We start from the raw sequence: 112,952 nt of genomic DNA, 5'->3' as shown, positions 1-112,952 counted from the left end.
GTCCGCCGCGGCGCCCCCAACGCCCCGAGCGACCGCGCCAGGTACGTCAACGCCCCCGCCATCGCCGTGGTCTGCGCGAACGTGACCGCACCGAGGTCACCGGTCTTGGTGAAGCTGAGCCACAGCAGCGCGTCGTAGGCCACCGAATGATCGCTCACCCAGGGTCCGACGATCGTGTGGCTGAGGTAGAGCACCGAGTCGCGGCTGAACAGCCCGGGGTAGAAGGCCGCCCACCAGCAGGCGAGCACCGCCTGAATGATCAGGAAGGTCGCGAGGGCGACCCACGGCCTCGGCCGTGCGACGGCGGTGCTGACACTCTCCATGGTTCCAGGACTTCGGAGGGAGACGTGCTCAGAAGTAGCTCACTCCGGACTCCGGCCCCTTGCCGCGCAGCAGCGTCGGGACGGTGACGAGCGTGTAGCCCTGCTTCTTGAGCTCCTTGATGATCTCAGGCATCGCCTTGACGGTCTGTGGGACCGTGTCGTGCATGAGGATGACGCCGTCGCGCTTGGCCAGCTTGAGCACGGTCGCCTTGATCTTCTTGGCGTCGCGCAGCTTCCAGTCGAGCGTGGTGCCCGTCCACAGGATCTCGGCGAGGTCCTGCTGGTCGGCCATGCGGAGCACGCGGTCGTCGGTGTGGCCGTAGGGCGGCCGGAACATCGTCGGCCGGCGACCCGTGGCCTCCTCGATCAGAGCCTGCGTGGTACGCAGCTCCTCAAGGATGGCGTTGTCGTTGAGTGTCGGCAGCGAGGGGTGCGAGTAGGTGTGGTCGCCGATCGCGTGCCCCTCCTCGGACTCCTGCCGGGCCAGCGCCGCGCGCCGCTCGACCTGCTTCGCGACGAGGAAGAAGGTGGCCTTGGCCCCCTCCTTCCTGAGCACCTTCAGCAGCGTGGGCGTGTGCTCGCTCGGACCGTCGTCGAACGTCAGCGCCAGGCACTTGAGACGGGCGCAGTCGACCTTCGGGGCGGCGGCAGCGGCAGCGGGGGCGGCAGGGACCGCGGTCAGGGCCAGAGTGGCCGCGAGCAAGGCGTGAATCACCACAGGCGACAGCCTAGGACCATCCAGGCCCGCCCGCGCGCGCGGTCATCGACTTGAGACCTGACCCGGCCCCCGACAGGTTCGCGGCCCTACCGGGCCGGCCTGGCCCGCAGGAACAGCGTCACACCCTTCAGCGACCTGACCGGGAGATGGCGTTCGGCGCGTACGACCAGCGACAGGCCGGCGTTGACCAGCGCGGGCGTCTTCTGCAGGTCGCTGCCCGTCGAGCGCCGCCGGTGCCGGGCCACCAGCGGCCGCAGCAGCACGTTCCAGCTCCACAGGCGTTCGATCGTCAGCCCGGCCTTCTCCACCACGTCGGTCAGGGTGTCGCGGTCGTAGCGGCGTACGTGGCCCACGGCGTCGTCGTGCGCCGACCACAGCGCCATGTCGCACGGGACCGCGATCAGCGTGTGCCCGCCGGGGGCCAGCACCCGGGCGATCTCCTCGGTGACCAGATGGTCCTCGTGGATGTGTTCGAGCACGTCGAAGGCGGTCACCAGGTCCATGCTCGACGACTCGAACGGCAACGCCCGCGCGTCCGCGCGTACGGATCTGAGCCCGCGCTCCCTGGCGATCTCCACCGCGCTCTCGCAGTAGTCCGTCGCGGTGGCGTCCCATCCGGCCTCGACCAGCACCCGCGTGTTCCCGCCGCCGGCCGCGCCGACGTCCAGGGCCCGCCCGGGACGGCCCAGCCCGCGCAACTCCCTGCGGAGGATCGCGCGGCGTTCCCGATACCACCAGTGGGCGTCCTCAAGCGCGACCAGCCGGCGGATTTCAGTGGTGTCCATAAGGCTTATTTCCTCGTACGGGAGAAGACCCAGCGGTCCAGTGCGGTGAAACGGATCAAGGTGAGCAGGCCATAGGTGGCGACCACCGCGCTCATCTCCATCAACCGCCCGGCCCCCGGCGACATGCCGCGCAGCCCGAGCACGGCCGAGGTGGTCAGCAGGTAGTTGACCAGGAAGAGCAGCGCCGCCCGCAGATGCATCGCGGTACGCCGCCCACCCAGCCGGTTGAACGTCCACCGCCGGTTCGCCTCGGTGTTGACGAACCCGGTGAGCACGAGCGCGCCCAGGTTGGCCGGGGCGGGCGACCAGACCCCGCGCAACGGCAGGTAGATGAGCGCGTACAGCAGGACGGAGAACACGCCGATCGCGGCGAACGAGGTGAACTTCGCCAGCGTCACCGCCCTCGGCCGGGCGACCACGGCGTCGGGATGCGTCGGCGTCAGCTCCGAACGCGCCACCTCGACCTCGGCCCGGCCCGTCGACATCGCCCAGGCGACCCTGGCCAGGCCCTTGAGGTCGTCGATCGCCGTCCTGACCACGCGGACGCGCGAGTCGGTGTCCTCGATCCAGTCGACCGGCACCTCGTGCACGCGCAGGCCGTTGTGCTCGGCCAGCAGCAGCAGCTCGGTGTCGAAGAACCAGGCGTCGTCCTCGATCTTGTCCATGAGCGGCCTGACGACGTCGGTCCTGGCCGCCTTGAAGCCGCACTGCGCGTCGCTGAACCTGACCCCGAACCCGTACCTGAGCAGCGCGTTGTAGCTGCGCGAGACCACCTCGCGGCGGATCGAGCGCAGGGTGCGGGCGCTGTGGGCCAGCCGGGTGCCGATGGCGATCTCGGAATGCCCGCTCGCCACCGCCGCGACCAGCGGGAACAGCGCGCCGAGGTCGGTGGACAGATCGACGTCCATGTACGCGACGATGTCGGCCGGGCTCTCCCGCCAGGCCGCCTTGAGCGCCGCTCCCCGGCCGCGGATGTCGAGCCTGCGAGCGTGCACGCGGTCGTGCTCGGCGGCCAGGCCGGTGGCGATGGGCCAGGTGGCGTCGGTGCTGCCGTTGTCCACGACCGTGATGCGCCACGGCAGCGGGAAGTTGTCCTCCAGGAACCCGGTCAGCGTGCGCACGCAGCCCGGCAGGGCGCGCTCCTCGTTGAGCACGGGGATGACGATGTCGACGGTCGCCAGACCGGCCGAGGTGTCGAGTACGTCGGTGCTCGGGTCCATGGCAGCACGCGTGTCCATAGAGTTCCCTGATCGCTTGTGGCGGTAGGTCCACGGAAATGGTGCTGGGGACGTCCAGAGGGGCGCGTGCCGTTTCTGTTCACCATGCCATGAACGAGGTCAATCTTTACCCGGTCGTGAGCTCGTACACGGAGGAGTCGGCGTTCTGGAAGCGGAGTCTGGCGTATCTCCCCAACGCTGGATTTATGCCGGTAAACAGCCATTTGACGCCGTATTTCTGGGCCAGTCGGTGGACGTTGCGGGCCGACGGCTCCCGGAAGGCCGCGTCGTTGTCGGCCAGCCGCGCCTGGTCGGCGAACGGCACATGGAGGTAGGGGGTCACGAACAGCTCGGCGCGCGACAGCGTGCTCTCGGCGTACCCCCAGCCCTCGACCAGCACCCGGCGCTCGGTGAACCCTGACACCCAGAAGTGCCTGCTGTCGCACGTACGGCGTGGGACCGGGTTGCGGCAGTGCAGGTCGGTGGCCACCACGTCGCCGGGCGAGGAATGGTCGCGCAGCCATCGTCCGGCCTCCAGCGCCCCGGTGGGGATCAGCCGCTCGCGCTTCCAGGACTCGGGCGCGACGTGCACGACGGTCTCCCGTAGCGAGGTCGGGCCGGTGTACCCGGCCAGCAGCGCCACCACCGCCAGGGCGAACCCCCTGCGCCGGAACGCCAGCACCCCCGCCGCCACCCCCGCGAGCACCAGGTACGGGACCATCACCCGGACCAGCACCCCACCCGGCGGCTCCAGCCGCGCGGCCACGACGGCCACCGCGACCCCCAGCCCCGCCGCCCCCGCGACCACCGCCCACGGCACCCGCCGCCGCTCCAGCGCCGCCACCACCCCGCACACCGCCGCCACCGACAGGTACGGCCGCACCCCTTCGAGGAAGTAGAGCTGCGCGTCGGACGGATGGCCGAGCACCAGGATCGCGCCGATGCCCGCCAGCCCGATCCCGACCGGCAACAACACCTCGGGATCCAGCAGCCGGCCCCCCAACGCCGCCACGCCGCCCCACACGCAGACCAGGCAGAACAGGTGAAGGCCGACGAACACCAGCACCGGCCCCCACGGCTCGGCGGCCAGCGCGGGCGGCGCGACGTCCGCGACCACCCCCCACAGCGTGCGCATCGTGGCGAACGGCGCCACCACCGTGCCCTGCGCCCCCCGCCCGAACACCACGAACTGCGCGATCAGCAGGCAGCCGAACGTGATCATCGCCGGCACGACCCACTCCAGGCGCAGCCGCCGCTCCACCGGCAACCGTACGACCAGCACGAACAGCAGCCCGGCCAGCAGCAGCGGCAGGAACGTGGCCTTCGCCCCGGTGAGCGCGAGCAGCAACACGGCCGCCGCCGTCCAGCCCCTCGGCCGCCTCGCCGTGAGCACCAGCACCACCGGCGCGAACAACAACGCGCCGAACGTCTGCGTCGGGCTGGCCCACACGGTGAACATCGACCGCGAGGTGAACACCACACCCTCCCGCAAGGCCGGGGCGAACAGGAAGTACGTGACCGCGACCGCCGCGACCCCCGCCCCCCACCGGCCGCCGAGCCGCCGCCCGAGCACCGCCACGAGCACGACCATCGCGAACATCATTGGCAACGTGGACAGCCGGTAGACCAGCGTCAGCGGCTCGATCCCGGTGACCCAGCTCGTGGCCGCCATCTCGGCGTAGACGAACCAGTGGTAGGACAGCCGCTCGCCCAGCACCGACGGCAGCGTGGGCGGCACGTGGTTCCTGACCTCGCCCAGCAGGGCCAGGTGGTAGGGCATGTCGACGTACGCGTCCGTGATCGGCACCCGGTAGAGCGAGCGGGCGCAGAAGGCCAGCAGGTAACCGGCGACCCCCGCCAGCGACCACGCGCACCACCAGGGCATCCGCTCCCGCCCGGCCCGGCCCCGCCAGTGACGCCGCAACCCGGGCACCGCGAGGAACGTCCCGGCCACCGCGACCGGCCATGCCGCCACGAGCAGCGGCAGGCCCGCCGCCCGCGCGGGGATGTAGAGCAGCACCTCGAACGCGTACCCGAGCGCCAGCCCGGCGGCCAGGTCCTCGGGCAGCGACCGGCCGCCGCCCGTACAGGCCCGCCACAACAACGTCCCCGGCAGCGCCACCCCGAGCCCGACATAGCCCCCGAACGCCACCAGATCACGGACCGGCACCCCGCACCACAGCAGCACCACCACGGCCGCGGCCAGCACCACCCCCGCCGGAACCCACCCCGACCCGGCAAGCCGCCACCGAGGCCGCCCGCCGAGCCGTACGACCTCCTCAACCGCCGCAACCGTCATCCCCCACCAAACCCCCCGACAACGACCACTCCACCCGCGCCCACCGAACTCAGCCCCCGGATCGGCGGGACGGTCGTCATCGGGACGCCGGCCCCGACCGCGGCCGGTCAGCCCGGCGCGGGCTCATCTGACCACGGTCACCAGCCGGGTGAACTCGCCCGGCAGATCGACCCCGTCCCACACCCGGTCGAAGCTCAACGCGCTCCCCACCGGGACCATTCGATCGACCCCACGCCCTCCGAGCCCCCTGGCCAGCTCCTCCAGCTCGTCCGGCGCGAACCCGAAGTGGGTCATCGTCTGGTCCTTACGCTCGACCAGCGGGATCAGCTCGGCCAGCGCCCGCACCCGCGCATGCGCGAACGTCCCGGCTCCCAGCCACCGCCGCGGCATCGCGGCCGCCGCGGCCAGCGTCACGTTGGCCAGCGCGTTGCCCCGGAACTCGATCATGTCCACCAGCCCGTCGGCGGCCAGCCCGTAGACCGACACCCGCTTCTCCACCGCCATCGCCGCGTCGACACCCCACCCGCGCCCGGCCAGCACCCGCGACACCTGCTCGGTGAAGTCCTCCCGCGCCGAATCGCAGTCGTCGTCGGCCCCCACCCAGAAGACCGTGCGGGGCGAGGAGCAGGCGGCCTGGTCGAACCAGTAGGCGTCGTTGACGAACCCCTCGGCCGCCGCCACCCTGGCCACCCGCGGCGCGCACAACCAGGCCGCCGCGTTCACCACCGCGAACGACGAACGATCGGGAAAGGTCAGCTCACGGGCGTGCGGCGCGAGCGGATGGCGGCGCACCTCGCGTACGGTGTCGTCGCCGCCCCAGACGACCCGCAGGTCGCAGGCGGCGGACAGGCCCGCGGTGACCGCCTGCGCGCGGCGGTCGTAGGACACGATCCGCTGCGTCGCCGCGACCACCGGATCGGCGTCGGCCAGCGCCTCGCGCAGCGTGTCGACGATGACCGTGGCGACCGCGCCCGCGCGCGGCGACAGCCGGACGACGTTGCGGTTGCCCATCAGGGCCGACAGGGCCCAGGAGTAGACGAAGACGGTGTCGACGTTCGCGGGCGGGAGGTGGAAGACCAGGCCGCGCGGCACGCGTACGTGATGGGTGCGCAGCCCGTCGAGGGTGCGGGCCAGCTCGCTCGGCCGCAGGAAGAACCCCAGCGAGCCCAGCTCGGGATGGCGGCGGGCCAGTGCGGGCCGCAACAACCGCCTGCCGAACGCCGTCAGGAACCCGCGCACCCGCTCGTCGCCCACCTCAAGGGGCACCCCCTGCCGCATCTCGGCGACCAGGTCCTCGACGCGGACGGGCGAGTCGCCGGCCGGAAACCGCACCACGATCTCGGCGCCGTCGCCCACCCGCGGGATCCGGGCGGTGATCGATTGATCGGTCATCGGCCGCCCTGCCCGAACGTGTCGCTGCAACCGCGCGCCTCGGCCCGCGGCAGCCTGCCCAGCACGGTGAACCGCTTGCCCGGCCAGTGGCCGTCGTCGACGCCGTGCACCATGCCCAGGTCCTCCGTCAGCAGCGCGTGGCCGGGGTAGGAGGTGGGCAGCGTGCTGACCACCTCGATCAGGCCCGGCACGCCGGGCGGGAGCTCCCGCCAGGTGTCGGGGTCGCGGATCACGACGTCGGCGAAGTCGGGGCAGTAGAGGCCGTCGCCGTCGGGGCCCTCCAGGAAGACGGTGCCGATCTGCTCGACCATGCCGTAGAAGTTGTGCACCCTGGTCAGGCCGCACTCGGCCGCCAGGCGCCGGCGGAAGCCGTCGTTGTCGACGGCCTGCTCGGCCAGTCGTTTCCAGCCGCCGGAGTGGATCAGCACCCCCTGCGACAGGTCGGCCCCGAGGCCGAGCAGGAAGAGCCAGACCATGAACGTGAACCCGAAGATCAGGAACGGCTCACCGCCGTGGCGGGCCAGGAACGCCTTGACGGCCTCCGCGTCGACCTCGCCCCGCTCGTCGAGGACGAAGGTGTGGTCTCTGCCGAAGTTCATCATCCCGAGCACGCCGGCTCCCCGGGCGCTCAGGGTCGGGTCGCGCACGACCGACCGGCCGTCGACGATCAGCATCGGCAGCCGCCGCTCGCCCAGCACCGCCCGCAACGTCGCGGCCAGCATGCGCGGCTGCGCGGCGGCGGCCTCCCGGTCGAGGTAGACCCGGCTCGGCCGCTGCCCGGTGGTGCCGCTTGAGGTCAGCACCCGGAACACCTGCTCGGACGGTACGCTGCGCAGCTCGTGGGTCTTGAACAGCCGCACCGGCAGCCACGGCAGGTCCACCACCCGCTCGTACGGCGGATGTGAGCCGATCGCGTCGAGGATCCGCCGGTAGGGCGCGCACGCCCGCCGATGCCGCTCGGTCAGCGCCGCCAGCTCCCCGGCCAGCGCCGCCTCCCGCGCGACCGAATCGAGCGTGAACACACTCATCAACCCGCCTCCGTGCGGGACTCCAGGGTGCGGTAGTCGATCTTGCCGGTGGGCAGCAGCGGCAGCCGTTCGACGGGGCGGACGTCGAAGCCGCTCCAGTGCAGCCGCAGCTCGGCGCCCAGCCGCCGGGCGAGGTTGCGGCACGCGGCGATGTCGAGCCCCTCGGCCCACACCGTCACCCGGTCGTCACCGCTGGTCGCCGCGACGGGCACGGTGTCGCGCAGCAGGAGCTCGACGTCGTCGAGGTTGATCCGTACGCCGAAGATCTTGGCGATGCGCTTGAGCCGGCCGGTGATGTACAGGAAGCCCTCGTCGTCGAGCCGGCCGAGGTCGCCGGTACGCAGCACCCCGCCCAGGTCGTCGCCCCTGGCCAGGTCGGCGGCGCTGTCGGCGTAGCCCATCATCACGCTGGGCCCGTGGAAGACGACCTCGCCCTCGTCGATCGTCAGCCGCCCACCGGGGACGGCCTGCCCGGCCGAGCCCGGTTTGTCGGCGAGCCGGTCGGGCGGCAGGACGGTGATGCGGGCCGTCGCCTCGGTCTGGCCGTACATGACGAAGAAGCGGTCGGCCTGGGCGGCGAACAGGGGCACCAGCTCGGGGTTGAGCCGGCCGCCCGCCTGGGTGAGCGTGCTGATCGTGGGATGCTCGGCGCGGTCGAAGCGGAGCCGGCGCAGCATCTCGTACTGGTAGGGGACGGCGGCGAGCGAGGTGCACTTGTGCTCGTCGAGGTGTGTCCAGAAGGACCGTTCGAGCAGCCCGGCCTCGGTCAGGACGACCGTCGCGCCGGCGGCCAGGTGGCTGTTGAGCACGGACAGGCCGTAGCTGTAGTGGAGCGGCAGGCTCGTGGGCGCGATCTCGCCGGGCATGATCGACAACGCCGAGGCGATGGCGGCGGCGTTGGCGGAGACGGCCTCGCGGGACAGGCGTACCAGCTTGGGGTTGCCCGTCGAGCCGGACGTGGCGAGGAGCACCGCCAGGTCGGGATGCGGGTCGGGGGCCGGGCCGCGGCCGGCCGGCGGGCCGTCGGCCACGTGGGTGAACCCCACCAGCGCCACGGGACGGAACCGGCTCACCAGGTCGGCCAGGGTCGCGGCCGACAGGTCGGGATCGAGCAGCGCGATCGGCCGGCCGGTCTGCCAGGCGGCGAGGTAGCGCAGCACGGAGGCCGGGTTGTTGCGCATGCCGCAGAACAGCGGCCCGGGGCGCAGCCTGGACAGCGCCTCGGCCACGCGGTTGACGCGCCGGGTCAGCTCGTCGCCGGCCAGGGCCTCCTGGTCACCGGCGGCGACGAGCCGGGCCTGCGGGGACGGGAACATCACGGCACCAGCCCGCCGTCGACCCCGAGCACCTGGCCGGTGATGAACGACGCGGCGGGCGAGAGCAGGAACGCGACCGCCCTGGCGACGTCGTCGGGCCTGCCGAGGCGCCGGAGCGGGGTCGCCGTCACCGCCGCCTCACGGGCTCCCGGCTGGAGCGTCTCCAGCATGTCGGTCTCGACGTAGCCGGGGGCGACGGCGTTGACCCTGATGCCCGCCGGGCCCAGCTCCTTGGCGGCGGCGAGGGTGAGGCCGATGACGGACGCCTTGGTCGCGGAGTAGGCCGCCTGGTAGGCGCCGCCGGCGCGGCCCATGACCGAGGAGACCAGCACGACGGCGCGGCCCTGCCCCCGCAGCAGCGGCCGGAACGCCAGTTGCAGCGTGTGGGCCGGGGCCACCGCGTTGGTGCGGTAGAGCTCGTCGATGGTCTCGGCGCGGGCCATGGCCAGCGGGCCGGAGGCGTGCACCCCGGCGTTGACCACCAGGGCGTCGAGCCGCCCGTGGCAGCGGGTGATCTCGCGCATGTGGCCGGCGACCACGCTCCGGTCGGCCACGTCGCCGTGGACGCAGCCCGTCGGGCCGCCGGTCTGCGCGGCGACCTCCGCGGCGGCCTTCTCCGCGCGCTCGGCGTCGCGGCCGTGCAGGACGACGGTGTAGCCCGCGGCGGACAGGGTGGTGGCGATGGCGCGGCCGATGCCCCTCGTCGACCCCGTGACCAGGGCGACGGGGGCCTCAGACCGCGGCTGCGCCGATTCCATGCTTCTCCAGCAGCTCGCCCGCCTTGGCGAACGAGCTCATGTCGATCATGTCGTCGGTGTCGATCATGATGGAGAACTCGTCCTCCATCGCCGCGATCAACGCCATGTGGGCCAGGGAGTCCCACTGGGGGATGCCGCGGTATTCGAGGCGGTCGACGTGGGCGTCGGCCGACAGATTGAGCGCCGTGCGGAAGACGGCCCGCAGGCGGTCGAGATGACTCATGATGTCTCACTCTCTGTCCTCAAGCCACGACGCAGTGTAGCGGGGATTGTGTTGACAGGAGAAACCAAGCCCCCGACGTGAGTAATGGAAGCGTATAACGGCGCGTGGTCGTCGTTCGGGGCTGGGAATGTCCCAAGGGGCGCGCCAACCGCTACAGGGGGAATGATGGACGAATCCAATCACTGGTACGGGCACTCGCGCATTCTGGGCAGGTACTGCGACCTGCCGGACGAGACGCCAAAACGAATCCAGGGTTTCCTCCAGCACGGATGGAACTATCTCCATGGATTTCCCCCGAACGACCATTGGTGCAGCCCGGGGTATCCCCGTTTCATCTGGTCCGACGTGCTTCGACGCCGGGGCTGGTCGATGGGACGACGCGGCCACTATCTCATCGGCGCGCCCTGGATCTACCTCCTTTACCTGGAGTCCGAGCTCGGCGTGACCTCCGAGCGGAAGGGTACGATCTGGTATCCCTTTCATGGCTGGGAAAAGTCGTCCGTGAACGGGGACCACGCCCGCCTCGCCGACGAAATCCGAAATGTCGAGACCGAACCGGTAACTGTCTGCCTTTATTGGCTGGAATATGCAAATCCGGACATCCGGCGGGCGTACGAATCGAGGGGATTCAAGGTCATCTGTCACGGCGAGCGCGGCTCCCGGTGGGAGAGCAAGGGGCGCGACTTCCTGCGCCGGCAGCTGATCCAGCTGCGGCGCCACCGCAGGGTGGCCTCCAACCGGCTCGGCAGCGCGCTGTTCTACGGCGCGTCGGTCGGCTGCGAGGTGGCCGTGTACGGAGACCCCATGCAGTACGAGGACGAGCGCCCCGAGTACGGGGGCACGGCACGCCGCATGCGGCTCTGGCCCGAGCTGCACGGCACGCACGTCGATCCCGGGCTGGCCGCCGAAGTGGCGCGGCAGGAGCTCGGATTCGAATATCAGGCGACACCGGAGGAGCTACGGCGAATGTTCGGATGGAAGCGGGTGCCCGGGGGAGCGCCGGCAGGAGGAGACGCGGCGGGGGCGAGGCGGCCCGAGCCCTCGGGCAGGGTGACCGCCTCCGGGCGGCCGGGCCCGCTCCGGGGGGCGCGGTCATGAGCGAGCGCGTGAACGAGGCGCCCGGCAACGTCCGGCTGATCGGCGGCGAGATGCTGCTGTGGTCGGACATGTCCCACATGGCCGGCGTCACCGACTGGCGCGGCGCGGCCCTGGAGCTGGTCAGGCGGGTGATCCCGGGGACCGGCCGGGTGCTGCTGGTCGGGCCGCATCCGCAGGTCCTGGTCGACGACGTGGTGAGCCGCGCGGGCGAGACGGCCGTGTTGCTGCGCTCCTACCCCGACGCCTGCGCCCTCGGCGAACGGCACCCCGAGCTCGCCGTCCACTGCGGGCGGCTCGACGTGTTCGACGCGGAGGAGCCGTACGAGCTGGTGCTGGCGCTCGACGGGCTGCTGCGCACGCATTCGGCCGAGGCGCCCGCGACTGCGTGGACCGAGTCGCTGCGCGCGCTGTCGGCGCTCGTCGCGCCCGGCGGGCGGCTGGTGCTGGGCGTGCGCAACGACCTGGGCGTCGACCGGTTCATCGAGGCCAGGACCGCCGACCGGGAGGGCGGCGACGACCAGTGGGCGCCCCACGGGTTCGACCCGAGCTACCCGAGCGGGCCGGGCGCGCTCGACGGCGCTCTGGAGGGCGCGGGGCTGAGCGTCGAGCGCTGTTACGCGGCCTATCCCGGTCGCCAGGCGCCCCGGGCGCTGCTCGCGCGCGAGGCGCTCGCCTTCGACCTGCCGGAGTCGATCACGTTCCCGCTGAGCGCCAGGGGCGGTGACCGGACGCTGGTGGCCGACCCGTTGCGGCTGACCCGGCTGGTGTTCCGCCACCGGCTGGGGGAGGAGCTGGCCCCGCTGTGGCTCGCCGTCGCCACGCGTCCCCCGGCGCCTCCCGGCCCGGCGTCCGCGCCGCCCGCCCCCGCGTCCCGGCTCTCGCCGTACGACGACGTCGCGGCCGACGAACCCTGCGGCGAGTTCGACACGGGCCCGGAGGAGTGGGAGGGGGTCGCGTTGCCGCTCGGGCTGATCGAGGAGGGCGCGGCCGTCCATGAGCTGACCAGGAGCGGCCTGCGGCGGCTGCCCGACGGCGAGGAGCACCCGGCCCCGGCGGGCCGCGTGGTCGAGGAGATCCTGGTCGAGGCGTGCGCCCGCGAGGACACCAAGGCCGTGCGCGAGCTGCTGGCGGCGCTGGCCGACTGGCTGGAGTCCGACGGCGGGCCGTGCGTGGCCGCCGACAGCCTCGTCTACGACGGCGAGCGGTTCGCGGCCATCGCGCAGACCGCCACCCCGGCCGTCCCGCCCGAGCCGCGTGTGGTGTTGTGCCGCGTCCTGTGGCGCTTCGCCGTACGCCTGCTGGCCGCCGGGCACCACCACCCCTGGCCGTGGCCGCTCGAAGCCGACCAACTCACGCTCACCCTCTGCGGCATGGCCGGCCGCCCCTGCGACCCCGGCGACCTCGACCTGGCCCGCAAGTACGACGCCGAGCTGGGCCACCCCGGCGAGCAGGCCGACACGCCCACCTACCGTGACCTGCTCGGCGCCCGCGACCGTCTGGCCGACCAGCTCACCGCGGCCCTGGCCAGGATCTCGCGCCTGGAGACCAAGCTCTCCTACCGCGAACGCGAGCTGGTCAGGGCCAAGTCCAAGGTGAGAAGGACCCAGCGCAAGTCCGCCGCCGTCCGGCGCACGCTCGGCTACCGCCTCTCCCGGCGTCTGGCCCGCCCGCGCAGGGTCGCCCGCAGGGTCATCCGAATGCTGTCCGGTTGACGAGCCGACGACAACGCTGAGGAGTGCATGTGCCGGTTATTTCGGTGATCGTCCCTTTCCACAACGTCGAGAAGTACATCGGTCCCTGTCTGGACTCCATCTCCGAGCAGACGCTGTCCGACCTGGAGGTCATCTGCGTCGACGACGGCAGCCGCGACGACGGGTACACCGAGGTCGAGGCCAGGCAGGCGGCCGATCCCCGGATCCGTCTCATCAGGCAGCCCAACCAGGGCGTCGGACGCGCCCGCAACGTCGGCCTGGTCCAGGCGACCGGCCGCTACCTGGCCTTCGTGGACGGCGACGACACCGTGCCGCGGGAGGCGTTCAAGCGGCTGGTGTCCTCGCTGGAGTCCACGGGCTCCGACCTGGCCTGCGGGAACGTCATGCGGCTCTACCGCAACCTGCTCATCCCCTCCTGGGCGCACCGGGAGGCGTTCGCGACGCCGGTCAGGCGTACCCACATCACCCGCCACCCGCTGCTGATCCGTGACCGCATGTTGTGGAACAAGGTCTACCGCCGCACCTTCTGGGACCGGCTCGGCCTGAGCTTCCCCGAGCGCATGTACGAGGACCAGCCCGTCGCCATGGCCGCTCACGTGGGGGCCCGCTCGGTCGACGTGCTGTCCAAGGTCGTCTACCACTGGCGGCAGCGCGACGAGCCCGGCTCCTCGATCACCCAGCGCCGCCTGGAGCCGGGCAACCTGCGCGACCGGTTCCTGTCGGTGCTCCAGACCGCCGACCTGCTCGCCCGCGAGGCGCCGAAGCTCAGGCACGACTTCGACTGCGACACGCTCGACATCGACCTGACCGTGGCCGTCGAGGCGGCCGCGACGAAGGGCGTCGGGCCCGAGCTGCTCGACCTGATGGTGCGCTACCTCGACGGCGTGTCCCGCGAGTCCTGGCTGAGCGCGCCGTTCGAGCACCGGCTCCAGGTCCACCTGCTGCACCGGCGGCGGCTGGCGGAGCTGGCCGAGGTGTTCGAGCAGGCCCGCGAGGGGCGGCTGCAACCGCGCATCAACCCGTCCGGCCTCCTGCGCCGACGCTGGTACGGCCGCCACCCGGCGATGCCCGGCCACCTGTCGGAGGTATCCGCCGAGCTGACGCTGACCGCCCGCCTGGTGTCGCTGGAGTGGCGTGACGACGTGCTGACCGGCGTCGGCCGGGCGGCGCTCGGCCGCTTCGACGCGGGCGCGCTGCGCCGGGTGCGCCTGTCGGCCTGGCTGGCCGAACGCGCGACCGGCGAGATCATCCGCCTGTCGGATGCGGAGAGCGTCCCCGCCTGGGAGAACGCCGAGCTGGAGGAGGGCGTCACGGCGCCCGAGCACGCCTTCCCCTTCGACTTCGCCTTCGACCCCGCCGCGTTCACGCCGGCCCAGCTCGCCCGGCGCGGCCACTGGAACCTGTACGTGCATCTCAAGGGCCACGGGCTGAAGCTCGACGCGAAGGTGGCCGGGCCGCGCTGGTTGCCGCCGCCGGTGCCCGCGCCGCGCCGCAGGTCGGGCGTGTGGCTGGTGCCGGCGCGCAGCTCCAAGGGCGCCTGGGGGCTGCGGCTGCGGCACGCCCAGGCGGTCATCGGCGAGTGCCGGGTGGACGACGGCGACCTGGTCTTCTCGGGCCGGATCAACGACCTCGGCGACGGCGAGCCGGTCGTGCGGCTGCGGCGCAAGAGCGACGGCGAGGAGATGTACTTCCCGGTCGCGCTGGCCGGCCAGGACTTCTCCGCGCGGGTGCCGCTGGCCGGGATCGACGAGTGCGTCGGCCGCGAGTCGTGGTGGGAGGTCGTCCTCGACCAGGGCCGGCTCATCCGGCCGCTCATGCGGCGGGCCGAGCGCCAGGTCGCCACCGTCGACGACCGGCGCTTCCTCATCGACCGCAGCGAGGACGGCTGCCTGCTGCTGGCCGAACGCTGACCGCCGCCGTTCAGCCGAGGATGCCGGCGAGCGTCTCGACGACGCGGTCCTGCTCGTCGTGGGTCAGGTCGGCGAACAGCGGCAGCGACAACTCCTCGGCGTAGTACGCCTCGGCCCGCGGGCACAGCCCACGCCGGTAGCCGAGGTCCTCGAACACCGGGTGCCAATACGCCGGGATGTAGTTGACCTGCACCCCGATGCCCGCGGCCCGCATACGTTCGTAGACCTCCCGCCGGCGCCCGTCGCGCACCCTGACCGGGTAGAGGTGCCAGCTCGGCGTGACGTAGGCCCGCTGCGCGGGCAGCGTGAGGCCGGGCACGTCGGCGAGCAGCGTGTTGTAGCGGGCGACCAGCGCCGCGCGGCGGGCGCGGAAGCGTTCGAGGCGGCGGAGCTGGCTGACGCCGAGCGCGCACAGCACGTCGGGCAGCCGGTAGTTGAGCCCGAACTCGTGCACCTCCTGGTGCCAGCCGCCGTGACCGGGGTCGCGCTGCTCGGCCGGGTCCCTGACCAGGCCGTGGTTGCGGAAGCGGGTGGCCCGTTCGAGGTGGGCGGGATCGGCCGCGGCCACCGCGCCGCCCTCGGCGGTCGTCACGGTCTTGGTCGGGAAGAACGAGAACGTCGTCAGGTCGGCCACCGAGCCCACCGGCCGGTCCTTGTACGACGCCCCGATCGAGTGCGCCGCGTCGGCCACCAGCACCGCGCCGGCCCGGTCGGCGAGCGTGCGCAGCTCGTCGTAGTCGGCGGGATGGCCCGCGTAGTCGACGCCCGTGATCGCCCGCGTCCGCGGTGTGACCAGGGCGGCGGCCGAGTCGGGGTCGATGTTGCCGGTGTCGGGCTGCACGTCGGCGAAGGCCACCCGCGCGCCGCCCAGCACGGCCGTGGCGGCCGTGGCGACGAACGTGAGCGGCGAGGTGATCACCTCGTCACCGTGGCCGACGCCGGCAGCCGCGTAGGCGACGTGCAACGCGGCCGTGCCCGATGTGACCGACACGCAGGGCACGCCGCCGGTCCACAGGGCCAGCTCGTCCTCGAACAGCCTGACCGCGGGCCCCGTGGTCAGCCAGTCGCCGCGCAGCACCTCAACAACCGCCTCGATGTCGGACTCGATGATGGACTGCCGTCCGTAGGGCAGCATCAGCCGGCCACCATGTCGCGCAGGTCGTGCACGGACAGCCAGCGGTCGTTGGTGTCGGAGCGGTAGGAGAAGCCCTCGGGCAGCAGCTCGCCGGTCTGCGGCGCCTCGTAGCCCCAGGTCGCGATCGTGGGCTGGACGACGTAGCGGTCGGTCAGGCGCAGGGTCCTGCGGCCGTCGTCGGGGCCGATCATCTCCTCGTGCAGCTTCTCGCCGGGCCTGATGCCGATCTCGTAGACCGGGCTGTCGGGGGCCAGCGCCTCGGCCAGGTCGGTGATGCGCATGCTGGGGATGCGCGGCACGTAGAGCTCGCCGCCCTGCATGAGGTCGAAGGAGTCGACCACGAACCGCACGGCCTGGTCGAGGGTGATCCAGAACCGGGTCATGCGCTTGTCGGTGATCGGCAGGCTGCCACCCTGCTCGGCCAGGCGCAGGAAGAACGGCACCACCGAGCCCCTGCTGCCGACGACGTTGCCGTAGCGGACGACGGCGAAGCGGGTCTTGTGGGCGGCGGCGTAGTGGTTGGCCGAGACGAACAGCTTGTCGGCGACCAGCTTGGTGGCGCCGTAGAGGTTGATCGGGCTGCTGGCCTTGTCGGTGGACAGGGCGACGACCTTGCGCACGCCGCTGTCGATGGCCGCCTCGACCACGTTCTGGGAGCCGGCGACGTTGGTGCGGACGTACTCGAACGGGTTGTACTCGGCGGTGTCGACCTGCTTGAGCGCGGCGGCGTGGACGACGTGCTCGACGCCGTGCATGGCACGGGTGAGCCGGTCGCGGTCGCGTACGTCGCCGATGAACCAGCGCAGGCGTTCGTCGTCGCCGAAGAGCTGCTTGAGCTCGTACTGCTTGAGCTCGTCGCGGGAGAAGAGCACCAGGCGGCGCACCCCGAGCGAGTCGAGCGCGTGGCGGACGAACGCCTTTCCGAAGGACCCCGTTCCCCCGGTGATCAGAATGGACGATCCACTGAGAATGCTCACGCGGCCCCCTGAAATCGCGCTGACGAACCATGGTCGTTCAAGCTGGCCGGTAGCATAGCGCGATCGGTCAACCACGTATGGTCACACAGGGGAATGTGGTTTTGATGCGTATTGTCGGAATCATCCAGGCTCGGATGGGCTCCACGCGGCTGCCCGGGAAGGTGCTGCGCGAACTCGGCGGGCGTTCGGTCCTGGGCTGGGTCGTACGCGCCGCGCGCGAGTCGCGGGCGCTCGGCGACCTCGTGGTGGCCACGACGACGCAGGCCGCCGACGACGCGGTGGCGGCCGAGTGCGACCGGCTCGGCGTGGCCTGTCACCGGGGGCCCGTCGACGACGTGCTCACCCGGTTCATACAGGCGCTGGCCGGTCGTGACGCCGACGCGGTCATGCGCTTCACGGCCGACTGCCCCCTGCTCGACCCCGTCGTGATCAGGGAGTCGGCGCTGGTCTTCCGCGCGCTCCCCGGGCTCGACTACCTCAGCACGAGCCTGGCCCGGACGTTGCCGCGCGGGCTCGACGTGGAGATCGTGGGCGCGGCGGCCCTGGCGCACGCCGACGCCGAGGCCACCGGCTACCACCGCACCCACGTGACCTCCTACGTCTACGCCCACCCGGGCGAGTCGCGGCTGCTCGGCCTCGCCCACCCGCCCGCCGCCGACGACCTGCGGGTCACGCTCGACACCGAGGACGACTGGCGGCTCATCACGCGGGTGGTCGAGCAGCTGGGCGACGGCTGCGTCCCGGTCCGTACGCTGGTGAGCTGGTTGCGGGCCCGGCCGGAGGTCTGCGAGCTCAACGCCCACGTACGCCAGAAGGAGCTGCAGGACGCATGAGCGGGCGGGTGGGCGTGCGCTGCGACGCCGCGGCAGGGAGCGGGGCCGGTCATCTGGTGCGGTGCGTGGCGCTGGCCGAGGAGCTGGGCGCGCGGGGCGTGGAGGTGGTCTTCCTCGGCACGGTCTCCGGCTCCGAATGGGCCCTGGCCCAGCTCAGCAGCCGCGGCCTGCCGCTGGTGACCGCCCCGGCGGGGCCTGACCGGCTGGCCGCGCTGGCCTGTGAGCTGCGGCTCGACGCGGTGGTGCTGGACTCGTACGAGCTGCCGGAGGGCACGGGCGCGGCGCTCAGGGCGGCGGGCTTCCCCGTGCTGGCGATCGTCGACGGCGACCCGCTCGGCCAGGAGGCCGACCTCTACCTCGACCAGAACCTCGGCGCCGAGGACCGGCCCTTCCCGTTGCCCCGCGACGCCTGGCGGCTCGCCGGCACCCGGTACGCGCTGCTGCGCGACAGCGTCCGCGGGCGGCGGCGGGTGCGGGTGCCGCGGCCGGAGCCGCGGGTGTTGTGCTTCTTCGGCGGCACCGACAGCGCCCGCGTCGGCCCCGCCTGGGCCGAGGCGCTCACGTTCACGAGGGTGCCGTTCCGGGCCACCGTGGTCAGCCCGGAGCCGTTCGAGGCGGGTGAGGACATCACGGTCATCCCGCCCACCGACCGCCTGCCCGAGCTGATGGCCGCCGCCGACCTCGTGGTCACCGCCGCGGGCTCGGCCATCTGGGAGCTGCTCCACCTCGGGGTGCCCACGGCGCTGAGCTGGGTCGCCGACAACCAGCTCATCGGCTACCGGGCGCTGGTGGGCCGGGGCGTGGCCGCCGGGCTGGGCCGGGCGGCCGACGCCGAGGCCGTCGGCGTGCTCGCCCGCCTGCTCGCCGACCCCGCGCTGCGCGAGGAGCACGGCAGGCGGGGCGGCGGGCTGGTCGACGGCAAGGGCCGGGAGCGCGTCGCCGACGCCTTCCTCGACCTGTGGATCAGATGAGGTCCCAGGTCAGCGGCGTGCCGAGCGCCGCGTCGCGGGTGAACCGGCGGCCGGCGACCTCGTCGATGGCGTCGGGGCGGCGGCCGCCGGCGGGGCGGATCGACCGTACGTTGTCCCTGGTCACCGCCTCGCCCGCCCGTACGTCGCGGACCACGTAGAGGGACCGGCGGAAACGCAGGCCCTCGCGCTCGGACTCGCGCGGCCCGAGCACCGGGCTGCCCAGCGACTGCCAGGCCCGCTCGCTCTCCTCCACCAGCGCCGCCAGCTCGGGCGGCTCCAGCGAGAAGGCGGCGTCGACGCCGCCGTCGGCCCGCGACAGGGTCACGTGCTTCTCGATCAGGCACGCGCCCAGCGCGACCGCCGCCAGCGCGGCCCCGATGCCGGGGGTGTGGTCGGAGACGCCGACCTCGGCGCCGGTGAGCGCGGCCAGCAGCGGCAGCGAGCGCAGGTTGCTCTCGGCCGGCGAGGCCGGGTACGAGGCGGTGCAGGACAGTACGGCGAGCTGCGTGCAGCCGGCCTGGCGGGCGGCCGTCACCGCGGCCTCGATCTCGCCGGCCGTGGCCATGCCGGTGGAGATGATCAGCGGCTTGCCGGTGGAGGCGGCCAGCCTGATCAGCGGCAGGTCCACGATCTCCGACGAAGCGATCTTGTACGCCGGCGCGTCGAGCTTCTCCAGCAGCTCGACGGCGGTCGGGTCGAAGGGCGCGGAGAAGGCCAGGAGCCCGTGCTCGCGGGCCCGGTCGAAGATCGGCTCGTGCCACTCCCAGGGGGTGTGGGCACGTTCGAACAGCCGGTAGAGGTTGGCCCCGCCCCACAGCTCGTGCCCGTCGCCCACGCGGAAGGCGGGGCCGTCGGCGTCGATGGTGATCGTGTCGGGCCGGTAGGTCTGCAACTTCAGCGCGTGCGCCCCGCCGGCCGCCGCCGCGTCGACGATGGCGAGGGCCCGCTCCAGGCTCCCGTTGTGGTTGCCGGACATCTCGGCGATCACGAACGGCGGCCGTTCGGCCCCGATCGTCCGCCCTCCGATGGAGATCATGCTCGTTCCTCCTTGTTCAGCTCGGTGACCACGACCGCGCGCGGCACCCCGTCGACCGGACGCCGGTAGAGGCCGATCTCGGCGAACCCGAACCGCTTGTGCAGCCGCCGTACCGGCTCGTTGTCGGCCAGCACCTCGCCGCGCAGGGTCGTCAGGCCGAGCGGGCCGAAGGCGTGGTCGATGGCGGCCCGTTCCAGGCCCACCCATGCCCGCAGCAGCGCCCCGGAGCGTTCGAGGCCGTCGAGGTCGAGGTAGAAGCCCCAGTAGCCGCTCCCGCCACCCAGCCCCGAGTACGTCACCACCCCGGCGCCCACCCCGTCATGGTCGTAGATCAGCACCCGCTTGGCCGTGTCCGCCCGGACGGTCGCCCACCAGCGGGTGTGCTCGTCCTCGGCGATCTCGTGGCCGGTGAAGCTGGCGGCACGCACCCGCGGGTGGTTGCGCCAGCGGCGCATAACGGGCAGATCATCGTCCTGGACGCCTCTCAGCACCGCTCCCCCTACTGTTCGTGCTTAGTGCATTGCACAACGTAGCGGATTCCATGCCGGGTAAAGAGCTCATCAGGGACGGGCATCGGGCGCGGAATCGGACGGGCGGTCACGGCATGCTGCCCTCGAACGCCATCCAAGAAAGCCGAGGAGCGTCATGATCCCCCTGCTCAGTGTCGTGGTACCGGTCCACAACGTGGAGCCGTACCTGTCGGAGTGCCTGGAATCGCTGGCCGCGCAGACCATGGAGGACTTCGAGGTCATCCTGGTCGACGACGGCTCGATCGACGGGAGCCGCCGGATCGCCGAGGACTTCATGGCCCGCGACTCCCGCTTCAGGCTGGTCGAACAGCAGAACATGGGACCGGGGCCGGCACGCAACGAGGGGCTCGGGCGGGCCAGGGGCACCTTTCTCGCCTTCGCCGACAGCGACGACGTCGTGCCGCCGCACGCGTACGAGGTGCTGATCGCCAAGCTGGGGGAGACCGGCTCCGACCTGGCGTGCGGCGCGGTCCTGCGCCTGGTGGACGGCGAGCTGGAGGAGTCGATCCTGCACGAGCGGGTCTTCCGGCGACCCCAGCTGTGCACCCACATCACCGACAAGAAGGTCCTGGTCAGGGACCGTACGGTGTGGAACAAGGTCTACCGCGCCGACTTCTGGCGGCGGCACGGGCTGCGGTTCCCGGCCGGCATCTACGAGGACGTGCCGGTCGCCATGCAGGCCCACGTCCTGGCCACGGGCGTGGACATGGTCGACGACGTCGTCTATCACTGGCGCAGGCGCGAGGAGGGGGAGAACTCGATCACGCAGCGCCGTTCCGAGCTGCCCAACCTGCACGAGCGCCTGGCCGCCATCCACTCGGTGCGCGCCTTCCTGGAGGACGGCGCGCCCGAGCTGCTGCCCGAGTTCGACGCGCTGGTGCTGGAGAAGGACATCGTCTTCCTGTTCCAGGCGCTGGAGGCGGCGCAGGAGGCCGGTGAGGACCTGGTGCCGCTGCTGGCGCTGTCCGACGCCTGGTTGGACGAGCTCAGCCCCCGGGCGCTGACCACCGCGCCCTCGCTGCGCCGCCTGGAGCTGCATCTGCTCAGGCGCGGCCTGATCGGGGAACTGCGCTCGGTGCGGGACTTCCGCCGCAGCCGCGCGGACGGCACGCGGGTGCGCCCGCGCGGCTTCCGCAACGTCAACTGGTACGGCGACTACCCCTACTTCCGCGACCGCCGCCGGCTCGGCATCCCCGACGAGGTCTACGACGCCCGCGAGGAGCTCAAGCTGATCGCCAAGGTGGACGACTGCGCCTGGACGGGCACCGAGTACCGCGTACGGGGCCAGGTGGCCATCCACCGGGTCGAGCGCAAGGTCGGCAAGGTGAGCGTGTGGCTGAGCGACGGCCGCCGCCGGGTGCCCCTGGAGGCGCGGCGTGTCGGCCGCCACGGCGTGGTGGCCGGCATCGATCCCCGGGTGCTCGAAGGCGGCGGCCCGAACTGGCGGCTCCAGGTCAAGGCCGAGACCCGGGGACTGGTGCTCAAGGGCTGGTTCCGGGACGGTGACGCGTACGCGCCGTGGCGGTTTTCCGTGCCGGGTTGGTCAAGAAGCGGCATGGACATCCCCCAGTAGTTCCAGACAGTAATCGCCGGACGGCCTTCCGTGGCCATCCTGGATCCATGAGGACCTATTCGCTGGATGACGTCCACGAGACACGCAAGCGGAGAGACTCCTGGTGGACCGTGTATTTCGTGGATCCGGTCGCCTGCCGGGTCGCCCTTCCCGTCGCCAACCGCACCCGTATGACCCCCAATGGGCTCACGGTGTTCTCGCTGGTCCTCGGCATGGTGTCGGCAACCTGTTTCGCGCTGAACCACCTTGTCGCAGGCGCCCTGATGTTCTATCTGAGCTTCATGGTCGACTGCGTGGACGGCAAGATCGCCAGGCTCAAGGGCACGGGGACGCCCTTCGGACTCTGGCTGGACTACGTGGGGGACCGGGTCAGGGTGGTCCTGTGCGCCGGGGGGCTGGCGTACGGGCAGTACATCCTGACGGAGGATGTCCGCTACGTGCTGCTCGGCGCGTCGGTGGCCGTGCTGGACCTGTTCAGGTACGTCAACGCGCCGCAGATGAAGCGGGTGCGCGAGGCGGTCAGGGAGGAGCGGGGCGAGCCGGAGTTGCCCGGCGAGGACACCGTCCCCCTGGACCGGGCTCCTGTGGATCTCGGGCCGCGCATCCCCGCGGACCACGGGCCGCGCACTGGCGGTCGCGGGCGGCGGCTGCCTTCCTTCTTCAGGCGGCTCAACAGGTTCCTGGCCAGGCACCGGGTGCGTTCGCACCTGATCAGCGGCATCGAGTTCCATGCGGCGGTCTTCGTGATCGCGCCGCTGGCCGGGGCATGGGCGCTGATCCCGCTCTCGGTGACGGCCGGCGTCCTGCTCCTCGCCAACGAGATCTTCCTTGTCTACCGCATGTGGCTCTTCACGCGCAGGCACAGCGTGCCCTCCCAGGAGAGCCGAGAGCACGTTCTCGTCTAGTTTTTCGGGGGTTAGTACGAAATGTCCGACCGGCCAGTCTTCGTCATTGGATGCCCGCGGTCCGGCACCACGATGCTCCAGCTCATGCTCCACTCGCACCCGCGCATGGCGGTGCCGCCGGAGACGCGCTTCCTCGTTCCCGCTTATTACCGGCGCCGCACATGGGGTGACCTGCGGGTTCCCCAGCGGCGCAAGGCACTGGCGCAGTGGATCGCGACCGACCGCAGCACGAAGTTCCGCGAGCTCAAGATCGACAAGGACGAGTTCATCCGGCAGGCCGTGGAAGGGCCGGGCTCGCTCGGCTCGGTCATCGGCACGGCCTTCCGCATGTACGCCGACCGCTTCGACAAGGCCCGCTGGGGCGACAAGAGGCCCAGCTACGTCAAGCAGACCGACCTGCTGCTGCGCCTCTTCCCCGACGCCCAGTTCATCCACCTGATCAGGGACGGCCGCGACTGCGTGGCCTCCCTGAAGGAGATGCCCTGGTACACGCTGGACTCCTTCCACGCGGTCTCCACCTGGGCCGAGGCCATCGACGCGGGCGACCGGCTGCGGCGCACGCTGCCCGACGACACCTACTACGAGCTGCGCTACGAAGACCTCACCGACGACCCGATGACCGAGATGAAGAAGCTCTGCCACTTCCTGGAGGAGGACTTCGCCCCGTCGATGATCTCCCCCCGCGAGGCGGCCAGCCAGGCCGTCCCGCAGCACAAGGTCTGGCACAGCAACACCCACCGCGAGGTCACCCGCAGCCGGGTCGGAAGCTGGGCCAACCGCCTGGACGAGTGGGAGATCGCGCTGTGCGAGCACGTGCTCGGCGAGCGCCTCCTGGCCAACGGCTACGAGCTGACCGGCGCGCCCAGGCCGGCCAAGGAGCACGTGACGGCCTGCCAGAAGACCATGCAGAAGCGCAAGGCCAGCCGTTCCCGCAAGGCCATGCGCGACCGCTTCAACCGGCTGCGCGAGCCGAGCCCGGTCGGCGCCCTGCTGACCACCACGCAGCAGTCGCTGGCCGGCATCCCGCAGCAGCGGCCCGAGGTGACCGTCTAGCGCTCGATGTGCGCGAACAGGCACTCCCAGCGGTCCAGCACGTGGTCGAGGCGGAACGCCTCGGCCCGTGCCCGCGCGGCGGCCCCCAGCCGCCGCCGTTCCCGCGCCGACCCCATCAGTACGGACAACTCGGCGGCGAACGCGTCCACGTCCCCGGGCGGCACCCGTACCGGTCCCGCCGAGCGCACGCCGCCCGACACGTCGAACGCCACCGACGGCACCCCGTGCGCGGACGCCTCCAGCAGCACGACCGGCAGGCCCTCGTGCTCGCTGGTCAGCGCCACCAGCGAGGCGTTCAGGTACTCCTCACGCATCAGATGAGCGGGCACCAGGCCGCGGAAGACCACCCGGTCCGCGACGCCCTCCCGCGCCGCGTGCGCCCGCAGCCGCTCGCGTTCGAGGCCGTCGCCGATCAGGTGCAGTTCCCAGGACGGCGGCGCGTCGGCACGGGCGAACGCGCTGATCAGCCGGTCGAACCGCTTGACGCCCTCCAGCCGGCCCACGCCCAGCACACGCGGCACGTCGAGCGCCGACGTCTCCTCCGGCCAGGCGCCCAGCGGGTTGGGCACCGTGCAGGCGTTGGGCAGCAGCGCGTGCTCGGAGAAGGACCAGGCGTCGTCCTCGCTGAGGAAGAGGGCCTGGTCGAGGTCGGGGTAGTGCTTCTTGATCGAGCCGAGGTGCCAGGAGCCGCGGGCATGGTCGTAGGAGCCGTGGTACTGCCCGATCGAGCGGAATCCGGCGGGCAGCAGCCCCGACAGCCTGATCACCACCGACGGCGAGGTCATCACCGCGTAGCCGGACCCGACCGCGCCGAGCAGGTCCTTCATCCTGCGGTCGGCCAGGCGCCTGGTCAGCGCGCCCTCCGTGCCGGCCGGGCCGCCGACCACGTGTTGCCGGTAGCGGGGACGCTCGACGTAGCGGAAGGGCGTGGCGGCGCGGTAGAGGCCGACGACGTGCACCTCGTGGCCGCGTTCGGCCAGGCCCTGGGCCAGGGTGTGGGTGACCTGCTGGATGCCGCCGAGCGTGTCGGCGTCCAGGCAGGTGAAGACGACGGTCATCGGGCACGCCCCTCGAAGAAGTCGTCCACGATCCGGGCGGAGGCGTCCCCGTGTTCGTCGGCGCACCACAGGTCGCGGAAGGCGGCGTACCTGGCGGCGAAGTCGGCGTGCGCACCGGGAAGGTCGCGCAGCACGTCCACCAGCTCCCTCGTGGTCGTCACGCAGGGGCCCGGCGCGATGGCGGGCAGGTCGTGGTACACGCCGCGCTCGGTGAGCCGGTAGTCGTCCCAGTCGTCGATGAGGAACACCATCGGCTTGCCGGTCAGCGCGTAGTCGCACATCACCGAGGAGTAGTCGGTCAGCAGCGCGTCCGAGGCGAGCATGAGGTCGTTGATCTCCGGATACGACGAGGCCGGCCTGACGAAGTGCCTCAGACGCTCGGGCGGGTCGTACTTCTCCACCGGATGCGTACGCAGGACCACCACCCAGTCGCCGGCCAGCTCCCGGGCCATGAGCTCCAGGTCGGCCCGTACCGAGCGGCCGCCCGTCCGGTCCAGGTCGCGGTAGGTGGGGGCGTAGAGCAACATCTTCCGGCCGGGCGGGATCTCCAGCCGGGCCCGTACGTCGCCCGCCGGCTCCGCCTTCACCAGCGCGTCGCAGCGCGGCGTGCCGTACCGGTAGACCTTGCCGTCGTAGCCGTTGGAGGGCAGGAACAACCGGGAGAACTCCGCGCTCGCCGAGACCAGCGCGTCCCACCTGGCGACGGCGGCCCGCCACTGCGCGCGCGGCCGGTCGAAGTCGCCGCGCAGGTCGGGGGCGTCGAAGCCGATCGACTTGATGCCCTGCCCGTGCCAGGTCTGCAGGTAGCGGGTGCCCGGCGGCTTCGGGTAGTCCAGCGGGAAGCCGTGGCTGTCCACCCAGATCCCGGCGCGGGCCATCGTCCACAGGTAGCGCCAGCTTCCCCGGCGGACCAGCCGGGCGTCCCTGGGGAAGTTCTTGCGGTCCTTGGCGACCGACCAGACCACCTCGATCGGCAGTCCGCGCCGCCGCACCTCCTCGTAGATGGCCCGCGGGCTGCCGTTGCAGCCCTTGCCGACGTCCGACTCGAACAGGGCGAGGTCGTCGCGGCGCGGCACCACCCTGATCAGCAGCTTGTACGCGCGCAGCTTGTTGCCCGGCGTGTTGAGCTTCCGCAGCAGCAGCCGCTTGACCCGCCGCAGCACCGCGCGGGCGCGCGAGTGTGTGCGCACGGACAGATAGGCGGCGTAGCCCTCGGCCTTCACCGTGCAGCCGGACAACTCGATCGGTTCGAGGTTCGGGTCGACGATCAGCCGGTCGGTGGTGACGTGCCCGTCGGAGCGGCGCCGGAAGCCGACGCGCGGGTCGCTCCGGCCGCAGGGGGCGAAGACGACGTCGCTGACGTACCCGCCGTCCCCTGCCGGGACCGGCTCGATCGGCACCCGTTCCTGGCCCGCCTGGAGGAACGCCTCCCACTCCGCCGGCAGCACGCCGAACGGGTCGTACGTGCGCACGGTCATCCGCACCCGTTCGCCGCTCGTCGCCAGGGCGGTCACCTCGTGCCGCAGCCGGGAGTCGGTGTAGGGCAGCTCGGCCAGGCGCAGTTCGGTGATGTCCAGCCCCGGCGCGACCGTCGTGCCCCAGTACGTGCGCCCGTCCGCCTGGACGGCCGCCCGCGGCGCGGCCCGCGGCCCGGTCAGCGAGCCGGCCGCCAGGCGCAGGTCCTCGATCCGGTCGTCCAGGATGAGCCGGCAGCAGACCCGGTCCATCGGCTCGATCCGCTGGAACACCCCGTCCGGGATCTCCTCCAGGTACGGCCGCACGATCGAGGCGAACTCCTTCACCCACACCAGGTCGCGGGCCGGCAGCGGATTGAGGTAGACCCGCAGGTCCTGCCGCAGGAACCGGTACTGCCGGAGGGGCACCAGGTCCTCGGCGCCGTAGCCGCGCAGGATGTCGTCGCTCAGCCGGGCCGCGATCACCCGCTGCCGTACGTTGTCCAGTTCGTCGATGCTGAGCGAGATGGACTCGTTCGAGCAGGCCCGGTGCCAGTGGTAGACCACCCACGGCACGATCGCGAACCGGCGGGTCAGCGCGTACAGCTCGGTGGCGAAGACGTGGTCCTCGTAGTGGATGTCCTCGGGGAAACGCAGCACGTTGTGGCGCAGCCAGGCGAGGTTGTAGAGCTTGTTGGTGCTGAAGGAGTCGAGGAACAGCTCGGGCTCGGCGCGGATGCCCTCGACCACCCGCCGCCGGGCGAACAACGACGGATAGTACGGGCGCAGCCGTCCGTCCCGCTCGAACAGCCGGGAGATCTGCCCGGAGACGAAGTCGGCCCCGGTGCGCTCGATCTCGGCGAGCAGGCTCTTGCACGCGTGTCTGGGCAGCTCGTCGTCGCTGTCGAGGAACATGACGTACGGCGCGGTCGCGGCGTCGATCCCGTCGTTGCGCGGCGCCCCGCAGCCGCCGCTGTTGCGTTCCCTGCGCAGGTAGCGCACCCGCGGGTCGCCGGCCATGAGCCGGGCGGCCACCTCGGGCGTGCCGTCCGTGCTGGCGTCGTCGGAGATGATCACCTCCAGGTCGCGCAGCGACTGCCGCAACACGGAACGCACGGCCCTGGGCAGGCGGGCCGCGTCGTTGTAGGAGATCACGACAACGGTGCAGTCCGGCATCCCACGTCCCCCCAGAAATGACCTGCGGGAATGGCACTTCCCCCAGCGAGCGGGAAGTGTCCGGACTTGATATGGATTTTGCTAAAAATCAGCGCATAAGGCGACGAACCACCCAGATCAACAGCGCGAGCACCACGAGACCGCCCGCGATCGGCGCCAGCCGCTTGATCAGCGGCTGCCCGGCGATCTCCAGCAGGTCGAGCGCCTCCTCGTCGGGCGTGCGGCTGGTCCGCAGCGTGCCCGCCGGGCGTACGTCCTGCTCGGGCGCGGGCACCGCGCTCAGCCGCCGCTCCTCCTGCGGCTGCTCTTGTGGCTGCTCTTGTGGTTGTTCGGCCTGCGGCGGCTCGGCCTGCGGGACGACCGGCTCCACCATGGGCTCGGACAGGAGCTGGGCGAGGTTGCCGGCGAACCGGTCGATCAGCTTGGCCCCGACCTCGGCCATGACCCCGCGCCCGAACTGCGCCGGCCGCCCGGTCACGTTGAACGTCGTCTCCACGGCCACCGACGTGCCGCCGTCGGCCGGCGTCATGCGCGCCCTGACCGTGGCCGAGGCCGTTCCGGAGCCCCTGGCCTCCTTGCCCGACGCCTGGATCGTGAGCGTGTGAGCGTCCTTGTCCATGTCCTCGAACCTGGCCGAGCCGCGGTAGGTGACCGTGATCGGGCCGACCTTGACCTTCATCCGGCCGGTGAACTCGTCGCCCTCGAAGATGTCGAGCGTCGCACCGGGCAGGCAGGGCGCGACCCGCTCGACGTCGAGCAGCACCGCCCACGCCTGCTCGACCGGAACCGGGACAGTGAACTCGTGCTCGAACCGCATCGCCATTGATCCGCTCCTTCCCAGGTTGGTTGCGACACTACGTCGGGGCGGGGGCACCCCGGAAGGGGCGCCCCCGCCGTACTCAGGGCGACCCGGCCGCCGTGCGCACCGCCCGGTGGGTCAGGACCCTGGCCAGGTGGCGGCGGTAGTCGGGCTGGGCGTGCAGGTCGGCCGGGGGCGCGGGGCCGGCAGCGGCCTCCTCGCACGCCTGCCGTACCTGGTCGCCGAGCTCGACGCCCTGCAACGCGGTCTCGGTCGCGCGGGCGCGCACCGGGGTCGGGCCCATGTTCGTCAGCGCGATCCTGGCCTCGGCGATCGCGCCGTTGGAACGCCTGACCGCGGCCGCCACGCCGACGATCGCCCACGACTGGGCGGTCCGGTGGAACTTCTCGTAGTGGAAGCCCCAGCCCTCGCCCAGCTTCGGGATCTTCACCCCGACCAGGATCTCCCCGGCGCGCAACGACGTCTCCAGGTAGTCGACGAAGAACTCGGCGGCCGGGATCTCCCGCTCGCCCTGCGCCGACGCGGCCACGATCACGCCGTCCAGCGCCAGGATCGCGGCCGGCAGGTCGCCCGCCGGGTCGGCGTGCGCCAGCGACCCGCCGAACGTGCCCCGATGCCTGATTGCCGGATCGGCCACCGTGGCCGTGGCCAGCGCCACCAGCGGGGCCCCGGAGGTCACCACCGGCGCGCGCATGACCTCGTCGTGCGTGGTCAGCGCGCCGATGAAGACGTGGTCGCCCCGGTCGTGCACGCCGGAGAGACCGGGCAGCCGGCCGAGATCCACCAGCTTGGACGGGTACGCCAGCCGCAACCGCAGCAGCGGGAGCAACGACTGCCCACCCGCAAGGGCCTTGGCGTCCTCGTCGGAGGCCAGCTCCCGGCAGGCGTCGGCCAGGGACTCGGGACGCACGTAGTCGAACTGGGCGGGGATCATCGCCGCGCTCCTTCCAGCGCTCGCCAGACACGCTCGGGCGTGCACGGCATCCGGACGTCCTGGATGCCGTACGGCCGCAGCGCGTCCACGATCGCGTTCACGACCGCCGGGGTCGAGGCGATCGTGCCGGCCTCGCCGACGCCCTTGACGCCCAGCGGGTTGCCCGTCGAGGGGGTCTCGGTCCGGTCGGTCGTGAACGTGGGCAGGTCCGCCGCCGACGGCAGCAGGTAGTCGGCCATGGTCGTGGTCAGCAGGTTGCCGTCGGGGTCGTACACGGCCTCCTCGTACAGCGCCTGCGCCACGCCCTGCGCGATGCCGCCGTGCACCTGGCCCTCGACGATCAGCGGGTTGATCACCTTGCCGACGTCGTCCACGGCCACGTACGAGCGGATCCGGGTCATGCCCGTCTCGGTGTCCACCTCCATCGCGCACAGGTGGGTGCCGTGCGGGAAGGAGTAGTTGTCCGGGTCGAACGTGGCCTCGGAGTCGAGCCGCGCCTCCACGCCGTCGGGCAGGTCGTGCGCCACGAACGCGGCGTAGGCCAGCTCCTGGATCGTCCTGCTCGACCCGGTGCCGCGTACCGTGAACGCCCCGCCGCCGAACTCCAGGTCGTCCGGCGAGCATTCCAGCATGTGGGCGGCCAGCGTACGGGCCTTCTCCCTGACCTTCTCGCACGCCCGCAACACCGCCATGCCGCCCACGACCAGCGAGCGGGAGCCGTAGGTGTCCATGCCCTTGTGCGCGATCGCCGTGTCGCCGTGCAGCACCCGTACGTCCTCGAACGGCACGCCGAGCGCGTCGGCCACGATCTGGCTCCACGCCGTCACGTGCCCCTGGCCGTGCGGGGACGTGCCGGTGATGACCTCGACCTTGCCCGTCGGCAGCATGCGCACCGAGCCGTGCTCCCAGCCGCCCGCCCCGTAGTTGGCCGCCCCGAGCAGCCGCGACGGGGCCAGCCCGCACATCTCCGTGTACGTGCTGACGCCGATCCCGAGCTGCACCGGGTCGCCCCGGTCCCGGCGGTCGGCCTGTTCGGCCCGCAGCTTGTCGTAGCCGAACAACGACAGCGCCCGGTCCGTGGCCGCCTCGTAGTTGCCCGAGTCGTAGGTGAGCCCCGAGATCGTGGTGAACGGGAACTCCTCGTGCCTGATCCAGTTGCGCCGGCGTACCTCCAGCGGGTCCAGGCCCAGCTCGGCGGCCAGTTCGTCCATCGTCCGCTCGATGCCGAACGTCGCCTCGGGCCGGCCCGCGCCCCGGTAGGCGTCCGTGGGCATCTTGGTGGTGAACACGCCCGTGCAGCCGAACTCGTACGCGTCCATCTTGTAGATCGCGTTGAACATCGACGCCCCGAGCATCGGCACCCCCGGCGTCACCAGCATCAGGTACGCGCCCATGTCGGCCAGCAGGTCCACCTGGAGCCCCCGGATCCGCCCGTCGGCGTCGGCGGCGAGCCGGATGTGCTGGATCTGGTCGCGGCCGTGGTGCACGGTCAGGTTGCCCTCGGAACGGGACTCCGTCCACTTGACCGGCTTGCCCAACTTGCGGGCCATCAGCAGGCAGAGCACCTCTTCCGCGGTGACCTGCAACTTGGAGCCGAACCCGCCGCCCACGTCGGGCGCGATCACTCGCAGGTCGTGCTCGGGGATGCCGGTCACCACCGCCAGCATGACGCGCAGGATGTGCGGGATCTGGGTGGAGGTGTAGATCGTGAACGACTCGCCGTCGGTGTCGGCCAGCACCGCCCGCGGCTCCATCGCCGTCGGGATGAGCCGCTGCTGCACGTACGTCCGGTCGATGACGACGGCGGCGCCGTCGAACGCCGCGTCGAGGTCACCGGTGGTGATCTTCACGGAGAACGCCTGGTTGCCCGCCTCGTGCACCTTCGGGCTGTCCGGCGACAGCGCCTGGTTCATGTCGAGCACCGCGGGCAGCGGCTCGTAGTCGACCTCGATCGCGTCCAGCGCGTCGGCGGCCCGGTACCGGTCGGTCGCGACCACGCAGGCCACGGCCTCGCCGACGTACCGGACCTCGGAGGTCGCCATGGGCGGGTGGTCGGGGATGACGATGTCGTCGGTCACCGGCCACGCGCACGGCAGGCTGCCCTGCTCGCCGTCGAAGTCCTGGCCGCTGAACGCCGCCACCACGCCCGGCAGGTCGCGGGCCGCCGACACGTCCACCCGGGTGATCCGGGCGTGGGCCATCGGGCTGCGCAGGAACATCACGTGCAGCGCGCCGGGCCGGGAGAGGTTGTCGGTCCACCGCGTACGCCCCGTCAGCAGCCTGGCGTCCTCCTTCCGCCGGCGCGGCCGGCCCACCTCGTGCCCGCCGGCCTGGTCGCCCGTCAGGTCGCCCGTCAGGTCGCTCCCGGTGATCGGCTCGGTGCTCGGCTCGCTCACTGCGTCCTCACCGCCTGCCCCATCTCCTGCGCGCCGCGCTTCACCGCGCGCACGATGTTGCAGTAGCCGGTGCAGCGGCACAGGTTGCCCTCCAGCCCGTGCCTGATCGACTCCTCCGACGGGTCGGGGTCGTCCCGGAGCAGGTCGATCGCCGCCATGACCATGCCGGGGGTGCAGTAGCCGCACTGCAGCGCGTGTTCTTCGTGGAAGGCCCGCTGCATCGGGTGCATCGACCCGTTCGCGCTCAGGCCCTCGATGGTGACGACGTCGCAGCCGTCGGCCTGTACGGCGAGCACGGAGCAGCTCTTCACGCTCTTGCCGTCGAGCATGACCGTGCACGCGCCGCAGTTGCTGGTGTCGCAGCCGACCGGGGTGCCGGTCCGGCCCAGCCGCTCTCGTAGTAGATGAACGAGGAGGAGCCGCGGCTCGACGTCCTCCTCGTACTTGATCCCGTCGACGGTGACGGTGACTCGGGGCATACGTCCTCCCTCAGGAGCAGGGGGAAAGGCGGACACACCCGAACCTACGCCGGGGTTTTTCCCGGTCAAGGGTTACTTGCCGCGGATCGCCCGCGCGATGATCGCCACCATCCCCGCGAAGGCCAGCCCTACCACGGTCAACCCGATCAGGACCAGCGCATCTGTGATCCCGCGTGTCACGACGAGGATGCCGAGCACCACGAACAACGTGCCGCTGAGCAGGGCCATCCAGTCAGTCCTGTGCAGGCGCCGCACGCGCTCGACGTCACGCGCCACGGCGCACCTCCATGTCGCCGAGCCCGCCGCGCAGGTTCAGCACGATCGTGGCCGCCTCGCCGTCGGGCCTGACCTCGGGCTCCAGCACCTTGTCGAACCTGATGTCCACGCCGCCCCTGGTCGACTGGTCGATCTTGATGTCGCCGATCTTGTTCACGGCGTGCACCTCGACCCTGGCCGTCGGCGGCACGATCACCGTCAGCTCGCCCACCGAGACCCTGGCGTCGAACGTCAGTCTCGTCCCCGGCTGCATCTTCAGCTCCGTCAGGTCGAGTCTCCCGTCGCCGAGGCCGACGTCGTAGACCTTGCTCGCCTCGGCGGGCGTGGTCAGGTACCAGGTGGAGTCGCCGATGTTGCGCGGCAGGCCGCCCAGCATCAGTCCCGCGCCGATCATCAGCGCGACGGTGGTGCCGAGGGCGACGAGACCGGCGCCGCGGCCCCACCAGGCGGCGATGAGCAGCCCGGCGCCGATGGTGATGAGCACGGCGCCGCCGACGATGGTCGGGCTCACTCCCGCGGCCGACCTGGCCTGGACCGCCACGACGATCCCTCCAACTATGATCGCGAGCAAGATGGTGATGGCGCCGATGAACGACTTCGGGCGTCGCTTCGGCGGTGTGTGACCGGGGACCGGGCGGCCGTACAGGGCCGGGTCGTAGGGCGAGTAGCCGCCCCGCCTGGCCGGGTCGAGCGGGCGGTAGGGGCCCTTCGGGGCGAAGGGCTCGCCGTAACCGCTGTAGTCGACCGCCGTCCTGGGCTGGGGGCGGTAGGCGGGCGGCTCCTGCCGCGACGCCGCCTGCTGAGCGGCCGCCTCCGCCCGCGAAGCCTCGGTCCGCGGGGCCTCGGCCTGCGGGGCCTGCGGGGCCTGCGCCTGCCGGGTGGCGTCCTCGGGGATCTCGTGCTGGGCCGTCACCGCGGAGGCGGCCTCCATCGCCTGCGCGGCCTCGATCCGGGTCATCTCGGGCCGGTCGGCGTCGTCCCGTGCCGGTTCGTTCTCGTCCGTACGGGCCGCGTCGGGCTGACGTGAGGCCGACATCGCCCGCAACCGCGCGGCCACGGCCTCGGCGTGGGCGGCGGCCGTCGTCCTGGGAGTCGGGGCCGGAGCCGGGGGAGCGGCAGGGGGCGCGGACTCCGGGTGGGCCGTCGCGGTGCCGCCGAGGCCCGACCAGGTGGGCTCGGCCGGACGTACCGGAGGAGCGGGCTCGGACGGCGCGTACGACGGCGCGGGCGTCTCCGCGTCGGGGGAACGCCGGCGGCTGAGCCGCTCGGGCATCGACCGGGCGAGCCCCAGCAGGTCGACGCCGCTGGCGTGGGCCGCGAGCAGCGAGACGGCCAGCAGCACGCTGGCCGGCAGCGTGCCGGTGTCGAGCCACACGGTGGCGAGGTTGAGCGCGAGGCCGAACCCGAGCACCGCCGTGAGCAGCGCCATCACCGCCTCGGCGTCGAAGTCGCGCCGGGTCCACTGTTCGATGATCCCCGGCCCGCCGTTGGGCTCCTTCATCAGCAGGAACGCCGCGATGTAGAGGAAGATCCCGATGCCGGAGCCGAGCAGGAGCACGGCGAACGCCACGCGGAACACCACGGGGTCGATGCCGGTGTGCCGCCCGAGACCGGCGCAGACGCCCATGAGGAAGCGCCCTTCGCTGCTGCGACGCAGCCCGCGGGGCGGGGCGGCGGGTTCCCGGGGCGGAGCTTCTGTCATACGACAATCGTGGACCGTCGGGCACGGTGCCCGCATCCGGGAGACCCCTGACTCGACCCTGGGGGTTGTTCCCTGATGCCCGAAGTGCCTCCGACATGTGACGATGGCGATGTTATGGCAGACCAGAAGACACTTGCCGAGCCCACCGGCGATCGACCCTATCGCCGGATGCTCCGCCCCATGGAGGGCCGCCTGCTCGGCGGCGTGGCCCAGGGGCTGGCGGCACAGCTCTCCCTCGATCCCATCGTGATCAGGCTGATGTTCGTGCTGCTCAGCGTCGTGGACGGGGTCGGCATGGTGGCGTACGCCGTGCTGTGGATGATCACTCCGCGGGAGCCGTACGAGGGGCAGCCGCCCCAGCGCGACTGGAGTCAGCTCGCCGCGTTCAGCGCGATCGGCGTGGCGCTGGCCGCGTTCGGCTGGCTGACCGGGGCCTCGAAGGGCGGGATCGGCATGTTGCCGTTCGCCGTCGGCGGGATCGGCGCGCTCATCCTGTGGCAGCAGGCCGATCCCGACCGCCGTAAGAGCTGGGTCCGCGGGGCCACCAAGAGCATCCGTACCAACCGCGTGCGCACGCTGCTCGGCGTGGCGCTGGTCGTCGTCGGCGCGGCCGGCTTCCTGTACGCCCAGGGCGAACTGGCCAGGGCCAGGCCCGGCCTGATGTTCACGGTCGTCGTGGTCGGCGGCATCGCGGTCATCGCCGCGCCCTGGCTGGCCGGCCTGTGGAAGGAGCTGCAGCTCGAACGGCGCGAGCGCATCCGGCAGGAGGAACGCGCCGAGGTGGCCGCCATGGTGCACGACTCGGTGCTGCACACGCTCACCATCATCCAGCGCGTCGCCCACGACCCCCGCGAGGTCACCAGGCTGGCCCGCGCCCAGGAACGCGAGCTGCGCAACTGGCTCTACCAGCCCGCCCAGGACGCCGACGCCACCGTGGCCGCCGCCGTACGCCGGATCGCGGCCGAGGAGGAGGACTCCCACGGCGTGCCCATCGAGGTCGTGTGCGTCGGCGACCTCGACCTCGACCCGCAGGGCAAGCTGGCCGCGATGCTCAAGGCGTCCAGGCAGGCGATGGTCAACGCGGCCAAATATTCTGAGAGCCCGGCCATCTCCGTGTACGCGGAGGTGGAGGGCTCGGAGGTGACCATCTTCGTCAAGGACCGCGGCAAGGGCTTCGACCTTGAGGCGGTGCCACTCGACAGGATGGGTATCAGGGAGTCCATCATCGGGAGAATGGAACGTCACGGCGGCACGGCCAGGGTCCGCACCGAGCCCGGCGAGGGCACGGAAGTGATGCTGACGATGAAGGTGGACAAGCAATGACACGCGTGTTGATCGTCGACGACCACCGGCTGTTCAGATCGGGCGTACGCGCGGAGCTGGGCGACTCGATCGAGGTCGTGGGCGAGGCCGAGGACGTCGAGTCGGCGGTCAAGGCCATCGCCGAGCACCAGCCCGACGTGGTCCTGCTCGACGTGCACATGCCCGGCGGCGGCGGCCAGGAGGTGCTGCGCCGCGTCCTCAGCACGGGCTCGCAGGTACGCTTCCTCGCGCTGTCGGTCTCCGACGCCGCCGAGGACGTCATCGGCGTCATCAGGGGCGGCGCCCGCGGTTACGTGACCAAGAACATCAGCGGCAAGGAGCTCACCGACGCCATCCGCCGGGTGGCCGACGGCGACGCGGTCTTCTCGCCCCGGCTGGCCGGGTTCGTCCTCGACGCGTTCGCCTCCTCCGAGGCGCCCTCGATCGATCCGGAGCTCGACTCGCTCACCCAGCGCGAGCGCGAGGTGCTGCGCCTGATCGCGCGTGGTTACGCGTACAAGGAGATCGCCAAGGAGCTGTTCATCTCGGTCAAGACCGTGGAGACCCACGTCTCGTCCGTGTTGCGCAAGCTCCAGCTCTCCAACCGGCACGAGCTGTCCCGCTGGGCCACCGCGCGCCGCCTCGTCTGACCCCCGGACGTCTACTCTCTGGACCGTTACAAGGTCGTTACGGCGATTCGTAGACGAATCGTGCGCCTCAGTAGTCACACATGGAAGGAGAAGCACATAATCCAGGAGTAATCCCCTTGAATCGCGTCCCCCGGTTGCTTGCCATGGTCGCACTGGTCTCCGCTGCGGCCTGTTCGGCAGAAGGCGTACCAGCCCCGCAGGCCTCGGCGGTCCGGACGACCGCCGCCGCGGGAGCCGCCGCGACCGCTCACATCGCCGCTCCGGCCAAGGCGGCCCCGGCCAAGAAGGTCAAGCTCGACATCGCCGACATCACGCCCTTGGCGGAGACGTCGGAGAAGGTCGGCGTAGGTTTCCCGATCATCGTCACGTTCGACCGGGACGTGAAGGACAAGGCCGCCGTCGAGGCGCTGCTGGAGGTCCAGGCCGACAGACCGGTAGAAGGCGCCTGGCGCTGGGTGTCGGCCCGTAAGGTCATCTACCGGACGAAGACGTACTGGAAGCCGCACCAGAAGGTGTTGTTCACCGCGCGTCTCAGCCAGCTCCCCGGCAACAAGGCCGAGGACGTCACCCGCCGCTTCGCCGTCGGCACCGCGAACATCTCGGTCGTCGACACCCGCAAGCACCAGATGAAGGTCTACCGGGACGGCAAGATCGCCAAGAAGATCGCGATCAGCGCCGGCCGCGGCGGCCTGCTGCGCAACGGCGTGGACGTCTACCTCACCACCAGCGGCGTGCACCTCACCATGGGCAAGAAGTCCGTCGAGACGATGACGTCGTCCTGGATGGGGGTGACCGACCCCAAGGACCCGCGCTACTACAAGGAGGAGATCCCATGGGCGGTGCGCATCTCCGACAGCGGCGAGTACGTGCACCAGAGCGCCGGCTACTACCAGTACCTCGGTCGTTCCAACCAGAGCCACGGCTGCGTGCGCGCCACCCCCGAGGGCGCCAAGTGGTTCTACGGCATCGCCCAGCGCGGTGACGTCGTCAAGATCACCGGCACCAAGCGCAAGCTCGACTGGCGCAACGGCTGGAGCTACTGGCAGCTCAACTGGACCCAGTGGAAGGCCGGCAGCGCCCTCAAGCCCTGACCCCCTGGCCTCACCTCAAGCCCATGACCCACCCGCCCGGGAGGGCTCCCACCCCGGAGCCCTGCCGACCGCCCGGGGCCCGAGCCCTCCAACGGTCGGTTCCGGGCCCCGGGCGGGCAAACGGTCGGTTCCGGGGCCCCGGGCGGGCGGTCACCCGGTCGCGCAGGTCAGAGCTTCTCTATGGGCGCGTACGTCAGCAGCAGCGTCTTCTCGCCGTCGGCGCCGAAGTCGATCTTGACCTTGGTCTTCTCCGCCACCCCGTCCACGGACACCACCGTGCCGAGCCCCCACTTGTCGTGGGTGACCCGGTCACCGGGCGCCAGCGACGGCATCTGCCGCGACCCCCCGCTCTTGGGCGCCGGCCGCGCCACGGGCTCCCGCCGCGTCGCCGCGCTCCAGGCGGACTTCTCCGGATCGGTACGCCAGTCGATGAGCTGCCCCGGCACCTCGTTCACGAACCGCGACGCCGGGTTGAACGACGGCGCACCCCACGAGCTGCGCACCGCCGCCCGCGTGAGGTAGAGCCGCTTCTGCGCCCGGGTGATGCCCACGTAGGCCAGCCGCCGCTCCTCCTCCAGCTCCTTCGGCTCGCCGAGCGACCGGATGTGGGGGAACACGCCGTCCTCCATCGCGGTCAGGAAGACGACCGGGAACTCCAGCCCCTTGGCGGTGTGCAGGGTCATCAGCGTGACGACCCCCTGCCCGCCTTCGGCGTCGGGGATCTGGTCGGCGTCGGCCACCAGCGACACCTGCTCCAGGAACTCCACCAGCGTGCCCTCGGGGTTGGCCTCCTCGAACTCCGAGGCCACCGAGACGAGCTCGTTGAGGTTTTCCAGGCGGGACTCGTCCTGAGGATCCTCCGAGGCCTCCAGCTCGGCGCGGTAGCCGGTCGCGACCAGGATCTCCTCCGCCAGCGTCGACGGCGGGACGCCCTCGGCCTTGGCGATCAGCTCCTCGATCATCGCCACGAACTCGCGCACCGCGTTGAGCGACCGCGTCGCCATGCCGTACGCCTCGTCGGCCCGGCGCAGCGCGTCCCAGAACGAGATGCGCTCGCGCGAGGACAGCGCCTCGATCATCGCCTCGGCCCGGTCGCCGATGCCGCGCTTGGGCACGTTGAGAATGCGCCGCATCGACACCACGTCGGCCGGGTTGGCCAGCACCCGCAGGTAGGCCAGCAGGTCCTTGACCTCCTTGCGCTCGTAGAAGCGCACCCCCCCGACCACCTTGTACGGCAGCCCCGTGCGGATGAAGATCTCCTCGAACACACGGGAGGCGGCGTTGGTCCGGTAGAAGACCGCGACCTCGCTCGGCTTGACGTCGTCCTCGTCGCTCAGCCGGTCGACCTCCTGGGCCACGAACATGGCCTCGTCGTGCTCGTTGTCGGCGACGTAGCCCACGATCTTGGGGCCGTCGCCCTGGTCGGACCAGAGGTTCTTCGGCTTGCGGCCCTCGTTGCGGGCGATCACGGCGTTGGCCGCGGCCAGGATGTTCTGGGTGGAGCGGTAGTTCTGCTCCAGCAGGATCGTGCGCGCGTCGGGATAGTCGCGCTCGAACTCCAGGATGTTGCGGATCGTCGCGCCGCGGAAGGCGTAGATCGACTGGTCGGCGTCGCCCACCACGCACAACTCGGACATGTCGCTGCCCGAGCGGACCACGTCGCCGTCGGCGGTGCGCAGCTCGGGGTGGCCCACCAGCTCCCGGATCAGGATGTACTGGGCGTGGTTGGTGTCCTGGTACTCGTCGACCAGCACGTGCCTGAACCGCATCCGGTAGTGCTCGGCCACATCGGGGAAGAGCTGGAACAACGTCACCGTGTTCATGATGATGTCGTCGAAGTCCATCGCCCCGGCCTCGGTCAGCTTGAGCTGATAGGCCTTGTACGCCTGGGCGAGCGTCTTCTCCAGGTGCGAGCCCGCCTTGTCCAGCGCGGTCTCGTAGTCGACCAGCTCGTTCTTGAAGTTGCTGACCTGCGCCGAGAACGAGCGCGGCGGGTAGCGCTTCGGATCGAGCTCCATCTCCCTGCAGACCATCGCCATCAGCCGCTGCGAGTCGGCCTGGTCGTAGATCGAGAAGCTCGACGGGAACCCCAGCCGCTTGGCCTCGCGCCGCAGGATGCGCATGCAGGCGCTGTGGAAGGTCATCACCCACATCGCCTTGGAACGCGGCCCGACGAGCTTGTCGATGCGCTCCTTCATCTCGCGGGCGGCCTTGTTGGTGAAGGTGATGGCCAGGATCTCGCCCGGATGCGCGTCGCGCTCGGCCAGCAGGTAGGCGATGCGGTGCGTGAGCACCCGCGTCTTCCCCGACCCCGCGCCCGCCACGATGAGCAGCGGGCTGCCATGATGGATCACGGCCTCGCGCTGCTGGGGGTTGAGGCCGTCGAGCAAGGGGTGGTCAACAGAGACTTGGGTCGGCACCCACCTAGGTTAAGACGCGCCACCGACAAACGGCGCCCGGAATGCCTTCGGCGGGGTGCCGGTTGTCCTCCGTACAGGGTCCAGGAAGGGAAGCCATGCTGCCGGAAGCCGAGATCAACCGGGTACTTGTCGTGACCGCACACCCCGACGACGTCGACTTCGCGGCGGCGGGAAGCGTGGCGCTGTTCGTCGGGCGGGGCGTGGAGGTCACGTACCTGCTGGTCACGGACGGTGACGCCGGCGGCAACGAGCGTACTCTGGACAACTCCGGCATGGCCGAGCTCCGCAGGACCGAGCAGCTCGCCGCCGCCAAGGCCGTGGGCGTGACGGACGTACGCTTCCTCGGCTACTCCGACGGCCGGGTGGTGCCCTCGCTCGACCTGCGGCGCGACATCGCCCGAGTGATCCGCCAGGTACGCCCCGACCTGGTCGTCACCCACCACCCCGACCGCAACTACCAGTTCGTCGCCCCCAGCCACCCCGACCACCGGGCCGTGGGCGGCGCCGCGCTCGACGCGGTCTACCCCGACGCCCGCAACCCCTACGCCTTCCCCGAGCTGCTGCGCGAGGAGGGCCTGGAGGCGTGGACGGTCAGGGAGGTCTGGCTGAACGGCGGCCCGACCCCCAACCACTGGGTGGACGTGACCGAGGTCATGGACCGCAAGCTCGCGGCCTTGCAGTCGCATGTCAGCCAGGTCGCCCACGTCGAAGGCTTCGTCGACTTCGTCCGGGGCCGGTTCGCCGCCTGGGCCGAGCAGGCCGGCTTCGGCGAGGGCCACTACGCGGAGGGCTTCCAGGTCGTACCCACGGCCTGACCGCCCTCCCCGCCCCGGGCCTAGACGGGCTGAGACGGGCTCAGGGAACGGAGCCCGGCGGCACCACCCAGAGCGCGGGTTGCCCGGTGACCTGGGAGATGACGTCGAAGTCCCGGTCGTAGTGCAGGATCGTCGCCTGATGCGCCTCGGCACAGGCGGCGATCAGCAGATCGCCCGGCCCGACCGCCCGGTGGTGCGGCCTTCCGGCGAGCATCGCCTGCATCTCCAGCACCCGGGGGCCGACCTCCTTGTGGGTGATGGACAGGAGCCGGAAGCTCTCCCGCAGGTAGTGGGCGTCCCTCTCGTAGCCCTGCTGGTCACGGGCGCTGTAGAGCACCTCCAGTTGCGTGACCTCGCAGACGGCCAGCGCCTTGTCGAGCATGAGCGGCTGGAGTGCCTGGTGGACCGCCGGGTGCGGCATGCGGGCCAGCGCGCTCTTGTCGACGAGGTAGACCACTCCCGTGGTCACCACGCATGGTTCGGGCGCTCCTGACCCAGGAGATCGGTATTGTCCCGGGTACGCCAGTATTCGAAGGCTTCGCGCCGTCTGGCTCTTTCGGCGATCTCCTCCAGGGCCGCGTTGACCGTGTCTTTCATGGTCGAAGTTCCCAACTCCCGCTGGGCCAGCTCCAGAAGTCGCTTGTCGATGTCGACTACCGTCCGCATACAACAACACCTCCGTACCTCCGGCGTATATCAGAATGCGTGATCTTGATATACGCGCTCCCCAGAGTGGTGCGCTTCCGGGGAGGGCGCTTGGCGCAGACGCTAGAGCATCGAGGGCGGGTCGCGTGGAGCGTTCCAAAGAGAGGTGGAGGATCCTCATCTTCCGAGGTGGAATCCTCATCCCGGCCCGGGGGAAAGTCACCACCCGACGGGGTGGGTCAGCGTTTCGGCGAGAGCCTGGCGAAGAGGTAGCCGAGCGAGTTCGTGGCCAGATGCAGCATGGACGGCGCCAGCAGCGCGGCGCGCCGCCGCAGCTCGCAGAAGAGCACTCCCGCCCCCGCCGTGGACACCACACTGCCGGCCACCACCCGCGCGACGTCGAGGTGGGCCGGCGACTCGCCCGCCGTCAGCGCCCCGAGCGCCGGGTTGGCGCGGGCCATGTCGATCGCCGGGAGGATGTGCCACAGGCCGAACAGCGCCGAGGAGACCGCCGTCGCGGCGATCGTGCCGTGGCGCTTGGCCAGCATGGCGTGCAGCGCGCCGCGGAACCCGACCTCCTCCAGCAACACCGTGCCCAGGGGGACCTGGAGCAGGGCCTCCTCCAGGGCGCGGGCGCGCGAGAGCGACAGGGCGCGCTCGTCGTGGAAGAGCGGCCTGGTGCGGGGGACGGCGATGCCCACGGTGTAGACCGCGGCGACGGCCGCCGCCAGCGCGCCGCCGACGGCCGCGCCCCGGCGCCCGTGCTCGAACCCGAGCTCCCGCCAGGACACGCCGTGCCGGCGGGCCATCGCCACGAGGGCGGCGGTGGCGGCGGCGGACGTCAGGGGCGCGAGCCTGGGGGCGATCTTGTTGTTGAGGACGTTGGCGGCGGTGAGGACGGCGATCGAGCGCAGCAGCACCCTTGCAGGCTACGTCGCCTCAGGAGGCGGCGGAGTCGCGCCAGCCGGCGGGGAAGCGGGTGCGGCGGCGTTCCTGCGGGGTGAGGCCGCCCCAGATGCCCTCCGTCTCGCCGGCGCGTAAGGCGTAGGACCGGCACTCGGCGATGACCGGGCAGAGGGCGCAGACCGCCTTCGCCCTGGCCTCCTGCAACGGCGAGGGCGCGAGGGGGAAGAAGAGGTCAGGGTCGCTGGATCTGCACGCGCCTTTGCGCAGCCAGCGGATCTCCTCCTGTGGCATGTCTCCACCGTAGAGGGAGGTCATGATCGCACACATCATCCTCTGGGTTGACCCGGGTGTACTCCCTCAGCAGGCGGGCACGCCGTCGTCGTAGCCGTCGGCGAAGGCGGACTGGCGTTGCTCGGCGGTGCCGTGGGCGGCGGGGTTCAGCCAGTCGTCCGTGGGGTCGCCGGCGGCCTCCAGGCTGAGCAGCAGCTCGTCCTCGTCACCCGGGTCGGCGCGCAGGGAACCCGAGCGGACCAGCGCCGACAGCGTGCCGCCGGCGTAGCAGTCGGCCTGGAGCTCGGCCTGGACGTTCAGCTCGAAACCGGTCCGGAGCTGGGACTGGACGGCGTGGCCGAACTCGTGCGGGATGATCACGTAGACCGCGCCGTCGCCCATGTCGTTCCACAGGGACTCCATCCACGACCGGTCGTAGGCGATGAAGTGGCCCTCGGGGCAGTAGAAGGCGTTGTTCGGTACGGAAGGCTCGCCGCCGCAGACAGGGCCGGACTTCCCGGAATAGGGGATGAAATTGGCTATCGGGCGATAAGTCATCCCCTGCTGGTCGAAGAAATCCGTCCAGAAGGACTCGGTGAGCGTGCGCGCGGTCCGCAGGTCGTCCTCGAACGTGTCGGCCCCCTGGACGTCCCTCGACGCGGGCCTGGTCAGGCCGCACGAGGCGAGCAGCAGGACGAGAGTCAGGGCGAGGACGCCGGTGCGCACGATGTTCACACGTCCCAAGTGTGCACCGGATCGTTGCCGTGCATGCGCTCTATGTAGTCCAACGTCATTCTCCGCAGCGCCTCGTGCCGGTCGCCGCCCTGCGCGCGCACCCGTTCCACCTGCCACGTCGCCCCCGTACGGCCCGTCAGGCAGCGGCCCTCGACGATGCCGAGCAGCCGGTCGGCGACCGGCGCGTTCACACCCCACTCGGCCAGGCCCTCGCGTGCCATGGGCAGCAGCCTGCGCAGGATCAGCTCGGCGGCCGGCACCTCGCCCAGGCCCGGCCAGTACAGCCGGGCGTCCAGGCCGTGGCGGGCCGCGGCGGCGAGGTTGTCCTCGGCGGTGCGGAAGGACATCTGGCTCCAGATCGGCCGCTCGGCCAGCGGGAGCACGCGCATCAGGCCGTAGTAGAAGGCGGCGTTCGCGGCGATGTCGGCCACCGTGGGCCCGGCGGGCAGCACGCGGTTCTCCACACGCAGGTGCGGTACGCCGTCCACGACCGCGTAGACGGGCCGGTTCCAGCGGTAGACGGTGCCGTTGTGCAGGGTCAGCTCGTGCAGGTGGGGGATGCGTCCTTGATCGAGTTCGGCGCGCGGGTCCTCCTCCTCGCACAGGGGCAGCAGCGCCGGGTAGTAGCTGACGTTCTCCTCGAACAGGTCGAAGACGCTGGTGATCCAGCGTTCCCCGAACCACACCCGGGGACGCACGCCCTGCGTCTTCAGCTCGGCCGGGCGGGTGTCGGTGGCCTGCTCGAACAGCGCGATCCTGGTCTCGCGGTGCAGCTCCTTGCCGAACAGGTAGGGGGAGTTGGCCGCGAGCGCGACCTGGGGGCCCGCGATGACCTGGGCGGCGTTCCAGTGCGGCGCGAACGCCTCCGGACTGACCTGGAGGTGCAGCTGGACGCTGGTGCACGCGGCCTCGGGCGCGACGCTGTCGGCGTGGGTGTCGAGGCGTTCGACGCCTTCGATGCACAGGTGCAGATCTTCGCCGCGGGCGGCGAAGATCTGCTCGTTGAGCAGGCGGTAGCGGGGGTTCGCCGACAGGGTGCCCTCGCCGATGTCCTGTTCGCGCAGTGTGGGCAGGATGCCGACCAGCATCAGGTGCCCGTCCTGGGAGCGGGCGCGCTCCTCGGCGTGGTTGAGCCGCCTTCGTACGTCCTCCTCCAGGTGGAGTGGGCCGTCGCCGCTCAGCTCGCGTGGCTCGACGTTGATCTCGATGTTGAACTGGCCCAGCTCGGTGGCCCAGTCCGGCTGTTCGATCGCGGCCAGCACCTGGGCGTTGCGCATGGCGGCCTCGCCGCGGGCGTCCACGATGTTGAGCTCGATCTCCAGGCCGGCGCGAGGGCGTTCGAACTCGAAGCGGGACTCGCGCAACATCTGGGCGAAGACGTCGAGACATCGACGCACCTTTTCCCGATATTTCCGGCGATCGTCCCGGCTGAACACGACGACTGGTACGTCCCTGCCCATAACAGGAAATGTCGCACGCCGAGGCCGACATGACCAGCAGGAGATCGGCACGGCGCTTCCGATGATCGCCATAGGGTTCGGGGATGCGCGTATTGATTACAGGTGGGGCGGGCTACATCGGCAGCACGGTCGCGTCCGCGTGCCTCGACGCCGGGATCGAGCCCGTGATCCTCGACAACCTCGTGACGGGCCGCAGGGAGTTTGCCGAGGGGCGGGTCTTCTACGAAGGGGACATCGCCGACGGCCCGCTGATCGACAAGATCTTCGCCGAGAACCCCGGCATAGAGGCCGTCGTCCACTGCGCGGCTCTGATCGTCGTACCCGACTCCGTCGCCGACCCGGTCGGCTACTACCGCGCGAACGTCACCAAGAGCCTGGAGTTCGTCGACCACCTGCTGCGCAACGGCTGCCAGCGGATGATCTTCAGCTCATCCGCGTCGATCTACCAGGCGGGCGCCGACCACACCGTGGACGAGGACTCGCCGCTCGCGCCGCAGAGCCCGTACGCGCGGACCAAGGCGGTTTGCGAGGCCATGTTCGCCGACGTCGCCGCGACCCGCCCGATCCGGATCCTGTCCCTGCGCTACTTCAACCCGATCGGCGCCGACCCCGCCATGCGTACGGGCCTGCAACTGCGCCGCCCGAGCCACGCCCTGGGCAAGATGATCGAGGCGTACGAGGAGGGTGTGCCGTTCCGGATCACCGGCACCGACTATCCGACGAGCGACGGCACCGGTATCCGCGACTACGTGCACGTCTGGGACCTGGCCGCCGCGCACGTGGCGGCGTTGTGGCGGTTCGACTCCCTGGACGCCGACGTGATCAACCTCGGCACCGGCGCGGGCACGACGGTCCGCGAACTGGCCGAGGCGTTCAACCGGGTGGCCGACCGGCCGATCGACGTGGTCGAGGCGCCCGCCCGGCCGGGCGACGTGGCCGGGGCCTACACGCGCAGCGACCGGGCGCGCAGGCTGCTGGGCTGGGAGACCCGGTACACGGTCGAGCAGGGCATCAGGCACTCGCTGGACTGGGCGGCCCTGCGCGATTCGCGCCTGACCTGACGTACGGCCCCGCGAGCGGCCCGCGTCCCTCCCGCCAAGCGGCGGCGGGGGAGACGCGGGCTCACGTCATGCGGGCTGTCCTACATGGCGACTGTTCGGCGACTACTTGGCGACGCTGACGCCGAACGGCAGGTCGAGCGAGGAGAGGTCGTCCTTGCCGTTCTCGAACTCGCTGGAGACGTCCTCAGCCGTCGGAGCCTTGATCGACACGGCATCGCCCCAACCGGTGAACCGGGTGTCGACGCGCAAACCGTCCTTCTTGGAGCCGGACCCCGTGATCGCGGTCTGCGGGAACGTCGACACCAGACGGACGGGCAGCCCGGCCGCGTTCACGGTGAGCTTCCAGGTGATGACGCTCTTCAGCGCCTTCGCCGGCAGGTCGGTGTCGATCGAGCTCGCCCGGTACCAGGGCGAGACCTTCCGCAGGGCGCCGACGGTGATCGTGCCCGCGTAGCCGCCGCTCACCGGCTTGGCCGTCTTGAGCAGCGTCTTGAGCGTGCCCTGCTCGGCGACGTTCACCGGCTGGCCGAACGTGCCGGTGAGGCCGCCGGTCGGGCCGTGCGGGGCCTTGAACCAGGTCTCGCCCTCCGGCAGCAGCGAGCTCCACAGGCCGCCGGACAGGTACGACGTGGTGCCGATCCGGATCGTGCGCTCGGGCGTGGCCAGCGCCTTGAGCTCCTCCGGCGCCTCGTCGCCGCCCAGGTCGGACAGGGTGATGGCGAACTTGCCGGTGATGTCCGAGGCGGCGATGCCGGACTTGCCGAACTGGAGGGTCCCCGTGCGCCGGACGAAGACGTCCTGGCGCCCGCCCTCGGTGAGGATGATGCGCTCGCTGAACTTCAGGCCCTTGCCGGGCACGAGCTGCTTCTTGACGGCGGTCACGGGGTTCTTGGGCGCCGCGGCCTGGGCGGGGGTCGCCAGCAGCGCGGGGGTCGCGGCCACGAGGGCGGCGGCTGTCGCCAGCGCGAGGCCGGTGAGGGTTCGCTTCATTGCGAATGTGTTCCTTGTTGTGAGGGGGAGTGACGACAGCTCGCCGGCTATCGGAACTGGCCGAGCGAGCTGGTGGAACCGTCGGGAATGTCCTTGAAGAGCTGGTCGAGCTTGGCGACTTCCTCGTCCGCCAGCTCGCTGAGGGAGATCACCTCGTCGGCCGGGGGCTCCTTGACGCTGACCTTCGCGCCCCAGCCTGAGAGCCGGGTCTCGACGACGGCCTGTATCCAGTACCTGCCGGCCGTGATCTTCTGCTCGCTGTCGACGCGGACGGGCAGTGCCGCGGAGTTCAGCCCCAGCCGGTAGCCGAACGCCCCGGTGCCGCCGATCGTCCGCGCCTGCGCCCTCGTGAGCGATCCCCGGTGGAGGCCGTTCTTGAGGGGGGCGTGCGCGAGCAGGGTCCTGATCGCCTTGGGGGCCAGGACGTCGACCGGCTGGTCCGAGACGATCGGGGCGCCCTTCAAGCTGTTCATGAGCACCCATGTCTTGCCCATGGGCAGCGTGCCGGACAGCTCGGTGGTCCGGAGGTAGTACCGGCCGCCGACGCTGAGGCAGCGGAGCCGGCTGGTCCTCGTCCCGTCGGTCATCCTGAACACGACGTCGGAGGCGACGGGCCCGGACGTGCCGAACTCCACGGAGCCGGTGATGCGGACGACCTCGGCGTCGTCGGGGCGGTTCGAGGTGATCCGCGTGGTCTCGGAGATCGTGACCCCGTGGCCCGGGACGAACTGCCGCTTCAGGGCCGTGGCCGGATCGGTGGCCGCCTGTGCGGGGGCGGCCTGTACGAGGGCCGCGGCCGTCACCGCGGCCGCGAGCAATCGCTTCATGAGTTTCCTCGGTTGAGAAGGCTGAGAATGCTGAGAAGAGGAGAAGGCGGGGCTACTTGACGCCGCCCAGGGAGTTGAGCGAGCCGTCCGGGATGTCCTGCGGGATCGCGCTGCCGTCGGTGAGGTCGGCGACGTCGATCACGTCGTCGGCCGGCGGGGCCTTGACCTTGACCTTCGCGCCCCAGCCGGTGAAGCGGGTCTCGGTGGTGCTGCGGCTCTCGCCGAGGACGCCGAAGTCGAGCGTCCAGTCGCTGACGACCCTGGTGACCAGGCCCGCGGAGTTCAGCGCGAGCAGGTACGACACCTTGATCTTGGCGACCTTCTTGTCGACCGGCTGGTCGTAGATCTTGCCGAGCTCCTTGACCGTGACCGAGCCGCGGTAGACGCCGCCCTTGGTGCTCTTGGCGTGGGAGACGAGGATCTTCAGCACCTTGGGTTCGAAGACGTCGAGCAACTGGCTGGAGTTGCTCATCCGCACGCCGGTGTCGGGGTAGCGGACCCACTTCTTGCCCTCGGGCAGGCCGTCGCTGTAAATACCGCCCTGCGCGTAGACGTGCTTGCCCACGGTGATCATCCGGGTCGGCATCAGTGACGCGAACATGTCGGCGTTCTTGCCCGCGGTGCGATTTCTCACGTCCGAGGCGACGATTCCGGACTTGCCGAACTCAAGAACGCCGGACGACTTCGCGGTGCCGGTGCTCTTGCCGTCCACCGAGGTACGGGACGTCTCGGCGAACCGCACGCCGTGCCCGGCGACGTACTGCTTCTTCAGCGCCTTCGCCGGGTCCACGGGCGCGGCCTGGGCGGGAGCGGCGGTCACGAGCGCCGCCGCGGAGGCCAGGGCCAGGCCCGCGATAATTCGCTTCATGTGTTTCCTTCAGATCAAATCGAGGGGAGCAGGAATCCTGCCAATTGAAGATCACGACCATATATCGACCGACACCGCTTAAGGCTGCGAATCAGTGCAATTTCGGTGCAGAACGGGACATGGCGAAGTGAGATCACCGTCACATAGCGGAAGAACCATGCCCCGATGACCTGGGCAGGTCAAGCTTGGGGCTAGGCTTCACTGGCGGAAACGCCCGGCACGCACGGGGTTGCCCGGGCCGTCGAACATCAGTCGGATAAGCAAGGACGGACCCTCGTGGACCTGTTCGAACATCAGGCGAAGGAGCTCTTCGCTGACTACGGCATCCCGGTGCCACGCGGCATCGTCGCCAACACCGTGGAGGAGGTGCGGGCGGCGGCTGAGGAGCTGACCGGCCGCGTTGTCGTCAAGGCCCAGGTCAAGACCGGCGGCCGCGGCAAGGCCGGCGGCGTGAAGGTGGCAGACGACGCCGCCGACGCCGTCGAGAAGGCCACCGCCATCCTCGGCATGGACATCAAGGGCCACACGGTCCACAAGGTGCTCGTGGAGGAGGCCAGCGCGATCGCGGAGGAGTACTACTTCTCCTTCCTGCTCGACCGCGCCAACCGCACCTTCCTCGCGATCTGCTCCGCCGCCGGCGGCATGGACATCGAAGAGGTCGCCCACAGCACGCCCGAAAAGGTCGCCAAGGTGCCGGTCTCGGCGCTCGACGGCATCGACCGCGCCACGGCCCGCGAGATCGCGGTCGCCGGCGGCCTGCCCGAGAAGGCCCTCGACGGCGCCGCCGAGCTCATCGAGAAGCTCTGGTGCTGCTTCGTCGACGAGGACGCCACGCTGGTCGAGGTCAACCCGATGATCCTGTCGGCCGACGGCCAGGTGAAGGCGCTCGACGGCAAGGTCACCCTCGACGAGAACGCCGGCTTCCGCCAGGCCGACCACGAGGCGCTGGCCGACAAGGCCGCCGAGGACCCGCTCGAGGCCAAGGCCAAGGAGAAGGACCTCAACTACGTCAAGCTCGACGGCAACGTCGGAATCATCGGCAACGGCGCCGGCCTGGTCATGTCCACCCTCGACGTGGTGGCCTACGCAGGCGAGGCGTTCCCCGGCAAGCCGTCCCCCGCGAACTTCCTCGACATCGGCGGCGGCGCCTCGGCCGAGGTCATGGCCGCGGGCCTGGAGATCATCCTCTCCGACCCCAGCGTGAAGTCGATCTTCGTGAACGTCTTCGGCGGCATCACCGCCTGCGACGCCGTCGCCAACGGCATCGTCTCGGCGTTCAAGCTGCTGGAGAGCCGCGGCGAGGCCGTGACCCACCCGCTGGTGGTCCGCCTCGACGGAAACAACGCCCTGCTCGGGCGGCAGATCCTGGCCGACGCCGCGCTCCCGCGGGTCGAGCTGGTTGACACGATGGACGACGCGGCCAAGCGGGCCGCCGAGCTCGCTGCGGTAGGTGCGTGAGTCATGGCTATCTGGCTGACCGAGAACAGCAAGATCATCGTTCAGGGCATGACCGGCGGTGAGGGCACCAAGCACACCCGCCGCATGCTCGCCTCCGGCGCGAAGGTCGTCGGCGGCGTCAACGCCCGCAAGGCGGGCATCACGCACGAGGGCCTGCCCGTGTTCGGCACGGTCAAGGAGGCCATGGAGCAGACGGGCGCCGACGTGTCGGTCGTCTTCGTGCCGCCGGCCCACACCAAGGCCGCCGTCAAGGAGGCCGTCGACGCCGAGATCCCGCTCTGCGTCGTGATCACCGAGGGCATCCCGGTCCACGACTCGACCGAGTTCTGGGCGTACGCGGTGGCCAAGGGCAACAAGACCCGCATCATCGGCCCCAACTGCCCCGGCATCGCCTCGCCCGGCGCCTCCAACGCCGGCATCATCCCCGCCGACATCACCACCGCCGGTCGCATCGGCCTGGTCTCGAAGTCCGGCACGCTGACCTACCAGCTCATGTACGAGCTGCGCGACTTCGGTTTCTCCACCGCGGTCGGCATCGGCGGCGACCCGGTCATCGGCACCACGCACATCGACGCGCTCCAGGCGTTCCAGGACGACCCCGACACCGACGCCATCGTGATGATCGGTGAGATCGGCGGCGACGCCGAGGAGCGGGCCGCGGCCTACATCGAGCAGCACGTCACCAAGCCGGTCGTGGCCTACGTCGCAGGCTTCACCGCCCCCGAGGGCAAGACGATGGGCCACGCCGGCGCCATCGTCTCCGGCTCGGCCGGCACCGCCCAGGCCAAGAAGGAGGCCCTGGAGAAGGTCGGCGTCCGCGTCGGCAAGACCCCCTCCGAGACGGCCCGCCTGATGCGCGAGATCATGCAGTCCCGCTAGTCATGCCGGAAAAGCCCCGCCTGGCCGCCGCCATGCGGGGCTTTTCCATGTCCCAGACCCCGCCGGGCGGCGCGTAAAGGGCGGGAAAAGCGGCCGAGGCACGTTCGCGAGGGTCATCACGGCGACAAAGTGGACCCACTGCGGCGCGTCAACCAAGCGATGGTTGGGAAAGATTGAGAAAATCGCATCTGTGACGGCCATTCTCGACCAGTTGCGCACCGCCCCCAAGTCGGTGCTCGGCAAGCTCCCCGGCGTCTCGACCGACGACGACGAGACGAGGCGGCCGCTACCCGTGTCGGGCATGCTGGCCGCCGCCTGCACGCTCGGCGTCGGTCTGGCCGTGCTCACCACCCTCACCCTCGTGGGCTGGATCGCCGCGCCGCGCGGCACGCTCGGTGCGGGCCTGCCGGGGGTGTTCCGCGCGGCGGCGCAGCTCTGGCTGGCCGCGCACCACGCGGGGTTCGCCATGCCCGGCGGCCGGGTCGGGCTGCTGCCGCTCGGGCTGATGATCCTGCCCGCGTTCCTGCTCTACCGCGCCGGCCGGTGGATGGCCCGCGACGCCGACCTGCGGCTGCGGCTGCCCGCCCGGCTGGCCAAGAACAGCCCGCGCGAGCAGGCCAACGCCCGCCGCCGCGCGCAGCTCGTCCTGGTCGGCCAGGCCGGCGTGTCGCTGGCGGCCCCCTACGCGCTGCTGGCCGGGCTGATCGCGCTGGTGGCCGGCAACGACCTCACCCAGCCGTTCATCGGCGAGGCGCTGCTCAGCCACTTCACGCTGGCCTTCCTGGCCGGCTCGCTGGCCACCGCGCGCATGATCGGCCCGTGGCGGATCATGCTCAAGCTGCTGCCCGAACGCCTGCGGGCCGTCACGGTCGGCACGGCCGTCGCCACGACGGGGCTGCTGGCGGCCGGGCTGGTGCTGGTGCTGGTCGCGGTCGTGCTGAACTTCGGGGAGGTCAAGGAGCTGTCGAACGTGCTCGCGCCGGGGTTCGTCGGCGGCGTGCTGCTGTTGCTGCTCCAGCTCCTCTACCTGCTCAACGCCGTGATCTGGGCCTCCTCCTACATCGCCGGTCCCGGCTTCGCCATCGGCACGGACACGCTGGTCGCCCCGACCGGCGTCGAGCTCGGCACGGTGCCGAGCCTGCCGATGCTGGGCGCGCTGCCCGACAGCGGTCCCGTGCCCGCGTGGATGATGGCCGTGATCGCGTTGCCGTTCGCGGCGGGCGCGGTGGCGGGCGTCTTCGTGGCCCGGATCTCACCCTCTCCGTCGTACGAGGCGGCGCCCCTGTGGGGTTTCCTGACCGGCGTCTCCACCGGCCTGGTCGCCGCCGCGCTGGCCGCGCTGTCCGGCGGCCCGATCGGCGGCGGCCGGCTGTCGGCGATCGGCCCGTCCCCGTGGGAGGTGGCCCTGTCGGTGGCCCTGGAGGTGGGCGTGGCCGCCGGCATCTCGGCGGGCGTGGCCAACCTGCTGCTGCTCAACAAGAAGGCCCGCGCGCCGCTCGACAAGGCTGCCGTACCGGTGCGCAAGGCGGGTGCGGCCATCGCCAAGGCGGCCAGCAAGGTGGGCCTGGCGGAGTCGGACCCGCGTCCGCTGCCCGGCCACTGGATGGACGCCACCGAGGCCGACACCCAGGAGATCCCGGTCATCAGGGACGACTGGCAGGACGAGCACGCGTCGGCCGAGGCCGAGACGCTGGCCCAGGGCCGCCACCGCCGCGCCGAACCCCCCGCCCCGGTACGTCCGCCGCGCAAGGACATCGTGGACGAGTCCGACGACCGCGGCGGTCACGTCATCTACGTCGACCCGTACGCGTGGGATCGTGACTAGGGCTGCATCGTCCCGAGCAGCCGGAGCACGTCGGGCGGCAGCTTGCGCTGGGCGGAGTCCCTGAACTGGGTGAAGCACTCGCCCTGGGCCGAGACCGTGCCGGCGCCCTTCATGCACTCCTGGTAGGCGGAGTACTCGTCCATGAGGTAGAGCTGCATCCCCGTGGCCATCGCCGACAGGGCGAGCGCGATCGAGGAGATGGTGATGCCGCCGATCGCAGTGCCTGTGGGCCGGTGGGCGCTCTTGAGCCGCGGCAGCGCGCGGATGCCCGCCATGAGCGCGAACAGGGCCATGACCAGGCCGGCGAGCGGCAACATGAACGTCATGGCCAGCGCGGCGATGGACAACCAGATCGCACGGCGACCCGCTGAATCGGCGGGCTGCTGGCCCGCCGGTGCCTGCACCGGTGTCGACACCTGACCTCCTCTGCGTCGCCGGGCGAGGAACAGATACCCTGTCAGCCCCACCCTGTTTCCATTCTTTGGAGTGTGCGTGTCAAAGGCTGGGCGGCTCGTCGTCCTCGTCTCCGGCTCTGGGACCAACCTACAGGCCCTTCTGGACGCTTCCGCCGACCCGTCGTACGGTGCGCGCGTGGTGGCGGTGGGCGCGGACCGGGACGGCATAGAAGGTCTGGCCAGGGCCGCCAAGGTAGATGTCCCGACATTTGTCGAAAAAGTGGGCGATCACGCGACTCGGGCGGACTGGGATGCCGCCCTCGCCGCCAAGATCGCATCGTACGAGCCCGACCTGGTCGTGTCGGCGGGCTTCATGAAAATTTTGGGTGCGCCCACGCTCGACGCGTTCCCCGTGCTCAACACCCATCCGGCGCTGCTGCCGTCCTTCCCCGGCGCCCACGGCGTGCGCGACGCGCTGGCGCACGGGGTGAAGGTGACCGGCTGCACGGTGATGCTGGCCGACGCGGGGATCGACACGGGGCCGATCGTCGCCCAGGAGGCGGTGCCCGTGCTGCCCGAGGACGACGAGGCGGTCCTGCACGAGCGCATCAAGACCGTCGAGCGCCGCCTGCTCGTCGACATCGTCGGCCGGATGGCCCGCGAGGGCTGGACGGTCAGCGGACGTACCGTCCGCATCGGCAACCAATCAGGAGGGGAAAGCACGTGACTCGCATCGCCATCCGGCGCGCGCTGATCGCTGTCTACGACAAGTCCGGGCTCGAAGAGCTGGCGAGGGCTCTCGACGGCGCCGGCGTGGAGATCGTGTCGACAGGCGGCACGGCCGCCGCGATCGCGTCCCACGGGATCCCGGTGACCAAGGTGGAGCAGCTCACCGGGTTCCCCGAGTGCCTCGACGGCCGGGTCAAGACGCTGCACCCGCGCGTGCACGCCGGGCTGCTGGCCGACCTCACCAAGCCCCACCACGTGGCGCAGCTCGACGAGCTGGAGATCGACCCGTTCCAGCTCGTGGTGGTCAACCTCTACCCGTTCCAGCAGACGGTGGCCTCCGGGGCCTCCGACGAGGAGTGCGTCGAGCAGATCGACATCGGCGGGCCCGCGATGATCAGGGGCGCGGCCAAGAACCACGCCACCTGCGCGGTCGTGGTCGATCCCGCCGCCTACGGCGACGTGCTCACCGCGCTGGACGAGGGCGGTTTCACGCTGCACGAGCGCCGCCGCCTGGCCGGCACCGCGTACGCGCACACCGCCGCGTACGACGTGGCCGTGGCGAGCTGGTTCGCCGGCCCGTACGCGGGCGGGGAGGAGTTCCCCGAGTTCACCGGCGCCACGTACGAGCGCAAGGCGACCCTGCGCTACGGCGAGAACCCGCACCAGCGCGCCGCCCTCTACACCGGTGGCTCGGGCGGCCTGGCCAACGCCGAGCAGCTCCACGGCAAGGAGATGTCCTACAACAACTACCTCGACTCCGACGCCGCCTGGCGGGCGGCCTGGGACTTCGCCGAGCCCTGCGTGGCCGTCATCAAGCACCAGAACCCGTGCGGCATCGCCGTCGGCGCCGACGTGGCCGAGGCCCACCGCAAGGCGCACGCCTGCGACCCCGTCTCGGCGTACGGCGGCGTGATCGCGGTCAACGGCGAGGTCACGGTGGAGCTGGCCCGGCAGATCGCCGAGGTGTTCACCGAGGTCGTCGTCGCCCCCGACTTCAGCGCCGAGGCGCTTGAGGTGCTGCGGGCCAAGAAGAGCCTGCGCCTGCTGCGCTGCCCGGAGCGGCCGTCCCAGCCGCTGGAGTTCCGCAGGATCGACGGCGGCCTGCTGCTGCAGTCGGTCGACAGGATCGACGCCGCCGGGGACGACCCGGCGACGTGGGAGCTCAAGACCGGCCCGGCCGCCTCGCCCGAGCTGCTGGCCGACCTGGCCTTCGCCTGGCGCGCCTCCCGTTCGGTGAAGTCGAACGCCATCCTGCTGGCCGCCGACGGCGCCACGGTGGGCGTGGGCATGGGCCAGGTCAACCGGGTCGACTCCTGCCGTCTCGCGGTCAGCAGGGCGGGGGAGCGGGCCGCCGGCTCGGTCGCCGCCTCCGACGCGTTCTTCCCGTTCCCCGACGGGCCGCAGGTGCTGATCGAGGCCGGGGTCAGGGCGATCGTCGAGCCGGGCGGCTCGATCAGGGACCAGGAAGTGATCGACGCCTGCGAGAAGGCCGGTGTCACCCTCTACTTCACCGGCACCCGTCACTTCTTCCACTGATCAACGGTTGATCACCATAAAGGGCGACAAGAGATCACTTGTCGCCCTTTATCCGTTTTGGCGGCGAGCAGTGGCCGGGTCCGGTTACCCTGATTGCCGCCCTGCTGTGCTCATACCCCCGGAGTCCCCATGCTCGACACGACCCTGCACGCCTTCGTGACCATGAACGGCCTCGCGACCAGCCCCTTCGTCCTCCTGGTCCTCGCCTTCATCGGTGCGTACCTGGGCGGCCGCGTCGTGGAGGTCATCCCGTTCACGCGCAGGATCATCGAGCGCCGCGAGGCCCGCTTCGCCGAGCGCGACTAGCCGATCGGGCCCGCCCCCACGACGGGAGGCGGGCCTTCGCCCGCCATGGCCGGATCGGGCGGCGGCGGCGCTCCCGGACCGGACAGGCGCCAGGCGAGCCGGGCGGCCCCGGCCAGCCCGGCGCGTACGCCCAGCGTGGTCGGCCGCACCCGGACCGCCCTGACGAACGCCAGCCCCGCCACGTCGTCGAGCGCGCGCTCCAGAGGGCCGAACAGCACCTCGCCGGCCGCCGACACACCGCCGCCGATGACCACGGTGTCGAGCTCGACCGCGGCCGCCGTGGAGGCGATCATGCCGGCCAGCGCCCGCGCGCCCCGCTCGAAGGCCGCCACCGCCACCGGATGCCCGATCGCCGCGTCGGCCGCCAGCGCCCTGGCGTCGCGCTCGCCGTCGGGGGCCCAGCCGTTCTCCAGCGCCCAGCGGGCCAGGTTGGGGCCGCTGGAGTAGCGCTCGACGCAGCCCCGGCCGCCGCACTCGCAGCGCTCGCCATCGGGATCGACGCTCATGTGGCCGACGTGCCCGGCGTTGCCCGCCGGGCCCAGGAGCGGCGCGCCGCCGATCACCAGGCCGCCGCCGATGCCCGTGGACACGACGACGCCGAGCAGCGAGGTGCTGCCCTGGCCGGCGCCCAGCCAGTGTTCGCCGAGTGCCATGCACTGGGCGTCGCCGGCCAGCACCACGGGCAGGCCGGTCAGCCGCCGCAGCTCCTCGCGCAGGGGGAAACCGCGCCAGCTCGGCATGTTGACCGGGCTCACGGCGCCGGTGGTGAGGTCGAGGGGGCCCGCGCAGCCCACGCCGACGGCGTGCGGAGGCGGGCCGTCGGCGATCACCTCGGCGACGAGGGCCGCCAGGGCGGACATCACGTCGGCGCGCGGCGTGGGCCGGGTGGCGGAACGCAGGAGGGCGCCGCCCTCGTCGACCAGGGCGGCGGCGACCTTGGTGCCCCCGATGTCGACGGCGAGTACGCAGGTCATCCGAGTGCGGGCCGGCAGGACGTGACGCGGGACGGGGACGTCGCGGGGGAACGGGCGGGCAAGGGGAACCTCCGTCGGCATGGTGTCGGCGACGGTCACGATATGCCTTTCCGGGATCGATGACAACGATGTCATCGATCTCCTGTGGACAACCGGAGCCGCCTGCCTCCCATCTGTGGAAAAACTGTGGACGACTTCGCACCCGAGACCGCGGTCGACGGGTGGCCGGTGACCGGGAGCGGGGGAGTCGTGGAAGGATTGGCGGCATGAGCGCAGTGAAACTCGACGGCAAGGCGACCGCCGCCAGGATCAAGGCAGACCTCGCGACCCGGGTGGCCGCGCTCAAGGACCGCGGCATCACGCCCGGCCTGGGCACCGTCCTGGTCGGCGACGACCCCGGCAGCCAGATCTACGTCGCGGGCAAACACCGCGACTGCGCCGAGGTCGGCATCGCCTCCATCCGCGTCGACCTCCCGGCCACCGCCACCCAGAAGGACGTCGAGGCGGCCATCGACGAGCTCAACTCCTCCCCGGCCTGCACCGGCTACATCGTCCAGCTCCCGCTGCCCAAGCACCTCGACACGATGGCGCTGCTGGAGCGGATGGACCCGGCCAAGGACGCCGACGGCCTCCACCCGGTCAACCTCGGCCGCCTCGTCCACATGGTCGACGCCCCCCTCCCGTGCACGCCCCACGGCATCGTGCTGCTGCTCCAGGAGTACGACGTGCCGATCAAGGGCGCCGACGTGGTCGTGGTCGGCCGCGGCATCACCGTCGGCCGCTCGCTCGGCCTCCTGCTGACCCGCCGCAGCGAGAACGCCACGGTGACCCTCTGCCACACCGGCACCCAAGACCTGGCCGCCCACGTACGCCGTGCCGACATCGTCGTGGCCGCGGCGGGCGTGCCCGAGCTGATCACGCGCGACATGGTCAAGCCTGGCGCGGCCGTCCTCGACGTGGGCGTCTCCAGGATCAACGGCAAGATCGCCGGTGACGTGGCGCCCGACGTGGAGGAGGTCGCCGGCTTCCTCACCCCCAACCCGGGCGGGGTGGGCCCGATGACCCGCGCGCTGCTGCTGTCCAACGTGGTGGAGGCCGCCGAGCGTGCCTGAGGGGTGGGGATGAACCCCTGATGGGGGGAATGGGAAGAAGACCGAGCCCAACCCCCCTCACGGAAGGCCGATTCATGGACACCCCGCTCATCGCTGTCGAGGGCACCTACGAGGAGATGGGGGCCGAGGTCGGCCACCGTACCGCCGACCTGGTCGCGCGCAGCGTCGAGACCTACCTGCGGCGCTTCCGCGACAAGTCCGGCCTCTCCCCTGCGGACGTGCGGCGCTGGGGCCTGACCTTCCTCGACGTGGCCAGGTCCTACGACTCCGGCATCGCCGCCATGCTGGAGGGGCTCGCGGCGGGCGCGGGCCAGCCGGTCGAGCACATCGCCGCGCTCAACGCCCGTACCGCGCTGCTCGACGGCACCGGCTACGACGAGGGCTGCACCTCGGTCGCCGTGCTGCCGAAGTACACCCGTGACGGCCACACCCTGCTCGCCCAGAACTGGGACTGGCATCCCGAGCAGGGCGCGGTCACGTTCCTGCTGGCCACCCGCGACACCGAGGGGTTCGCGGTGCTCACGCTGGCCGAGGCGGGCATGCTGGCGAAGTCGGGGCTCAACTCGGCGGGGCTCGGCGTGTGCGCCAACCGCCTCCAGTCCGACCGCGACCGGGCCGGGGCGGGGGTGCCGTACCACTTCCTGCTGCGCGGGGTGCTTCAGTCCGAACGGATGAGCCGCGCCCACCGCAAGGTGCTCGACGTGCCGCGCGTCTCCTCGGGCAACCTGCTCATCGCCGACGCCGGAGGCGAGGCGATCGACCTGGAGGTGGCTCCCGACGTGTTCGGCGCGCTGCTGCCGCGCGACGGCCTGCTCACCCACTCCAACCACTTCCAGGCCGAGCTGCCGCTGGAGGACCGGAAGGCGGCCAGTTCCGGCCTGACCCTGCTGCGCCATGAACGGGTGCGCCACCTGCTGGAGGACACCGCCGCCGACCGTGCCATCGGGCTGGAACACGTCGTCGCCGCCCTGCGCGACCACTACTCCTTCCCCGACGGCGTCTGCCGCCACCTCGACCCCGACGCCACGCCGGCCGAGGAGTGCCACACGGTCTACTCCGTGGTGATGGACCTCGACGCCCGCGAGCTGGCCATCGCCGGGGCGCCGCCGTGCGCCCGCCCGTTCGAGCGGTGGGCCCTGGACGAGGTGTTCAAGCCGGACGCCGCCCCCGAGTTGTGCTTCGACCCCGACACCGACGGGGGGCGCCGCAGCCCGGCCTGGTGAGCCGGGTCCCCGGTCTCAGGGCTGGAAGTCGGGGTCCACGGTCACGGCGACGTCGAGCAGCAGGGGCTCCTCCCGGGCGGCCAGCGACGGGATCACCTCGTCGAACGCGGCGGCCAGCTCGGCGGGGCCGTCCACCCGCCGGGCGGGGCAGCCGAGCGACCTGGCCAGCGCGGTCATGTCCACCTCGGTGAACGGCGGCCACGGCGCCTTGCCGCCCTGCCGGTCGGCGAGCCGGTCCATGACCGCGTACCGGCCGTTGGCGAGCACGACGAACAGCGCGCCCACCCGGTAGTGGGCGGCGCTCCACAGGGCGTGCAAGCCGTAGAGCGCCGAGCCGTCGCCCACGACCGCGACCACCGGACGGGTGGGCAGCGCCATGCGTACGCCGACGGCGGCGGGCACGGCGAACCCGAGCCCGCCCATGGCCGCCGAGACGAAGCCCAGCGGGTTCCTGGCCGGGACGAGCCGGTGCAGATCGGGACGGGACGACGGCGTCTCCTCCAGCAGCACGACGTCGCGGGGAAGCCGCCGGGCCAGCTCGCCCAGCGCGTACGCGGCCCGCAACGGCCCACCCGCGGACACGTCGGCGTCCAGGAGCCCCGGCGGCCCCGGGACGGGACCCGGGGGACGGGCGGGCACCAGGGCGGCCAGGCGCTCGCAGACGGCCCCGGGCGGCGCCAGGACGGCCAGGGCCGCCGGGCTCCGGTGTGCCTCGGCCGGGTCGTCGGTGACCACGGCGACCGTCGTCCCCGGCTCGACGAGCGGCCCCGGCGCGTACGGGGACTGCCGGAACACCGGCGCCCCCACGGTCAGCACGACGTCGTAGGGCGCCAGCGTCGCCCGCAACCGCCCGCGATCGGCCGGCAACACCCCCGCGTACTGCGGATGGTCCTGCGGGAACCCCGCCAGAGCCCCGAACGACTCCTGGAACACCGGGCACGCCAGCCGTTCGGCCAGCGCGGTCAGCGGCCCCCACGACGCACCGGCCCCCGCCACGATCGCCGGCGAGCGCGCCCCGGCCAGCAGTTCGACCAGCGGCGCGAGGCTGTCGTCGGGCACGGCGGCGGGCCGCAGCACCCGCGCGGGCGCGGCCGGGGTCTCGTCCTCGTAGGGCGCGGCCCAGTCGTCCATCGGCACCACGACCAGCGCCGGGCCGCGGCGCGTGACGGCTTCGTGGCAGGCGCGGGCCAGCGCGCCCGGCACGTCCTGCGCCCGCACCGGCTGGTGCGTCCACACCGGGTATTCGCCGGCCAGCCCGTCCAGCCGCCGGGCGAGGAACGGCTCCAGAGCCAGGTGCCGCCGGTCCTGCTGCCCCACCAGGACGACCAGGGGCACCCGGTTCACCCGGGCCGTGGCGATCGCGCCCACCGCGTTGCCCAGCCCGGCCGTGGTGTGCAGCACGGCCAGCGCGGGCGCCGCGTGCCCGATCGCCCAGCCGGTGGCCATGCCGACGACCGACCCCTCGTGCAGCGCGAGCACGAACCGCAGGTCGTCCGGCAGGTCGGTGAGCAGCGACACCTCGGTCGAGCCGGGATTGCAGAAGATCGTCGTCAGCCCGTGCCGCCGCAGCACCGCGAACGCCGCGTCCCTGACCGTGCTCATCGCGCCCCTCTCGCCTGCTGGATCCACCGGTAGACCTGCCCGCGCAGCTCGCCGAAGAGCGGCAGCGACCGGGTGGCGAGCTGGTCGCGGTCGCGCGGCAGGTCGATCTTGATGTCCGCCATCACGCCGGTCGGCGACGACGACAGGACGATCACCCGTTGTCCGAGGTAGACGGCCTCGTCGATGTCGTGGGTGACGAACAGCGCGGTCACCTCCAGGTCCCGCCAGAGCCGCAGGATCAGGTCTTCGAGGTCGGCCCTGGTCTGCGCGTCCACGGCGGCGAACGGCTCGTCCATGAGCAGGACCTCCGGTTCGTACGCCACGGCCCGCGCGATGGCGACGCGCTGCTGCATGCCGCCGGAGAGCTGCCAGGGATGGGCGTCGGCCGTGTCGGACAGCCCGACCGCGGCCAGCGACCCGGCCACCAGCTCCGCCCGCCGCGCCCGTGGCAGCCGTTTCTCCTTCAGCGGCAGCTCGACGTTCTGCCGCACGGTCATCCACGGGAACAGGCTGCGGCCGTACTCCTGGAAGACCACGGCCATGCGCGGCGGCGGCCCGGTCACCGGCTCGCCGGCCACCCGCACCTCGCCCCCGCCGGCCGGCAGCAGCCCGGCCACGCAGCGCAGCAGCGTGGTCTTGCCGCAGCCGGACGGCCCCACGACGCACACCAGCTCGCCGGCCGCGACGTCGAACGTGACCGAGCCGATGGCCTCGACCCGGCGGCCGGAGCCCCGGTAGACCTTGTTCAGCTCGCGGATCTCAAGCACGGGCGGCTCCGCTGCCGTGGTACCAGGCCAGGACCCACCGCTCAAGGCGGCGGAAGAGCAGCGACAACCCGAGGCCGAGCAGCCCGAGCAGCAGGATCCCGCTCCACATCTCGGCGATCTGGAACTGCCGCTGGAACAGCAGGATCGTGAACCCGAGCCCGCTGGAACTGGCGAACATCTCGCTGATGACCATGAGGATGATCCCGATGGACAACGCCTGCCGCAGGCCGGTCATGATCTGCGGGCTGGCGCCGCGCAGGACGAACCGGCGCAACCTGGAGACGCCGCGCACGCCGTACATGCGGCAGGTGTCGGACAGCACCTCGTCCAGCGCCCGTACGCCCTCCACGGTGTTCAGCAGGACGGGCCACACGCAGCCCGACACGATGACCAGCACCTTCATGAGTGTGTCGATCCCGGCCAGCAACATGATCAGCGGCACCAGCACCGGCGGCGGGACGGCCCTGAAGAACTCCAGCACCGGTTCGAGTGTGGCCCGCAGCCGCCGCGACAGGCCGATCGGCACGCCGAGCCCGACCCCGAGCAGCCCGGCCACCGCGTAGCCCGCGAGCAGCCGCGCAAGGCTCGGCAGCACGTCGTCGAGCAGCCGTTCGGAGAACCACGTCGCGGCGAAGGCCCGGCCCACCTCGACCGGGCCCGGCAGGTAGAACGTGCTCCCGCCGACCGCCCACCACACCAGTACGAGCGCCGCGGGCAGCGCGACCAGCCGGAGCGCCCTCACGCCCCGACCTCCGAGCGCACGGCCGGATGCCAGGCCAGCACCCGGCGTTCGAGCAGCCGTACGGCCGCGTTGACCGCGATGCCGACGGCCCCGGCGACCACGATCAGCGCGTACACGGTGGGTACGGCCCCGCTGCTCTGCGCCACCTGGATCTCCGCGCCGAGCCCCGGGCTGCCGATCACCAGCTCGGCCGTCACCGCCAGGATGAACGCCACCGCCGCCGCCAGCCTGAGCCCGGTCATCACGTACGGCAACGCCGTCGGCCACACCAGGTGCCTGATCCGCGACCAGGCCGACAACCCGTACGCGCGGGCGGTGTCGTGGGCGACGGGATCGACGGCGGCGACGCCGTACAGGACCTGGATGAGCACCTGCCAGAAGGAGGCGTACACCACGAGCAGCAGCGTCGAGCCCAGCGAGGCGCCGAACAGCAGCGTGGCCAGCGGCACCAGCGCGACCGACGGGATCGGCCGCAGGAACTCGACCGTCGAACCGGTCAGCGCCCGCAGCCCCGGCACGGTCCCGATCACCACGCCCGCCACGACCGCCGCGCAGAACGCCAGCGCCAGCCCCAGCGCCCAGCCGCGCAGGGTCTCGGCGAGCGCGATCCACAACCGGGCGGTGCCGAGCTCGGCGGCGAGCGTGCCGACTATGCGCGTGGCGGGCGGCAGGAAACGTTCGTCCACCAGGCCGAGCCGGGGCACGGCCTCGACCAGCGCGAGCAGGCCGGCCAGCCCGGCGAGCCCGTAGAGCGGGTCGCGCCTCACGGGACCAGCGTGGAGACGTCGATCCTGTCCTTTAGCACGCCGTCGGCCCGCGCCAGGTCGGCGATGGTCTGCACCGACGCCTTGTTGACCTCGACCGGCCACTTCGGCAGGTAGATCTTCGCGATCACCTCGGGCGAGATCTTCGTGTACGTCTTGAGGATCTCCCGCACTTCGTCGGGATGGCTGTCGGCGTACTCCAGCGACCTGCGCATCGCCGCGGTGAACCGCCTGGTCAGGTCGGGGTCCGTCCGGCTGGTGGTGAAGTACATGGCGACGGTGAGGTCGGGGGCGGCGTCGGCGAAGTTCCAGGCCACCGGCCGCGCCCCCTGGCTGATCGCCTGGCTGACGAACGGCTCGACCACCCAGATGGCATCCACCTGGCCGCTCTTCAGGGCCGCGGGCGCGTCGGGGAAGGGCAGCTCGACGAACTCGATGCCGCCGGGATCGCCGCCCGCCTTGCGCACCGAGGCCCGTACGGTCGTGTCGCCGATGTTCTTGAGCTGGTTCACCGAGATCTTCCGGCCGGCCAGGTCCTTGGGCGACCTGATCGGGCTGTCCGGTTCGACCAGCACCGCGCTGAAGTCCTTGCCCTGCTGCCCGGTCGAGGAGACGCCGTTGGCGACCACCTTCACGTCCAGGCCCTGTTGTCTGGCAGTCAGCAGCGAGGTGGTGTTGGCGAAGGCGAACTGGAACTGCCCGCCGACCGCCCCGGAGATGCTGGCCGCGCCGCCCTGCACCGGCGTGATCGTGAGGTCGATGCCCTGCTCGGCGAAGAAGCCCTTGGCCTTGCCGAGGTGGATGGGCGCGGTGTCGACGATCGCGATCACCCCGGCGTTGACCTTGTCCTTGTCCTTGCCCGCCGCCCGCGTACCGGGTTCCGTGCCGCCGCAGGCGGTCACGAGCAGGGCGGCGAGGATGATGAGAGCGCGACGCACGTCTGCTCCTAGGTGTTCGCTATGCGCACAGGTATTCTCTGTCCGAACAGCCCCGTATGGCGGAAACTACGCCCTTGTCGGCTCTTGTCAAGGGATCACCATGGTCGATCATGTGCAGTCGCTGGCCAGAGGGCTCGCGGTGATCCGCGCGTTCAGCGCCGCGGCGCCCGAGTTGACACTCAGTCAGGTCGCGCGGGCGACCGGCCTCAGCCGCGCCGCGGCCAGGCGGTTCCTGATCACGCTCGCCGACCTCGGCTACGTGCGCAGCGACGGCCGGCTGTTCGCGCTGACCCCGCGTGTCCTGGAGCTGGGGTATGCCTATCTGTCCGGCCTCTCGCTGCCCGAGGTGGCCGGCCCCCACCTGGAACGCCTGGCCGCCGAGGTACGCGAGTCCGCCTCGGTCGCGGTCCTCGACGGCGAGGACGTCGTCTACGTCGCCCGCGTCGCCACCGCCCGGATCATGAGTGTGTCGATCAGCATCGGCACCCGCTTCCCGGCCTACTGCACGTCGATGGGCCGGGTGCTGCTGTCCGCGCTGCCGCCCGGCCGGCTGGAGGACTACCTGGGACGGGCCGCGTTACGCAGGCTGACCTCCAGGACCGTCGTGCTGCCCGCCGCGCTGCTGGCCGAGCTGGAGCAGGTGCGCCTGCGCGGCTGGGCGATGGTGGACCAGGAGCTGGAGGAGGGCCTGCGGTCCGTCGCCGTGCCCGTACGCGACCACGCCGGCCGTACGGTCGCCGCCGTGAACGTCTCCACGCACGCCAGCCGTACCAGCCTCCACCAGGTCAGGCGGGAGCTGCTGCCGCAGCTCCTGGCCACGGCGGCGCGCATCGAGGCCGACCTGGCGAAGGTGACCCGCGCCTGACGCCGTCACCGGTTGCGGTAGCGGTCGGTCGCGTCGCGGGTGGCGCGGATCGCCGCGTCGGCCCGGTCGTAGGTGCGCTGGGCCAGGCCGACGAAGATGCAGTCCACGATGAGGAGCTGGCTGATCCGGCTGGCCAGCGCCCCGGGCCGGAAGGCCGTCTCCCGGCCGGCCGACACCAGCGTGTGCCGGGCCAGGTCGGCCAGCGACGAGCGCGGGTTGTTGGTGATCGCCACGATCAGCGCCCCCGCCTCGGCCGCCGTACGGGCCGGGACCAGCACGTCCGGTGTCTCGCCGCTGCAGCTGATCGCCACCGCGACGTCGCCCTCTCGCAGCAGCGCGGCGCTGGTCAGGGCCAGGTGCGCGTCGCTGAAGGGATGGCTGGACAGGCCGATGCGCAACAACTTCTGCGACATGTCGGCGGCCACCAGGCCGGAGGCCGCGACGCCGTAGACGTCCACCCGCCGCGCCACCGCGATGGCCTGGACGACCTCGCCGAGCTGGTCGGGGTCGAGCTGCGCGGCCGTGTCCGCCAGCGCGTCCGACTCCGCCCGCGCCACCTTGGCGATCACGTCCGTCAGCGGGTCGTCGGGGGCCAGGTCGCCGGGCACCAGGCGTTCCGGCTCCTTGGCCACGGCGGCGGCCAGCGCGAAGCGCATCTGCGAGTACCCGGCGAAGCCGAGTGCCCGCGCGGTCCGTACGATCGTGGCCTCGCTCGTGCCCGACACCACGCTGAACTCGGTGATCGTGCTCCGTACGACCAGGCCGGGGTCGTCCAGGATGATGCGGCCGATGGCCTGCGCCGCCGGGGTCAGCGACGGCAACACCGCGCGTACGGTGGCGACCGGGTTCGCGGGTTCGGTGCTCAACGTGTCAGCCATTCGGCCGCCGCCTGCGCGGAGACGCGGGAGATGCCGTGCGTGGCGAGGTGCGCGGCGCCGACGGGGGCGTCGCTGATGCCGGTGTCCACCACGATCGCGTCCGGCCGGGTGGCGAGCACCCGGGCCACCGCCTCGCGCACCCACGGGTGCCGCGCCGCGTCGTGCACGACGAGCACCACGGGCCGGTCGTCGAAGGCGGGCCGCTCGCCGTCGCGGTCCAGGCGCACCCTGGCCGTGGTCGGCAGCCGCGCGGTGAGGGCCGCCGCGATGCCGGTCGGCGTGGCGGGATCGACGGCCTGGTTGAGCCGGGTGTTGACCTCCACGACCAGCGGGCCGCGGTCGAGCACGGCGGCGCCGGTCGTGGTCAGCGCGGCCCTGGCGACCTCCAGGCCGACGCTCTCGTCCACGTCGGCGACGGCCTTCTCGCGCAGCGCGGACCGGTCGGCGTACCAGGCGGACAGCGCCAGCACCCGTTCGGCCGCCTCGGCCAGCCGTTCCTCCTTCAGCGTGCCCGAGCGTACGGCGGCGACGATCGCGTCGCGCATCTCGCGCAGGCTGTGCTCGTCGGCCCGGCCCGCGCAGATCGTGTCGGCGCCGGCGGCCAGCGCGCGCACCGCGATCTCCCCGGGGCCGAACATGTCGGCCACCGCCTGCATCTCGATCGCGTCGGTGACGACCACGCCGTCGAAGCCGAGCTCGCCCCTGAGCAGGTCGGTCAGGGCACTGTGGCTGAGCGTCGCCGGCATCGACGGGTCCAGCGCGGGCACCAGCAGGTGACCGGACATGATCGAACGCACCCCGTACGCGATCGCGGCCCGGAACGGCGGCAGGTCGCGCTCGTCGAGCACCGCCCGCGAGGCGTGCACGGTGGGCAGCGCCAGGTGGGAGTCGGTGATCGTGTCGCCGTGCCCGGGGAAATGCTTGGCGCAGGCGGCCACGCCCGCTCCCTGCACCCCGGCCACGTACGCGACGGTGTGGCGGGCGACGAGATCCGGATCGGGCCCGAACGAACGTACGCCGATCACCGGGTTCTCCGGGTTGGCGTTCACGTCGGCGGAGGGGGCGTAGTTGAGTGAGATGTCCAGCTCGGCGAGCATCCTGCCGATCTGACGACCCACCCGCTCGGTGAGATCGACGTCGTCGGCCACGCCCAGTGCCCGGTTGCCGGGGAAGGAGCTGCCGGCGAGCACTTCGAGCCGGGTGACCGCGCCGCCCTCCTCGACGATCGCGAGGATCGCGCCGGGATTCTCGGCGCGCACCGAACGGACGACCTGCTCGTCGATGGAGTTGCGGGCGAACAGGATGACCCCGCCGAGGCCCTCACCCAGCGCGCGGCGCAGCCAGTCGGGGGGCGACGTCCCCTCGAACCCCGGCTGGAGCACCGTCATCGCAAGTCGGACCAGCTCTGCGCTCATGCGGCATTTTCCTTCACGGTTGTTGATCTGAAGGTAATTTTCTGTCATCGTCGCCCTCGACACAACCATTGTCGAGAGGCCACCCCCCATGCCCAGCAGAAGGACTCTCCTGAAGGGTCTCGCTCTCGCCGCCGCCGCGTCCGCCGTGCCGCTGCCGGCCTTCGCCCAGGCCGACTATGTCCCCCCGCTGCGTCAGATGCGCGGCATGTGGATCGCTTCCGTGGTCAACATCAACTGGCCCTCGAAGCCGGGGCTGAGCGCCGACGAGCAGAAGGCCGAATACCTCGCCTGGCTCGACGTGGCCGTTCAGCGCAAGCTCAACTCGGTGTTCGTGCAGATCAGGCCCACCGCCGACGCGTTCTGGCCGTCGTCGTACGAGCCGTGGTCGCAGTACCTGACCGGCACCCAGGGGCAGGACCCCGGCTACGACCCGCTCGGGTTCGCCGTGGAGGAGACCCACAAGCGCGGCCTGGCCTTCCACGCCTGGTTCAACCCCTACCGCGTGTCCATGCAGCCCGACCCGAGCAAGCTGCACCCCGAACACCCCGGTCGCAAGAACCCCGACTGGATCCTGCCGTTCGGCGGCAAGCTCTACTACAACCCGGGCATGCCCGAGGTCCGCAAGTTCTGCCAGGACGCGATGATGGACGCGATCACCCGCTACGACATCGACGGCCTGCACTTCGACGACTATTTCTACCCGACCAACACCACAGCTTTCGACGACAGCGCGACGTTCGCCAAGTACGGCGCCGGCTTCCCCGACCTGGCCGCCTGGCGGCGCAACAACGTCGACCTCATGGTCAGCGAGATGCAGCAGCGCGTCCTCCAGGCCAAGCCGGAGATCGCCTGGGGCATCAGCCCGTCGGGCATCTGGCGCAACAAGGGCACCGACCCGCTCGGCTCCGAGACCAACGGCGGCCAGTCCTACGACAACCTGCACGCCGACACCCGGGGCTGGGTCAAGAAGGGCTGGCTGGACTACATCGCGCCGCAGCTCTACTGGTACATCGGCCAGCCGCCGGCCGACTACTCCAAGCTCGTCCCGTGGTGGTCGGACGTGGCCTCGGGCACGAACACGCTGCTGTGGATCGGGCAGGCCGCGTACAAGGCGGGCGACCCGGCCCAGGCCGCCGAGTGGCAGAACCCGGCCGAGCTGTCCAGGCACCTGACGCTCAACCGCGCCCACCCCGAGGTCGGCGGCGACATCTGGTACAACGCCAACGACGTCAAGGTGGACCGGCTCGCCTCCATCACGACCACCGTTAACGACCACTACCAGCGGCCCGCCCTGGCGCCCGTACTGCCCCGCCTGGCGAACGGCGAACCGCCGCGCCGCCCGGTCGTGGCCTACGCGCTGCGCCGCAACGGCGGCGTCGAGGTACGCCTGGTCGCCACCGGCCGGAACGAGCCGTTCCAGTTCGCGATCTTCCGCTTCCCGGGCGAGGCCGGCCAGAACGCCTTCGCCGACGCGCGCAACCTCGTCGCGGTCGTGCCCGGTGACCGGCAGATCCGCTGGACGGACCCCGACGGCAAGCGCGGCGACCACTACTACGCGGTCGCCGTGGACCGGGCCAACAGGACCAGCAAGCCCAGCAACGGTTTTCGGGTGATCTGAAATACGCCGGTAAGGAAACGTTCATCTCCGGCGCCGCGCGCATGGCTGACCAGCGCGCGTCGCCGGGACGTTTCCCGACCGGCGACAAGCCCGGCACGCGCGCCGCGGGCCTTTCGGTCCGCGGTCACCCGCCCTCGCCTGTTCCGCGCCCAGCAGGGATGGGCACGGTGATCTGTCGATGGTTCCGACGCTGCCGGAACCCCTCGCCGAAGCCCCGGTCGCGATCCGGCTTCCTCTAGGAAGCCCTCCTACCGGCCGCCGACGGCTGTTCAGCCGCGGCGCCCGCCGACCGCTGCGGTGGCACCACAGGGGTCGGGCGCACCAGCCCGAGCGCGACGACCTCGTTGGCGAGGCGCGTGCGGCGGTTGGTGCCCTCAGGAATCCTGAACTTCTGGTAGAGCCGCAGCAGATGCTGCTTGACCGCGGCTTCGGTCACGACCAGGTCGTCGGCGATCTCGCGTGCCGTCGCCGGAGCGACGAACGCCTCGTCGGACAGCGCCGGCCTGCAGAGCGAGGTCAGTACGTCGACCTCGCGCCTGGTCAGCTCGGGCGCCGCCGCCCTGCGCAGCTCGACCTCGGGGGTGAAGTCCTCACGGGGGACTCCACCGATGCGACCCCGCGCCGCGCCGAACGAGACGACGTCGCCGTCGTCGAGCACCCTCCGGGCGATCGGCCTGCCGTTCACCCGTGTGCCGTTGCGGGACAGGCCCAGGTCAACGACGTACAGGTAGGGTCCTCGTCTGACGAACTCGGCATGGAGTCGAGACACACTGGGGTCGGTGAGCCGGATGTCTACACCCCGGCCCCTCCCGACCGTCGTGATCTCGGGGCGCAACGGGACCACGTCGCCGGTGTCCTCGATGCGTATGAACGGCCCCTCCACGGCAGTTCCTCCCCAGGTAGCCCGCCGTAACTATTACTACAGCTCCGGCTTACCCAACCGAGGGGATGCGGAATCTCCTTTGCCGAAAGGAGAATCCGGCGTGAAATTGGTCTGGACCTCTGCGGACGGTTTTACCTGCTCACGGGTAGACTTCGGAGGAAGATAAGCGGAGGAATCACTCATGGCGGACAAGCCCACGAAAGGCCTGGCCGATGTCGTAGCGGCGTCCACAGCGCTGAGCGACATCGACGGAAAGGCCGGTCGCCTCTTCTACCGTGGATACGACATCCACGATCTGGCCGGCCGAGCGACGTTCGAGGAGACCGCGCACCTGCTGCAGCACGGCAAGCTGCCCACCCGCGCCGAGCTGGAGGCGTACGGCGCCGAGCTGGCGCAGGGCAGGGAACTCGGCGGGCTGGTCGCGGCGAACGTCGCGGAGATCGCCGAGAAGCAGAAGCCCATGGAGGCGCTCCGCTCGCTCGTCTCCCTCGCCGGCGCCGACGACCCCGACAAGGACTCCAGCGCACCCGAGGCCAACCTGCGCAAGGCGGCGCGCCTGACCGCGCAGCAACCCGTGCTGGTCGCCCGCTACCACGCCGAGCGCACCGGCGGCACGGTCCCCGAGGCCGACCCCGCGCTCAGCATCGCCGGCAACTTCCTGCTCCAGGTCACCGGCCGCGCCCCCGAGGCGCGCGAGGTCGAGATCTTCGACGAGTGCCTGGTCCTGCACGCCGACCACACCATGAACGCCTCCACCTTCGCCGCCCGCGTCTGCGCCGCGACCCTGTCGGACATGCACTCGGCGATCGTCGCGGCCATCGGCACGCTCAAGGGCCCGCTGCACGGCGGCGCGAACGAGCAGGTCATGAAGACGCTGGAGTCGATCCCGCCGGGCGGGGTGGCCCAGGCCGTACGCGACAAGCTGGCCGCGGGCGAGAAGATCATGGGCTTCGGGCACCGCGTCTACAAGACCGAGGACCCGCGCGCCACCCACCTGCGCCGGATGTCGGCCGAGCTGGCCGAGTCCACCGGCGACGACACCTATTACCGGATGTCGAAGGAGATGGAGGAGGTCGTCTTCGAGACGAAGGGCCTCTATCCGAACGTCGATTTCTATGCGGCGTCGGTCTACCACTACCTTGGCATCCCGACGGACCTGTTCACCCCCGTCTTCTCGATCAGCCGCATGTCCGGCTGGACCGCGCACGTGATCGAGCAGCACGCCGACAACAGGCTGATCCGGCCCGACAGTGAATACATTGGCGAGCGCGATCAGAAGTGGAAGCCAATAGAAGAGCGTTGAGCCGAGAGAACGAACGCGAACGCTGGGGACCGTTCCCGCTGGTTGTGGCGGGAGCGGTAGCCACCGTGCTCGTGATCCTGTTGGTGGACCCGCGCTGGGGCGGGTTCGCGCTGGGCGGCGTGCTGATGATCGCCGCCGCGCTCCGGTTCGCCGGGTACGACGGGCAACTGGCCGTCCGCAGCAAGAAGATGGACGTCATCACGCTGACCGCGTTCGGATTCCTGCTGGCCCTGACCTCGCTCGCGCTGTACAACAACGCGTTCAAGGCTTGGCTTCTGTCCCTTTTGGCCGGTTGACGGGACGGTCCGATAGCCTCAACGCATCCATTCATTGAAGGGGAACCATTCGCATGCCCAAGATCAAGGTGGAGGGTCCCGTCGTCGAGCTCGACGGCGACGAGATGACCCGGATCATCTGGCAGTTCATCAAGGACCAGCTGATCCTTCCCTACCTCGACGTCGACCTGAAGTACTACGACCTGGGGATCGAGTACCGTGACTCGACGGACGACCAGGTCACCATCGACGCCGCCAACGCCATCAAGAAGTACGGCGTCGGTGTGAAGTGCGCCACCATCACCCCGGACGAGGCGCGGGTCGAGGAGTTCGGGCTCAAGAAGATGTGGAAGTCCCCCAACGGGACCATCCGCAACATCCTCGGCGGCGTGATCTTCCGTGAGCCGATCATCATGTCGAACGTGCCGCGGCTCGTACCCGGCTGGACCAAGCCGATCGTCGTCGGCCGTCACGCCTTCGGCGACCAGTACCGCGCCACCGACCTGGTCATCCCCGGCGAGGGCACCCTGACCCTCACGTACACGCCGAAGGACGGCTCCGAGCCGATCGAGCTCGACGTGTACGACTTCCCGGGCGCCGGCGTCGCCATGGCGATGTACAACCTCGACGAGTCGATCCGCGACTTCGCCCGCGCCTCCATGCGCTACGGCCTGGCCCGCAACTACCCGGTCTACCTCTCGACGAAGAACACCATCCTCAAGGCGTACGACGGCCGCTTCAAGGACATCTTCGCCGAGATCTTCGAGACCGAGTTCAAGGCCGACTTCGAGAAGGCCGGGCTCACCTACGAGCACCGCCTGATCGACGACATGGTCGCCGCGGCCCTCAAGTGGGAGGGCGGCTACGTCTGGGCCGCCAAGAACTACGACGGCGACGTGCAGTCCGACACCGTCGCGCAGGGCTTCGGCTCGCTCGGCCTGATGACCTCCGTCCTCATGACCCCCGACGGCCAGACCGTCGAGGCCGAAGCCGCCCACGGCACCGTGACGCGCCACTACCGTGAGCACCAGAAGGGCAACCCCACCTCCACGAACCCGATCGCCTCGATCTTCGCGTGGACCCGTGGCCTGGCCCACCGCGGCAAGCTCGACAACACCCCCGCCGTGACGGAGTTCGCCGCCAAGCTGGAGCAGGTCTGCATCGAGACGGTCGAGAGCGGCCAGATGACCAAGGACCTCGCGCTGCTGGTCGGCGGCGACGCCAAGTGGCTCACCACCCAGGACTTCCTGGCCGCCCTGGACGAGAACCTCAAGAAGAAGATGTCTGCTTGAGAAAAAGCGGCCTCTACCTGCGGCGATGCTGCGAGGTAGAGGCCGTTTCGCATGTCCGGGCCGTCGTTGTCGTGTCCGGTTCCGGCTGATCGGTACGCCCGGTGGCGGGAGGGGTTGACGGAGTGCTTCTTTTAGGAAAGTTTCCTAAGAGAACCCCCTCAGTCTCAGGAGGCGTACCCGTGCGAACCAGAAAGTGGGCCCTGCCCGCCGCGACCATGCTCACCACCGCGCTGCTCGCGGGCTTCGCCCCGGCCGCGTACGCCGTCCCCGACGGCTGCACCACCAGTGTGAACGGCTCGACGGCCGAGAGCCGCTGCACCGGTGGTACGGGCCAGCACCAGGTCGCGATCACCGTCCTGCACGTCAACCCCAGCGTCGGGTACGTCTACAACATCGGCCCATGGGTCTCTCCCGGGCAGGTCTCCTCCGCCTCCATCCCGCCCGGCACGATCATCTCCATCCGCGTCAACAAGCGCTGAGCCTCGGGGAGGCGCACCCGGGCGGTCAGGCGACCAGCCTGAGCCAGGCGGTGGCCAGGGCGGCGTGGCCGGCGAGGGTCGGGTGCACGCCGTCCTCGGCCCAGTACTCCGGCCCGGTCGTCGCGGCGAGCCCGGCGAACAGGCCGTCGGCGGCGAGCAGGTGGGCGCCGTACTTGTGGGCGAGTTCGCGTACGGCCTGGATCTTCGGGTCCAGGTCGGCACGCCACTTCCGGCGTTCCTCCACACCGAGGCGGCTGTGGACGACCTGGACGAGGCCGCTGACCGGCAGCAGGAACGGTTCGACGAGGATCAGGTCGGCGCCGGCGTCGTCGATGGGCGCGAGCAGGCGGTCGTAGCCCGCCGCGTAGTCCTCGGCGGGGATCACATGGCCGTCGGGGTCGTAGGAGTGCCAGCCGACGTCGTTGATGCCGACGAGGATCGACACCACATCCGGGCGCGCGTCGAGGACGTCCGTCTGCCAGCGGGGTTCGAGGTCCATCACCTTGTGGCCGGCGATCGCGGAGTTCAGCCAGGTCACGGGCCGGTCCGGGTGCCGCAGTCCCCACTCGCCCGCCACGAGCAGCGGGTAGCCGAACCCGAGGCCGTGCTCGCTGTCCAGCCGCCCGCTGTCGGTGATCGAGTCGCCGGTGAACATCACGGTGCCGCCCGGCCGGAGGTTGATCGTCATACGAGCTCCTGTGGCTTGGAGGATGAGGGGAGGCCGAACCAGCGGCCGGCGGCACGTTCGAACGCCTTGCGATCAGGGACGCCATCGGCCGCCCAGGCGACGACGCCGTCGGGCCGGACGAGCACGGCGCCCAGCCCGAGGTCGTCGCGGGCCGGGCCGGAGGCGTACCGGATCCGGCTCGCCCAGCCCGTCGCCGAGCGGCGCAGAGGCTGGTCGGCGGTCAGGTCCAGGGCGACGCCCCGTCCGTCCCGCAGCAGGTCGCCGAGGCGGGTGCCGTCCTCAAGGCGGAGGTCGGGGGCGTTGCGGCCGATCAGCGGGTGCTCGCCGCCGAGGTCGTGGCGGGCCGAGGCTCCTGAGAGCCTGCCGAAGACGTACGTCGTCCCGTCGCGGGTCGCGAGCAGGTCGCGGACCACCGCCTGGATCGCCTGGGCGTGCGGGTCGGGTTTCATGACGGCCGTCTGGGCGCGCGTCCAGTCGAGCACGGACGCGCCGATCGGACGGCGTTCGCGGCTGTAGGTGTCGAGCAGGCCGTCCGGCGCGTGCCCGTGGACGGTCGCCGCGAGTTTCCAGCCCAGGTTCAGCGCGTCGCCGAGGCCGAGGTTGAGCCCCTGAGCGCCGAGGGGGGAGTGGACGTGGGCGGCGTCCCCCGCGAGCAGGACGCGCCCCCGCCGGTACGTCGTCGCCTGCCTCGCCCGGTCGGTGAAGCTGGCGGCGAAACGTACCTCGTCCAAGGTCACGTCGGTGCCGGACACCCGGCGCAGAACCGCCTGGAGATGTTCGCGGTCCGGCCGCCGCGAGCGGTCGAACGCACCCCCGTCGAACTCCATCACGCCGAGGTGCCCTTCCGCGGGCATCCGGAGGTACATGCCGTTCGGCGTCAGGTTGAACCCGGGACGCAGCTTCCCGGGATCGGCGACGTCGGCGAGCATGACGTACCCGGTGAACTGCGGCTCGGTGCCGGCGAACTCGAAGCCCGCCAGGCCGCGTACCGTGCTGCGGCCGCCGTCGCAGCCGACGACCCAGCGTGCCGCGTACTCGTGCTCGCCGGCGCCCAGGAGGGCGCGGTCGTCGTCCTGGGTGAGGGTGGTGACCGCGACGCCGCGCCTGATCTCCACGCCCAGCTCGTACGCGCGCTGCGACAACACCGTCCCGACCGCTTCGAGGGTCGTCAGCATGCCCTCCGCCGCCGGGCCGGGCAGCCGGAAGGGCAGGGCGGTGACGTCGACCATGGCCGGATCGAGCGTCATACCGGCGAAGTGGCCCGCGCTGCGAGGACGCGACGGCTTGTCGCCGCCTGGAGGGGGCGAGGTGGCGTCGTCGTCGCTGGGGCGGGCGGGCAGGCCGGATGCCGTCAGCAGCGGCGGCAACATCCCGCGGCGGTCGAACGCCTCGACGGACGCGGCGGACAGGCCGCGCATCCCGAGCGGGTCCGCCTTCCAGGGGGAGCGGGACTCCGGCTCGCGTTCGAGCACCAGGACGGAGCAGCCCGCGAGGGCGAGCTCGCAGGCGAGGAAGAGACCGACCGGGCCGGCGCCCACGATCACCACGTCATGCATGAGCTTCTCTCCTTCCGCCATTCGCCGGGACGCCGCCTGCCGGGGTGCCGTCCAGGGGTGTTCGCGCGGTGTTCATGAGGTCTCCTCGTCATCGCTGGTCTCTCGGGTACGCCAGAGACTGGCGTGGGCCGCTCACACGGCGCGCACATGCCGCTGACGCCGCCGTACCGTGCCGCGTGAGCGCGGTGCCCGAGCCGGAGCACCAAGGTCGTTCGGGGGCATCAGGGGGTGTGCGGGAAAATCAGGACATGGACGGGGATGCGGGGTTTCGCGTCACGCTGCTCGGCGCCTTGCAGGTGTCACGCGGTGACACCGTCCTGGCCGTTCCCGGCGCGCGGTCGCAGGCCTTGTTCGTACGGCTGGCGCTCGCCGGGGGGCGTCCGGTCGAGCAGGGTGTCCTCGTGGACGCGATCTGGGCCGAGGATCCGCCGGCCGGTCCCGGCCACGCGCTACAGGCCCTCGTCTCGCGGTTGCGCCGTACGCTCGGCTCGGCCGGGGACGTCACGCAGGCCGCGGGCGGTTACCGGCTGGCCGTGGATGCGTCCGATGTGGACGTGCTGCGGTTCGAGCAGCTCGCCGCCGCGGGGCGTGACCGTCTGCGCGCCGGTGACGTGGAGGCCGCGGCGGGCGTGCTCGGGGAGGCCGTGGCGCTGTGGGGTGATCGTCCCGGGGGCGAGCCCGCGGTCGTCGCCGCGGTCGCGCCCGCCACCGCGACCTGGCTGGCCCACGCCTCGGTCGAGGCCGTCGCCGACCTCGCCGACGCCGAGTTGTCGCTGGGCCGTGCGGACGCGGGCGCCGTACGCCTGACCGCGCTGCTCGCCGGTCGGCCCGTCCATGAACGGGCGGCCGCGTTGCTCATGGACGCGCTCGCCGCCCAGGGACGCCAGGCCGACGCCCTGGCCCTGTACGAGCGCGTCCGCGAGACGTTGGCCGACGTCCTCGGCACCGACCCCGGCGCCGCCCTGCGCGACCGCCACCTGCACCTCCTCCGCGCCGAGCCCTCCGCGCCCCCCGCGCTTCCCGCCGCCGCACGGACCGAGAGTGGGAACGTGCCGGTGCCGTTGACCAGCTTCGTCGGGCGGGACGACGACCTTGCCCGGGTCGGTGCGCTGCTGGCCGCCGGACGCCTGGTGACCGTGCTCGGCCCGGGAGGCGCAGGCAAGACGCGCCTCGCCGTCGAGGCCGCCCGCCGTCACCGCCACGAGTACCGTGACGGCGCCTGGATGATCGACCTCGCCTCGGTCACCGAACCGGCCAAGGTCGGCGCGGCCGTGCTCGCCGGGATCGGCCTACGCGGCGGCGCGGTCTTCGAGGCCCGCACGCGGACCCAGTACGATGCCCGGACGCGGCCCCAGGACGAGGTCCGCACGCGCAGCGAGGGTGACGAGCTGGACGTGCTGGTGGAGCGGCTCGGTGGGCGGGAGAGCCTGCTGCTGGTCGACAACTGCGAGCACCTGATCGACGCCGTGGCCCACCTGGTCGCGGCGCTGTTGCCCCGATGCGCCGGCCTGCGGGTCCTCGCAACCAGCCGCGAACCCCTCGCGCTGGACGGCGAGGCGCTGGTGCCGCTCGGCCCGCTCGCGCTGCCCGGCCCGGACGACGGCGTCGAGCAGGCCGGGCGGGCGGCGTCGGTGCGCCTGTTCACCGAGCGGGCCGCGGCCGTACGGCCGGGCTTCGAGCTGGACGACACCACGTTGCCCGAGGTCCGGCGGGTGGTCCGCGGCCTGGACGGGATGCCGCTGGCGCTGGAGCTGGCCGCGGCCCGGCTGCGTACGCTGTCGTTGCCCGAGCTGGCCGACGGGCTGTCCGACCGGTTCCGGCTGCTCACCACCGGCAACCGTACGGCCCTGCCCCGGCACCGTACGCTGCGCGCGGTCATCGCCTGGAGCTGGGAGCTGCTGGGCGAGCACGAGCGCACCCTCGCGGAACGCATCTCCGTGCTGCCGGGCGGCGTCACGCCCGCCTCGGCCACCGCCGTCCGGGCGGGCACCGCCGTGCCCGCCGCCGATGTCCCCGACCTGCTCGCGGCCCTGGTCGACCGGTCGTTGTTGCAGCTCGCGCCCGACCCGGGCCGCTACCGCATGCTGGAGACGCTGCGTGAGTACGGCACCGGCCGCCTGGCCGAGCGGGGCGAGCTCGGCGCCGTACGCGACCTGGCCGCGGGCTACTTCGCCGAGCTGACGGCCCGGCAGGACCCGGAGCTGCGCGGACCCGGCCAGCTCGGGGCGATGCGGATCATCGGCGCCGAGTACGACAACGCGCTGGCCGCCCTGCGCCGCCGGTGCGAGACCGGCGACGCCTCCGGCGCGGTCGCCCTGGCGCTGAACCTGACCTGGTACTGGCAGATGTTCGGCCGGGACGACGACGCGGCCCACTGGCTGGGCGAGGCGCTGGCGGTGCCCGGCGGCGAGCCGACTCCGGCCCGCGACTGCGCCCTCGCGATCCACCTGTTCAGCGGGCCCGGCAGCGAGGCGGAGACGCGCGAGCCGGCCGCCAGGCTGCGCGCGTACCCGGAGCTGCCCGGCCCGTACGGTGTGCTCGCCGCGCTCGTGCAGGAGGAGGGGACCAGGGCGGCGATGCTCGACGAGCTGGCCGGCGGGGACGACGTGTGGATGTCCGGGTTGGCCCACATGTTCCGGGCCCGGTTCGCCGAGAACGCGGGCGAGCTGGACGGCATGCGCGCCGACGTCGAGGCGGCCCTGGCCCGCTTCCGGCAGGCCGGCGACCGCTGGGGCCAGGCCGGCGCGCTGCCGATGCGCGCCCAGCTCCGGCAGTACGACGGCGACCTCGACGGCGCGCTGGCCGACCTGCGCGAGGCCCGTACGCTGGCCGGCGAGTTCGGCTCGCTCAGCCTGCGCGACGAGGTGTACCGGGATCTGCGCCGGATCGACCTGCACCTGCTGCGCGGCGACACCGACCGGGCGATCGTGTTGCTCGGCGAGACCCGCGACCGGGCCGGGCGCGCGGGTTCGGCGGACATGCTGATCCTGGTCGACGCGCGGGAGGCGGGCTTCTGGGCCCGGCACGGCGACCTGGACCGGGCGCGGCGGCTGCTCGACGACGCCGAACGCGGCCTGCGCGACGGCGGCACGTACCTCCGCGACCACATGTGGACGCTGGTCGGCTGCGTACGGGCCGCGCTCTGCCTGGGGCTGGGCGACCTGGCCGGTGCGGAGAAGGCGTTGACCGGGGCGTACGCGGCGGCGCTGGAGACCGGGGACCTGCCGATCCTGTCGCTGGTGGCGGTGAACGTGGCCGCGCTGGCCGAGGCCGGCGGGCGGCGGCGGGAGTCGGCCGTGCTGCTCGGTGTCGCCGCCCGGTTGCGTGGTGCCCACGACCGTACCGACCGGCAGGTCCGCGAGCTCACCGGCCGGGGGCGGGCCGCGCTCGGTGAGGAGTCCTTCGCCGCGGCGTACGGCGAGGGCTGGGCACTGGACGGAAAGGCGGCCGCGAGCGCCGCCGACCCGGCCCGCCTGCACCGTAAACCCGACCCGGCCCACCTGCACGGTCCATAGGGCCGGCTCGGCGCAGTGCTTGCGGGCTCGTACCCTTGGTCCCGTGTTGAGTAGTAACCGGCTGCGTGTCCTGCTTGAGGTGTTCAGGACGGGCAGCATCGCCGGTGCGGCCAGGGAACTGAAGTTGTCGCCGTCCGCCGTGTCCCACCAGCTCTCCCGGCTGGAGCAGGAGGCGGGCGTCGGGCTGGTCGAGCGCAACGCCCAGAGCCTGCGGCTGACCGAGGCGGGACGCCGCCTGGCCATCCGGGCCCAGGAGGTCGTCGACATCATCGAGGCGGCCGAGAAGGACCTGCTCGCCCAGGCCCGGGTCGACGCCGGCGAACTGCGCATCGGCTTCTTCGCCTCCGCCGGCTACCGGCTGCTGCCGCTGGCGTTGTCGCGCTTCGCCTCCAGGTACCCGAACGTGGCGCTCGACCTGGTGGAGGGCCAGCCGTACGAGCTGCTGCCCGATCTGGAGCGCGGGGCGCTGGACGTGCTGGTGGTGTTCGAGCACGCCCTCGACCCGTGGAAGTGCCCCGAAGGGGTGGAGGTGGTGCACCTGTTCGACGAGCCGCAGCTCCTGGTCCTGCCGACCGGCCACCCCGCCGCCCAGCGGCCCAAGGTACGGCTGGCGGACCTGGCCGCTGAGCCCTGGATCACCACGTTCGGCGCCGAGCATCCGGTGTCGATCCTTGAGCGGGCCAGCACGCTGGAGGGTTTCTCGCCGCAGATCCGCTGCCGCAGCGACCACTACGAGGTGACGATCGGCCTGGTACGGGCCGGGCTCGGCGTCGCGCTGGTGCCGAGCCTCGGCCTGCAGGGCGCGACCGGGCTGCACACCTGCCGCCTGGCCACGCCCAACCTGTTCCGCAGGATCGGCGTGGCCAGGCGGCCGACCAATCCCAACCCGGCCGCCCGGTTCTTCCTGGCCTACCTGCGTACGGCCTCGGCCCAGCTCAGGAACTCGATGGAGCCTTCGCTGCGCTGAGGCGGGCGGCGACGTCCAGACCGGCCCGCCGTACGGCGGAGGTCAGGTCGTGCTCGCTGCCCGCGGGCCCATGGGCGAGGACTGCGTAGGCGATCCGGCCGTCCATGATGCCGACGTCGGACCGTACGCCCTCGTCGGTGCCGGTCTTGTTGGCCAGCCAGTCGCCCTCGGGATCGTGCCTGACCAGGGCGGGGACGAGCCCGTGGTCGGTGTTCTGCCGCATCCAGCCGCGCATGATCGACTGCCAGCCGCCCGTCCCGGCGACGAGCGCGGCCAGGCCGGAGAGCTCGGCCGCGGTGCCGATCGCGAACGTCGGCGGGTCCTGCGGGCCGCGCGGCTCCCTGATGCGGTCGAGCAGCCGGGTACGCGACAACCCGAGCGCCGCGGCCGCCGCGTTGACGCGGTCCACGCCGATCGTGCGCAGCAGGGCGTTCGTGGCGGTGTTGTCGCTGATCGCGGCGGTCAGCAGGGCGAGGTCGCCGATCGTCCAGCTCCGCCCGGACAGCGACAGCAGCAGCCCCGAACCGCCGCAGTAGTCGTCGTCGTGCAGCGTCACGGGCGTTTCGGGGTCCAGGATGCCGCCCTCGACGCTCATCGCCACCTCGGCCAGCAGCAGCAGCTTGCCGACGCTGGCCAGCGGCAACTCGGCGTCCTCGTTGACGCCGTGGAAGTCGCCCGTCACCAGATCCCGCGTCGCGACGGCGAGCGTGATGTCGTTCACCGGCCGATGATCCTTCCTGGTCTGTCCTCGGTGAGCTTGTTGTCCTCGACGGCGATCCGGCCGGCCACGACGACGGCCCGGATGCCGACGGGAGGCAGCAGCGGATCGGCGTACGTGGCGCCGTCGGCCACCGTGGCGGGGTCGAGGAGCACCAGGTCGGCGTGCGCGCCGTCGCGTACGACGCCCCTGCCGGCCAGGCCGAACCGGTCGGCCGCCATGCCGGTCATCTTGTGGACCGCGACCTCCAGCGGGAGCAGGCCCTGGTCGCGGGAGTAGCGGCCGAGCACCCTGGGGAAGGTGCCGGCCAGGCGGGGGTGCGGATGGCCGGGCTTGGGCACGCCGTCCGAGCCGATCATCGTGAACTCGCCGGTCAGGACCCGCTGGACGTCGTCCTCGCGCATCGAGTGGCTGATGATCGTCACCTCGCCCTCCTCGGCGAGGAGCAGTTCGGCGGCGGTGTCCACGGGGTCGCCGCCCAGTTCGGCGATCGTGCGGCCCTCGGCCTCGGGGTGGCGGGTGGCGCAGGCGACCGAGATGCGGTCCCAGCCGCCGTTGCCGACCGTGTTCTCCCAGCCGAGCACGCCGACCTCGATCGCCTCGCGCATCCTGGCCCGCTGGCCGGGGTCGCGCAGCCGGTCGAGCAGCGCCTCGGTGCCGCCGTCGTTGGCCCACGGGGGGAACATCGCCGACAGCGACGTGCTGCCCTCGGTGTAGGGGTAGACGTCGCAGGTGAGGTCCATGCCCTGGGCGCGCAGTTCGGCCATGCGGGGGAGCGTGCGCAGGGTCTTGCCCCAGGCGTGCCGTCCCGCGGTCTTGTGGTGGCTGACGTGCAGCGCGGCCCCGCTCCTGCGGGCGATCTCGACGGCCTCCTCCAGCGCCTCCTCGACGCGGGACATCTCGTCGCGCAGGTGGGTGACGTACGGCTTGCCGTGCCGGGCCGCGACGCGGGCCAGCGCGACCACCTCGGCGGTGTCGCCGTACGTGCCGGGGGTGTAGATGAGACCGGTGGACAGGCCGGCGGCGCCGGCGGCCAGGGCGTCGTCCAGCAGCGCGCACATGGTGTCGAGCTCGGCGGGGGTGGCCGGGCGGTCCTCGTAGCCGAGCACGCCGGCCCGCAGGGTGCCGTGGCCGACGAGCGAGGTCAGGTGGTTCGACCGGGGGGCGCGCTCATGCGCCTCCACAAACCCGTCGTAGTCCTGAAATATCGGGATATCACCGCCGAAACCGGCGCGGCTTGACCGGCGCAGCGCCGGCACCCGCTCGGGCAGCGCGGGGAACAGGCTCGACCCGCAGTTGCCGCAGATCTCCACGGTGACGCCCATGAGCACGGGCGCGGCGGCCAGGTCGCGACCGGCCTCGCCGAGCAGCGTGACCGCGTCGGAATGGGTGTGGACGTCGATGAACCCGGGCGCGACCACCAGCCCGGCGGCGTCGATCACCCGCCCCCCGCCCCCGTCGGACGGCCCGCCCTCGGGCAGCAGGACGAGGCGGTCACCGCGGACGCCGACGTCGGCACGGCGCAACGGCGCGCCCGTCCCGTCGGCGACGAGACCACCGCTGATCAGTACGTCGAGGCTCACGCGGCCGGACCCTTCACGAGTAGCGAGCCGTTCACAGCACCTGCCCGAGGAAGGCGCGGGTACGTTCGTGACGCGGCGAGGACAGCACCTCGCGGGGCGGTCCCTCCTCCACGATCACGCCGTCGTCGATGAACACCAGGTGGTCGCCCGCCTCTCTGGCGAAGCCCATCTCATGGGTCACCACGATCATCGTCATCCCGCTCGCCGCCAGGTCGCGCATGACCTGAAGCACCTCCTGCACCAGCTCGGGGTCGAGCGCGCTGGTCGGCTCGTCGAACAGCATGAGTTTGGGGTCCATGGCCAGGCTGCGGGCGATCGCGACCCGCTGCTGCTGGCCGCCCGAGAGCTGCCGGGGGTAGTAGCCGGCCCGGTCGGCCAGCCCCACCCGTTCGAGCAGCGTCATCGCCCGCTCGGCCGCAGCCGCCTTCGACAGGCGCTTGACCGTGCACGGGCCCTCCATGACGTTCTCCAGCGCCGTCATGTGCGGGAACAGGTGGAAACGCTGGAAGACCATGCCGATCTCCTGGCGCTGGCGGCACAGGTCGCCGGGGCGCAGCAGGTGGAGCTTGCCGCCCTGCTCGCTGAAGCCCATGAGCTCACCGTCCACCCAGACCCGGCCCGCGTCGATCGTCTCCAGCCGGTTGACGCAACGCAGCAGCGTCGACTTGCCGGACCCGGACGGGCCCACCACGCACACCACCGCGCCGGTCGGCACATCGAGGCTCACGCCCTTCAGCACCTCATGCTGGCCGAAGCGCTTCCTGACCGATTCGATCTTCACCATGCTAGTGGCCACGGCTGAACCTCCTCTCCAGGGAGCGCTGGCCGAAGGTGGCCACGCTGGTGAGCAGCAGGTACCACGTCGAGGCGACCACCAGCAGCGCGATCACCTCGAAGTTGTCCAGGTAGATGCGCTGTGACACGGTCAGCAACTCCGCGCCGGAGATGACCGAGACCATCGAGGTGGTCTTCAGCATCGAGATGAACTGGTTGCCGGTCGGCGGGATGATCACCCGCATCGCCTGGGGCAGCACGACCCGGCGCAGGATCTGCCGGTGCGTCATGCCCAGCGACTCGGCCGCCTCCCGCTGCCCCGGATCGACCGAACGGATGCCCGCGCGGACGATCTCGGCCATGTACGCGCCCTCGTTGATCGTCAGCCCGAGCAGCGCCGCCGTGAACGGCGTGATCAGCTCGTTGGCCGGCCACTGGAGGAACATCGGCCCGCCGAACGGCACGCCGATCCCGATCTCGGGGAAGACCAGGCCGATGTTGAACCAGAAGATGAGCTGCACCAGCAGCGGCGTGCCGCGGAAGAACCAGGTGTAGAGGCCGGCCGCGCCGCGCAGCACCGGGCTGTCCGAGAGCTGCAGGACGGCGGCGAACACACCGAGCGCGACGCCGATGACCATGGACAGCGCGGTGAGCGCGATCGTGATCCACAGGCCGCCGAGCACCCGGCCGTCCAGCAGGAACTCGGCGATCACGTCCCAGTGGAGGTTGGGGTTGACGATGACCGTGTAGGCCAGCCAGGCCATCACGAGGGCCGCGAGCACAGCCGCGACGAGCCGCCCTGGCCTGGGCGGCTTCACCGCCTCGATCGGGAGCTCGGTCATGCGCCGGTGTTGATCGTGACCTTGGGCACGGCGTTGGCCGTCGTGCCGTACTTCTCCAGGATCTTGCCGTACTCGCCGCTGTCGATCAGTTCCTGGAGGGCCTTGGCGACGGCGTCGCGCAGGCCGGTCTGCTTCTTGTCGATCGCGATGCCCCACGGTCCGGCGTCGTACTGCTCGGACAGGACCTCGTACTTGCCGGTCTCCTTGGCGTACATGGCGGCCACGGGGGAGTCGACGATCGTGGCGACCGTACGTCCGGAGTCGATGGTGAGCAGGCCGGTGGGGGCGTCCTCACTCTGCATGATCTCCATCTTCTGGGCGCACTTCTCGTTCTGGCGCTTGCCGATCTCCAGGTTGGAGCTGCCCTTGGCCAGGACGACCTTCTTGCCGCACAGGTCTTCGAGGGTCTTGATGCCCTCGGGGTTGCCCTTCTTGACCATGATCGAGCCGCCGGCGTTGAAGTAGTCGACGAAGTCGACGGCCTTGCGGCGCTGTTCGAGGTCGCTGAGCGCGGCCATGGCGATGTCCCACCTGCCGCCCTGCAGCCCCGGGATGAGACCGTCGAAGGAGGCGTTGATGATCCGGGTCTTCAGCCCGAGCCGCTCGCCGACGGCCACGGCCAGGTCGGCGTCGACGCCGGTCATCTCCTGGGTGCCCGGCTTGTACATCTCCATCGGGGGATAGCCTTCCGACGTCGCCATGCGCAGCTCGCCCGACTTCCGTACGGAATCGGGGACGAGGTCCTTGGCGTTCTTGCCGGTCGAGGAGGGCGGCGTGGGGGTCGCCGCGTCCGTGGTGGACCGCCCGCATCCCGCGCCGAGCGCGCAGGCCGCCACCAGGGCGATGACCAGGTGTGTTCGCATGGCATGTCATCGTGGCCAGGCAGTCAGGCGCCACCAAGCCTCGTGAAGGCATGCGACCCTCAGCCTCGAATCCTTCGATGCTCGACCCTGCCAGGCGTCGTGGTTGCTTACGCTCGCGCCTCATGAGCTTGGACATCTGGCCCCGGACCGCCGCCTGGCACGACGGGGAGCTGCATCTCGGCGGTGTCGGCGCGGTCGAACTGGCCCGGGTGCACGGCACGCCCACGTACGTGCTGGACGAGGCCGACTTCACCGCCCGCGCCAGGTCGTGGCTGGACGCGCTGCCCGACGGCGACGTGCACTACGGCGGCAAGGCGTTCCTCTGTCCCGAGGTGGTGCGCTGGCTCGACCGGCTGGGCCTGTCCCTCGACGTCTGCACGGGTGGTGAGCTCGCCGTGGCCATGGCCGGTGGGATGCCGCCCGAGCGGGTCGTCTTCCACGGCAACAACAAGTCCGCCGACGAGCTGCGCAGGGCCGTCGCGTGGGGCATCGGCTGTGTGGTCGTCGACTCCTTCACCGAGATCGCCAGGCTCGCCGGGATCGCCGCCTCCCTGGGCGTACGGCAGCGGGTGATGATCAGGGTGACGCCCGGCGTCGACCCGCACACCCACGCCTTCATCGCCACCGGCGGCGAGGACTCCAAGTTCGGCTTCTCGCTGAGCGCCGGCGCCGCGGCGCTCGCGGTGACGCGGGTGACCGCCGAGCCCTCGCTGGAGCTGTACGGCCTGCACTCCCACATCGGCTCGCAGATCTTCGAGCTGGACGCCTTCGGCACCGCCGCCGCCAGGATGGCCGACTTCGCCGCCGAGACCGGCGTGACGCGGCTCGACCTGGGCGGCGGCCTCGGCATCGGCTACACGCCGGACGACCCCACCCCGCCGACGCCCGCCGAACTGCTCGCGGTGCTCAGGAAGGAGACGGCGGGCCTGCGCCTGGCCGTCGAGCCGGGCAGGTCCATCGCGGGACCGTCCGCGGTGGCCCTCTACGAGATCGGCACGATCAAGGGCCGGTACGTCAGCGTGAACGGCGGCATGAGCGACAACCCCCGCCCCGGCATGTACGGCGCCGCCTACACCGCCTCGCTGGCCAACCGCGCCTCCGATGCCCCGGCCGGTGTGTACACCGTGGTCGGCAAGCACTGCGAGAGCGGCGACGTGCTGGTCAGGGACCTCGCGCTGCCCGAGGACGTCCGGCCGGGCGACCTGCTCGCCGTACCGGTGTCGGGCGCCTACCAGCGTTCGATGGCCAGTAACTACAACCACGTGCCGCGGCCCCCGGTCGTGGCGGTGCGGGACGGCGAGGCCCGGGTCATCGTCCGCCGCGAGAGCGAGGAGGACCTGCTGCGGCTCTACCTGTAGCGGCCGTTCGGGGCCTCACACCCCGAGCTTGGCGGGGTCGGGGGCGTAGACGGTCATCCAGTGCGGGCGCAGCCGGTAGTAGACCACGTCGCGGTCCCAGTCGAAGGCGTCCGCGCCGTAGAAGTCCTTGAAGTAGGCGAGCAGGTCCGGCCAGTCGGCGGCCGGCTCGCCCCGCTCGGGGTTGAGGATCTCCACCCTGCCGTGCGTGAACACGCCGAGGTCCTCCCCGCGCATGTGCGCGACGCTGGCGGCGGGACGCGCGGCGAGGTGGCGGGCCTTGGCGGCCCCGCGCGCGGTGCCGAACAACCACGTCCCGTGCAGGAAGTGGCCGTCCGCGCCGCTGATCCGCGGCTCGCCCTTCGCCGTCACGGTGGACAGGGCCAGCGTGCACATGCCCGTCAGGATCCGGGTGAGCCGCCGCGCGTCCATGGTGTTCGCCGCGACGATCGAGCGCAGGTGCGAGGTGGAGCGGGAGAGCGAGGCGTCGAGCAGGGCCTGGAGCTCGTCGAGCTCTTTCGGGGTTTCGAGCATGGAGGTCCTTGTCGTTCGTACGTGCCGGTCCGCGCCGGCCGGTGGGACCATGCTCGGCCGGAAAGCCGACATCCTGTGTCATGTTTCGGTGATGATCAGTCCATGGCTCTGACGCGGGCCGCCTGCTCCTCCTGAACCCTGCGGGCCGTACGGAGGAAGTCGAGGATGACGGCCAGTTGGTCCGGCTCGTACTCCTGGAGCGCCCGCGCGCCCGCCTGGCCGACGGGCACGAAGATCTCGGCCTCGGCCGCGCGGGCGGCGTCGGTCGCGGCGACCAGGACCCGGCGGCGGTTGTCCGGGTCGGGCGAGCGGGCCACCATCCCGGCGCGTTCCAGCCGGTCGATGACGGTGGTGACGGCCGCCGGGCTGAGCTTCAGCGCGAGGCTGAGCCCGCCCGCGGCGACCGGGCCCGAGGCCAGGACCACGTCGAGGCAGCGCAGGTCGGTGCGGTTGAGGCGGAGCCGGGCGGTGACGGCCTCGTCGAAGGCGTCGAAGCTCTGCTGCAACTGCCGGAGCTCCGTGGCGATCTCTCCCATGACGGAACGTTTCGACATTCGAATCTTTCTGGTATCGTACTTTTCGTAAGTCGAAACGACGATATCACTTCCGGAGGCGCCCCCATGCGTACGGCCACCCTGCCCGCCGACACCGCCCAGATCGAGCAGCTCTTCGCCGACCTCCTCGCGACCTGGACGGCGGGAGACGCCCAGGCGTTCGGCGCGCTGTTCACCGACGACTCCGATTACGTCTCCTACGACGGCACCGTCGCCCGTGGCCGCCGCGAGCACCAGCACAACCACGACCAGCTCTTCCGCGGCGTCCTGGCCGGCTCGGCGCTGGTCGGCGACCTGGAGTCGGTCCGCTACCTCACCCCCGACGTGGCGGTCGTGCACGGCACGGGCTCCGTCCTGATGCCCTGGCGGTCCGCGCTGCCCAAGCGGCGGCTGTCGCGGCAGACCGTCGTCGTGGTGCGCACCGGCGAGGGCTGGAGGATCGGCGCGATCCACAACGGCCGGGTGCGTCCGGTCACGGTCCCGGAGCCGGGCGCGTTCCCGTCCAGGATGTCGCAGCTGATGGCGCGGGTCGCCCGCCGCCTGGGCCTCGGCCGGCGCTGACCGCGACCGGCGGCGCCCCCGCCCGCTCGCCCTCCTGGACGCCCCTTTTCGTATTCCCTGACGCTTCTTTGACGAGGTCGCGGCGTGGCGCAGTTGATCACCTGGGTAAGGCCCAACCTGTAACAGTCGTACGCGTCTCGGGGGGTTCGGATGCGACTGGGTATTTTGACAGGAGCGGGGCTGCTCGCGGTCGCCGTCGTCCTGACCGGGTGCGACTCGCCGCCCGACACCGCCAAGATCACCGACAGCAAGGCCGAGGCCGCGGCCAAGCTGAAGCAGAGCAAGACGGCCAAGATCGCGCTGGCGCGCAAGGTCAAGGCGAACGAACTGGGCCAGATCCCGGTGCTGATGTTCCACCGGGTCATCAAGAACCCGGCCACCACCGACGACAGGACGCCCCAGCAGTTCCGCGCCGACCTCGAACGCCTGGTCAGGGACAACTACGTCCCGATCAGCGCCTCGGAGATGGTCACCGGGAAGATCAACATCCCGGCGGGCAAGCATCCCGTGGTCCTGACCTTCGACGACTCCTCGCCCTCGCAGCTCACCCTGAACGAGATGGGCGTCCCGCAGCCGGACACGGCCGTGGCGATCCTGCGCGAGGTGGCCGCCAAGCACCCGGGCTTCCGCCCGGCCGCCACCTTCTACGTCACCCGCGACATGTTCGGCAAGACCGTACGCGAGGAGCAGGCCCAGACGCTGGGCTGGCTCAAGGACAACGGCTTCGACATCGGCAACCACACCCGCGACCACGTCAACCTGCACGGACGTTCGGAGAAGGAGGTCGAGGACCAGATCGGCGGCATCGCCAAGCAGATCGACGACCTGACCAAGGTCAAGCCGAACTCCATCGCCCTGCCGTACGGCAACCAGCCGACCAAGAAGGAGTGGGCGCTGCACGGCAAGCTCTACAACCACGCCGGCGCGTTCCTGGCCGGGTACACGCCGGCGCCGTCGCCGTTCAGCAAGGCGTTCGACCCGGGCGGCATCCCGCGCATCCGGGTCATGGAGAAGAAGGGCGACTGCGCCCAGTTCTGCTCGGAGGCGTGGCTCGACTGGCTCAAGAACAACCCGGACATGCGGTACACCTCTGACGGCGACGTCAGCACGGTCGCGTACCCGAAGTTCAAGAACCCGTACCTGCGCAAGTCCTTCACCACGTGGAGCCTGCCCTACTGACGTGTCCGCGAGCCGCCGTGGGCGAGGTCTGCGGGAAAACCGGTGAGTCACGAACGGTTAACGGATCCCTGAGAAGTTGCTGAACGTCGTAAAGTTTGCGGGGTTGGGGTTCAGTGAACGTGGGGATAGACGAATGCCGCAGATCTCGCCGCTGGTGGCGGGCGATCCAGCGCTGCTGGGATCGTTCCGGCTGTCCGGACGGGTCGGGGAAGGTGGCCAGGGGATCGTCTACCTGGGCGTCAACGAGCAGGGGGAACGGGCCGCGATCAAGCTCCTGCACGTGAAGTTCAGTGGGGACACGATCGCCAGGTCACGTTTCGCCAGGGAGTTGAAGGCGGCGCAGCGGGTGGCCTCCTTCTGCACCGCCCGGGTGATGGAGGCCGACCTCGACGGCGACACGCCGTACATCGCGAGCGAGTACATCGACGGGCGGGCGCTGCGCGACATCGTCGAGACCGACGGGCCGCTCAGCGGCACCGTGCTCGACCGGCTGGCGATCGGCACGGCCACCGCGCTCACCGCCATCCACCACGCCTCGATCGTCCACCGGGACTTCAAGCCCGACAACGTGCTCATCGCCGCCGACGGGCCGCGCGTGGTCGACTTCGGCATCGCCCGCATCATCGACTCGACCGGCACGATCACCAGCCGCGCGATCGGCACGCCCGCCTACATGGCGCCCGAGCAGATCGCCGGCGACGACATCGGGCCCTTCACGGACGTGTTCGCCTGGGGGGCCACCATGGCCTTCGCGGCCACCGGGAAGGCGGCCTTCGAGGGCAAGTCGATCGCGGTGGTGCTCAACCGCATCCTGAACCACGAGGTCGACGTCGAGGTGATGCACGAGCCGCTGCGCGGCGTGGTGCGCTCGGCGCTGGCCAAGTCGCCCGCCGACCGGCCCTCGGCCGACCAGCTCCTGCTGCGCCTGCTCGGGCAGACCGGCACGGCCGCCGGGGCCTCGACGGCGGTGCTCACCAGGGGCGTGCAGGTGGCCGGCGACGACACCACGCCGTTCACCCGGGTGTCGGCCACGTCCATCACCGACCGGCCCGCCACGCAGCCCGGCCACACCGGCCAGACCGCCAACACTGCCCACACCGGTCAAACCGGCCGCCCGCCGTCCGCCACGGCCCCGGGCCAGGAGCGGGTGACCGGGCAGCAGACGGGCCAGGAGTGGGCGACGGGGCAGCAGTCCGGGCAGCAGACGGGACAGCAGACGGGGCAGGAGCGCACGACCGGGCAGCAGAGCCCTCCGGTGACCGTGCCGCCCGGCCCCGGGCGGCTGGACACGCTCCCGCCGGAGCAGGGGCCGGTGCCGCCGCCCGCCGGGGAGCCTGTGCCGTCCGGCCGGCGGCGGCTCAAGGTGTGGCTCGCGCTGGCCGCCGCGTTCGTCATGCTGGTGATCGCCGCCCTCGCGGCGATGTCGAACGGCTGGTCGCCGCTGGCGTTCAAGAGTGAGGTCGTGCCGACCCCGACGGACAGGAAGTCGCCGCGGCCCGCCACGTTCGCCTCGGTGATCGACAAGGTCGCCCAGACCGGGAAGATCGTGATCGGTGTGAAGGGCGACCTGCCGGGCGTCGGCCTGCAGAACGGCGACGAGTTCGCCGGTTTCGACATCGAGGTGGCCAAGCTCCTGGCCGCCGCGCTCGGGGCCGAGGAGACCTCGTTCACCAGGGTCAGCCGGGACGACCGGGCCGGCGCGCTGGCCGACGGCAGGGTCGATCTGGTGGTCGCCACGTACTCGGTGGACAAGAGCGAGGTCGAGTTCGCCGGCCCGTACTACGTGGCCCACAACGACGTGCTGGTCCGCGCGGGCACGGACATCGACTCCCTGGAGGACCTGAAGGGCCGCAAGATCTGCGCGCCCGACTCCCCGTCGGTCGGCGCGGTGCAGGACAAGGTGAAGGTGGAGCCGGTGATGGCCGGCAACTACGCCATCTGCATGGACCTGCTCAGGCAGGGCAAGGTGGACGCGGTGCCCGGCGACGACCTGATCCTGGCCGGGTTCGCCAGCCGGGAGAACATGCGCTACAAGATCCTCGGCGCCAAGCTGAACAACGAGCGGTACGCGGTCGGCATCAGGAACGGCGACGCCAAGACCTGCACGGCGGTCAAGGGCGTCATCGGCGACCTCTACCGCAAGGGCGCCATCAAGCAGCTCCTGACCAGGCACTTCGCCAGGGTCGACTTCGAGCCCGAGCTGAAGGTGCCCGCGATGGAGCCCTGCGGATGACGAGCGGTAACATCCGAAAGTCCAACGAATTCATCCCGCGAGTTAGGGGAAGGCCATGGCCACGCCCGTCAAGGTAACCGTCACCGGGGCCGCCGGTCAGATCGGCTACGCACTGCTGTTCCGCATCGCGTCGGGACAGCTGCTCGGCGCTGACGTCCCGGTCAAGCTGAGCCTGCTGGAGATCCCGCAGGCGGTGAAGGCGGCCGAGGGCACCGCCATGGAGCTCGACGACTGCGCGTTCCCGCTGCTGTCCGGCATCGAGATCACCGACGACGCCAACGTCGCCTTCTCCGGCGCCAACGTCGCCCTGCTGGTCGGCGCCATGCCGCGCAAGGCCGGCATGGAGCGCGGCGACCTGCTCGGCGCCAACGGCGGCATCTTCGGCCCCCAGGGCAAGGCGATCAACGAGCACGCCGCCGACGACATCCGGGTCCTGGTCGTGGGCAACCCGGCCAACACCAACGCGCTCATCGCCCAGCAGAACGCGCCCGACGTCCCGGCCGAGCGCTTCACCGCGATGACCCGCCTCGACCACAACCGCGCGCTGTCCCAGCTCGCCGCCAAGCTCCAGGTCCCGGTCACCGAGATCAAGAAGATGACGATCTGGGGCAACCACTCCGCCACCCAGTACCCCGACCTGTTCCACGCCGAGGTCGGCGGCAAGGTCGCGGCCGACCAGGTCGACGGCGAGTGGCTGCGCGAGACGTTCATCCCGACGGTCGCCAAGCGCGGCGCCGCCATCATCGAGGCCCGTGGCGCCTCCTCGGCCGCCTCGGCCGCCAACGCCGCGATCGACCACGTCCACGACTGGGTCAACGGCACCGACTGGACCTCGGCCGCCGTCGTCTCCGACGGCTCGTACGGCGTGCCCGAGGGGCTCATCTCCTCCTTCCCGGTGCGTTCCGTCGACGGCCGGTACGAGATCATCCAGGGCCTGGAGATCGACGCCTTCTCCCGCGAGCGCATCGACGCCAGCGTGGGCGAGCTGGCCGAGGAGCGCGACGCGGTCCGTGAGCTCGGCCTGATCTGACCGCGGGTCCGGACGCGCGTCCCCGGCTCAGCGGGGGCGCGCGCCGGCCGTGCCGAGCGGGCGTACGGCGACGCGGGTGCGTTCGGCCCAGCGGGTCACCGGCGGCACGGCGAGCCCGGCCGCCAGAAAGAGCACGCCGAACAACAACCAGCCCGGCAGCCCCCAGCCGACGATGACCGTGGTCATGACGGCGGGCACGACGATGTTGGCCACCTGCTGGCCCATCCCGTACAGGCCCTGGTACTGGCCGATGGCGTGCTGCGGGGCCAGCTCGTACGACAGCCCCCACGAACCGGCGGCCTGGAGCAGCTCCCCGAAGACGTGCAGCAGCGCGCCGCCGAGCAGCGCGACCACCGCCACCCAGACCGGCTGCCCGGCGGCCAGGGCCAGGAACACGCACGCCAGCAGCAGGAACACGCCCGAGCGGCGCTGGGCGCGGGCCGCGCCCGTCGCGTCGTCGGTGCCGCGGCTGAGCCGCACCTGCAACAGCGTGACGGTGACGGTGTTGACCATGGCGAGCGCCGCGACCATCCAGGTGGGCGCCGACGTACGGCCGGCCACCCAGAGCGGGATCGCGATGGTGAGCAGCCCGTTCTGCATGAACAGCACCGCGTTGAGCAGCGCCAGCACCGCGTACGGCCGGTCGCGCAGCACGATCCAGACCGGTTCGCCCGCCTTCCGCGGCACCGGCTCGACCGGCGGCACCCGGAACGTCAGGGCCGCGCTCCCGAGGTAGCACAGCGCGCACCCGAAGATCATCCCCAGGTACACCGGCCTGCTGTCGAAGTGCAGCGCCGCCCCCGCGCCGAGCCCACCGACCGACCAGCCGACGTTGGTCACCGCCCGCAGATACGCGCGCACCCGCACCCGGTCGGGCCCCGGCACCGCGCCCCCGACCAGCGCCGCCCGCGCGGTGCTCTCGGCCGCCTCGGTGAACGTCACCAGAGCGGCCACCAGGACGAACCCGGCGAACCCCGTCACCAGCGCGTACGCCGACACCAGCACCCCACCCGCGGCGGCGAAGGCGATCTGCACGCCCCGCGGCCCGGCCAGGTCGGCCAGCCGCCCGGCGGGCAGCCCGGCGACGAGCCCGACGGCCGCGGCGATCGTCATCCCCAGCCCGATCTCGCCGTCCGACAGGCCCACCGACAGCTTGAAGAACAACACGCTCACGGTGACGAACAGGCCGCGCCCGACGGAACGCAGGAGTGTGGCGTACGTGAGCGCCCGCACGGGCCCGCTCTCGGGGAGGAGTGACACGGCGAAAGGTTACTGGTCACCCGAAATTTACTATTTGTCCACCCCCGGGCACGGGGGAGAGGGCTGGGCGGCCGGCGCGGGCTGGGAGGTGGCGAAGATCACCCCGGCCGCCGCCGTGAGGCTGCCCAGCAGGATGAGGGCACCCAAGACCAGCTTCGTGACCCTTGGTGAAAAGCTCCTCACATTTCGGTATCACAGCACATAATCGCCGTCCGCATTAGGCATTCCCGGAAAGTGCTGTCCACGCGTCCGAGACGATGTCCCGCAGTTCCGCCCGCTCGGCCTTCCAGCCGAGGTCCCGCTGGATCCGGGTGGAGGAGGCCACCAGGACGGCCGGGTCGCCGGCCCGCCGCTCCCCGACGACGACCGGGATCTCGTGGCCGGTGACCTCGCGGCAGACCGAGATCACTTCCTGCACGCTGAAGCCGGTGCCGCTGCCCAGGTTGTAGATCTTGTGCTCGCCCTCGGCGATCGCCTCCAAGGCCAGCAGGTGTGCCCGCGCCAGGTCGCCGACGTGCACGTAGTCGCGTACGCAGGTGCCGTCCTGGGTGGGGTAGTCGGTGCCGAACACGCTCACCGAGTCGCGCTCGCCGGTGGCGACCTTGAGCACGTTGGGGATGAGGTGGGTCTCGACGGCGTGCCGCTCGCGGAAGCGGCCGTAGGCGCCGGCCACGTTGAAGTAGCGCAGGCTGACCGCGCCGAGCCCGCGCACGCCCGCGTAGGCGCTGAGGGCGGTGTCCACGGCCAGCTTGGAGGCGCCGTAGGGGTTGGTCGGGCGCGTCGGGTCGTCCTCCTCGATCGGGGAGCGCTCGGGCTCGCCGTACGTGGCCGCCGTGGAGGAGAAGACGATCCGGCGCACGCCCTTGTCGCGCATGGCGTCGAGCAGGGCCAGGGTGCCGCCCAGGTTGTGGGCCCAGTAGAGGCCCGGCTTCTGCACCGACTCGCCGACCAGCGACTTGGCCGCGAAGTGCAGCACGGCGTCCATGCCGTCGAGCGCGTCGTGGGCCCGCGTGATCGACTCACGGACGAACCGCGCGCCCTCGGGCACCGCGTCCTCGTGGCCAGTGGACAGGTCGTCGAGCACGGTCACCTCGTGCCCGGCCTCGATGAGCTGCGCCGCGACGACGCTGCCGACGTACCCGGCGCCTCCGGTGACCAACAGCCTCATGTGTACTCCTGTTTACATATGTTTGATTTTGTACGGCTTGCCGTTCAGCATACGCGGGAAACCCGCCGAGTACGCTGCCAACCACCATGTTTGACACCCTCGGGGCGAACATCGCCCTGGTCCTGCTCTTCATCCTGGTCGGCGGGTTCTTCGCCGGTGCCGAGATCGCGATGGTCTCGCTGCGGGAGAGCCAGGTCCGCAAGCTCGAAGGGCGCGGCCGCAGGGGCGAGCGGGTGGCCAAGCTCGCCCGCGACCCCAACCGCTTCCTGTCGGCCGTGCAGATCGGCGTGACCGTCGCCACGATGCTCTCGGCCGCCTTCGGCGCCGACCGGCTGGGCATGGAGCTCGTCCCGCTGCTCGAACGCTGGGGAGTGCCGCACTCCGTCGCGCCCGTGCTCGCGCTCGTGCTGGTGACGCTGGCCATCTCGTACGTCTCGCTGGTGCTCGGCGAGCTGGCCCCCAAGCGGCTGGCCCTGCAGCGGTCGGAGGGCCTGTCGCTGTTCGTCGCCCCCTTCCTGGACCGGATCGCCGCCCTGTCGCGCCCGCTCATCTGGATGTTGTCGAAGTCGACCGACCTGGTGGTCCGGTTGCTCGGCGGCAACCCGGAGGCCGACCGCGAGGAGGTCACCACCGAGGAACTGCGGGACATGGTCGTCGGGCACGCCGAGCTGACCGCCGACGAGCGCAAGCTCATCGCCGAGGTGTTCGCCGCCGGCAAGCGCCAGCTCCGCGAGGTCATGCTGCCCCGCACCGAGGTCGAGTTCATGGACGCCGAGACGCCGCTGGCCGAGGCCGCCGGCCTGGCCGCCGCGCTCCCGCACTCCCGCTTCCCCGTGTACCGCGAGTCATACGATGAGATCATCGGTTTCGTCCACGTACGCGACCTGCTCGATCCCGAGTTGATCGGGCGTACCGAGCCCATCAGCGCGGTCGTGCCGATCCGGCCGGCCAAGTTCGTGCCCGCCTCCAAGCGCCTGCTGACCACCCTGAACGAGATGCGCGCCGAGGGCCAGCACCTGGCCATCGTGGTCGACGAGTACGGCGGCACCGCCGGCATCGTCACCATGGAGGACCTGGTCGAGGAGCTGATCGGCGACATCAGGGACGAGTACGACGTCGAGGAGGACGTCGTCGTCCTGCCCGCAGGCGAGATCGAGATCGACGGCCTGACCAACCTCAACGACTTCGCCGCCGAGACCGGCGTACGCCTGCCGGACGGCCCCTACGAGACGCTGGCCGGGTTCGTGATGGCCATGCTGGGCCACGTTCCGGGCGCCGGCGAGCGGGTGGAGATCCCCGGCTTCGAGCTCACGATCACCGAGCTGGACGGGCGCCGGATCGCGCGGGTGAGGGTGAAACGCCGGGCGGTCGCCGAGTCGCCGCCCGACCAGGATTCCTGACACAATTGCGTGCTATGGCCAGACCTCGTGTTCTCTCCGGCATCCAGCCCACCGCGGACTCCTTCCACCTGGGCAACTACCTGGGTGCGGTCCGTCAGTGGGTCACCATGCAGGAGACCCACGACGCCTTCTACTGCGTGGTCGACCTCCACGCGATCACCGTGCCGACCGAGCCCGCCGCCCTGCGCAGGCGCAGCCGGGTGGCCGCCGCGCAGCTCTTCGCCGCCGGGCTCGACGCCGAGCGCTCGACCGTCTTCGTGCAGTCGCACGTGCGCGAGCACACCGAGCTCGCCTGGATCCTGATCTGCCTCACGGGCATGGGCGAGGCCGCCCGGATGACGCAGTTCAAGGACAAGTCGGCCAAGTTCGGCGAGAGCGCGGCCAGCGTCGGGCTGTTCACGTACCCGATCCTCCAGGCCGCGGACATCCTGCTCTACCAGGCCAACGCCGTGCCGGTCGGGGCCGACCAGAAGCAGCACCTGGAGCTCACCCGCGACCTGGGCCAGCGCTTCAACCACCGCTTCGGCGACACCTTCACGCTGCCCGACCCGTACATCCTCAAGGAGGTCGAGAAGATCACCGACCTCCAGGACCCGACGGCGAAGATGTCGAAGTCGTCCTCCAGCCCGGCGGGCATCCTCGACGTGCTGGAGCAGCCGGGGCCGCTGCGCAAGAAGGTCATGCGCGCGGTGACCGACACGGGCTCCGAGGTCCTGTTCGACGAGGAGAACAAGCCGGGCATCTCCAACCTGCTGCGCATCCAGTCGGCGCTGACCGGCACTCCCATCCCCGACCTGGTCGCCCGTTACGAGGGCCAGGGCTACGGCACGTTCAAGAAGGACGTGGCCGAGGCGGTCGTGGAGGCGTTCACGCCGATCCGGGAGCGCACGGAGAAGCTGCTGGCCGACGAGGTCGAGCTCGACCGCCTGCTGGCCGTCGGCGCCGAGCGCGCCGCTGCCGTGGCCCGGCGGACGATGGCCGAGGTCCGCGACCGCGTGGGCTTCCTGCCCAAGCTCTGACCGCTGAGGGACGGCGGGCCTGAGCTCCGGTCGCTGAAGGGCTGCCGTCCTTCAGCGGCCCGGCTGCGCCGGTGACCGGTCGAGGGGCCGGACGCGCAGGCGGGCGCGCAGCGCGGCCAGGCTCCGGCCGGTGAGCCGGACGTCGCCGGACACGGCGGTCCAGCCCGATCGTCCCCGGCTGAACGCCCAGCCGGGGAACTCCCGGACCGCCTCCTCCAGCAGGCGTTCCATGACGACGTCGGCGCTTGGAATTCTGGTCATGGACGCACAGTGCCACTCCGGCGGCTCACAGTGACGAACCGCGGCGACAGATCTCCCTGTTCGGAATCGGCGAACTGAGAGTTCGTCCTACACGTCGATGTTGTGGCGTTCGGCGAGGAAGCGCACCTCCGGCGCCCACGACGGCCTGGCGCGGCGGACCAGCGAACGGACCATCTCCCGCAGCAGCAGCTTGTGGTCGAGTTCCTCGGGGCTCTCGCGCTCGATCCGCAGCAGGTAGACCAGACTCGCGGCGTCGTCCCCCAGGTCCTCGCAGGCGCGGGCGACGTGGCACAGGTGGGTGGTGCGCCGCTCGATGGAGGGGGTCCGGCGGATGTCGATGTCGTCGGCGAGCCGCAGCACGTCCTCGGGGCGGCCGGTGTCGTTCTCGATGCTGGCCATGTGGATGGCCACGTTGGTGGGGCCGAAGAAGGCCAGGTCGTAGGCGCCTGAGTGGTCGTCCGCGCGGTCGGCGAGCTTGGCCGCGGTGCCGCGTACGGTCTCCCTGGCCTGGTCGTCGTCGCCGCCGCGGGCCGCGCTGATGGCGGCCAGCAGGTGCAGCGCGCCGAGCGCCTTGATGTGCCGTACGTCGCCGTCGGCCACATGGGGTTCGAGGAGCTCGATGCCGCGCCTGGCCACGTCGTGGGCGATCTGGTGCATGTCGTCGGAGAGCATCGACTGGCCGAGGTTCCAGTGGGCCCAGGCGAGCATCAGCGGGTCGGCGGACTCCTCGGCGTACCGCATGGCCCGGTCGGCGGCCAGGTGGGCGAGATCGACCCGCTGCAGGTGTTTGAGCACGCCCCTCGCCAGCATGTACGCGTCCGTCGCCACGCTGTAGGCCGAGGCCGTGCGCTCGGCCACCAGGCTCTCGGCGTCGGAGACCAGCGAGGGCAGCGCGGCCATCAGGATCGAGTACCGCCGGGCCGAGGTGAACCAGGCGTTGCGCGCCGCTGTCACCCGTTCCGACAGTTGCCCGGCGTCGGGCGGTTCGAGGTCGGGCTCGCGGGTGCGGCAGGCGAACAGGGCCCGCTCGATGTCGCGGATCTGCGGCCTGCTGGGCTCGTGGGAGTCGCGGGGGGTCTCGCCGAGGAGCACGGCGGTCCGTACGCCGAGGACCTTGGCGATCTCGCGGAGAAGGGGCAGCGAGGGGGTGCGTTTGCCATGTTCGATCAGTTCGATGTGGCGGGTGGTGCAGCCGGACTGGGTCGCCAGCGCGGTGGTGCTCATGCCCCTTCGTTCGCGCTGGAGCCTGACCATCTGCCCGGTGCTGATTTCGGTCATGGGGGTGGCGCCTCCTGGCTCGGTCCCAACCCCCCACAGGCTAGGGTGCCCGGACCGGCCCTGCCATGCGTTCCCCCCTGGTCAGGAGGTACGTCGGCAACCTCCCACGCCTGGGCTTTTACGGTTCTTTGCCCACTATTGGGACGGTCGGGTGTGGTGGTCGCGCAGCCGTGCGAGCAGGCCGACGAGCTGGTCGCGCTCGGCCTCGCTCAGGGGCGCCAGCACCTCGTCCTGGACGGCGTCGACCAGCCCGTCGAGCCGGGTGAGCCGGTCGCGCCCGCGTTCGGTCATGGAGATCACGTTGCGCCGGCGGGCGGCGGGGTCGGGCGCGCGCTCGACGAGGTCGCGCTCGGCCAGCTCGTTGAGCAGCGCGACCATGTCGCTGCGGTAGATGCCGGTGCGCCGGCTCAGCTCGGCCTGGCTGGCGGGGCCGGACTCGCGTAGCGCGACCAGCACCGCGTAGTGCCACTTGCGCGCGTCGGCGCGCGCGAGCCGGTCGCTGACCAGCCGGTCGGCCTGCATCGCGACGTGCGCGAGCAACCGGCTCGGCAGGCCGCGCAGGCGGGCGGGGGCGGCCTGGTCGCCGGCGTCGGTCATGTCGTGGCTCATGCCGGCGATCCTACCCTGTTGCGTTAGTCGCACTAACGATGTAACTTCATTAGTGCCACAAACGTTAGTAAGACGAACGAAAGAGGTCGTCATGCCTGTTGTCGATGTGCTGGACTCGACCATCTATTACGAGGACCGGGGCGAGGGCGCCCCGATCGTCTTCCTGCACGGAAATCCGAACTCCTCCCACTTGTGGCGCAACGTGCTTCCCGCCGTGGGCGGCCCCGGCCGGTTGCTGGCTCCCGACCTGATCGGCATGGGCCGTTCGGGGAAGCCCGACATCGACTACCGGTTCACCGACCATGCCCGTTACCTGGACGCCTGGTTCGACCGGCTCGGGCTGGAGGACGTGGTGCTGGTCGGGCACGACTGGGGCGGCGCGCTGGCCTTCGACTGGGCGGCGCGGCATCCGGAGCGGGTGCGCGGGGTGGCCTTCTTCGAGACCATCGTGCGGCCGATGAGCTGGAGCGAGCTGGGTGAGGGGCCGCGTGCCCGCAGTGAGCTGATCAGGAGCGAGGAGGGGGAGCGGCTGGTGCTCGACGACGACTTCCTGGTGCGGACGGCGTACACGGGCGGGGTGTTGAACCCGCTCTCCGAGGAGGAGCTGCGGCCGTACCTGGAGGCGTACGCGACCAGGGAGAGCCGCAGGCCGCTGCTGCAGTGGGCGCGTTCGATCCCGCTCGACGGCGACCCGGCCGACGTGGCCGAGGCGGTCGAGCGCTACGACAAGTGGCTGGCGGCCAGTGACGACGTGCCCAAGCTGCTGCTCACCTTCGACTCCTCGCCGACCCTGCTCATCCAGGGCGAGGTGCTCGACTGGTGCGCGCGCAACATCGCGGCCCTGGAGATCGAGCACCTGGGCCCGGCCGGTCACCACGCGCCGGAGGACCAGCCCGAGGCCATCGCGGCGGCGATCAGCTCATGGGCCGGCCGCCACGCGCTGCGCCCGAGCTAGCGGAACCGGCGGCGGCCGCGGAGCCCCAGCACCTCGCGCAGCGCGTCGGCCGCCGCCCGGACGTCCGCCTCGGGCACCCCGGCCAGCACCTCCTCGTGCGCCCGTGACGAGGCGTCGAGCGCCGCCAGCGCCACCCGGTGGCCCTCGGCCGTGAGCTGCACCCAGCGGCTGCGCGCGTCGCCCGCGTTGGCCTCCCGCTCGACGTAGCCCGCCGCCGTCAGGCGCTGGAGCACGTTGCTGGTGCCCCCGGAGGTCAGCAGCAGCGCCTTGGTCAGCTCGCTCGGTTTCATCCGGTGGGGCGCCGGTGTGCGGGCGAGCGCGGCCAGCACGTCGAACTCGGCGTAGGTCAGCCCCAGCTCGGTCAGCTCGGCCTTGATCGCCTGCTCGAAGACCATGTGCAGCCGGGACAGGCGCTTGCTCAGCTCCAAACTGGCGATGAGCGACGACGACAACCCCGACTCCGTCCAGCGGGGCACCATCGCGTCGATCTCGTCCGGTCTCACGCCATCGAGGATACCCATCGCCAGATTGCTTTCTAAAAAGCTTCTAGTTAAGCTTTTCGCCATGACAACTCTCCTGATCAAGAACGGCACCGTGATCGACACCGAGCCGGAGCCCGTGGTGCTCGGCCAGGTGGACGTGCGCGTCGAGGACGGCCTGATCGCCGAGGTGGGCCCCGGCCTGCCCGACGACCCGGACGCCGAGGTGATCGACGCCACCGGCCGGATCGTGTTGCCCGGGTTCGTCGACACCCACCGGCACACCTGGCAGACCGGCATCAGGGCGGTCGCCGCCGACCTCACCTTCGACGGCTACCTGCGCCGCATACTCAACGAGCTGGCCCCCGCCTACCGCCCCGAGGATGTCTACGCGGGCAACCTGGCCGGCGCCCTGGAATGCCTCGACACCGGCGTCACCACGCTGCTCGACTGGTCCCACATCCAGCTCTCGCCCGGCCACACCGAGGCCACCGTGCGGGCGCTGCGCGACTCCGGGATCAGGGCCGTGCTCGGCTACTGCCACGGCGGCGACCCGGGCGCGCTCGTCCGCGAGGGCCGCCGGGTGCACGACGAGCACTTCGGCGCGGGCGGCGGCCTGGTCACCATGGTCGTCGCCGCGCTCGGGCCGGAGATCGTGGACGAGGCGCACGCCCTGGCGGAGTGGCGTCTGGCGAGCGAGCTCGACCTGCCGGTCACCGTTCACATGGGTGGCCAGGGCCCGGACAGCGCCGCGCGCGGGCTGGCGTTCCTGGAAGCGAACGGGCTGCTGCGCCCCCGTACGACGTTCGTGCACGCCAACCACTACACCGACGAGGAGTTCAAGCGCATCGCGGGCAGCGGGGGCAGCGTGTCGGTCTCGCCGGTCGACGAGATGACGCTCGGCATCGGCTACCCGGTCAGCGGACGGGCCAGGGCGGCGGGCGTCCCGACCGGTCTCGGCATCGACACGGTGACCTGCGCGCCGGGTGACATGTTCAGCCTGATGCGGGCGGCGTACCTGCTGGAGCGCGGCCGTCCGGACGGCGCGGGCACCGGCTTCACCACCCGGGACGTGCTGCGCATGGCCACCGTCGAGGGCGCCGAGGTGGTCGGGCTGGGCGACGTCGTGGGCTCGCTGCGGCCGGGCAAGCAGGCCGACGTGCTGCTGCTGCGTACGGACACGCTCGGCATGGCGGCGGCGCACGACCCGATCGCCGCGGTGGTGCTCAACGCAGGCCCGAGCGCGGTGGAAACAGTGCTGGTGGGCGGGCGTGTGGTCAAGCGGGATGGGCAGATGCTCCACCAGGACCTGGCGGCGGTCCTCGCGGCGCTGGCAGAATCGGCCGGCACTGTGACGAGGTGATCAATCGCCTCCGGCCGGAGGTGTGAGGACGTGTTGGCGAGTCTGACCGAGCGGATCGAGTCGGTACGGGCCTGGGGGCGCAGGACGCTCGACCACTGGCGCGTCCGCAGGTTGTGGATCGACCACCTGGTCAGGGCCGTACGCCGCTACCAGATCCAGAGGGGCGACCGGCTGGCCGGCTCGGTCACCTACTTCTGCTTCCTGTCCTTCTTCCCGCTGCTCGCGCTCGGCTACGCGGTGCTCGGCTACACCCTCGACGCCAGCAGCGCGACCAGGGAGGCGCTGGAGACCGCCATCACAGAACGGCTGCCCGGCATCGCGGCCGACCTCAGACTGGACCAGATCGCCAGCGCCAGGACGACCGCCGGCATCATCGGCCTCTTCGGCCTCCTGTACGCCGGCCTCGGCGCGATGCCCGCCCTGCGCGCGGCCCTGCGCGAGATGTCGATGACCACCGTGCCGCCCCCGAACTTCTTCCTGGGCAAGCTGCGGGACCTGATCTCGGTCGTCCTGCTCGGGACGACGCTGGTCGCCTCCGCGCTGGTGTCGGGGGCCGCGACCACGGTCACGGACAAGGTGCTCGACGCCGTCTTCGGCGACAACTCGCTGCTCAGCACCCAGGGGTTCCGGATCTTCGTCGTGGTGGCGAGCGTCGTGGCCGACTGGGTGCTGTTCGTGATCCTGCTCGGCTGGGTGGCCAAGCCCGCCGAGCCGTTCAAGGTCATCGTTCGGGGGGCGCTGCTCGGCGCGATCGGGTTCGGGCTGCTCAAGCAGGCGGCGAGCCTGCTGCTCAGCACCACGCTGAGCAACCCGATCTACGGCGCGTTCGCCGCCACCGTTGGACTGCTGGTGTGGATGAACTTCTCCGCCAGGCTCGTACTGTTCGCCGCCTCGTGGACGTCCACCACCGGGTTGTGCCCGCCGCCGTCGCCGTCGCCGATCCCGTCGATCGGCGACCCACTGGGGGGCCCGGTCGCCGACCCACGATCGCTGCGCGGCCCGGCCCCCGAGTGCAAGGGCGCGACCCCGCGCCCGACCTCGGAGCCGTGACCCGTACGGGGGTCAGAGACGTGACTGGTTGCGCTTGCGGCGGATGCCGAAGCCGAGCCAGATCAGCCCGAACAGCAGGCCGCCGCCGATCACGGCCGACCCGACCGTACGGGTGGAGTCGGTCTGCTTCGAGGCGGCGGCGTCGAGCAGCGGCGGCTGGGCGGCCGGCGTCACCCGCGAGACCGGGGCCGACGCCTGCGGGGCGGCCCGCACCTGGTCGGGCACGGGATCGACGAGCTGTCCGACCGGGGTCACCTTGCCTCTGACGGAGAAACCCCAGTCGAGCAGCTTGGCCACCTCGTCCCAGAAGTAGCCCTCGTGCCGCATGATCGTGACGAGGACCGTGTGGCCGCCGCGGGTGGCCGCGCCGACGAAGCTGCCCTGCGCCTTCGAGGTCCAGCCGTTCTTGACGCCGATCATGCCCTGGTAGCGCCAGAGCAGCTTGTTGTGGTTGCTGATCTCGTAGTAGTCCTTGGGCGCCGGAAACTTCGCGGTCTTTGTGCTGATATATCGGCGGAAATCGGGGTTCGCGAGGCCGGCGCGGGCGATCAGCGCCAGGTCGTACGCCGAACTGCTCTGACCGGGCTTGTCCAGGCCGCTCGGCGTCTTCGCCACCGTGTCGTACGCCTGGAGCCGCTTGGCCTCGGCGTTCATGTCGCGCATGGTCTGCGGGACGCCGCCGTTCGTCTCGGCCAGCGCCATGGCCGCGTCGTTCCCCGACGACATCATCAGCGCGCGGAACAGGTCGTCCACCTTGTACGTCATCTTGGGCGTCAGCCCAACCGCCGTGCCCTCCTGGTTGCAGGCGTTCTGGCTGGGCCGGATCTTGCGGTTCTTGTCGAGCTTCGGCAGGAGCGTCAGGGCGGTGAGCGTCTTGAGCGTGCTCGCGGGCAGGTAGCGCCCGTGGGCGTCCTTCGCGGCGAGTACCTGGCCCGTCTCCACGTCCGCGATGACGTAGGAAGTAGCCTTGCTCTTGGGTGGCGCCTTGACGCCTTCCGGGTGCACCAGCCCACGGCTTCCCAGTGCGTCACCTCCGACCGGTGTCGTCGGGGCGGCGGTCGCGGTCCCGCTCGTGAGCGTGACCGCGGCGAGAAGTGCCGTAACCGGCACAAATTTCGTCCACATGGCGGTCTCAGCGTAGCTCCGTGTGAATGCCCATGTGGCGACACATTCCCCGGATGATCCGCCTTCGATACTGGAGAGATGACCATGTCACCAAAGATCGCCGGATTCCTCGTCATCCTCGGCGTGTTCATGATCGTCGAGTGGATCAACCTGGGGTTTAACTTGGCCGATGGGCACCCCACCGGCTTCTACGTCGTGCACGGGATCCTGGTCGGGGTGAACGTGATCCTCGGTGCGGTGCTGGCGGTGATCGGATGGCGCGGTCTGCGCGAGGCCGGGATCAGGCGTCGCAAAGAAGGCGCCGGGTGAGCGCGTGCAGCTCGTCGGCCTCCTCGCGTGAGTCGCCGATGGTGGTGAAACCCAGTTTCCCGTACTCGGGGAGGGCGCCGAGCAGGTGGAAGACGTTGCCGGTACGCCGGTCGGCGTCGAAGCCGATGCCGAGCCGCCCGGCGGTGCGCATGACCTCGCCCGGCGCGCGGCCGCGCAGGCAGGGCGCGGAGCAGTTGTCGGTCGCGGTGTAGAACTTCGGCTGGTTCCCGGCCATGAGGAGACCGGTGGCCGCGTCGTACCTCGCCCCGGTCGTCAGCACCGCGGCCCCGTACGGGTGCGTCGTGCCGCCGATCCTGAGGTTGATCTCGCACAGCAGCGCGGCGTACCCGGCGTCGGCCTTGAGGGCGAAGAAGTCCATGCCGAACAGGCCGACCACGCCGCGCTCGGCCAGGATGCCGGCGATCCGCTCGGCCGACTCGCCCACCTCGTGCCGGTACTCGGGGGCGGCGGGGAACGTGCAGCCCTGGTAGACGTCGTTGTTGGGGCCCCCGAGCACCTGGTCGTGGGTGGCCAGCACCGCGGCATGGCCCCCGGGCGTGATTCGGGCCAGGGCGCTCGGGTAGTAGAGCGGGCGATGTTCGATGAACTCCTCCACCACCGCCCCGCGATCCCTGATCTTCGTCGTGAAGCTCGTCCAGGTCTCCCCGGCCGCCGAAAATCGGGTCATCGACCGGTCGGCCTTGCTGACGATGGCGTTGCCGAGGCCCGAGTAGCCGTCGTTGAGCTTGACGATCACCCGTTCGCCCGGCAGGGAGTCGATGGCCTCGTCGATCGCGATGATGCTGTGCACGTCGCCGAAGCCGCGGGCCATGGGCACTCCGGCCTCGTGCCCGACCTCGCGGGCGCCGCTCTTGGAGCCGTAGTAGGCCAGTGAGGTGGCGGGGCCGTAGATGGGGACGTTGAGTAACGCGGCCAGCTCCTCCTCGGTCTCGCTGAGGACGAACGGCACCAGCCAGGCGTCGGAGTCGATCGCCGACCGTAGCCGGTCGAGGACGTCTGGTCGGCGCAGCAGCGTCCGGGTGAGGGGTTGCGACCAGGGCTCGTCGAGGCTGATGAGCCGCAGGCGCCTGGCGGCGTCGTCCGGGTCGGGAAGGAAGCCGAGGTAGTAGTCGATGATGTCGGGGTCGATCGGCGCGGAGGAGAGGTAGATCACCTTGACCCCGGGGGCCCGGAGCGTCAGGAGGAGGAAGAGCAGGCGCTCCTCGTACGATCTGGCTGCCGTGATGCGGCGGAGCTCGTCCTGCGGGAGGGAGAGCGAGGGTACGACCACCAGGGTCCCCTCACTCGGCTCGAAGATGCTCAACCCGGCATACTTCTCCCCGAACGGGATATTAGTGATCATATAGCGAGTGAAACACGCATTCTTCACAAATGCAGCAAGCGCTAAAGTGTCATGACCATGACAGAAGGTGACAGGATTCGAAATCGGTGAACACGTTTGGAAGTGGCGGCATCGGGTCACGATCAACTGATCCCTTGTGACTATTTCCGGATCAGGTAGACCTGTGCAGAACGTGACCACCTGCGGTTACGGGCATGCCGTCGGCCAACTTTTGGTGTATCTGTCGGCGCGAAGCCGCACGGGAGCGATAAAGTCGAGGCATCGCCATCGGGCTCACGGCCAACCGCTGTGCACCCGGGCTGCTGCGACCGATGAACGCTAAGCCCGTGCTGACGACCTCGCACCGATACCTCCGGGTGTGGCTTTCGATTCGCCGAGCGGCCGCCTCAACCAGGTGGCAACCGCGGGATGGACGAATATTGAGAGCGTTATGAGCCGCCGTCGAGGTTGTGGACGCGCGGCCACGACGGGATGGATGGTGACATATGCGGGGACGTGAGCTGCGGGGGGAACTGGACGCGTTCCTGGCGGAGATCGAGCAGGAGCTGGTGGCGTTCCGTCGCGACCTGCACATGCATCCTGAGCTGGCCTTCGCCGAATACCGTACGACCCAGCGCATCGCCGACCGGTTGACCGCCGCGGGGCTGACCCCGTCGGTGTTGCCGCGCGGCACCGGCCTCATCTGCGACGTGGGCAACGGCGACGGGCCCACGGTCGCGCTGCGGGCCGACATCGACGCGCTGCCGCTCCAGGACGAGAAGGACGTGCCCTACCGTTCCACCGTCCCCGGCGCCTGCCACGCCTGCGGGCACGACGTGCACACCACCGTCCTGCTCGGCACCTCGATCTTCCTGGCCCAGCAGGCCGCGGCGGGGTTGCTGCCGGGCCGGGTCCGGCTGATCTTCCAGCCCGCCGAGGAGCTGCCCGGCGGCGCCCTGGAGGTCATGGCCCACGGCGGCATCAGCGGCGTCGACCGCATCTTCGGCCTCCACTGCGACCCGCGCGTCGACGTCGGCCAGCTCGGCCTGCGGAGCGGCCCGATCACCTCGGCCTGCGACAAGCTCGTCGTCAGGGTCTCCGGCCCCGGCGGCCACACCGCCCGTCCCCACCTGACGGCCGACCTGGTCTTCGCCCTCGCCAAGATCCTCACCGAGCTGCCCGCCGCGCTCTCCCGCCGGGTCGACCCGCGTTCCTCGCTCAGCCTCGTCTGGGGCCGGGTCGAGGCGGGCTCGGCGGCCAACGCGATCCCCGACGACGGCATCGCCGAGGGCACGATCCGCTGCCTCGACGAGAACGCCTGGCACGCCGCGCCCGACCTGATCAAGGCCCTGCTGGAGTCCGTCGCCGGCGCCTACGGCGTCGAGGCCGTCATGGACTACACCCGCGGGGTGCCGCCGGTCGTCAACGACGAGGTCAGCGTCGAGATGCTGGCCGAGGCGGCCGAACGGGCCCTCGGCGCCGGCGCGGTGGTGCCGACCCAGCAGTCGCTCGGCGGCGAGGACTTCGCCTGGTACCTGGAGTCGATCCCCGGCGCCTTCGCCCGGCTCGGCACACGCTCGCCCGACGGCGTCACGTACGACATCCACCAGGGCACCTTCGACGTCGATGAGAAGGCGATCGCGATGGGCGTGCGGGTGATGGCCACCACGGCGCTGACCGCGCTGTGGGACGTCGGCCCGCTCGACTCGATCAGCAACGCCATGGCCTGAGCCCAGGTCCGACGGCCCGCCGCGCGACGCGGCGGGCCGTCGGCGTGTCAGGCGAGCCTGCCGAACACCACCGGCAGGCGCAGGGACGAGTGCCCCGGCGAGACGGTGACCCGGGTGCCGGCCGGGTAGCGCAGGGTGTAGTCGTGGTCGGTCGAGATGATCACCAGGCCCAGCCGGTGGCCCTTCTTGAACAGGTAGTCCTTGGGCTGGAAGTCCCAGGTGAAGGTGTACTCCTTGCCGGGGCGCAGTGGTTCCGTGCGGTCGGCGCGGTGGCGGTTGCGCACGTCGAGCCAGCCCCGGGAGACGATCTTGTACGGGGTCGTCGCCGTGCCGAGCCGTCTGAGCGTCGTGCACCCGGTGTCACCCGGGACGCCCTCGCCGTAGCAGTAGGTCTGGCCGGTCGACAGCAGTGTGCCGTCCGGGCGCACGTCGGTGCCGTAGTCCACCAGCAACGCCGTCAGGTACGGCGAGGCGCCGTCCTTGAACGAGGCCCGCACCGACACCGTCGGCGTGCCGGAGATCCGCACGTCGGCGGGCAGTTCGCCGGTCCGGTACGCCAGCCGGTTGGGGTCGGCCCCGGCCGTCTCCACCAGTTGCTCGGCCGTCCTGGTGCTCTGGTCCACGAAGGACTCCTTGGCCGACAGCGGCCGGGGCAGCAGGCCGAGGCGTTCGCCCGAGGCCGGGTGGAGCGAGACCGTCGTCGCGCCGGGCAGCGGCCAGGAGGCGTGCTGCTGCCACTCGCCGACGCCGATCTCCACGTCGGCCTGCGGCTCGCGCATGATCCCGGAGTCGATGCCCTGGAGCCAGTAGTCGAACCAGCCGTGCAACTGGCGCAGCCATTCGGCGGTGCGCAGGCTGAAGGGGTTCATGTGGGTGCCCTGGTGCAACCAGATCTTGCGGGGCACGTTCCGCTTGGCCAGGGCGTACCACCATTGGGCGAACTGCTTGCTCTTGACGTTCCAGTCGTTGAGCCCGTGCACGAGGAAGACGCTGGCCTTCACCTTGTTCACGTCGTTGACGTAGTTGCGGGCGTCCCAGAGCGGGCTGTAGTCGCCGGTGACCCGGTCCTGGTTCGCGGTGAGCGCGTCCATCTTCGCGCCGCAGACCTCGAAGCCCTTGTCCCTGGTCAGTACGAACTTGGCCAGCACGTCCAGGTCCTCGCCCTGGAAGCCGCCGGGGGCCAGCACGCCGCCGTTGGCGCGGTAGTAGTCGTACCAGCTGGAGATGGCGGCGATCGGGACGATCGTCTTCAGGCCCTCGACGCCGGTCGAGGCGACGGCGTTGGGCAGGGTGCCGTTGTAGGAGACGCCGATCATGCCGACCTTGCCCGTGGACCAGGTGGCGCTCACCTCGTTGCCGTCGGCGTCGAAGCCGCGGGCGCGGCCGTTCAGCCAGTCGATGGCGGCCTTGGGGCCCGCGGTCTCGTTCCGGTCGCCGGAGGACGGGCAGCCGGTGGCGCGGGCGCTGCCGACGTTCTCGACCAGGGCGATGGCGTAGCCGCGGGGCAGGAAGTAGTTGTCGTAGTAGCCGTCGAAGGGCTCGCTGGCCAGCTTGTCCGTCATCGACTTCAGCGTGGGCAGCGGGTTGCCGTTCTCGTCGACGTCCACGGGGTGGTTGGGGACGTCGTTGCCGGGTGCGTAGTAGGGGCTGGCCTCCATGATCACGGGGACCTTGAGTCCCTGGTCGGTCTCCTTGGGACGCAGGATGTCCATGGCGACCCGGTCGGGCTGCCCGTCGTCGTCGCTGTCGGTCCCGGCGACCTCGACGAACACCGTCTGCTTGACGGCGTCGGCGCGGGAGAAGACCGGCTGGGTCGCGTTGTTCTCGATCTTGATCGCGGGGGTGACGGCCGTCGCCGGGGAGGCGCCGCTCATGGTCACGGTGAGGATCGCGACCAGCGGTACGGCCAGTGCCTTCCAAGGGTGCATACGGGCTCCGATACGAAATTTCCACCGTTGATCGGAATCTCTGCCATGATCGACCGCTCGGCAAGGGCCCCTTCCATACCAAACTTGGGCAAAACTTTCCGGAGCCGTCCCAAGTGCCTGAACCCAGATTCAGGTCACGGACGCGCTTGATGTCGATAACGGAGCGGTTGCGACCCTGTGTGCCGGTTTGGTCTGCCCTGGTCAAGCAACTATCTTCCGTGCAGGTGCCGTACGTTTCTTCGCGCCTGCGATGAAGTTCGACGGCGAGGAAATGGAAGGGAGTCGCCTTGCTCGGCAAGCGATTCAGCAGGATTGCCGTCGGTTCGGTAGCCGGCGTTATGCTCATGGCGGCCGCGGCCTGCGGCGGCGGCGATGGTGGCACCTCGGCGAGCACGCAGCCGAGCTCCGGCGCGAGCAGCGAGGCCCCCAAGGGCGGTCTGAAGGTCGGCCTGGCGTTCGACGTGGGCGGCCGTGGCGACAAGTCGTTCAACGACGCCGCCTACGCGGGCCTGGAGAAGGCCAAGACGGAGCTGAACGCCGACATCAAGGAGCTGAGCCCGGCGGCCGACGGCTCCAACCGCGGCGACCTGCTGCGCCAGCTCGCGGATGCGGGCTACAACCCGATCATCGGTGTCGGCTTCGCGTACGGCGACGACATCAAGAAGACCGCCGCCGAGTACCCCGACGTGCAGTTCGCCGTCGTCGACTCGGCCTCCAACGGCCCGAACGTGACCGGCCTGCTGTTCGCCGAGGAGCAGGGCTCCTACCTGGCGGGCGTCGCCGCGGCGACCAAGTCGAAGAGCGGCCACGTCGGCTTCGTGGGCGGCGTCGAGAACGACCTGATCAAGAAGTTCCAGGCGGGCTTCGTGATGGGCGTCAAGTCGGTCAAGCCGGACATGAAGATCGACATCAAGTACCTCACCCCCGACGGTGACTTCTCCGGCTTCAAGGCCCCCGACAAGGGCAAGGTCGCGGCCGAGAAGATGTTCCAGGACGGCGCGGACATCGTCTACCACGCCGCCGGCGACTCCGGCCTCGGCGTGTTCCAGGCGGCGGCCGCGGCCAAGAAGAAGGCCATCGGCGTCGACTCCGACCAGCGCCAGACGGTCAAGGAGACCGACCTTCAGGCGGTCATCATGACCTCGATGCTCAAGCGCGTGGACGTCGGCGTCTTCGAGTTCGTCAAGGCCTTCCAGGGTGGCGCCAAGGGCGGCAGCAACACCGTCTACGACCTCAAGGTCGACGGTGTGGGGCTGTCCACCACCGGTGGCGAGATCGATGACATCAAGGACAAGCTCGACGCTGCCAAGAAGGACATCGTCGACGGCAAAATCACGGTTCCGTCCAAGCCGTAATCTGGGTAGGAGAGACGACCGAGGGCCCGGAGTCCCCACTTCGGGCCTTTGGTCTATATCCCCCCTTTCCGCCCCCATGCTCTAGGAGAGGCGTAATGAGCTCGGACACCCTCGCCGCGGTGCAACCCGCCGTAGAGCTGGAGGGCATCACCAAGCGTTTCCCCGGTGTCGTCGCCAACCACGACATCCGCATCACCGTCGAACCCGGCACGGTCCACGCGATCGTCGGGGAGAACGGCGCGGGCAAGTCGACCTTGATGAAGATCCTGTACGGCATGCAGAAGCCGGACGAGGGCACGATCAAGGTCAACGGCCGCGAGGTGACGTTCCGTACCCCCAGCGACGCCATCGACGTCGGCATCGGCATGGTCCACCAGCACTTCATGCTGGCCGACAACTTCACCGTGCTGGAGAACATCGTTCTCGGCGCCGAGCCCACCAAGGCCGGCGTGCTCGACACCGGCAAGGCCAGGGCGCGCATCGCCCAGCTCGCCAGCAGCCACGGCCTGCGCGTCGACCCCGACGCGCTGGTGGAGGACCTCGGCGTCGGCGACCGGCAGCGCGTGGAGATCCTCAAGGTCCTCTACCGCGGCGCCCGCATCCTCATCCTCGACGAGCCGACGGCGGTGCTCGTCGCGCAGGAGGTCGAGGAGCTGTTCCAGAACCTGCGCGAGCTCAAGGCCGACGGGCTGACCGTCATCTTCATCTCGCACAAGCTCGACGAGGTGCTGAACATCGCCGACGCGATCACCGTGATCCGCCGCGGCACCACCGTCGCCAGCGTCAACCCGGCCGAGGTCACCGCGCGCCGGCTCGCCGAGCTGATGGTCGGCAGCGAGCTGCCCACGCCGGAGACCCGCGAGTCCACCGTCCGCGAGGACGTCACGCTGAGCGTGTCGCGCCTGACGATGGAGGCCGACGGCTTCCGTCCCGTCCCCAAGGGCACCTCCGTCGGCCTGTACGTCGACAAGCTGCGCGAGGAGGGCAAACGCCTGCTCCTCGACGACGTCTCCTTCGACATCCACGCCGGCCAGATCCTGGGCGTCGCCGGGGTCGAGGGCAACGGCCAGTCGGAGCTGATCGAGGCGATCATGGGCATGCGTCCCGCCCACGGCACGATCACCCTCGGCGGCGTGGACATCAGCGCCTGGTCCACGCTGAAGCGCAGGGAGGCCGGCATCGGCTACATCCCCGAGGACCGCCATCGGCAGGGCCTGCTGCTGGAGGCGTCCCTGTGGGAGAACCGGGTGCTCGGCCACCAGACCAGGCCCCCGGCGCGCAGCGGCATCTGGGTCGACCGGCGTGCCTCCAAGGCCGACACCGAGCGCATCGTCAAGGAGTACGACGTGCGCACCCCCAGCGTGGACACCCTGGCCCTGGCCCTGTCCGGCGGCAACCAGCAGAAGCTGATCGTCGGCCGCGAGATGAGCGGCGAGCCGTCGTTCCTCATCGCCGCGCACCCCACCCGGGGCGTCGACGTGGGCGCGCAGGCCGCCATCTGGGACCACCTGCGCAACGCGCGGGCCGCCGGCCTGGCCGTGCTGCTGATCTCCGCCGACCTCGACGAGCTGATCGGCCTGTCCGACACGATCAGGGTCATCCTGCGCGGCCGGCTCGTGGCCGAACTCGATCCTTCCGACGTCACGCCCGAGCGGCTTGGCGGTTACATGACCGGCGCCATCGCCGGCACTGAGGAGACGTGATGCCCGCCGGGCTCAACCGGGCGCTGCTCACCGTCGCAGGCGCCGTCGTCGCCATCGTCCTGGCGATCGCGATCTCCAGTGTGGCGATCATCGCGGCGGGCGCCAGCCCGATCGACGCGTTCGCCGCCTTCTTCGACTTCGGCGAGACCGCGCGCTCGGTGTCCAACGGCATCGCGGCGTTCCTGAACCGGGCGGTGCCGCTGTTCATCGCGGGTCTCGCGGTGGCGGTCGGCTTCCGCATGAACCTCTTCAACATCGGCGTCGAGGGCCAGTACCGGATCGCGGCCATCTGCGCGGCGTTCGTCGGCTCGACGTTCACCGCGCCGAAGCCGATCCAGATCGCGGTGATCATCGTCGTGGCGGCGGTCGTGGGCGGCGCGTACGCGCTGATCCCCGCGATCATGAAGGTGACCCGCGGCGTCAACGAGGTCATCTCCACGATCATGCTCAACTACATTGCCATCAGCCTGTCCTCCTACCTGGTACGCGGCCCGTTCACGGGCGAGCGGGCCGCCGGCCAGCTCACCACGACCACGCCGCAGCTCCCCGAGTCGGCCATGTTCCCCAACCTGAACTTCGTCTTCGACTGGTTCGGGCTGCTGCCGCCCACCCGCGGCGGCGGCGTGTGGGGCTTCCTGCTCGTGGCCGTCGTGCTCGGCCTGGTGATCTGGGTCGTGCTGGAGCGCACCCGCTTCGGCTTCAACGTCAAGGCCAGCGGGCTCAACGGCCCGGCCGCGTTCGCCTCGGGCGTCAACCCGAAGAAGATGGTCATCGCGGCCATGGTGTTGTCCGGCGCGATCGCCGGGCTCATCGGCCTGCCCGAGATCCTCGGCGACAAGGGCGCCTTCAACTCCAACTTCACCGCGGGTCTGGGCTTCCTCGGCATCGCGGTGGCGCTGCTGGGCAGGAACAAGCCCGTGGGCATCGCGATCGCCGCGCTGCTGTTCGCCTTCCTCGACCGGGCGCAGGGCGCGCTGCAGATCGCGGACGTGCCGTCGTCCGTCATCACGATCATCCAGGGCGTCATCGTCCTGCTGGTGGTGATCGCGAACGAGGTGACCAACCGCATCGCGTTGCGGCTGGAGGAACAGCGGGCGGCCCGGCAGCTCGGCACGAACAAACCGGTTGAGGTGGCAGTATGACCAGGGTCGGCAAGTACCATCTGGCGCTCATCGGCGCCGCCGCGCTCATCCTGCTGCTGTCGCTGGTGCGGATCATCTCCGACCAGGACGACCTGACCTCCTCGGGCACGTTCAACGCGGCGCTGCTGCTCGCGGTCCC

The 112,952-nt window shown here is 71.1% G+C and carries 105 protein-coding genes (2 of these 105 only partly in view); 45 read left to right on the top strand and 60 right to left on the bottom strand.

Translation table 11 applies throughout. From position 1 onward, the window contains the following. The 10 genes from DMB42_RS41095 to DMB42_RS41050 all read right to left on the bottom strand — a co-directional run. Positions 1-323, bottom strand: partial view of a hypothetical protein gene (locus tag DMB42_RS41095; RefSeq protein ID WP_125644548.1) — the start only. Its footprint begins 1,138 nt before the window's first position; the window shows 323 of its 1,461 coding nt (coding positions 1-323); it begins with the start codon at positions 321-323; its stop codon lies off the left edge, out of view. A gap of 28 nt (positions 324-351) precedes the next feature. Then, entirely contained in the window at positions 352-1,041 is a 690-nt protein-coding gene (locus DMB42_RS41090; RefSeq protein WP_185845131.1) for a polysaccharide deacetylase family protein, read from the bottom strand. An 86-nt stretch (positions 1,042-1,127) separates the two neighbouring features. Beyond that, entirely contained in the window at positions 1,128-1,826 is a 699-nt protein-coding gene (locus DMB42_RS41085) for a bifunctional 2-polyprenyl-6-hydroxyphenol methylase/3-demethylubiquinol 3-O-methyltransferase UbiG (RefSeq protein ID WP_125644544.1), read from the bottom strand. Between the two features lie 5 nt (positions 1,827-1,831). Beyond that, on the bottom strand, positions 1,832-3,064 hold the full coding sequence (locus DMB42_RS41080) for a glycosyltransferase (protein ID WP_125644542.1): 1,233 nt from the start codon (positions 3,062-3,064) through the stop codon (positions 1,832-1,834). A gap of 106 nt (positions 3,065-3,170) precedes the next feature. Beyond that, entirely contained in the window at positions 3,171-5,342 is a 2,172-nt protein-coding gene (locus DMB42_RS41075; protein ID WP_125644540.1) for a hypothetical protein, read from the bottom strand. Positions 5,343-5,465: 123 nt separating this feature from the next. After that, entirely contained in the window at positions 5,466-6,734 is a 1,269-nt protein-coding gene (locus DMB42_RS41070; RefSeq protein WP_125644538.1) for an acyl-CoA reductase, read from the bottom strand. Beyond that, positions 6,731-7,762, bottom strand: a complete 1,032-nt coding sequence (locus DMB42_RS41065; RefSeq protein ID WP_125644536.1) for an acyl-protein synthetase — start codon at positions 7,760-7,762, stop codon at positions 6,731-6,733. Before DMB42_RS41065 ends, DMB42_RS41070 begins: the two co-directional genes overlap by 4 nt. Next, on the bottom strand, positions 7,762-9,078 hold the full coding sequence (locus DMB42_RS41060; protein WP_125644534.1) for an AMP-binding protein: 1,317 nt from the start codon (positions 9,076-9,078) through the stop codon (positions 7,762-7,764). The genes DMB42_RS41065 and DMB42_RS41060 overlap by 1 nt, the downstream gene beginning before the upstream one ends. Further along, on the bottom strand, positions 9,078-9,836 hold the full coding sequence (locus tag DMB42_RS41055) for an SDR family NAD(P)-dependent oxidoreductase (protein WP_125644532.1): 759 nt from the start codon (positions 9,834-9,836) through the stop codon (positions 9,078-9,080). Before DMB42_RS41055 ends, DMB42_RS41060 begins: the two co-directional genes overlap by 1 nt. Beyond that, positions 9,811-10,059: an acyl carrier protein gene (locus DMB42_RS41050; protein ID WP_125644530.1), complete on the bottom strand. Its 249-nt coding sequence runs from the start codon at positions 10,057-10,059 to the stop codon at positions 9,811-9,813. Before DMB42_RS41050 ends, DMB42_RS41055 begins: the two co-directional genes overlap by 26 nt. 162 nt (positions 10,060-10,221) lie before the next feature. Here DMB42_RS41050 and DMB42_RS41045 point away from each other — a divergent pair, with 162 nt between their 5' ends. Genes DMB42_RS41045 through DMB42_RS41035 form a run of 3 tightly spaced genes read left to right on the top strand, consistent with a single transcriptional unit; the run spans position 10,222 to position 14,779 of the window. After that, positions 10,222-11,157 carry a hypothetical protein gene (locus DMB42_RS41045; RefSeq protein WP_221762576.1) on the top strand — a complete coding sequence of 312 codons (936 nt, stop codon included), beginning with the start codon at positions 10,222-10,224 and terminating at the stop codon, positions 11,155-11,157. Then, positions 11,154-12,869: a hypothetical protein gene (locus tag DMB42_RS41040; protein ID WP_125644528.1), complete on the top strand. Its 1,716-nt coding sequence runs from the start codon at positions 11,154-11,156 to the stop codon at positions 12,867-12,869. Before DMB42_RS41045 ends, DMB42_RS41040 begins: the two co-directional genes overlap by 4 nt. 29 nt (positions 12,870-12,898) lie before the next feature. After that, the gene (locus tag DMB42_RS41035; RefSeq protein ID WP_185845130.1) at positions 12,899-14,779 is read left to right on the top strand and encodes a glycosyltransferase family 2 protein; all 1,881 of its coding nucleotides are present in this window, start codon (positions 12,899-12,901) and stop codon (positions 14,777-14,779) included. 10 nt (positions 14,780-14,789) lie between these two features. Here the strand turns inward: DMB42_RS41035 and DMB42_RS41030 are convergent, their stop codons facing one another. After that, the gene (locus tag DMB42_RS41030) at positions 14,790-15,914 is read right to left on the bottom strand and encodes a DegT/DnrJ/EryC1/StrS aminotransferase family protein (RefSeq protein ID WP_125644524.1); all 1,125 of its coding nucleotides are present in this window, start codon (positions 15,912-15,914) and stop codon (positions 14,790-14,792) included. Next, entirely contained in the window at positions 15,914-16,891 is a 978-nt protein-coding gene (gene pseB / locus DMB42_RS41025; protein WP_125644522.1) for a UDP-N-acetylglucosamine 4,6-dehydratase (inverting), read from the bottom strand. Before pseB ends, DMB42_RS41030 begins: the two co-directional genes overlap by 1 nt. 104 nt (positions 16,892-16,995) lie before the next feature. On the opposite strand from pseB, the gene DMB42_RS41020 reads away from it, so the two are divergent. Both DMB42_RS41020 and DMB42_RS41015 read left to right on the top strand, forming a co-directional pair. Further along, complete coding sequence (locus DMB42_RS41020; RefSeq protein ID WP_260478240.1) at positions 16,996-17,724, top strand: cytidylyltransferase domain-containing protein; 729 nt, start codon at positions 16,996-16,998, stop codon at positions 17,722-17,724. Continuing rightward, the gene (locus DMB42_RS41015; protein WP_125644518.1) at positions 17,721-18,695 is read left to right on the top strand and encodes a PseG/SpsG family protein; all 975 of its coding nucleotides are present in this window, start codon (positions 17,721-17,723) and stop codon (positions 18,693-18,695) included. Before DMB42_RS41020 ends, DMB42_RS41015 begins: the two co-directional genes overlap by 4 nt. Here DMB42_RS41015 and pseI read toward each other — a convergent pair. Then, positions 18,688-19,731, bottom strand: coding sequence for a pseudaminic acid synthase (pseI, locus tag DMB42_RS41010; RefSeq protein ID WP_125644517.1), 1,044 nt, complete (start codon positions 19,729-19,731; stop codon positions 18,688-18,690). The genes DMB42_RS41015 and pseI overlap by 8 nt on opposite strands. Next, positions 19,728-20,222: a GNAT family N-acetyltransferase gene (locus DMB42_RS41005; protein ID WP_125644515.1), complete on the bottom strand. Its 495-nt coding sequence runs from the start codon at positions 20,220-20,222 to the stop codon at positions 19,728-19,730. Before DMB42_RS41005 ends, pseI begins: the two co-directional genes overlap by 4 nt. Positions 20,223-20,376: 154 nt before the next feature. On the opposite strand from DMB42_RS41005, the gene DMB42_RS41000 reads away from it, so the two are divergent. Genes DMB42_RS41000 through DMB42_RS40990 form a run of 3 tightly spaced genes read left to right on the top strand, consistent with a single transcriptional unit; the run spans position 20,377 to position 23,792 of the window. Further along, positions 20,377-21,834, top strand: coding sequence for a glycosyltransferase (locus tag DMB42_RS41000; RefSeq protein WP_125644513.1), 1,458 nt, complete (start codon positions 20,377-20,379; stop codon positions 21,832-21,834). 47 nt (positions 21,835-21,881) lie between these two features. Further along, complete coding sequence (locus DMB42_RS40995; protein WP_185845129.1) at positions 21,882-22,739, top strand: CDP-alcohol phosphatidyltransferase family protein; 858 nt, start codon at positions 21,882-21,884, stop codon at positions 22,737-22,739. A gap of 21 nt (positions 22,740-22,760) precedes the next feature. Continuing rightward, positions 22,761-23,792, top strand: coding sequence for a sulfotransferase (locus DMB42_RS40990; RefSeq protein ID WP_125644511.1), 1,032 nt, complete (start codon positions 22,761-22,763; stop codon positions 23,790-23,792). On the opposite strand, the gene DMB42_RS40985 is transcribed toward DMB42_RS40990, so the two are convergent. From DMB42_RS40985 to DMB42_RS40950, 8 genes are all read right to left on the bottom strand, one after another. Then, on the bottom strand, positions 23,789-24,850 hold the full coding sequence (locus DMB42_RS40985) for a glycosyltransferase (protein WP_125644509.1): 1,062 nt from the start codon (positions 24,848-24,850) through the stop codon (positions 23,789-23,791). The two genes, DMB42_RS40990 and DMB42_RS40985, sit on opposite strands and share 4 nt — an antisense overlap. Further along, a complete protein-coding gene (locus DMB42_RS40980; protein ID WP_125644507.1) occupies positions 24,847-27,480 on the bottom strand; it encodes a CDP-glycerol glycerophosphotransferase family protein in 2,634 nt (877 codons plus the stop codon). Before DMB42_RS40980 ends, DMB42_RS40985 begins: the two co-directional genes overlap by 4 nt. 88 nt (positions 27,481-27,568) lie before the next feature. Next, complete coding sequence (locus DMB42_RS40975) at positions 27,569-28,303, bottom strand: SRPBCC family protein (RefSeq protein WP_125644505.1); 735 nt, start codon at positions 28,301-28,303, stop codon at positions 27,569-27,571. Between the two features lie 76 nt (positions 28,304-28,379). Next, entirely contained in the window at positions 28,380-29,234 is an 855-nt protein-coding gene (locus DMB42_RS40970) for a xanthine dehydrogenase family protein subunit M (protein WP_125644503.1), read from the bottom strand. Next, a complete protein-coding gene (locus tag DMB42_RS40965; RefSeq protein ID WP_125644725.1) occupies positions 29,231-31,579 on the bottom strand; it encodes a xanthine dehydrogenase family protein molybdopterin-binding subunit in 2,349 nt (782 codons plus the stop codon). The genes DMB42_RS40970 and DMB42_RS40965 overlap by 4 nt, the downstream gene beginning before the upstream one ends. A 47-nt stretch (positions 31,580-31,626) precedes the next feature. After that, on the bottom strand, positions 31,627-32,109 hold the full coding sequence (locus DMB42_RS40960) for a (2Fe-2S)-binding protein (RefSeq protein ID WP_125644501.1): 483 nt from the start codon (positions 32,107-32,109) through the stop codon (positions 31,627-31,629). Between the two features lie 72 nt (positions 32,110-32,181). Beyond that, positions 32,182-32,385 carry a hypothetical protein gene (locus tag DMB42_RS40955; protein WP_125644500.1) on the bottom strand — a complete coding sequence of 68 codons (204 nt, stop codon included), beginning with the start codon at positions 32,383-32,385 and terminating at the stop codon, positions 32,182-32,184. Further along, the gene (locus DMB42_RS40950; RefSeq protein WP_185845128.1) at positions 32,375-34,087 is read right to left on the bottom strand and encodes a PspC domain-containing protein; all 1,713 of its coding nucleotides are present in this window, start codon (positions 34,085-34,087) and stop codon (positions 32,375-32,377) included. The genes DMB42_RS40955 and DMB42_RS40950 overlap by 11 nt, the downstream gene beginning before the upstream one ends. 114 nt (positions 34,088-34,201) lie before the next feature. On the opposite strand from DMB42_RS40950, the gene DMB42_RS40945 reads away from it, so the two are divergent. The 3 genes from DMB42_RS40945 (at position 34,202) to DMB42_RS40935 (ending at position 37,130) form a co-directional block, all read left to right on the top strand. After that, the gene (locus DMB42_RS40945; protein ID WP_125644496.1) at positions 34,202-35,410 is read left to right on the top strand and encodes an ATP-binding protein; all 1,209 of its coding nucleotides are present in this window, start codon (positions 34,202-34,204) and stop codon (positions 35,408-35,410) included. Next, positions 35,407-36,039, top strand: coding sequence for a response regulator transcription factor (locus DMB42_RS40940; RefSeq protein WP_125644494.1), 633 nt, complete (start codon positions 35,407-35,409; stop codon positions 36,037-36,039). The genes DMB42_RS40945 and DMB42_RS40940 overlap by 4 nt, the downstream gene beginning before the upstream one ends. A 116-nt stretch (positions 36,040-36,155) precedes the next feature. Further along, the gene (locus tag DMB42_RS40935; protein ID WP_125644492.1) at positions 36,156-37,130 is read left to right on the top strand and encodes a L,D-transpeptidase; all 975 of its coding nucleotides are present in this window, start codon (positions 36,156-36,158) and stop codon (positions 37,128-37,130) included. 167 nt (positions 37,131-37,297) lie between these two features. Here the strand turns inward: DMB42_RS40935 and pcrA are convergent, their stop codons facing one another. Then, positions 37,298-39,520 (bottom strand): DNA helicase PcrA, encoded by a 2,223-nt coding sequence (pcrA, locus tag DMB42_RS40930; protein ID WP_125644723.1) that lies wholly within the window; start codon positions 39,518-39,520, stop codon positions 37,298-37,300. Positions 39,521-39,645: 125 nt separating this feature from the next. Between pcrA and DMB42_RS40925 the strand changes: the two genes are divergently transcribed. Next, positions 39,646-40,365 carry a PIG-L deacetylase family protein gene (locus DMB42_RS40925; RefSeq protein ID WP_125644490.1) on the top strand — a complete coding sequence of 240 codons (720 nt, stop codon included), beginning with the start codon at positions 39,646-39,648 and terminating at the stop codon, positions 40,363-40,365. A gap of 40 nt (positions 40,366-40,405) precedes the next feature. Here the strand turns inward: DMB42_RS40925 and DMB42_RS40920 are convergent, their stop codons facing one another. The 6 genes from DMB42_RS40920 to DMB42_RS40895 all read right to left on the bottom strand — a co-directional run bounded on the left by DMB42_RS40920 (position 40,406) and on the right by DMB42_RS40895 (position 44,318). Further along, positions 40,406-40,837, bottom strand: a complete 432-nt coding sequence (locus tag DMB42_RS40920; protein WP_125644488.1) for a PIN domain nuclease — start codon at positions 40,835-40,837, stop codon at positions 40,406-40,408. After that, complete coding sequence (locus DMB42_RS40915) at positions 40,831-41,031, bottom strand: type II toxin-antitoxin system VapB family antitoxin (protein WP_125644486.1); 201 nt, start codon at positions 41,029-41,031, stop codon at positions 40,831-40,833. The genes DMB42_RS40920 and DMB42_RS40915 overlap by 7 nt, the downstream gene beginning before the upstream one ends. A gap of 218 nt (positions 41,032-41,249) precedes the next feature. Continuing rightward, the gene (locus DMB42_RS40910; protein WP_125644484.1) at positions 41,250-41,930 is read right to left on the bottom strand and encodes a CPBP family intramembrane glutamic endopeptidase; all 681 of its coding nucleotides are present in this window, start codon (positions 41,928-41,930) and stop codon (positions 41,250-41,252) included. 19 nt (positions 41,931-41,949) lie between these two features. After that, the gene (locus tag DMB42_RS40905; RefSeq protein WP_125644482.1) at positions 41,950-42,207 is read right to left on the bottom strand and encodes a WhiB family transcriptional regulator; all 258 of its coding nucleotides are present in this window, start codon (positions 42,205-42,207) and stop codon (positions 41,950-41,952) included. Between the two features lie 66 nt (positions 42,208-42,273). Continuing rightward, entirely contained in the window at positions 42,274-42,921 is a 648-nt protein-coding gene (locus DMB42_RS40900) for a neutral zinc metallopeptidase (protein WP_260478238.1), read from the bottom strand. Continuing rightward, positions 42,918-44,318, bottom strand: a complete 1,401-nt coding sequence (locus DMB42_RS40895; protein WP_260478237.1) for a glutamate--cysteine ligase — start codon at positions 44,316-44,318, stop codon at positions 42,918-42,920. Before DMB42_RS40895 ends, DMB42_RS40900 begins: the two co-directional genes overlap by 4 nt. A 146-nt stretch (positions 44,319-44,464) precedes the next feature. On the opposite strand from DMB42_RS40895, the gene galE (DMB42_RS40890) reads away from it, so the two are divergent. Continuing rightward, a complete protein-coding gene (gene galE, locus DMB42_RS40890) occupies positions 44,465-45,442 on the top strand; it encodes a UDP-glucose 4-epimerase GalE (protein ID WP_125644478.1) in 978 nt (325 codons plus the stop codon). Positions 45,443-45,544: 102 nt separating this feature from the next. On the opposite strand, the gene DMB42_RS40885 is transcribed toward galE (DMB42_RS40890), so the two are convergent. From DMB42_RS40885 to DMB42_RS40875, 3 genes are read right to left on the bottom strand one after another with little or no spacing between them, the layout of a single operon-like run. After that, a complete protein-coding gene (locus DMB42_RS40885; protein ID WP_125644476.1) occupies positions 45,545-46,432 on the bottom strand; it encodes a hypothetical protein in 888 nt (295 codons plus the stop codon). A gap of 47 nt (positions 46,433-46,479) precedes the next feature. Further along, positions 46,480-47,259 (bottom strand): hypothetical protein, encoded by a 780-nt coding sequence (locus DMB42_RS40880; protein ID WP_125644474.1) that lies wholly within the window; start codon positions 47,257-47,259, stop codon positions 46,480-46,482. 52 nt (positions 47,260-47,311) lie between these two features. Then, the gene (locus DMB42_RS40875; RefSeq protein WP_125644472.1) at positions 47,312-48,127 is read right to left on the bottom strand and encodes a hypothetical protein; all 816 of its coding nucleotides are present in this window, start codon (positions 48,125-48,127) and stop codon (positions 47,312-47,314) included. A gap of 276 nt (positions 48,128-48,403) precedes the next feature. On the opposite strand from DMB42_RS40875, the gene sucC reads away from it, so the two are divergent. From sucC to DMB42_RS40860, 3 genes are all read left to right on the top strand, one after another. Beyond that, on the top strand, positions 48,404-49,585 hold the full coding sequence (sucC, locus tag DMB42_RS40870) for an ADP-forming succinate--CoA ligase subunit beta (RefSeq protein ID WP_125644470.1): 1,182 nt from the start codon (positions 48,404-48,406) through the stop codon (positions 49,583-49,585). Between the two features lie 3 nt (positions 49,586-49,588). After that, positions 49,589-50,464 (top strand): succinate--CoA ligase subunit alpha, encoded by an 876-nt coding sequence (gene sucD / locus DMB42_RS40865; protein WP_125644468.1) that lies wholly within the window; start codon positions 49,589-49,591, stop codon positions 50,462-50,464. A gap of 190 nt (positions 50,465-50,654) precedes the next feature. Beyond that, positions 50,655-52,289, top strand: a complete 1,635-nt coding sequence (locus DMB42_RS40860) for a DUF6350 family protein (RefSeq protein WP_125644467.1) — start codon at positions 50,655-50,657, stop codon at positions 52,287-52,289. Here DMB42_RS40860 and DMB42_RS40855 read toward each other — a convergent pair. Beyond that, complete coding sequence (locus DMB42_RS40855; protein WP_260478236.1) at positions 52,286-52,705, bottom strand: hypothetical protein; 420 nt, start codon at positions 52,703-52,705, stop codon at positions 52,286-52,288. The two genes, DMB42_RS40860 and DMB42_RS40855, sit on opposite strands and share 4 nt — an antisense overlap. Before the next feature lie 76 nt (positions 52,706-52,781). On the opposite strand from DMB42_RS40855, the gene purN reads away from it, so the two are divergent. From purN to DMB42_RS53735, 3 genes are all read left to right on the top strand, one after another. Beyond that, complete coding sequence (gene purN, locus DMB42_RS40850; RefSeq protein WP_221762574.1) at positions 52,782-53,411, top strand: phosphoribosylglycinamide formyltransferase; 630 nt, start codon at positions 52,782-52,784, stop codon at positions 53,409-53,411. Beyond that, a complete protein-coding gene (gene purH / locus DMB42_RS40845) occupies positions 53,408-54,949 on the top strand; it encodes a bifunctional phosphoribosylaminoimidazolecarboxamide formyltransferase/IMP cyclohydrolase (RefSeq protein WP_125644463.1) in 1,542 nt (513 codons plus the stop codon). Before purN ends, purH begins: the two co-directional genes overlap by 4 nt. A gap of 129 nt (positions 54,950-55,078) precedes the next feature. After that, positions 55,079-55,255 carry a hypothetical protein gene (locus DMB42_RS53735; protein ID WP_185845127.1) on the top strand — a complete coding sequence of 59 codons (177 nt, stop codon included), beginning with the start codon at positions 55,079-55,081 and terminating at the stop codon, positions 55,253-55,255. On the opposite strand, the gene DMB42_RS40840 is transcribed toward DMB42_RS53735, so the two are convergent. Continuing rightward, entirely contained in the window at positions 55,252-56,328 is a 1,077-nt protein-coding gene (locus DMB42_RS40840; RefSeq protein ID WP_312024795.1) for an ROK family protein, read from the bottom strand. The two genes, DMB42_RS53735 and DMB42_RS40840, sit on opposite strands and share 4 nt — an antisense overlap. Before the next feature lie 167 nt (positions 56,329-56,495). On the opposite strand from DMB42_RS40840, the gene DMB42_RS40835 reads away from it, so the two are divergent. Together DMB42_RS40835 and DMB42_RS40830 are read left to right on the top strand one after the other, a co-directional pair. Continuing rightward, a complete protein-coding gene (locus DMB42_RS40835) occupies positions 56,496-57,341 on the top strand; it encodes a bifunctional methylenetetrahydrofolate dehydrogenase/methenyltetrahydrofolate cyclohydrolase (protein ID WP_125644461.1) in 846 nt (281 codons plus the stop codon). A gap of 74 nt (positions 57,342-57,415) precedes the next feature. Further along, on the top strand, positions 57,416-58,564 hold the full coding sequence (locus DMB42_RS40830) for a C45 family peptidase (RefSeq protein WP_125644459.1): 1,149 nt from the start codon (positions 57,416-57,418) through the stop codon (positions 58,562-58,564). Between the two features lie 15 nt (positions 58,565-58,579). Here DMB42_RS40830 and DMB42_RS40825 read toward each other — a convergent pair whose 3' ends face one another. The 5 genes from DMB42_RS40825 to DMB42_RS40805 are packed head-to-tail and all read right to left on the bottom strand — an operon-like array spanning position 58,580 to position 63,377. Then, positions 58,580-60,166, bottom strand: coding sequence for a thiamine pyrophosphate-dependent enzyme (locus DMB42_RS40825; RefSeq protein ID WP_125644457.1), 1,587 nt, complete (start codon positions 60,164-60,166; stop codon positions 58,580-58,582). Then, on the bottom strand, positions 60,163-60,933 hold the full coding sequence (locus DMB42_RS40820) for an ABC transporter ATP-binding protein (protein WP_125644455.1): 771 nt from the start codon (positions 60,931-60,933) through the stop codon (positions 60,163-60,165). Before DMB42_RS40820 ends, DMB42_RS40825 begins: the two co-directional genes overlap by 4 nt. Next, on the bottom strand, positions 60,926-61,675 hold the full coding sequence (locus DMB42_RS40815; RefSeq protein WP_312024794.1) for an ABC transporter permease: 750 nt from the start codon (positions 61,673-61,675) through the stop codon (positions 60,926-60,928). Before DMB42_RS40815 ends, DMB42_RS40820 begins: the two co-directional genes overlap by 8 nt. Continuing rightward, positions 61,672-62,442: an ABC transporter permease gene (locus DMB42_RS40810; protein WP_125644453.1), complete on the bottom strand. Its 771-nt coding sequence runs from the start codon at positions 62,440-62,442 to the stop codon at positions 61,672-61,674. The genes DMB42_RS40815 and DMB42_RS40810 overlap by 4 nt, the downstream gene beginning before the upstream one ends. Then, complete coding sequence (locus DMB42_RS40805; RefSeq protein WP_125644451.1) at positions 62,439-63,377, bottom strand: ABC transporter substrate-binding protein; 939 nt, start codon at positions 63,375-63,377, stop codon at positions 62,439-62,441. The genes DMB42_RS40810 and DMB42_RS40805 overlap by 4 nt, the downstream gene beginning before the upstream one ends. 100 nt (positions 63,378-63,477) lie before the next feature. On the opposite strand from DMB42_RS40805, the gene DMB42_RS40800 reads away from it, so the two are divergent. Further along, complete coding sequence (locus tag DMB42_RS40800) at positions 63,478-64,242, top strand: IclR family transcriptional regulator C-terminal domain-containing protein (protein WP_125644450.1); 765 nt, start codon at positions 63,478-63,480, stop codon at positions 64,240-64,242. A gap of 5 nt (positions 64,243-64,247) precedes the next feature. On the opposite strand, the gene DMB42_RS40795 is transcribed toward DMB42_RS40800, so the two are convergent. Together DMB42_RS40795 and DMB42_RS40790 are read right to left on the bottom strand one after the other, a co-directional pair. Next, positions 64,248-65,120, bottom strand: a complete 873-nt coding sequence (locus tag DMB42_RS40795) for a MurR/RpiR family transcriptional regulator (protein WP_125644448.1) — start codon at positions 65,118-65,120, stop codon at positions 64,248-64,250. Then, a complete protein-coding gene (locus DMB42_RS40790; protein ID WP_125644446.1) occupies positions 65,105-66,535 on the bottom strand; it encodes a glycoside hydrolase family 3 protein in 1,431 nt (476 codons plus the stop codon). Before DMB42_RS40790 ends, DMB42_RS40795 begins: the two co-directional genes overlap by 16 nt. An 88-nt stretch (positions 66,536-66,623) precedes the next feature. Between DMB42_RS40790 and DMB42_RS40785 the strand changes: the two genes are divergently transcribed. Beyond that, positions 66,624-68,153 (top strand): glycoside hydrolase family 10 protein, encoded by a 1,530-nt coding sequence (locus DMB42_RS40785; RefSeq protein ID WP_185845126.1) that lies wholly within the window; start codon positions 66,624-66,626, stop codon positions 68,151-68,153. A gap of 235 nt (positions 68,154-68,388) precedes the next feature. Here the strand turns inward: DMB42_RS40785 and DMB42_RS40780 are convergent, their stop codons facing one another. Beyond that, positions 68,389-69,036, bottom strand: a complete 648-nt coding sequence (locus tag DMB42_RS40780) for an FHA domain-containing protein (protein ID WP_125644444.1) — start codon at positions 69,034-69,036, stop codon at positions 68,389-68,391. 181 nt (positions 69,037-69,217) lie between these two features. On the opposite strand from DMB42_RS40780, the gene DMB42_RS40775 reads away from it, so the two are divergent. From DMB42_RS40775 to DMB42_RS40760, 4 genes are all read left to right on the top strand, one after another. Beyond that, positions 69,218-70,339: a citrate/2-methylcitrate synthase gene (locus DMB42_RS40775; RefSeq protein ID WP_125644442.1), complete on the top strand. Its 1,122-nt coding sequence runs from the start codon at positions 69,218-69,220 to the stop codon at positions 70,337-70,339. After that, complete coding sequence (locus tag DMB42_RS40770) at positions 70,315-70,635, top strand: DUF3017 domain-containing protein (protein ID WP_312024793.1); 321 nt, start codon at positions 70,315-70,317, stop codon at positions 70,633-70,635. Before DMB42_RS40775 ends, DMB42_RS40770 begins: the two co-directional genes overlap by 25 nt. A 53-nt stretch (positions 70,636-70,688) precedes the next feature. Then, positions 70,689-71,906, top strand: coding sequence for an NADP-dependent isocitrate dehydrogenase (locus DMB42_RS40765; protein WP_125644439.1), 1,218 nt, complete (start codon positions 70,689-70,691; stop codon positions 71,904-71,906). Positions 71,907-72,085: 179 nt separating this feature from the next. Next, a complete protein-coding gene (locus DMB42_RS40760; protein ID WP_125644438.1) occupies positions 72,086-72,385 on the top strand; it encodes a hypothetical protein in 300 nt (99 codons plus the stop codon). Between the two features lie 25 nt (positions 72,386-72,410). Here the strand turns inward: DMB42_RS40760 and DMB42_RS40755 are convergent, their stop codons facing one another. Beyond that, positions 72,411-73,073: an SGNH/GDSL hydrolase family protein gene (locus DMB42_RS40755; RefSeq protein WP_125644436.1), complete on the bottom strand. Its 663-nt coding sequence runs from the start codon at positions 73,071-73,073 to the stop codon at positions 72,411-72,413. Then, complete coding sequence (locus DMB42_RS40750) at positions 73,070-74,629, bottom strand: FAD-dependent oxidoreductase (RefSeq protein WP_125644434.1); 1,560 nt, start codon at positions 74,627-74,629, stop codon at positions 73,070-73,072. The genes DMB42_RS40755 and DMB42_RS40750 overlap by 4 nt, the downstream gene beginning before the upstream one ends. A 248-nt stretch (positions 74,630-74,877) precedes the next feature. Here DMB42_RS40750 and DMB42_RS40745 point away from each other — a divergent pair, with 248 nt between their 5' ends. Next, a complete protein-coding gene (locus tag DMB42_RS40745) occupies positions 74,878-78,144 on the top strand; it encodes a BTAD domain-containing putative transcriptional regulator (protein ID WP_125644432.1) in 3,267 nt (1,088 codons plus the stop codon). A gap of 43 nt (positions 78,145-78,187) precedes the next feature. Further along, complete coding sequence (locus tag DMB42_RS40740) at positions 78,188-79,111, top strand: LysR family transcriptional regulator (RefSeq protein WP_125644430.1); 924 nt, start codon at positions 78,188-78,190, stop codon at positions 79,109-79,111. On the opposite strand, the gene DMB42_RS40735 is transcribed toward DMB42_RS40740, so the two are convergent. From DMB42_RS40735 to DMB42_RS40715, 5 genes are read right to left on the bottom strand one after another with little or no spacing between them, the layout of a single operon-like run. Continuing rightward, complete coding sequence (locus DMB42_RS40735; protein ID WP_125644428.1) at positions 79,080-79,832, bottom strand: serine hydrolase; 753 nt, start codon at positions 79,830-79,832, stop codon at positions 79,080-79,082. The two genes, DMB42_RS40740 and DMB42_RS40735, sit on opposite strands and share 32 nt — an antisense overlap. After that, positions 79,829-81,412, bottom strand: coding sequence for an amidohydrolase family protein (locus tag DMB42_RS40730; protein ID WP_125644426.1), 1,584 nt, complete (start codon positions 81,410-81,412; stop codon positions 79,829-79,831). Before DMB42_RS40730 ends, DMB42_RS40735 begins: the two co-directional genes overlap by 4 nt. A 31-nt stretch (positions 81,413-81,443) precedes the next feature. Then, a complete protein-coding gene (locus DMB42_RS40725; protein ID WP_125644711.1) occupies positions 81,444-82,196 on the bottom strand; it encodes an amino acid ABC transporter ATP-binding protein in 753 nt (250 codons plus the stop codon). A 1-nt stretch (position 82,197) separates the two neighbouring features. Next, on the bottom strand, positions 82,198-83,028 hold the full coding sequence (locus tag DMB42_RS40720; RefSeq protein WP_125644424.1) for an amino acid ABC transporter permease: 831 nt from the start codon (positions 83,026-83,028) through the stop codon (positions 82,198-82,200). Continuing rightward, on the bottom strand, positions 83,025-83,891 hold the full coding sequence (locus DMB42_RS40715) for an ABC transporter substrate-binding protein (RefSeq protein ID WP_125644422.1): 867 nt from the start codon (positions 83,889-83,891) through the stop codon (positions 83,025-83,027). Before DMB42_RS40715 ends, DMB42_RS40720 begins: the two co-directional genes overlap by 4 nt. Before the next feature lie 122 nt (positions 83,892-84,013). On the opposite strand from DMB42_RS40715, the gene lysA reads away from it, so the two are divergent. Then, positions 84,014-85,249 carry a diaminopimelate decarboxylase gene (gene lysA / locus DMB42_RS40710; protein ID WP_260478235.1) on the top strand — a complete coding sequence of 412 codons (1,236 nt, stop codon included), beginning with the start codon at positions 84,014-84,016 and terminating at the stop codon, positions 85,247-85,249. A 15-nt stretch (positions 85,250-85,264) separates the two neighbouring features. Here lysA and DMB42_RS40705 read toward each other — a convergent pair whose 3' ends face one another. Both DMB42_RS40705 and DMB42_RS40700 read right to left on the bottom strand, forming a co-directional pair. Next, the gene (locus DMB42_RS40705) at positions 85,265-85,780 is read right to left on the bottom strand and encodes a pyridoxamine 5'-phosphate oxidase family protein (RefSeq protein ID WP_125644420.1); all 516 of its coding nucleotides are present in this window, start codon (positions 85,778-85,780) and stop codon (positions 85,265-85,267) included. A gap of 95 nt (positions 85,781-85,875) precedes the next feature. Continuing rightward, entirely contained in the window at positions 85,876-86,316 is a 441-nt protein-coding gene (locus DMB42_RS40700; RefSeq protein WP_221762572.1) for a MarR family winged helix-turn-helix transcriptional regulator, read from the bottom strand. Positions 86,317-86,400: 84 nt separating this feature from the next. On the opposite strand from DMB42_RS40700, the gene DMB42_RS40695 reads away from it, so the two are divergent. The 4 genes from DMB42_RS40695 (at position 86,401) to DMB42_RS40680 (ending at position 91,337) form a co-directional block, all read left to right on the top strand. Further along, positions 86,401-86,895 carry an SgcJ/EcaC family oxidoreductase gene (locus DMB42_RS40695; protein WP_185845124.1) on the top strand — a complete coding sequence of 165 codons (495 nt, stop codon included), beginning with the start codon at positions 86,401-86,403 and terminating at the stop codon, positions 86,893-86,895. 150 nt (positions 86,896-87,045) lie between these two features. Beyond that, a complete protein-coding gene (locus DMB42_RS40690; RefSeq protein ID WP_185845123.1) occupies positions 87,046-88,074 on the top strand; it encodes a polysaccharide deacetylase family protein in 1,029 nt (342 codons plus the stop codon). 133 nt (positions 88,075-88,207) lie between these two features. Then, on the top strand, positions 88,208-90,307 hold the full coding sequence (locus DMB42_RS40685) for a serine/threonine-protein kinase (protein WP_125644416.1): 2,100 nt from the start codon (positions 88,208-88,210) through the stop codon (positions 90,305-90,307). A 55-nt stretch (positions 90,308-90,362) separates the two neighbouring features. Continuing rightward, a complete protein-coding gene (locus tag DMB42_RS40680; protein ID WP_125644414.1) occupies positions 90,363-91,337 on the top strand; it encodes a malate dehydrogenase in 975 nt (324 codons plus the stop codon). Positions 91,338-91,364: 27 nt separating this feature from the next. Here the strand turns inward: DMB42_RS40680 and DMB42_RS40675 are convergent, their stop codons facing one another. Then, positions 91,365-92,597, bottom strand: coding sequence for an MFS transporter (locus tag DMB42_RS40675; RefSeq protein ID WP_125644412.1), 1,233 nt, complete (start codon positions 92,595-92,597; stop codon positions 91,365-91,367). A gap of 217 nt (positions 92,598-92,814) precedes the next feature. Continuing rightward, complete coding sequence (galE, locus tag DMB42_RS40670) at positions 92,815-93,765, bottom strand: UDP-glucose 4-epimerase GalE (RefSeq protein WP_125644410.1); 951 nt, start codon at positions 93,763-93,765, stop codon at positions 92,815-92,817. 86 nt (positions 93,766-93,851) lie between these two features. On the opposite strand from galE (DMB42_RS40670), the gene DMB42_RS40665 reads away from it, so the two are divergent. Beyond that, positions 93,852-95,165, top strand: coding sequence for a hemolysin family protein (locus tag DMB42_RS40665; protein WP_125644408.1), 1,314 nt, complete (start codon positions 93,852-93,854; stop codon positions 95,163-95,165). 14 nt (positions 95,166-95,179) lie between these two features. Further along, positions 95,180-96,184, top strand: a complete 1,005-nt coding sequence (gene trpS, locus DMB42_RS40660) for a tryptophan--tRNA ligase (RefSeq protein WP_125644406.1) — start codon at positions 95,180-95,182, stop codon at positions 96,182-96,184. Between the two features lie 51 nt (positions 96,185-96,235). On the opposite strand, the gene DMB42_RS40655 is transcribed toward trpS, so the two are convergent. The 3 genes from DMB42_RS40655 to DMB42_RS40645 all read right to left on the bottom strand — a co-directional run bounded on the left by DMB42_RS40655 (position 96,236) and on the right by DMB42_RS40645 (position 98,332). Further along, positions 96,236-96,445 carry a hypothetical protein gene (locus DMB42_RS40655; RefSeq protein WP_125644404.1) on the bottom strand — a complete coding sequence of 70 codons (210 nt, stop codon included), beginning with the start codon at positions 96,443-96,445 and terminating at the stop codon, positions 96,236-96,238. An 87-nt stretch (positions 96,446-96,532) separates the two neighbouring features. Continuing rightward, entirely contained in the window at positions 96,533-97,723 is a 1,191-nt protein-coding gene (locus DMB42_RS40650; RefSeq protein ID WP_125644402.1) for a helix-turn-helix domain-containing protein, read from the bottom strand. Between the two features lie 135 nt (positions 97,724-97,858). Beyond that, positions 97,859-98,332 carry a MarR family winged helix-turn-helix transcriptional regulator gene (locus tag DMB42_RS40645; RefSeq protein WP_125644400.1) on the bottom strand — a complete coding sequence of 158 codons (474 nt, stop codon included), beginning with the start codon at positions 98,330-98,332 and terminating at the stop codon, positions 97,859-97,861. On the opposite strand from DMB42_RS40645, the gene DMB42_RS40640 reads away from it, so the two are divergent. Continuing rightward, positions 98,319-99,287, top strand: a complete 969-nt coding sequence (locus tag DMB42_RS40640; RefSeq protein WP_312024792.1) for a haloalkane dehalogenase — start codon at positions 98,319-98,321, stop codon at positions 99,285-99,287. The two genes, DMB42_RS40645 and DMB42_RS40640, sit on opposite strands and share 14 nt — an antisense overlap. On the opposite strand, the gene DMB42_RS40635 is transcribed toward DMB42_RS40640, so the two are convergent. Further along, positions 99,284-99,790 carry a MarR family winged helix-turn-helix transcriptional regulator gene (locus DMB42_RS40635; RefSeq protein WP_185845122.1) on the bottom strand — a complete coding sequence of 169 codons (507 nt, stop codon included), beginning with the start codon at positions 99,788-99,790 and terminating at the stop codon, positions 99,284-99,286. The genes DMB42_RS40640 and DMB42_RS40635 overlap by 4 nt on opposite strands. Before the next feature lie 61 nt (positions 99,791-99,851). Between DMB42_RS40635 and DMB42_RS40630 the strand changes: the two genes are divergently transcribed. Beyond that, the gene (locus DMB42_RS40630; protein ID WP_125644394.1) at positions 99,852-101,129 is read left to right on the top strand and encodes an amidohydrolase family protein; all 1,278 of its coding nucleotides are present in this window, start codon (positions 99,852-99,854) and stop codon (positions 101,127-101,129) included. Positions 101,130-101,159: 30 nt separating this feature from the next. Next, positions 101,160-102,179: a YihY/virulence factor BrkB family protein gene (locus DMB42_RS40625; protein WP_260478234.1), complete on the top strand. Its 1,020-nt coding sequence runs from the start codon at positions 101,160-101,162 to the stop codon at positions 102,177-102,179. Positions 102,180-102,191: 12 nt separating this feature from the next. On the opposite strand, the gene DMB42_RS40620 is transcribed toward DMB42_RS40625, so the two are convergent. Further along, positions 102,192-103,121 carry a D-alanyl-D-alanine carboxypeptidase family protein gene (locus DMB42_RS40620; protein WP_396985209.1) on the bottom strand — a complete coding sequence of 310 codons (930 nt, stop codon included), beginning with the start codon at positions 103,119-103,121 and terminating at the stop codon, positions 102,192-102,194. 261 nt (positions 103,122-103,382) lie between these two features. Between DMB42_RS40620 and DMB42_RS40615 the strand changes: the two genes are divergently transcribed. After that, the gene (locus DMB42_RS40615; RefSeq protein ID WP_125644390.1) at positions 103,383-103,613 is read left to right on the top strand and encodes an SCO4848 family membrane protein; all 231 of its coding nucleotides are present in this window, start codon (positions 103,383-103,385) and stop codon (positions 103,611-103,613) included. Here the strand turns inward: DMB42_RS40615 and DMB42_RS40610 are convergent. Further along, positions 103,585-104,976 (bottom strand): peptide ligase PGM1-related protein, encoded by a 1,392-nt coding sequence (locus DMB42_RS40610; RefSeq protein ID WP_185845121.1) that lies wholly within the window; start codon positions 104,974-104,976, stop codon positions 103,585-103,587. The genes DMB42_RS40615 and DMB42_RS40610 overlap by 29 nt on opposite strands. A 485-nt stretch (positions 104,977-105,461) precedes the next feature. Here DMB42_RS40610 and DMB42_RS40605 point away from each other — a divergent pair, with 485 nt between their 5' ends. Further along, entirely contained in the window at positions 105,462-106,685 is a 1,224-nt protein-coding gene (locus tag DMB42_RS40605) for a M20 family metallopeptidase (protein ID WP_125644388.1), read from the top strand. Positions 106,686-106,732: 47 nt separating this feature from the next. Here DMB42_RS40605 and DMB42_RS40600 read toward each other — a convergent pair whose 3' ends face one another. Further along, complete coding sequence (locus tag DMB42_RS40600; RefSeq protein WP_125644386.1) at positions 106,733-108,613, bottom strand: Xaa-Pro dipeptidyl-peptidase; 1,881 nt, start codon at positions 108,611-108,613, stop codon at positions 106,733-106,735. Positions 108,614-108,957: 344 nt separating this feature from the next. Between DMB42_RS40600 and DMB42_RS40595 the strand changes: the two genes are divergently transcribed. The 4 genes from DMB42_RS40595 to DMB42_RS40580 form a co-directional block, all read left to right on the top strand. Next, on the top strand, positions 108,958-109,968 hold the full coding sequence (locus DMB42_RS40595; protein WP_260478233.1) for a BMP family protein: 1,011 nt from the start codon (positions 108,958-108,960) through the stop codon (positions 109,966-109,968). Positions 109,969-110,063: 95 nt separating this feature from the next. Further along, a complete protein-coding gene (locus DMB42_RS40590; protein WP_125644382.1) occupies positions 110,064-111,671 on the top strand; it encodes an ABC transporter ATP-binding protein in 1,608 nt (535 codons plus the stop codon). Next, a complete protein-coding gene (locus tag DMB42_RS40585) occupies positions 111,671-112,813 on the top strand; it encodes an ABC transporter permease (RefSeq protein WP_125644380.1) in 1,143 nt (380 codons plus the stop codon). Before DMB42_RS40590 ends, DMB42_RS40585 begins: the two co-directional genes overlap by 1 nt. Beyond that, positions 112,810-112,952 carry the 5' portion of an ABC transporter permease gene (locus tag DMB42_RS40580; protein WP_125644378.1) on the top strand. 1,147 nt of this gene lie beyond the right edge of the window, so the window shows 143 of its 1,290 coding nt (coding positions 1-143); its start codon is at positions 112,810-112,812; its stop codon lies beyond the right edge, outside the window. The genes DMB42_RS40585 and DMB42_RS40580 overlap by 4 nt, the downstream gene beginning before the upstream one ends.

The sequence above is a fragment of the Nonomuraea sp. WAC 01424 genome (genome assembly GCF_003947315.1).
Classification (GTDB): domain Bacteria; phylum Actinomycetota; class Actinomycetes; order Streptosporangiales; family Streptosporangiaceae; genus Nonomuraea; species Nonomuraea spiralis.
This window is presented reverse-complemented; position numbering and strand designations above follow the sequence as displayed.

What these genes read in the sequence shown, in the direction of transcription:
- DMB42_RS41000 (WP_125644513.1), top strand. Translation starts at nt 20,377, where the DNA reads ATGATCCCCCTGCTCAGTGTCGTGGTACCGGTCCACAACGTGGAGCCG.
- DMB42_RS41075 (WP_125644540.1), bottom strand. Translation starts at nt 5,342, where the DNA reads ATGACGGTTGCGGCGGTTGAGGAGGTCGTACGGCTCGGCGGGCGGCCT.
- DMB42_RS40655 (WP_125644404.1), bottom strand. Translation starts at nt 96,445, where the DNA reads ATGACCAGAATTCCAAGCGCCGACGTCGTCATGGAACGCCTGCTGGAG.
- DMB42_RS40610 (WP_185845121.1), bottom strand. Translation starts at nt 104,976, where the DNA reads ATGATCACTAATATCCCGTTCGGGGAGAAGTATGCCGGGTTGAGCATC.
- DMB42_RS40885 (WP_125644476.1), bottom strand. Translation starts at nt 46,432, where the DNA reads ATGAAGCGAACCCTCACCGGCCTCGCGCTGGCGACAGCCGCCGCCCTC.
- DMB42_RS40790 (WP_125644446.1), bottom strand. Translation starts at nt 66,535, where the DNA reads ATGAGCGCAGAGCTGGTCCGACTTGCGATGACGGTGCTCCAGCCGGGG.
- DMB42_RS41030 (WP_125644524.1), bottom strand. Translation starts at nt 15,914, where the DNA reads ATGCTGCCCTACGGACGGCAGTCCATCATCGAGTCCGACATCGAGGCG.
- DMB42_RS40825 (WP_125644457.1), bottom strand. Translation starts at nt 60,166, where the DNA reads ATGAGCACGGTCAGGGACGCGGCGTTCGCGGTGCTGCGGCGGCACGGG.
- DMB42_RS40725 (WP_125644711.1), bottom strand. Translation starts at nt 82,196, where the DNA reads ATGGTGAAGATCGAATCGGTCAGGAAGCGCTTCGGCCAGCATGAGGTG.
- DMB42_RS40765 (WP_125644439.1), top strand. Translation starts at nt 70,689, where the DNA reads ATGCCCAAGATCAAGGTGGAGGGTCCCGTCGTCGAGCTCGACGGCGAC.
- lysA (WP_260478235.1), top strand. Translation starts at nt 84,014, where the DNA reads ATGAGCTTGGACATCTGGCCCCGGACCGCCGCCTGGCACGACGGGGAG.
- DMB42_RS41020 (WP_260478240.1), top strand. Translation starts at nt 16,996, where the DNA reads ATGCGTATTGTCGGAATCATCCAGGCTCGGATGGGCTCCACGCGGCTG.
- DMB42_RS40585 (WP_125644380.1), top strand. Translation starts at nt 111,671, where the DNA reads ATGCCCGCCGGGCTCAACCGGGCGCTGCTCACCGTCGCAGGCGCCGTC.
- DMB42_RS40875 (WP_125644472.1), bottom strand. Translation starts at nt 48,127, where the DNA reads ATGAAGCGAATTATCGCGGGCCTGGCCCTGGCCTCCGCGGCGGCGCTC.
- DMB42_RS40755 (WP_125644436.1), bottom strand. Translation starts at nt 73,073, where the DNA reads ATGACGATCAACCTCCGGCCGGGCGGCACCGTGATGTTCACCGGCGAC.
- DMB42_RS40835 (WP_125644461.1), top strand. Translation starts at nt 56,496, where the DNA reads ATGAGCGCAGTGAAACTCGACGGCAAGGCGACCGCCGCCAGGATCAAG.
- DMB42_RS40940 (WP_125644494.1), top strand. Translation starts at nt 35,407, where the DNA reads ATGACACGCGTGTTGATCGTCGACGACCACCGGCTGTTCAGATCGGGC.
- DMB42_RS40695 (WP_185845124.1), top strand. Translation starts at nt 86,401, where the DNA reads ATGCGTACGGCCACCCTGCCCGCCGACACCGCCCAGATCGAGCAGCTC.
- DMB42_RS40720 (WP_125644424.1), bottom strand. Translation starts at nt 83,028, where the DNA reads ATGACCGAGCTCCCGATCGAGGCGGTGAAGCCGCCCAGGCCAGGGCGG.
- DMB42_RS40925 (WP_125644490.1), top strand. Translation starts at nt 39,646, where the DNA reads ATGCTGCCGGAAGCCGAGATCAACCGGGTACTTGTCGTGACCGCACAC.
- DMB42_RS40605 (WP_125644388.1), top strand. Translation starts at nt 105,462, where the DNA reads ATGCGGGGACGTGAGCTGCGGGGGGAACTGGACGCGTTCCTGGCGGAG.
- DMB42_RS40990 (WP_125644511.1), top strand. Translation starts at nt 22,761, where the DNA reads ATGTCCGACCGGCCAGTCTTCGTCATTGGATGCCCGCGGTCCGGCACC.
- DMB42_RS40980 (WP_125644507.1), bottom strand. Translation starts at nt 27,480, where the DNA reads ATGCCGGACTGCACCGTTGTCGTGATCTCCTACAACGACGCGGCCCGC.
- DMB42_RS41060 (WP_125644534.1), bottom strand. Translation starts at nt 9,078, where the DNA reads ATGTTCCCGTCCCCGCAGGCCCGGCTCGTCGCCGCCGGTGACCAGGAG.
- DMB42_RS40880 (WP_125644474.1), bottom strand. Translation starts at nt 47,259, where the DNA reads ATGAAGCGATTGCTCGCGGCCGCGGTGACGGCCGCGGCCCTCGTACAG.
- DMB42_RS40645 (WP_125644400.1), bottom strand. Translation starts at nt 98,332, where the DNA reads ATGAGCCACGACATGACCGACGCCGGCGACCAGGCCGCCCCCGCCCGC.
- DMB42_RS40950 (WP_185845128.1), bottom strand. Translation starts at nt 34,087, where the DNA reads ATGACAGAAGCTCCGCCCCGGGAACCCGCCGCCCCGCCCCGCGGGCTG.
- DMB42_RS40600 (WP_125644386.1), bottom strand. Translation starts at nt 108,613, where the DNA reads ATGCACCCTTGGAAGGCACTGGCCGTACCGCTGGTCGCGATCCTCACC.
- pseI (WP_125644517.1), bottom strand. Translation starts at nt 19,731, where the DNA reads ATGATCTCCATCGGAGGGCGGACGATCGGGGCCGAACGGCCGCCGTTC.
- DMB42_RS41045 (WP_221762576.1), top strand. Translation starts at nt 10,222, where the DNA reads ATGATGGACGAATCCAATCACTGGTACGGGCACTCGCGCATTCTGGGC.
- DMB42_RS41065 (WP_125644536.1), bottom strand. Translation starts at nt 7,762, where the DNA reads ATGAGTGTGTTCACGCTCGATTCGGTCGCGCGGGAGGCGGCGCTGGCC.
- DMB42_RS40665 (WP_125644408.1), top strand. Translation starts at nt 93,852, where the DNA reads ATGTTTGACACCCTCGGGGCGAACATCGCCCTGGTCCTGCTCTTCATC.
- DMB42_RS40970 (WP_125644503.1), bottom strand. Translation starts at nt 29,234, where the DNA reads ATGATCCCCGCCCAGTTCGACTACGTGCGTCCCGAGTCCCTGGCCGAC.
- DMB42_RS41080 (WP_125644542.1), bottom strand. Translation starts at nt 3,064, where the DNA reads ATGGACACGCGTGCTGCCATGGACCCGAGCACCGACGTACTCGACACC.
- DMB42_RS41055 (WP_125644532.1), bottom strand. Translation starts at nt 9,836, where the DNA reads ATGGAATCGGCGCAGCCGCGGTCTGAGGCCCCCGTCGCCCTGGTCACG.
- DMB42_RS41070 (WP_125644538.1), bottom strand. Translation starts at nt 6,734, where the DNA reads ATGACCGATCAATCGATCACCGCCCGGATCCCGCGGGTGGGCGACGGC.
- DMB42_RS40640 (WP_312024792.1), top strand. Translation starts at nt 98,319, where the DNA reads ATGTCGTGGCTCATGCCGGCGATCCTACCCTGTTGCGTTAGTCGCACT.
- trpS (WP_125644406.1), top strand. Translation starts at nt 95,180, where the DNA reads ATGGCCAGACCTCGTGTTCTCTCCGGCATCCAGCCCACCGCGGACTCC.
- DMB42_RS40685 (WP_125644416.1), top strand. Translation starts at nt 88,208, where the DNA reads ATGCCGCAGATCTCGCCGCTGGTGGCGGGCGATCCAGCGCTGCTGGGA.
- DMB42_RS40785 (WP_185845126.1), top strand. Translation starts at nt 66,624, where the DNA reads ATGCCCAGCAGAAGGACTCTCCTGAAGGGTCTCGCTCTCGCCGCCGCC.
- DMB42_RS40775 (WP_125644442.1), top strand. Translation starts at nt 69,218, where the DNA reads ATGGCGGACAAGCCCACGAAAGGCCTGGCCGATGTCGTAGCGGCGTCC.
- DMB42_RS41085 (WP_125644544.1), bottom strand. Translation starts at nt 1,826, where the DNA reads ATGGACACCACTGAAATCCGCCGGCTGGTCGCGCTTGAGGACGCCCAC.
- DMB42_RS40615 (WP_125644390.1), top strand. Translation starts at nt 103,383, where the DNA reads ATGACCATGTCACCAAAGATCGCCGGATTCCTCGTCATCCTCGGCGTG.
- DMB42_RS40945 (WP_125644496.1), top strand. Translation starts at nt 34,202, where the DNA reads ATGGCAGACCAGAAGACACTTGCCGAGCCCACCGGCGATCGACCCTAT.
- DMB42_RS41050 (WP_125644530.1), bottom strand. Translation starts at nt 10,059, where the DNA reads ATGAGTCATCTCGACCGCCTGCGGGCCGTCTTCCGCACGGCGCTCAAT.
- DMB42_RS40690 (WP_185845123.1), top strand. Translation starts at nt 87,046, where the DNA reads ATGCGACTGGGTATTTTGACAGGAGCGGGGCTGCTCGCGGTCGCCGTC.
- DMB42_RS40705 (WP_125644420.1), bottom strand. Translation starts at nt 85,780, where the DNA reads ATGCTCGAAACCCCGAAAGAGCTCGACGAGCTCCAGGCCCTGCTCGAC.
- DMB42_RS40800 (WP_125644450.1), top strand. Translation starts at nt 63,478, where the DNA reads ATGGTCGATCATGTGCAGTCGCTGGCCAGAGGGCTCGCGGTGATCCGC.
- DMB42_RS41040 (WP_125644528.1), top strand. Translation starts at nt 11,154, where the DNA reads ATGAGCGAGCGCGTGAACGAGGCGCCCGGCAACGTCCGGCTGATCGGC.
- DMB42_RS40715 (WP_125644422.1), bottom strand. Translation starts at nt 83,891, where the DNA reads ATGCGAACACACCTGGTCATCGCCCTGGTGGCGGCCTGCGCGCTCGGC.
- DMB42_RS40905 (WP_125644482.1), bottom strand. Translation starts at nt 42,207, where the DNA reads ATGCCACAGGAGGAGATCCGCTGGCTGCGCAAAGGCGCGTGCAGATCC.
- DMB42_RS40745 (WP_125644432.1), top strand. Translation starts at nt 74,878, where the DNA reads ATGGACGGGGATGCGGGGTTTCGCGTCACGCTGCTCGGCGCCTTGCAG.
- DMB42_RS40795 (WP_125644448.1), bottom strand. Translation starts at nt 65,120, where the DNA reads ATGGCTGACACGTTGAGCACCGAACCCGCGAACCCGGTCGCCACCGTA.
- sucD (WP_125644468.1), top strand. Translation starts at nt 49,589, where the DNA reads ATGGCTATCTGGCTGACCGAGAACAGCAAGATCATCGTTCAGGGCATG.
- DMB42_RS40995 (WP_185845129.1), top strand. Translation starts at nt 21,882, where the DNA reads ATGAGGACCTATTCGCTGGATGACGTCCACGAGACACGCAAGCGGAGA.
- DMB42_RS40650 (WP_125644402.1), bottom strand. Translation starts at nt 97,723, where the DNA reads ATGACCGAAATCAGCACCGGGCAGATGGTCAGGCTCCAGCGCGAACGA.
- DMB42_RS40985 (WP_125644509.1), bottom strand. Translation starts at nt 24,850, where the DNA reads ATGACCGTCGTCTTCACCTGCCTGGACGCCGACACGCTCGGCGGCATC.
- DMB42_RS53735 (WP_185845127.1), top strand. Translation starts at nt 55,079, where the DNA reads ATGCTCGACACGACCCTGCACGCCTTCGTGACCATGAACGGCCTCGCG.
- DMB42_RS40630 (WP_125644394.1), top strand. Translation starts at nt 99,852, where the DNA reads ATGACAACTCTCCTGATCAAGAACGGCACCGTGATCGACACCGAGCCG.
- DMB42_RS40595 (WP_260478233.1), top strand. Translation starts at nt 108,958, where the DNA reads ATGGCGGCCGCGGCCTGCGGCGGCGGCGATGGTGGCACCTCGGCGAGC.
- DMB42_RS40960 (WP_125644501.1), bottom strand. Translation starts at nt 32,109, where the DNA reads ATGCCCCGAGTCACCGTCACCGTCGACGGGATCAAGTACGAGGAGGAC.
- DMB42_RS40700 (WP_221762572.1), bottom strand. Translation starts at nt 86,316, where the DNA reads ATGGGAGAGATCGCCACGGAGCTCCGGCAGTTGCAGCAGAGCTTCGAC.
- DMB42_RS40750 (WP_125644434.1), bottom strand. Translation starts at nt 74,629, where the DNA reads ATGCATGACGTGGTGATCGTGGGCGCCGGCCCGGTCGGTCTCTTCCTC.
- galE (WP_125644410.1), bottom strand. Translation starts at nt 93,765, where the DNA reads ATGAGGCTGTTGGTCACCGGAGGCGCCGGGTACGTCGGCAGCGTCGTC.
- DMB42_RS41015 (WP_125644518.1), top strand. Translation starts at nt 17,721, where the DNA reads ATGAGCGGGCGGGTGGGCGTGCGCTGCGACGCCGCGGCAGGGAGCGGG.
- DMB42_RS40915 (WP_125644486.1), bottom strand. Translation starts at nt 41,031, where the DNA reads ATGCGGACGGTAGTCGACATCGACAAGCGACTTCTGGAGCTGGCCCAG.
- galE (WP_125644478.1), top strand. Translation starts at nt 44,465, where the DNA reads ATGCGCGTATTGATTACAGGTGGGGCGGGCTACATCGGCAGCACGGTC.
- DMB42_RS40680 (WP_125644414.1), top strand. Translation starts at nt 90,363, where the DNA reads ATGGCCACGCCCGTCAAGGTAACCGTCACCGGGGCCGCCGGTCAGATC.
- DMB42_RS40975 (WP_125644505.1), bottom strand. Translation starts at nt 28,303, where the DNA reads ATGGCGATGCGGTTCGAGCACGAGTTCACTGTCCCGGTTCCGGTCGAG.
- DMB42_RS40830 (WP_125644459.1), top strand. Translation starts at nt 57,416, where the DNA reads ATGGACACCCCGCTCATCGCTGTCGAGGGCACCTACGAGGAGATGGGG.
- DMB42_RS40590 (WP_125644382.1), top strand. Translation starts at nt 110,064, where the DNA reads ATGAGCTCGGACACCCTCGCCGCGGTGCAACCCGCCGTAGAGCTGGAG.